97 protein-coding genes, 1 pseudogene and 1 riboswitch (2 of these 99 only partly in view) are annotated in these 115,343 nt (G+C 59.1%); of the genes and pseudogenes, 50 read left to right on the forward strand and 48 right to left on the reverse strand.

Going from position 1 to position 115,343, the window contains the following annotated elements; translation table 11 throughout:
* Positions 1-45: pseudogene (locus ACIQWS_RS16895) on the reverse strand (MFS transporter); it reaches 1,181 nt to the left of the window's first position.
* A gap of 131 nt (positions 46-176) precedes the next feature.
* On the opposite strand from ACIQWS_RS16895, the gene ACIQWS_RS16900 reads away from it, so the two are divergent.
* Entirely contained in the window at positions 177-1,004 is an 828-nt protein-coding gene (locus ACIQWS_RS16900) for a helix-turn-helix domain-containing protein (protein WP_223614644.1), read from the forward strand.
* 59 nt (positions 1,005-1,063) lie between these two features.
* Here the strand turns inward: ACIQWS_RS16900 and ACIQWS_RS16905 are convergent, their stop codons facing one another.
* The 9 genes from ACIQWS_RS16905 to hemP all read right to left on the reverse strand — a co-directional run bounded on the left by ACIQWS_RS16905 (position 1,064) and on the right by hemP (position 16,023).
* Positions 1,064-3,307 carry a hypothetical protein gene (locus ACIQWS_RS16905; protein ID WP_403181744.1) on the reverse strand — a complete coding sequence of 748 codons (2,244 nt, stop codon included), beginning with the start codon at positions 3,305-3,307 and terminating at the stop codon, positions 1,064-1,066.
* A 248-nt stretch (positions 3,308-3,555) separates the two neighbouring features.
* Positions 3,556-7,332, reverse strand: a complete 3,777-nt coding sequence (metH, locus tag ACIQWS_RS16910; protein ID WP_403181749.1) for a methionine synthase — start codon at positions 7,330-7,332, stop codon at positions 3,556-3,558.
* A 192-nt stretch (positions 7,333-7,524) separates the two neighbouring features.
* Positions 7,525-8,664, reverse strand: coding sequence for a ribonucleotide-diphosphate reductase subunit beta (locus tag ACIQWS_RS16915; RefSeq protein WP_403181754.1), 1,140 nt, complete (start codon positions 8,662-8,664; stop codon positions 7,525-7,527).
* A gap of 52 nt (positions 8,665-8,716) precedes the next feature.
* On the reverse strand, positions 8,717-11,596 hold the full coding sequence (locus ACIQWS_RS16920; RefSeq protein WP_403181757.1) for a ribonucleoside-diphosphate reductase subunit alpha: 2,880 nt from the start codon (positions 11,594-11,596) through the stop codon (positions 8,717-8,719).
* 107 nt (positions 11,597-11,703) lie between these two features.
* Positions 11,704-11,915, reverse strand: a riboswitch (cobalamin riboswitch).
* A gap of 50 nt (positions 11,916-11,965) precedes the next feature.
* On the reverse strand, positions 11,966-12,757 hold the full coding sequence (locus tag ACIQWS_RS16925) for a heme ABC transporter ATP-binding protein (RefSeq protein WP_403181760.1): 792 nt from the start codon (positions 12,755-12,757) through the stop codon (positions 11,966-11,968).
* A 2-nt stretch (positions 12,758-12,759) separates the two neighbouring features.
* Positions 12,760-13,881 (reverse strand): FecCD family ABC transporter permease, encoded by a 1,122-nt coding sequence (locus ACIQWS_RS16930; RefSeq protein WP_403181765.1) that lies wholly within the window; start codon positions 13,879-13,881, stop codon positions 12,760-12,762.
* Complete coding sequence (locus ACIQWS_RS16935; RefSeq protein ID WP_403181768.1) at positions 13,878-14,795, reverse strand: hemin ABC transporter substrate-binding protein; 918 nt, start codon at positions 14,793-14,795, stop codon at positions 13,878-13,880. The genes ACIQWS_RS16930 and ACIQWS_RS16935 overlap by 4 nt, the downstream gene beginning before the upstream one ends.
* Positions 14,796-14,799: 4 nt before the next feature.
* Positions 14,800-15,858: a hemin-degrading factor gene (locus tag ACIQWS_RS16940; RefSeq protein ID WP_403181772.1), complete on the reverse strand. Its 1,059-nt coding sequence runs from the start codon at positions 15,856-15,858 to the stop codon at positions 14,800-14,802.
* A gap of 24 nt (positions 15,859-15,882) precedes the next feature.
* On the reverse strand, positions 15,883-16,023 hold the full coding sequence (gene hemP, locus ACIQWS_RS16945) for a hemin uptake protein HemP (RefSeq protein WP_223614931.1): 141 nt from the start codon (positions 16,021-16,023) through the stop codon (positions 15,883-15,885).
* A gap of 188 nt (positions 16,024-16,211) precedes the next feature.
* Here hemP and ACIQWS_RS16950 point away from each other — a divergent pair, with 188 nt between their 5' ends.
* Positions 16,212-16,481, forward strand: a complete 270-nt coding sequence (locus tag ACIQWS_RS16950) for a hypothetical protein (protein WP_346306406.1) — start codon at positions 16,212-16,214, stop codon at positions 16,479-16,481.
* A gap of 20 nt (positions 16,482-16,501) precedes the next feature.
* On the opposite strand, the gene ACIQWS_RS16955 is transcribed toward ACIQWS_RS16950, so the two are convergent.
* The 7 genes from ACIQWS_RS16955 to ACIQWS_RS16985 all read right to left on the reverse strand — a co-directional run bounded on the left by ACIQWS_RS16955 (position 16,502) and on the right by ACIQWS_RS16985 (position 24,661).
* Positions 16,502-17,446 (reverse strand): substrate-binding domain-containing protein, encoded by a 945-nt coding sequence (locus ACIQWS_RS16955; protein WP_346306407.1) that lies wholly within the window; start codon positions 17,444-17,446, stop codon positions 16,502-16,504.
* Between the two features lie 83 nt (positions 17,447-17,529).
* The gene (locus ACIQWS_RS16960; protein WP_288192149.1) at positions 17,530-18,540 is read right to left on the reverse strand and encodes an ABC transporter permease; all 1,011 of its coding nucleotides are present in this window, start codon (positions 18,538-18,540) and stop codon (positions 17,530-17,532) included.
* Positions 18,537-20,087 carry a sugar ABC transporter ATP-binding protein gene (locus ACIQWS_RS16965; RefSeq protein WP_403181780.1) on the reverse strand — a complete coding sequence of 517 codons (1,551 nt, stop codon included), beginning with the start codon at positions 20,085-20,087 and terminating at the stop codon, positions 18,537-18,539. The genes ACIQWS_RS16960 and ACIQWS_RS16965 overlap by 4 nt, the downstream gene beginning before the upstream one ends.
* A gap of 184 nt (positions 20,088-20,271) precedes the next feature.
* Positions 20,272-21,444, reverse strand: coding sequence for a Gfo/Idh/MocA family protein (locus tag ACIQWS_RS16970; RefSeq protein ID WP_403181783.1), 1,173 nt, complete (start codon positions 21,442-21,444; stop codon positions 20,272-20,274).
* Positions 21,445-21,462: 18 nt separating this feature from the next.
* Positions 21,463-22,518 (reverse strand): sugar phosphate isomerase/epimerase family protein, encoded by a 1,056-nt coding sequence (locus tag ACIQWS_RS16975; RefSeq protein WP_403181787.1) that lies wholly within the window; start codon positions 22,516-22,518, stop codon positions 21,463-21,465.
* Positions 22,519-22,575: 57 nt separating this feature from the next.
* A complete protein-coding gene (locus ACIQWS_RS16980; protein ID WP_403182541.1) occupies positions 22,576-23,592 on the reverse strand; it encodes a LacI family DNA-binding transcriptional regulator in 1,017 nt (338 codons plus the stop codon).
* Between the two features lie 238 nt (positions 23,593-23,830).
* Positions 23,831-24,661, reverse strand: coding sequence for an oxidoreductase (locus ACIQWS_RS16985; RefSeq protein WP_403181790.1), 831 nt, complete (start codon positions 24,659-24,661; stop codon positions 23,831-23,833).
* A 113-nt stretch (positions 24,662-24,774) separates the two neighbouring features.
* On the opposite strand from ACIQWS_RS16985, the gene ACIQWS_RS16990 reads away from it, so the two are divergent.
* Both ACIQWS_RS16990 and ACIQWS_RS16995 read left to right on the forward strand, forming a co-directional pair.
* The gene (locus tag ACIQWS_RS16990; protein WP_403181793.1) at positions 24,775-25,680 is read left to right on the forward strand and encodes a LysR family transcriptional regulator; all 906 of its coding nucleotides are present in this window, start codon (positions 24,775-24,777) and stop codon (positions 25,678-25,680) included.
* A gap of 108 nt (positions 25,681-25,788) precedes the next feature.
* The gene (locus ACIQWS_RS16995) at positions 25,789-26,826 is read left to right on the forward strand and encodes an ABC transporter ATP-binding protein (RefSeq protein WP_403181796.1); all 1,038 of its coding nucleotides are present in this window, start codon (positions 25,789-25,791) and stop codon (positions 26,824-26,826) included.
* A 1-nt stretch (position 26,827) separates the two neighbouring features.
* Here the strand turns inward: ACIQWS_RS16995 and ACIQWS_RS17000 are convergent, their stop codons facing one another.
* A complete protein-coding gene (locus ACIQWS_RS17000) occupies positions 26,828-28,471 on the reverse strand; it encodes an ABC transporter permease (RefSeq protein WP_403182543.1) in 1,644 nt (547 codons plus the stop codon).
* 114 nt (positions 28,472-28,585) lie between these two features.
* Positions 28,586-29,560 (reverse strand): ABC transporter substrate-binding protein, encoded by a 975-nt coding sequence (locus ACIQWS_RS17005; protein ID WP_403181799.1) that lies wholly within the window; start codon positions 29,558-29,560, stop codon positions 28,586-28,588.
* A 236-nt stretch (positions 29,561-29,796) separates the two neighbouring features.
* Here ACIQWS_RS17005 and ACIQWS_RS17010 point away from each other — a divergent pair, with 236 nt between their 5' ends.
* The 6 genes from ACIQWS_RS17010 to ACIQWS_RS17035 all read left to right on the forward strand — a co-directional run bounded on the left by ACIQWS_RS17010 (position 29,797) and on the right by ACIQWS_RS17035 (position 35,663).
* Entirely contained in the window at positions 29,797-30,906 is a 1,110-nt protein-coding gene (locus ACIQWS_RS17010) for an ABC transporter ATP-binding protein (protein WP_403181802.1), read from the forward strand.
* A 76-nt stretch (positions 30,907-30,982) separates the two neighbouring features.
* Positions 30,983-32,119, forward strand: coding sequence for an extracellular solute-binding protein (locus ACIQWS_RS17015; RefSeq protein ID WP_403181805.1), 1,137 nt, complete (start codon positions 30,983-30,985; stop codon positions 32,117-32,119).
* Between the two features lie 65 nt (positions 32,120-32,184).
* Entirely contained in the window at positions 32,185-33,006 is an 822-nt protein-coding gene (locus ACIQWS_RS17020; RefSeq protein WP_403181809.1) for an ABC transporter permease, read from the forward strand.
* Positions 33,006-33,815: an ABC transporter permease gene (locus ACIQWS_RS17025; RefSeq protein ID WP_374042667.1), complete on the forward strand. Its 810-nt coding sequence runs from the start codon at positions 33,006-33,008 to the stop codon at positions 33,813-33,815. The genes ACIQWS_RS17020 and ACIQWS_RS17025 overlap by 1 nt, the downstream gene beginning before the upstream one ends.
* Positions 33,816-33,825: 10 nt before the next feature.
* Positions 33,826-34,872, forward strand: coding sequence for a LacI family DNA-binding transcriptional regulator (locus ACIQWS_RS17030; RefSeq protein WP_346306332.1), 1,047 nt, complete (start codon positions 33,826-33,828; stop codon positions 34,870-34,872).
* Between the two features lie 17 nt (positions 34,873-34,889).
* On the forward strand, positions 34,890-35,663 hold the full coding sequence (locus ACIQWS_RS17035) for a phosphodiesterase (RefSeq protein ID WP_403181815.1): 774 nt from the start codon (positions 34,890-34,892) through the stop codon (positions 35,661-35,663).
* A 56-nt stretch (positions 35,664-35,719) separates the two neighbouring features.
* On the opposite strand, the gene ACIQWS_RS17040 is transcribed toward ACIQWS_RS17035, so the two are convergent.
* Together ACIQWS_RS17040 and ACIQWS_RS17045 are read right to left on the reverse strand one after the other, a co-directional pair.
* On the reverse strand, positions 35,720-37,051 hold the full coding sequence (locus ACIQWS_RS17040) for a Hint domain-containing protein (protein ID WP_403181818.1): 1,332 nt from the start codon (positions 37,049-37,051) through the stop codon (positions 35,720-35,722).
* A complete protein-coding gene (locus ACIQWS_RS17045; protein WP_403181823.1) occupies positions 37,048-38,031 on the reverse strand; it encodes a helix-turn-helix transcriptional regulator in 984 nt (327 codons plus the stop codon). Before ACIQWS_RS17045 ends, ACIQWS_RS17040 begins: the two co-directional genes overlap by 4 nt.
* A gap of 313 nt (positions 38,032-38,344) precedes the next feature.
* Here ACIQWS_RS17045 and ACIQWS_RS17050 point away from each other — a divergent pair, with 313 nt between their 5' ends.
* Complete coding sequence (locus ACIQWS_RS17050; RefSeq protein WP_403181825.1) at positions 38,345-39,712, forward strand: dicarboxylate/amino acid:cation symporter; 1,368 nt, start codon at positions 38,345-38,347, stop codon at positions 39,710-39,712.
* A gap of 319 nt (positions 39,713-40,031) precedes the next feature.
* Positions 40,032-40,736 carry a L,D-transpeptidase gene (locus ACIQWS_RS17055; protein ID WP_223614934.1) on the forward strand — a complete coding sequence of 235 codons (705 nt, stop codon included), beginning with the start codon at positions 40,032-40,034 and terminating at the stop codon, positions 40,734-40,736.
* A gap of 97 nt (positions 40,737-40,833) precedes the next feature.
* On the opposite strand, the gene ACIQWS_RS17060 is transcribed toward ACIQWS_RS17055, so the two are convergent.
* The 7 genes from ACIQWS_RS17060 to ACIQWS_RS17090 form a co-directional block, all read right to left on the reverse strand.
* A complete protein-coding gene (locus ACIQWS_RS17060; RefSeq protein ID WP_403181829.1) occupies positions 40,834-41,733 on the reverse strand; it encodes a recombinase family protein in 900 nt (299 codons plus the stop codon).
* Between the two features lie 529 nt (positions 41,734-42,262).
* Complete coding sequence (locus tag ACIQWS_RS17065; protein ID WP_403181831.1) at positions 42,263-44,119, reverse strand: ABC transporter ATP-binding protein; 1,857 nt, start codon at positions 44,117-44,119, stop codon at positions 42,263-42,265.
* A 4-nt stretch (positions 44,120-44,123) separates the two neighbouring features.
* Positions 44,124-45,905: a gamma-glutamyltransferase family protein gene (locus ACIQWS_RS17070; protein ID WP_403181834.1), complete on the reverse strand. Its 1,782-nt coding sequence runs from the start codon at positions 45,903-45,905 to the stop codon at positions 44,124-44,126.
* A 19-nt stretch (positions 45,906-45,924) separates the two neighbouring features.
* Positions 45,925-46,794, reverse strand: a complete 870-nt coding sequence (locus ACIQWS_RS17075) for an ABC transporter permease (protein WP_403182546.1) — start codon at positions 46,792-46,794, stop codon at positions 45,925-45,927.
* Positions 46,795-46,796: 2 nt separating this feature from the next.
* Complete coding sequence (locus ACIQWS_RS17080; RefSeq protein WP_223614673.1) at positions 46,797-47,744, reverse strand: ABC transporter permease; 948 nt, start codon at positions 47,742-47,744, stop codon at positions 46,797-46,799.
* 71 nt (positions 47,745-47,815) lie between these two features.
* Positions 47,816-49,321, reverse strand: coding sequence for an ABC transporter substrate-binding protein (locus ACIQWS_RS17085; protein ID WP_403181838.1), 1,506 nt, complete (start codon positions 49,319-49,321; stop codon positions 47,816-47,818).
* 108 nt (positions 49,322-49,429) lie between these two features.
* Entirely contained in the window at positions 49,430-50,152 is a 723-nt protein-coding gene (locus ACIQWS_RS17090) for a FadR/GntR family transcriptional regulator (RefSeq protein ID WP_223614675.1), read from the reverse strand.
* A 259-nt stretch (positions 50,153-50,411) separates the two neighbouring features.
* Here ACIQWS_RS17090 and ACIQWS_RS17095 point away from each other — a divergent pair, with 259 nt between their 5' ends.
* Complete coding sequence (locus ACIQWS_RS17095) at positions 50,412-50,678, forward strand: HigA family addiction module antitoxin (RefSeq protein ID WP_223614676.1); 267 nt, start codon at positions 50,412-50,414, stop codon at positions 50,676-50,678.
* Positions 50,679-50,694: 16 nt separating this feature from the next.
* Here ACIQWS_RS17095 and ACIQWS_RS17100 read toward each other — a convergent pair whose 3' ends face one another.
* From ACIQWS_RS17100 to ACIQWS_RS17140, 9 genes are all read right to left on the reverse strand, one after another.
* Complete coding sequence (locus ACIQWS_RS17100; RefSeq protein ID WP_403181843.1) at positions 50,695-51,384, reverse strand: nitroreductase family protein; 690 nt, start codon at positions 51,382-51,384, stop codon at positions 50,695-50,697.
* 88 nt (positions 51,385-51,472) lie between these two features.
* Positions 51,473-52,135, reverse strand: a complete 663-nt coding sequence (locus tag ACIQWS_RS17105; protein WP_403181846.1) for a GntR family transcriptional regulator — start codon at positions 52,133-52,135, stop codon at positions 51,473-51,475.
* 66 nt (positions 52,136-52,201) lie between these two features.
* Positions 52,202-52,831 carry a DedA family protein gene (locus tag ACIQWS_RS17110; RefSeq protein WP_403181848.1) on the reverse strand — a complete coding sequence of 210 codons (630 nt, stop codon included), beginning with the start codon at positions 52,829-52,831 and terminating at the stop codon, positions 52,202-52,204.
* A 183-nt stretch (positions 52,832-53,014) separates the two neighbouring features.
* On the reverse strand, positions 53,015-54,463 hold the full coding sequence (locus ACIQWS_RS17115) for a M20 family metallopeptidase (RefSeq protein WP_403181851.1): 1,449 nt from the start codon (positions 54,461-54,463) through the stop codon (positions 53,015-53,017).
* A gap of 60 nt (positions 54,464-54,523) precedes the next feature.
* Positions 54,524-56,068: an ABC transporter substrate-binding protein gene (locus ACIQWS_RS17120; RefSeq protein ID WP_403181854.1), complete on the reverse strand. Its 1,545-nt coding sequence runs from the start codon at positions 56,066-56,068 to the stop codon at positions 54,524-54,526.
* Between the two features lie 22 nt (positions 56,069-56,090).
* Positions 56,091-57,722, reverse strand: coding sequence for an ABC transporter ATP-binding protein (locus tag ACIQWS_RS17125; protein WP_403181856.1), 1,632 nt, complete (start codon positions 57,720-57,722; stop codon positions 56,091-56,093).
* A complete protein-coding gene (locus tag ACIQWS_RS17130; RefSeq protein WP_223614683.1) occupies positions 57,719-58,537 on the reverse strand; it encodes an ABC transporter permease in 819 nt (272 codons plus the stop codon). The genes ACIQWS_RS17125 and ACIQWS_RS17130 overlap by 4 nt, the downstream gene beginning before the upstream one ends.
* Positions 58,534-59,478, reverse strand: a complete 945-nt coding sequence (locus ACIQWS_RS17135) for an ABC transporter permease (RefSeq protein ID WP_403181858.1) — start codon at positions 59,476-59,478, stop codon at positions 58,534-58,536. Before ACIQWS_RS17135 ends, ACIQWS_RS17130 begins: the two co-directional genes overlap by 4 nt.
* 184 nt (positions 59,479-59,662) lie before the next feature.
* Complete coding sequence (locus ACIQWS_RS17140; protein WP_346305842.1) at positions 59,663-60,571, reverse strand: LysR family transcriptional regulator; 909 nt, start codon at positions 60,569-60,571, stop codon at positions 59,663-59,665.
* Positions 60,572-60,872: 301 nt separating this feature from the next.
* Between ACIQWS_RS17140 and ACIQWS_RS17145 the strand changes: the two genes are divergently transcribed.
* Positions 60,873-61,391 (forward strand): DUF992 domain-containing protein, encoded by a 519-nt coding sequence (locus ACIQWS_RS17145; RefSeq protein WP_105733844.1) that lies wholly within the window; start codon positions 60,873-60,875, stop codon positions 61,389-61,391.
* A 260-nt stretch (positions 61,392-61,651) separates the two neighbouring features.
* Positions 61,652-63,952, forward strand: coding sequence for an FdhF/YdeP family oxidoreductase (locus tag ACIQWS_RS17150; RefSeq protein WP_403181866.1), 2,301 nt, complete (start codon positions 61,652-61,654; stop codon positions 63,950-63,952).
* Positions 63,953-63,974: 22 nt separating this feature from the next.
* Here the strand turns inward: ACIQWS_RS17150 and ACIQWS_RS17155 are convergent, their stop codons facing one another.
* From ACIQWS_RS17155 to ACIQWS_RS17170, 4 genes are read right to left on the reverse strand one after another with little or no spacing between them, the layout of a single operon-like run.
* Positions 63,975-64,910 (reverse strand): alpha/beta hydrolase, encoded by a 936-nt coding sequence (locus ACIQWS_RS17155; RefSeq protein WP_403181870.1) that lies wholly within the window; start codon positions 64,908-64,910, stop codon positions 63,975-63,977.
* Positions 64,911-64,928: 18 nt separating this feature from the next.
* Complete coding sequence (locus ACIQWS_RS17160; RefSeq protein ID WP_403181872.1) at positions 64,929-65,465, reverse strand: DUF1003 domain-containing protein; 537 nt, start codon at positions 65,463-65,465, stop codon at positions 64,929-64,931.
* An 18-nt stretch (positions 65,466-65,483) separates the two neighbouring features.
* Positions 65,484-66,875 (reverse strand): sensor histidine kinase, encoded by a 1,392-nt coding sequence (locus ACIQWS_RS17165; RefSeq protein ID WP_403181876.1) that lies wholly within the window; start codon positions 66,873-66,875, stop codon positions 65,484-65,486.
* The gene (locus ACIQWS_RS17170; RefSeq protein ID WP_403181881.1) at positions 66,862-67,527 is read right to left on the reverse strand and encodes a response regulator transcription factor; all 666 of its coding nucleotides are present in this window, start codon (positions 67,525-67,527) and stop codon (positions 66,862-66,864) included. The genes ACIQWS_RS17165 and ACIQWS_RS17170 overlap by 14 nt, the downstream gene beginning before the upstream one ends.
* Positions 67,528-67,642: 115 nt before the next feature.
* On the opposite strand from ACIQWS_RS17170, the gene ACIQWS_RS17175 reads away from it, so the two are divergent.
* The 15 genes from ACIQWS_RS17175 (at position 67,643) to ACIQWS_RS17245 (ending at position 83,102) form a co-directional block, all read left to right on the forward strand.
* Complete coding sequence (locus tag ACIQWS_RS17175; RefSeq protein WP_105733316.1) at positions 67,643-68,419, forward strand: ABC transporter ATP-binding protein; 777 nt, start codon at positions 67,643-67,645, stop codon at positions 68,417-68,419.
* 14 nt (positions 68,420-68,433) lie between these two features.
* Positions 68,434-69,300, forward strand: a complete 867-nt coding sequence (locus tag ACIQWS_RS17180; RefSeq protein WP_223614693.1) for an ABC transporter permease — start codon at positions 68,434-68,436, stop codon at positions 69,298-69,300.
* A gap of 43 nt (positions 69,301-69,343) precedes the next feature.
* Positions 69,344-70,363 (forward strand): ABC transporter substrate-binding protein, encoded by a 1,020-nt coding sequence (locus ACIQWS_RS17185; RefSeq protein ID WP_403181886.1) that lies wholly within the window; start codon positions 69,344-69,346, stop codon positions 70,361-70,363.
* A 194-nt stretch (positions 70,364-70,557) separates the two neighbouring features.
* Positions 70,558-71,730: an ABC transporter permease gene (locus ACIQWS_RS17190; protein ID WP_403181891.1), complete on the forward strand. Its 1,173-nt coding sequence runs from the start codon at positions 70,558-70,560 to the stop codon at positions 71,728-71,730.
* A 168-nt stretch (positions 71,731-71,898) separates the two neighbouring features.
* The gene (locus ACIQWS_RS17195) at positions 71,899-72,396 is read left to right on the forward strand and encodes a GAF domain-containing protein (RefSeq protein ID WP_403181894.1); all 498 of its coding nucleotides are present in this window, start codon (positions 71,899-71,901) and stop codon (positions 72,394-72,396) included.
* A 185-nt stretch (positions 72,397-72,581) separates the two neighbouring features.
* The gene (locus ACIQWS_RS17200) at positions 72,582-73,604 is read left to right on the forward strand and encodes a LacI family DNA-binding transcriptional regulator (protein WP_403181898.1); all 1,023 of its coding nucleotides are present in this window, start codon (positions 72,582-72,584) and stop codon (positions 73,602-73,604) included.
* A 39-nt stretch (positions 73,605-73,643) separates the two neighbouring features.
* Positions 73,644-74,597: a substrate-binding domain-containing protein gene (locus ACIQWS_RS17205; RefSeq protein ID WP_346306291.1), complete on the forward strand. Its 954-nt coding sequence runs from the start codon at positions 73,644-73,646 to the stop codon at positions 74,595-74,597.
* Positions 74,594-75,409: an ATP-binding cassette domain-containing protein gene (locus tag ACIQWS_RS17210; RefSeq protein ID WP_403181903.1), complete on the forward strand. Its 816-nt coding sequence runs from the start codon at positions 74,594-74,596 to the stop codon at positions 75,407-75,409. Before ACIQWS_RS17205 ends, ACIQWS_RS17210 begins: the two co-directional genes overlap by 4 nt.
* Entirely contained in the window at positions 75,406-76,410 is a 1,005-nt protein-coding gene (locus ACIQWS_RS17215; RefSeq protein ID WP_223614700.1) for an ABC transporter permease, read from the forward strand. The genes ACIQWS_RS17210 and ACIQWS_RS17215 overlap by 4 nt, the downstream gene beginning before the upstream one ends.
* Before the next feature lie 50 nt (positions 76,411-76,460).
* Entirely contained in the window at positions 76,461-77,483 is a 1,023-nt protein-coding gene (locus tag ACIQWS_RS17220) for a phosphotriesterase (RefSeq protein WP_403182549.1), read from the forward strand.
* Positions 77,484-77,525: 42 nt separating this feature from the next.
* On the forward strand, positions 77,526-78,290 hold the full coding sequence (locus ACIQWS_RS17225) for a glutamine amidotransferase (RefSeq protein WP_403181908.1): 765 nt from the start codon (positions 77,526-77,528) through the stop codon (positions 78,288-78,290).
* A gap of 53 nt (positions 78,291-78,343) precedes the next feature.
* Complete coding sequence (locus ACIQWS_RS17230) at positions 78,344-79,186, forward strand: BtpA/SgcQ family protein (RefSeq protein WP_403181912.1); 843 nt, start codon at positions 78,344-78,346, stop codon at positions 79,184-79,186.
* A 4-nt stretch (positions 79,187-79,190) separates the two neighbouring features.
* Positions 79,191-79,838, forward strand: a complete 648-nt coding sequence (locus tag ACIQWS_RS17235) for a TenA family protein (RefSeq protein ID WP_403181915.1) — start codon at positions 79,191-79,193, stop codon at positions 79,836-79,838.
* Positions 79,839-79,856: 18 nt separating this feature from the next.
* Positions 79,857-80,756: a ribokinase gene (locus ACIQWS_RS17240; RefSeq protein WP_403181919.1), complete on the forward strand. Its 900-nt coding sequence runs from the start codon at positions 79,857-79,859 to the stop codon at positions 80,754-80,756.
* Positions 80,757-80,951: 195 nt separating this feature from the next.
* Positions 80,952-83,102, forward strand: coding sequence for a carboxy terminal-processing peptidase (locus ACIQWS_RS17245; RefSeq protein WP_403181922.1), 2,151 nt, complete (start codon positions 80,952-80,954; stop codon positions 83,100-83,102).
* A 70-nt stretch (positions 83,103-83,172) separates the two neighbouring features.
* Here ACIQWS_RS17245 and ACIQWS_RS17250 read toward each other — a convergent pair whose 3' ends face one another.
* Positions 83,173-84,465 (reverse strand): ATP-binding protein, encoded by a 1,293-nt coding sequence (locus ACIQWS_RS17250; protein WP_403181925.1) that lies wholly within the window; start codon positions 84,463-84,465, stop codon positions 83,173-83,175.
* Complete coding sequence (locus ACIQWS_RS17255; protein ID WP_223614707.1) at positions 84,465-85,154, reverse strand: response regulator transcription factor; 690 nt, start codon at positions 85,152-85,154, stop codon at positions 84,465-84,467. Before ACIQWS_RS17255 ends, ACIQWS_RS17250 begins: the two co-directional genes overlap by 1 nt.
* Before the next feature lie 333 nt (positions 85,155-85,487).
* Here ACIQWS_RS17255 and ACIQWS_RS17260 point away from each other — a divergent pair, with 333 nt between their 5' ends.
* The 3 genes from ACIQWS_RS17260 to ACIQWS_RS17270 are packed head-to-tail and all read left to right on the forward strand — an operon-like array spanning position 85,488 to position 91,499.
* On the forward strand, positions 85,488-86,759 hold the full coding sequence (locus tag ACIQWS_RS17260) for an efflux RND transporter periplasmic adaptor subunit (RefSeq protein WP_403181927.1): 1,272 nt from the start codon (positions 85,488-85,490) through the stop codon (positions 86,757-86,759).
* A gap of 8 nt (positions 86,760-86,767) precedes the next feature.
* The gene (locus tag ACIQWS_RS17265) at positions 86,768-89,923 is read left to right on the forward strand and encodes an efflux RND transporter permease subunit (protein ID WP_403181930.1); all 3,156 of its coding nucleotides are present in this window, start codon (positions 86,768-86,770) and stop codon (positions 89,921-89,923) included.
* Between the two features lie 34 nt (positions 89,924-89,957).
* Positions 89,958-91,499 carry an efflux transporter outer membrane subunit gene (locus ACIQWS_RS17270; RefSeq protein WP_403181933.1) on the forward strand — a complete coding sequence of 514 codons (1,542 nt, stop codon included), beginning with the start codon at positions 89,958-89,960 and terminating at the stop codon, positions 91,497-91,499.
* Between the two features lie 120 nt (positions 91,500-91,619).
* Here the strand turns inward: ACIQWS_RS17270 and ACIQWS_RS17275 are convergent, their stop codons facing one another.
* Positions 91,620-92,696, reverse strand: a complete 1,077-nt coding sequence (locus ACIQWS_RS17275) for a porin (RefSeq protein ID WP_403181937.1) — start codon at positions 92,694-92,696, stop codon at positions 91,620-91,622.
* Positions 92,697-92,988: 292 nt separating this feature from the next.
* Here ACIQWS_RS17275 and ACIQWS_RS17280 point away from each other — a divergent pair, with 292 nt between their 5' ends.
* The 6 genes from ACIQWS_RS17280 to ACIQWS_RS17305 all read left to right on the forward strand — a co-directional run bounded on the left by ACIQWS_RS17280 (position 92,989) and on the right by ACIQWS_RS17305 (position 98,861).
* Positions 92,989-93,657: a GntR family transcriptional regulator gene (locus ACIQWS_RS17280; protein WP_223614712.1), complete on the forward strand. Its 669-nt coding sequence runs from the start codon at positions 92,989-92,991 to the stop codon at positions 93,655-93,657.
* 174 nt (positions 93,658-93,831) lie between these two features.
* On the forward strand, positions 93,832-94,836 hold the full coding sequence (gene bioB, locus ACIQWS_RS17285; RefSeq protein WP_403181941.1) for a biotin synthase BioB: 1,005 nt from the start codon (positions 93,832-93,834) through the stop codon (positions 94,834-94,836).
* A complete protein-coding gene (locus ACIQWS_RS17290) occupies positions 94,833-95,978 on the forward strand; it encodes an 8-amino-7-oxononanoate synthase (RefSeq protein ID WP_403181944.1) in 1,146 nt (381 codons plus the stop codon). The genes bioB and ACIQWS_RS17290 overlap by 4 nt, the downstream gene beginning before the upstream one ends.
* A complete protein-coding gene (gene bioD / locus ACIQWS_RS17295; protein WP_403181947.1) occupies positions 95,975-96,613 on the forward strand; it encodes a dethiobiotin synthase in 639 nt (212 codons plus the stop codon). Before ACIQWS_RS17290 ends, bioD begins: the two co-directional genes overlap by 4 nt.
* Positions 96,610-97,890 (forward strand): adenosylmethionine--8-amino-7-oxononanoate transaminase, encoded by a 1,281-nt coding sequence (locus ACIQWS_RS17300; protein ID WP_403181950.1) that lies wholly within the window; start codon positions 96,610-96,612, stop codon positions 97,888-97,890. The genes bioD and ACIQWS_RS17300 overlap by 4 nt, the downstream gene beginning before the upstream one ends.
* Positions 97,887-98,861, forward strand: coding sequence for a beta-ketoacyl-ACP synthase III (locus ACIQWS_RS17305; RefSeq protein WP_403181953.1), 975 nt, complete (start codon positions 97,887-97,889; stop codon positions 98,859-98,861). The genes ACIQWS_RS17300 and ACIQWS_RS17305 overlap by 4 nt, the downstream gene beginning before the upstream one ends.
* A 32-nt stretch (positions 98,862-98,893) precedes the next feature.
* On the opposite strand, the gene ACIQWS_RS17310 is transcribed toward ACIQWS_RS17305, so the two are convergent.
* Positions 98,894-99,553, reverse strand: a complete 660-nt coding sequence (locus ACIQWS_RS17310) for a TetR/AcrR family transcriptional regulator (RefSeq protein WP_403181958.1) — start codon at positions 99,551-99,553, stop codon at positions 98,894-98,896.
* 103 nt (positions 99,554-99,656) lie between these two features.
* Here ACIQWS_RS17310 and ACIQWS_RS17315 point away from each other — a divergent pair, with 103 nt between their 5' ends.
* From ACIQWS_RS17315 to ACIQWS_RS17325, 3 genes are read left to right on the forward strand one after another with little or no spacing between them, the layout of a single operon-like run.
* Positions 99,657-100,802 carry an efflux RND transporter periplasmic adaptor subunit gene (locus tag ACIQWS_RS17315; protein WP_403181961.1) on the forward strand — a complete coding sequence of 382 codons (1,146 nt, stop codon included), beginning with the start codon at positions 99,657-99,659 and terminating at the stop codon, positions 100,800-100,802.
* Positions 100,799-101,884: an efflux RND transporter periplasmic adaptor subunit gene (locus ACIQWS_RS17320; RefSeq protein WP_403181964.1), complete on the forward strand. Its 1,086-nt coding sequence runs from the start codon at positions 100,799-100,801 to the stop codon at positions 101,882-101,884. The genes ACIQWS_RS17315 and ACIQWS_RS17320 overlap by 4 nt, the downstream gene beginning before the upstream one ends.
* Positions 101,881-104,970, forward strand: coding sequence for an efflux RND transporter permease subunit (locus ACIQWS_RS17325; protein ID WP_403181968.1), 3,090 nt, complete (start codon positions 101,881-101,883; stop codon positions 104,968-104,970). The genes ACIQWS_RS17320 and ACIQWS_RS17325 overlap by 4 nt, the downstream gene beginning before the upstream one ends.
* A gap of 83 nt (positions 104,971-105,053) precedes the next feature.
* Here the strand turns inward: ACIQWS_RS17325 and ACIQWS_RS17330 are convergent, their stop codons facing one another.
* The 3 genes from ACIQWS_RS17330 to ACIQWS_RS17340 form a co-directional block, all read right to left on the reverse strand.
* Positions 105,054-106,142, reverse strand: a complete 1,089-nt coding sequence (locus ACIQWS_RS17330; protein ID WP_403181971.1) for a porin — start codon at positions 106,140-106,142, stop codon at positions 105,054-105,056.
* A 593-nt stretch (positions 106,143-106,735) separates the two neighbouring features.
* Complete coding sequence (locus ACIQWS_RS17335) at positions 106,736-107,668, reverse strand: hypothetical protein (RefSeq protein WP_223614723.1); 933 nt, start codon at positions 107,666-107,668, stop codon at positions 106,736-106,738.
* Between the two features lie 298 nt (positions 107,669-107,966).
* Positions 107,967-108,524, reverse strand: a complete 558-nt coding sequence (locus ACIQWS_RS17340) for a TetR/AcrR family transcriptional regulator (protein ID WP_403181974.1) — start codon at positions 108,522-108,524, stop codon at positions 107,967-107,969.
* A 238-nt stretch (positions 108,525-108,762) separates the two neighbouring features.
* Between ACIQWS_RS17340 and ACIQWS_RS17345 the strand changes: the two genes are divergently transcribed.
* From ACIQWS_RS17345 to ACIQWS_RS17380, 8 genes are all read left to right on the forward strand, one after another.
* A complete protein-coding gene (locus ACIQWS_RS17345) occupies positions 108,763-109,017 on the forward strand; it encodes a hypothetical protein (protein ID WP_403181978.1) in 255 nt (84 codons plus the stop codon).
* A gap of 364 nt (positions 109,018-109,381) precedes the next feature.
* The gene (locus tag ACIQWS_RS17350) at positions 109,382-110,428 is read left to right on the forward strand and encodes a glutamine synthetase beta-grasp domain-containing protein (protein WP_223614726.1); all 1,047 of its coding nucleotides are present in this window, start codon (positions 109,382-109,384) and stop codon (positions 110,426-110,428) included.
* A gap of 415 nt (positions 110,429-110,843) precedes the next feature.
* The gene (locus tag ACIQWS_RS17355; RefSeq protein ID WP_403181982.1) at positions 110,844-111,542 is read left to right on the forward strand and encodes a hypothetical protein; all 699 of its coding nucleotides are present in this window, start codon (positions 110,844-110,846) and stop codon (positions 111,540-111,542) included.
* 167 nt (positions 111,543-111,709) lie between these two features.
* Positions 111,710-112,135 carry a hypothetical protein gene (locus tag ACIQWS_RS17360; RefSeq protein WP_223614728.1) on the forward strand — a complete coding sequence of 142 codons (426 nt, stop codon included), beginning with the start codon at positions 111,710-111,712 and terminating at the stop codon, positions 112,133-112,135.
* Between the two features lie 95 nt (positions 112,136-112,230).
* Positions 112,231-112,602 carry a YbaN family protein gene (locus tag ACIQWS_RS17365; protein ID WP_403181986.1) on the forward strand — a complete coding sequence of 124 codons (372 nt, stop codon included), beginning with the start codon at positions 112,231-112,233 and terminating at the stop codon, positions 112,600-112,602.
* Positions 112,603-112,853: 251 nt separating this feature from the next.
* Positions 112,854-113,333, forward strand: coding sequence for a GNAT family N-acetyltransferase (locus ACIQWS_RS17370; protein ID WP_403181989.1), 480 nt, complete (start codon positions 112,854-112,856; stop codon positions 113,331-113,333).
* A gap of 38 nt (positions 113,334-113,371) precedes the next feature.
* Positions 113,372-114,397, forward strand: coding sequence for a glycoside hydrolase family 3 N-terminal domain-containing protein (locus ACIQWS_RS17375; protein ID WP_403181994.1), 1,026 nt, complete (start codon positions 113,372-113,374; stop codon positions 114,395-114,397).
* Positions 114,398-114,430: 33 nt separating this feature from the next.
* Positions 114,431-115,343 carry the 5' portion of an ABC transporter substrate-binding protein gene (locus ACIQWS_RS17380; RefSeq protein ID WP_403181997.1) on the forward strand. The gene runs 740 nt beyond the window's last position, so only the first 913 of its 1,653 coding nucleotides appear in the window; it begins with the start codon at positions 114,431-114,433; its stop codon lies off the right edge, out of view.

The raw sequence follows: 115,343 nt of genomic DNA on the forward strand, positions 1-115,343 counted from the left end.
TATTTCAGCGGAAGAGCGCTGTGCGGGTAAGGATGTATCGGTCATATCGGGCGTTCCATCGGAAAATGAGGGTGTTGATTGCGTGCTTCGCGTCACCCTTCCCTTCCCTGATATACCTGTTGCATAAAACCTGCCTTCGTGGTTTGGTCTATTTCTTTCGCAAGTGGGCCAAGCCGATGCTCTATCTGAAGTTTCCCGAGATGAGTTTCCATGCCAGGGATCTGGGGCGTGTGCATCTGCAGCGGCTGGAATGGCTTGAGCAATCGAAGGGCGATGTGGTTGCCGGATTGGCGCACTATCCCACGGGGTGCCATGTTCCGGAGCATCAGCACAGCCTGTCGCAACTTCTGCACGCGATGACCGGGGTTGTCATGGTCTCCACCAAGTTCGGCCGCTGGATGGTGCCGCCGCATCATGCGCTATGGCTGCCGGCGGGCGTGCGGCATGCGGTGGATATGCACGGCGATGTCGCCATGCATTCAATCTATGTCCGTCCCGATGCCGTTGAAGGATTGAAGAACCATCTGCATGTGGTTGCTCTGACCCCGCTCATGGATACGCTGATCCGGGAGGTTGTCGCTTCCCCGTCCGACGAGCAGGCGAGCCCGCGCACGACGTTCATGATGGGATTGCTGCTGCATGAGATTCCCAAGCTGGAAGAGCGCCCGCTCGGCCTGCCCTTCCCCGATGATACCAGGCTGGCGGCGCTCTGCCGGGGCTTTCTGCAAGACCCTTCGCCCCGCACCAATATCGACAACTGGGCCGATCGCCTCGGCATGAGCCGCCGCACGTTTACGCGGTTCTTCCGGCGCGAGACGGGCTTGAGCCTGTCGACATGGCGCCAGCAGGCATGCCTGCTATCCGCCTTGCCGCGTCTGTCGGGAGGTGAAGCGGTAACCAGCGTTGCGCTCGATCTCGGTTACAACAGCGTTCCCGCCTTTACCACCATGTTCAAACGCATGCTGGGCGCCCCTCCCCGCAATTACCTTCACTCCGCCGCCTGATTGTCTCCATCGGTATTTGCCGAGCGCCATCTTTCCGATGGCGCTCAACGAGACATGGGCTATCCCGGAGCGCCCGGTGCTGACCAGATTTGGCCAACGCGATTTGCCGATCCGGCACACTGATAAGGAGTTACCGGGTTGTTCTCGACAAATGGGCCACCATACATGTCCAAACACTGTTTCGTCACATTTGGGCTAAGCACCGCGTCAGATGGCTCCAATGCCTCATTGGCAAGGGAACCGTTCATGTAGTACGAAAAGTCCTGAACATCAGTATGATAATATATACTGTCGTTTTCGCTGATCTTGCACTTGGCAAGGCCGAACGTGTTACCTGCAGCCATGGATAAACACAGATCCATGGCTGCCGCCAGTTTGATGCGGTGCGTGGCGGTATCGCGCGACCAGATTTGCAGGTCGGATCCATTGCATGCGCTGATGGAAAATTTGGCAGTTGCCGTGTCCTTGGACGACACTGTGAGACAAAACCCCGCTTTGCCGCTGCCCGCCACGGAATAGATCTGACCGGTAGGTATGACTTTGACCGCTTTGCCATCGCATTTCGCTGCGAGCCGGAACATGGCATTCCCATGAGCTGGAATAGGTCTGGTCCACAGCTCGTTGTGGGATAGGAGGTCTTCCGGTTTACCATCCCAGAGATCTTTTGCGGAAACGGTGCAGCCTTGCCCGGAAAGGTTGAGGCCAATGGACCACATATCTATTTTCTGTGGCTGAAGCTCCGTATTGCTTTTGTTGAGAACGACAACGGCAAGACGGTCATTGCTGAGCGGCTTAACGACAACGTCCATGTCCTTGTTTTTGTCTTTGTCTGATGCGGGGTCCGTTTGATATGCGATATATCCGCCGATACCGAGCTCATCCTGATCGACGGCGATAATATCCTTGTTTGTCAGAATCTTGAGGGAATCCCTGAGATGCGCGAGGGTTACGCCTGCGTCATCCCTTCCTTTCTGTTGATAGTATTCGGTCAAGCGCCGTACATCGGTACTGAGAAGAAGCGGAGCCCCCATAACGGACCAGAGTGCGAACTGGCTCTTTTCTTCATCGGTGTTCAGGCCGTTGTCGCCGATGAGCAACTGATCAGGGTCATTCCAACTGCCAGGCGCGACGTAACGGGAAAGTGCCACTGTCAAATAGAAACTCGGATAGACACCCTTGTCATTATCTCCTCCTGCACCGGATGACCAGGGATTGCTGAGCGTCTTGGAGACTGCGTCATATGTGTAGTTCTTGATGTCACCCCCGACGCGCCACATCTGGCCGAGCGGGCGAACCCAATCCATTGTTGTATATTTTTCGCTGACGCTATTGCCATATGCAGCTGGCGCCGATTCCAGGAAGAGTATCTTTCGTTCGCTGTCCTTTGTCGCCGTTGCCAAAGCTGCTGCCATAGTCTCGAAGAGTTCTTTTTTTGACGACGTAACTACGACAGTCGGTCGTTCCTTTTCGGGCCAGTATTTGTAAATTTCTGGTTTGTCCGTAGACTTATAATCACAATTATCGTACTTAAGAAGGTCAATGCCCCACTTGGCAAAGGCGGTTGCATCTTGCTTTTCGTGGGTTGCCGAAGCAGGAAAGATTTGACAGGTCTTCAATCCGGAACTGCTATAGAGTCCGGCTTTAAAGCCCATGGAATGTAAATATTGAACATATTGGCTGAGATCAGCATCAAAACCTTTATGTAAGCCGTCAGGCCAATTGCCATAAGTCCAGCCCGACGCGCCTTGTAGAGCTCCATTCTTGTCCCGTGCCCGGTTCATCCAACAATCGTCAACATTGACATATTGATAACCTACGGCCAGCAGCCCGGAATCCTTTATGGCGCGCGCTTGATCCAGCATGAAGTGCTGGAACGAATATTGATCTCTGCTGCCGTTGTCATTCAACGGCGCTTGGACGCCATTGATTGTTTCCAGTTTCGGCCAATTCTTGAATGGGTCTTGGGCGTTGCATTTGAAACGCGACCACGTTGTGAACCCCATGGGCGGTCTGGCTCCGAGTTTCTCCACAACAGGGTTGTTTGGTGTGGTCTTCTCGGGCGCGATCGTTGTATCGGCCTGTACCAGTCGGGGCTCAGGCGCAGGGGGTTGTATTACAGCATTAGGCTCGGAGCTGAGATCTTTCGTCGCTACAGACTGTATTGACGCTGGCACCGATTGGGCCGCATCCGATACAAACGTGCTGTCCGATGTCACTTGTTGTGCAGGCTTTGAATCATTGTTGCATCCGGACAAAACTGAACAAAGCAAAAGTGCCGGTGCATACGGTAAAATGTTTTTCATTATATTTCCGTTCTTCAATTGGATCAGATGTAAAAAGGTTGCGTAAAAAATCGTCTGGCGAGTGAGATTGGAACCATGAAAATCGATACCAATAGTCGAGAAATGTAGCTAATTTTCAGCTATAAAAGAAAGTTAGCTTAGAAATGTAATTTTGCAACATATACCAATGTCGTAGAACGGCCGTTCACATATTGCAGTGAACGACCGCGCACGATCTTGACGGTCGCAACCGTCAGGGCATTGCAGGATTACTCCGCCGCCTGAACCCGCGGGGCCGGAACATAGTTGAGGATCGGGCCGAGCCAGCGCTCCACCTCTTCGACGGGCATTGCTTTGCGCTCCGAATAATCCTCGACCTGGTCGCGCTCCACCTTGGCGACGCCGAAATAGTAGGATTCCGGGTGGGCGAGATAGACGCCCGAAACCGACGAGCCCGGCCACATGGCGTAGCTCTCCGTGAGGCGCACGTTGATCTGCCTTTCTGCGTCGAGCAGGCTGAACAGAGTATCCTTTTCCGTGTGATCGGGCTGCGCGGGATAGCCGGGTGCCGGGCGGATGCCGCGATAGGGTTCGCCAATCAGTTCATCGGGCTTCAAAGTTTCATCCGGCGCGTAGCCCCAGAATTCCTTGCGCACCCGTTCATGCATCAACTCGGCAAAGGCTTCGGCAAACCGGTCGGCAAGGGCCTTCACCAGAATGGACGAATAGTCGTCATTCGCCCGCTCGAACCGTTCGGCAATGGCGATTTCTTCTATACCTGCCGTCACGACGAAACCGCCGATGTAATCCCCTTTGCCGCTGGCAACCGGTGCGACGAAATCCGACAGGGCGACATTCGGCCGGCCGTCGCGCTTCGACAGCTGCTGGCGCAATGTATAGAGTGTGGCCAACTCTTTCTGGCGCCCTTCGTCGGTGAACAGGCGGATATCATCGCCGACGGTACCCGCCGGCCAGAAGCCGATGACGGCTTTCGGATTGAACCACTTTTCATCAATGATCTTGGCCAGCATGGCCTGCGCGTCGGCAAACAACTGCCGCGCCGCTGCACCCTGATTTTCATCGTCGAGAATGGCGGGATAGCGGCCCTTCAGCTCCCATGTCTGGAAGAATGGCGTCCAGTCGATGTAGCGCGACAGTTCGGCGAGATCGTAATTTTCGAATACCCGCGTTCCCAGGAAGGACGGCTTAGGCGGTTCATAGCCCGACCAGTCGATCCTGTGGGCATTGGCGCGGGCCTTTTCCAGGGACAGCCGCTGCTTGTCTGCCTCATTGCGGGCATGGGTCTCGGCAACCCTAGTGTATTCGCTGCGGATGTTATCGACAAAGCCGCCCTTGGTATCCGGCGAGAGAAGTTGGGAGACGACGCCGACCGCACGGCTCGCATCGGTGACATAAACCGTCTGGCCTTTGTGATAGCGCGGATTGATCTTCACCGCCGTGTGCACGCGGCTGGTTGTTGCCCCTCCGATCAGAAGTGGAATATTGAACCCTTCGCGCTCCATCTCGGATGCCACATGCACCATTTCATCGAGCGACGGCGTGATCAGGCCGGAGAGGCCGATAATATCGACATTCAGTTCCTTCGCCGTCTGCAGGATCTTGGTCGCAGGCACCATGACGCCGAGATCGATGATCTCGTAATTGTTGCAGGCGAGAACGACACCGACAATGTTCTTGCCGATATCATGCACATCACCCTTGACCGTCGCCATCAGCACCTTGCCGGCGCTTTCGCGTTCGCCCGTACCGCCATTGGCGAGCTTTTCCGCTTCCATATGGGGCAGAAGCAGCGCGACGGCCTGCTTCATCACGCGGGCGGATTTGACCACCTGCGGCAGGAACATCTTTCCCGCACCGAAGAGATCGCCGACGACATTCATGCCCGCCATCAGCGGACCTTCGATCACATGCAGCGGCCGTTCGGCTGCAAGCCGCGCCTCTTCCGTGTCGACATCGATGAACTCGGTAATGCCGTTGACGAGCGCATGGGAAATGCGGTCCGCCACGCTCCATTCGCGCCAGGCGAGATCGCGCTCGCGCGCTTCCTTGCCGGCCGATCCCTTGTAGCGCTCGGCGAGGTCCAGCAACCGTTCCGTCGCATCGTCGCGGCGGTTGAGCACGACATCCTCGCAGGCCTCGCGCAGTTCCGGATCGATGGATTCATAGACCGCCAGCTGTCCGGCGTTGACGATGCCCATATCCATGCCGACCTGGATCGCATGGTAGAGGAACACCGCATGCATGGCTTCGCGCACGGGCTCATTGCCGCGGAATGAAAAGGACAGGTTCGAGATGCCGCCGGAGATATGCACATGCGGCAGCGTTTCCGTGATCTGGCGTGTGGCCTCGATAAAGGCGACACCATAGCCGTTGTGTTCCTCGATGCCGGTGGCTACCGCAAACACGTTCGGGTCGAAGATGATGTCTTCGGGCGGGAACCCGGCTTCCCTGGTCAGGAGTTCGTAGGCGCGGGTGCAAATCTCGACCTTGCGCTCCAGGGTATCGGCCTGGCCCTCCGTGTCGAAGGCCATGACCACGACGGCCGCGCCATAGGCGCGCACGCGTTTGGCATGGTGAAGGAAAGCCTCCTCCCCCTCCTTCATGGAGATGGAGTTGACGAGCGGCTTGCCCTGCACGCATTTCAGTCCGGCCTCGATGACATCCCACTTGGAACTGTCGATCATGACGGGCACGCGGGCGATATCGGGCTCGGCGGCAATCAGGTTCAAGAACTCGACCATCGCCTTCTCGCTGTCGATCAGGCCTTCATCCATATTGATGTCGATGATCTGCGCGCCGTTGGCAACCTGATCGCGCGCCACATCCAGCGCGGTGGCGAAGTCGCCGGCGGTGATCAGCTTGCGGAACTTGGCCGAGCCGGTGATGTTCGTGCGCTCGCCCACATTCACAAACGGAATGTCCTTGGTCAGCGTGAACGGCTCAAGGCCGGACAGGCGCATATGCGTGGAAATTTCCGGGATCTGGCGCGGCGGATATTTGCTGACCGCCTCGGCAATCGCCCGAATGTGATCGGGTGTCGAACCGCAGCAGCCGCCGACGATGTTCAGCAGGCCTTCACTGGCAAAGCCTTCCAGCTGCTCGGCCATTGCCTCCGGGCTTTCGTCATACTGGCCGAATTCGTTGGGCAGGCCGGCATTGGGATAGGCGCAGACAAATGTATCGGCAACGCTGGAAATTTCAGCAAGGTGGGCGCGCATTGCATTGGCGCCAAGCGCGCAGTTCAGGCCGATGGTGAAGGGTTCCGCGTGACGCACGGAATGCCAGAAGGCCGTCGGTGTCTGACCGGACAAGGTTCGGCCTGAGAGATCGGTGATCGTGCCCGAAATCATGATGGGCAGGGTAATGCCCTTTTCCTCGAAGACTTCCTGCGTGGCGAATACGGCTGCCTTGGCGTTCAGCGTGTCGAAGATCGTTTCGATGAGGATGATATCGGCGCCGCCATCCATCAAACCGCGCACCTGATCCGCATAGGCAATGCGCAGATCGTCAAAGGTGACAGCGCGATAGCCGGGATTGTTCACGTCAGGCGAAATGGATGCGGTGCGGTTTGTCGGTCCGAGCGCTCCGGCCACGAAGCGGCGTTTGCCGTCCTTCTGTTCGGCCTTGATCGCTGCCCGGCGGGCAAGGCGGGCGCCGTCGCGGTTCAGCTCATAGACAACCTCTTCCATGCTGTAATCAGCCTGGGCGATGGTCGTGGAGGAGAACGTGTTGGTTTCGAGAATGTCCGCACCGGCCATGGCATAGGCGTAGTGGATGTCCTCGATGGCCTGGGGCTGCGTGAGAATCAGAAGGTCGTTATTGCCCTGCAGGTGACAGGAGCAGTCGGCGAAGCGTTCGCCGCGGAAATCGTCCTCGTTCAGGCTGAGGCCCTGAATCTGCGTGCCCATGGCCCCGTCGAGAATCAGGATGCGTTCGCGCGCCGCCTTGGTCAGCGCTTCAAACACCTCCGAGCCATCCCGTGGAGCACCCATGGGACCGAACAGATTATCGACTGCAATATTCATGACTCAAACGCCTCTTGGCCATCTTGGGACGAGAGGCGTAAACTCACATAAAGATATCTTTATGTCAACAAATCAATTCCATTGGCGGCAGATTCTGTCGCAGCTGCGGCGTCCTGTCCCGCCGCAGCCGCGATGCCCGCATCAAGCGCGGCCACGCGACGAAAATGTCCTCCGGAGCCGGCATTATGCGCATCAATCCCATGCCAGTGCTCCGCCATTCTGGTATTCGATAACCCGGGTTTCGAAAAAATTCTTTTCCTTCTTCAAATCCATCGCTTCCGACATCCACGGGAACGGATTGTCCGTATCGGGAAAGACCTGTGCGAGACCAAGCTGGGCGCAGCGGCGGTTGGCGATGAAGTGCATATAGCTTTCGCAAAGCGCAGCATTCAGCCCGAGGAACCCGCGCGGCATGGTATCGCGGCCATAGGATGCCTCGAGTTCCGCGGCATCCCTGATCATCCCGCGCAGTTCTTCGGTAAAGGCTTTTGTCCACAGATGCGGATTTTCGTGACGGATCTGGTTGATCACGTCGATGCCGAAATTCATGTGGATGCTCTCGTCGCGCAGGATGTACTGATACTGTTCGGCAATGCCGACCATCTTGTTGCGCCTGCCAAGCGACAGGATCTGGGCAAAGCCTGTATAGAACCACATGCCCTCGAAAATGACGTAGAAAGCCACGAGATCGCGCAGGAACTGCTGATCCATCTCCGGTGTGCCGGTCTTGAAATCCGGGTTGTCGAGATTTTGCGTGTGCTTGAGCGCCCAGGCCGCCTTGTCGGTGATCGATGGCACTTCGCGATACATGTTGAAGAGTTCGCCCTCGTCCAGCCCGAGACTTTCCACGATATACTGGAATGTATGGGTGTGAACCGCCTCCTCGAAAGCCTGACGCAAGAGATACTGGCGGCATTCCGGATTGGTCAGGTGCCGGTAGATGGCAAGGACAATATTGTTGGCAACAAGTGACTCGGAGGCCGCGAAGAAACCGAGATTGCGCTTGATCATACGGCGCTCGTCGTCGGTCAGCCCGTCCCTGGATTTCCACAGGGCGATATCCGCCTGCATCGATACCTCCGTCGGCATCCAGTGATTGTTGCAGCCATTGAGATATTTCTCCCAGGCCCAGTGATACTTGAGTGGCAGGAGCTGGTTGACGTCGGCACGTGAGTTGATCATCGCCTTGTCATCGACGCGCACGCGACCACCGCCGCGTACGATATCGCCAAGACCCGTGGCATCGGCGACGGGTGCCTGATCCGGTGCAAGGGCGGGGTGGATGGCGCGGGCCGCATTGGCGGCAGCTTCGGTGTTGGTCCAGTCAAGCATGGTCTTTTCCTTCAATTCATTGCAAAGCTGTGTGGCAGGCGCGGTTGCGCGCTTACTGGCAGGCTTCGCAGTCCGGATCATTGATCGAGCAGGCATTGCCGGCCGGTTCCGACAGGATGATCGATTCGGCAATCGGCTTGGCGGCGACGGCGTTGAGCTTGCCATCGGTGCCTTTCAACGTGGACTTTTCCACGTGCGAGGCCGAACGCGAACGCAGGTAATAGGTCGTCTTCAAACCGCTGTTCCAGGCGAGGCGATAGAGTTCGTCAAGCTTCTTGCCGCTCGGGTTGGCGATATAAAGGTTGAGGGATTGGGCCTGGTCGATCCACTTCTGCCGGCGTGAGGCCGCAGCAATCAGCCATGCACTGTCGATTTCGAACGCCGTGGCATAGAGCGCCTTGAGGTCGGCGGGGATGCGGTCGATTTCACCAACCGAGCCGTCGAAATATTTCAGGTCCGAAATCATCACCTCGTCCCACAGCCCGCGCTGCTTCAGATCATGCACCAGTGCAGCATTCACGACAGTGAAGTCGCCTGACATGTTGGATTTGACGAAGAGGTTCTGATAGGCGGGCTCGATGGACTGGGCAACGCCGCAAATGTTGGAAATCGTTGCAGTCGGGGCAATCGCCATGGTGTTGGAATTGCGCATTCCGGTTGTCGTCACCCGCTTGCGCAGAGCTTCCCAATCAAGGGTCGTGCTGCGGTCCATCGAAAGCCTGGCACCGGCGGCCGTGCGGGCCTGGTCGAGCAGTTCGATGGAATCGATCGGAAGAATGCCTTTTGACCAGAGCGAGCCGTTGAAGCTTGGATAGCTGCCGCGTTCGCTGGCGAGGTCAACCGATGCCGAAATGGCATGGTAGGAAATGGCTTCCATGCTGAGATCGGCAAAAGCCACGGCCTCATTGGACGCGTAGGGAATGCGCAGAGCCTGCAATGCATCCTGGAACCCCATCAGCCCGAGGCCAACCGGACGGTGACGCAGGTTGGAAGAGCGCGCTTCGGGGATGGTGTAGAAGTTGATGTCGATGACATTGTCGAGCATGCGCATGGCCGTCGCCACAGTGCGCGCGAGACGCTCAAGGTCGAGGCCCCCAGCTGCAATGTGATTGGCAAGATTGATCGAGCCAAGATTGCACACCGCAACTTCATCCTTCGATGTGTTGAGGGTAATCTCGGTGCACAGGTTCGAGGAATGCACGACGCCGGCGTGACCCTGCGGCGAGCGGATATTGCAGGGGTCCTTGAACGTGACCCAGGGATGGCCGGTCTCGAACAGCATCGTCAAAATCCGGCGCCAGAGATCCAGTGCCCGCACGGTGCGGAAGACACGGATTTCCCCGCGTGCGGCCTTGGCTTCATAGGCCTCGTAGGCGGATTTGAATGCCGCGCCATAGAGATCATGCAGATCCGGTGTCTCGTCGGGTGAGAACAGGGTCCATGGCTCGTCCTTTTCCACGCGACTCATGAACAGATCAGGCACCCAGTTGGCCGTGTTCATGTCATGGGTGCGGCGGCGGTCGTCACCGGTATTCTTGCGCAGATCGAGAAACTCCTCGATATCGACATGCCAGGTCTCGAGATAGGCACAGACGGCGCCCTTGCGCTTGCCGCCCTGATTGACCGCGATGGCCGTATCGTTGGCCACTTTCAGGAACGGTACGACGCCTTGGCTTTCGCCGTTGGTTCCCTTGATATGGGCACCAAGACCGCGCACGGGCGTCCAGTCATTGCCGAGACCGCCGGAATATTTTGCCAGAAGCGCGTTGTCCTTCACCGCTTTGAAAATACCGTCGAGATCGTCGGCGACGGTGGTCAGGAAGCAGGAGGACAGTTGTGGGCGCAGCGTGCCCGAATTGAACAAGGTTGGAGTCGAAGCCATGAAGTCGAACGACGACAGCAGGTCGTAGAATTCGATGGCGCGCGCTTCCCGGTCGATCTCGCGGGTGGCGAGGCCCATGGCAACGCGCATCAGGAAGGCCTGCGGCAATTCGAACCGGATACCGCGTGTCTGCTGGAGATAGCGATCATACAATGTCTGCAGGCCGAGATACTGGAACTGCAGGTCGCGTTCCGGCTTCAGGGCTGCTGATATTTTCCGCAGGTCGAAGCGGGCAAGTTCAGGATCGAGCAGTTCCGCTTCAATCCCAGCCTTCACATAGGCGGGGAAATAATCGGCGTATCGCTCCGCCATTTCATGCTGGGTCGCCTGTTCAGGCCTGCCGAAGACAAAGCTCAAGGCTTCGCGGCGCAGCTTGTCCAGAAGCAGCCGGGCAGTGACAAAGGAATAGTTCGGTTCGGTTTCAACGAGTGTGCGTGCAGCCAGAATGGGCGCAAGCGACAGTTCGTCGAGGGTGATACCGTCATAGAGATTGCGCTGGGTTTCGCTGAGGATCGGGGTGGCGCTGACCCCGTCAAGTCCTTCGCAGGCTTCATCGATGATTCGGGCGAGGCGCGCCGCATCGAGCGGTGCCCTGGTCCCATCAAGCAGGGTGACGCTGAGGGACGGGCCGGTTTCGGCCACGGGTTCCACCAGCTTCGCCCGTTCTCTCGCGCGTTCTTCCCGGTAGAGCACGTAAGCGCGGGCGACTTTGTGGTTTTCGCTGCGCATGAGGGCAAGTTCGACCTGGTCCTGCACGTCTTCAATGTGAAACAGACGGCCTTCGCTGCTGCGGCGCTTCAATGTTGTCACGATGTCGGCGGTCAAGCCTTCGACGACATCGTGCACACGGCGCGAACCGGCAGCGACATTGCCTTCGACGGCGAGGAAGGCTTTGGTGAGAGCAACGGTGATTTTCAGCGGATCGAAGGGGGTGACCGAGCCATTGCGCCGAATGACGCGGTAGCCGGGCTCGCTGGATGATGGCTGCAGTTCGGCAGGACGAACCGGCGACTGACCGTCGGCGCGGGTGGTTTGAAGAGAAAGAGACATATGCTTATACCCCAAATGTTGGGGGCAAAGGTCGAGCGCACGCGTGCAAGAATCCGGTCAGCTTGCGGCCGACCATTGCAAGCGACACACCGGGACACCCCGCCCGTGGACGTTCATCATGTCATGGCAGGTCTCCTGGCTCACAGGTCGGCGCTGGTGTCGGCCTTCCCGAAGCTGGGCTTCAGTGGCATTGTCGACAACAACTCGCTGTTTACAGTTGCGGGGGCAGCGCCGGCATCAATGTCCAGGACATTTCACCGGCTTCCCTCTTAGCTCCCGGTCTTGCGACTCGGAGAGAACCATAACGTCTATATTTAGTATCAAATCGCAATTTTTAGTCAATAGATAGATAGCGACAGCTTCGCGTGCTCAGAGCACTGCGGATTGCGGCAAGACGAACGGTACGGATTTTCCGGGCAGACCGCCGACCTTGAGCGCACATTCATAGACGCGCAGGATGCGGTCATCCGTCAAGACTTCCATGGGGGTACCCACAGAATCGGCCCTTCCCCTGTGCATGACCACGACGCGGTCGGCAAACATGGAGGTCAGGTTGAGGTCATGCAGGATCGCGATGACCCCGCCACCGCGATCGGCAAAATCGCGGGCAATCTGCATGATGATCAGCTGATGTTTGATATCGAGGCTTGAAACCGGCTCATCAAGAAAGAGAAAGCGCGGCTGGCCGTCCAGCATCGGTTGCCAGACCTGGCAGAGGACGCGCGCCAGTTGCACCCGCTGCTGCTCGCCGCCAGAGAGTTCCTGATAGAACCGCCCGCCGAAACCCGCGAGGTCGACGCGCTCAAGCGCTTCATCGGGCAGTGTGTCCACGTTGTGGCGCGAAGCACCGGAGCGGCCGCTGGTCATGCCCAGCTTGACGATCTCACGCACGGTAAACGGGAAGGACAGCGAGGTGGATTGCGGCAGGATCGCCCGCATGGTTGCCATCTGCCAGAGCTTCAGCCGGTTGATCGGCGTGCCGTTGATGCTGATGACGCCCTCATGCGGCAGATCACCGGAGAGTGCACGCATCAGGGTCGTTTTGCCTGACCCATTGGGTCCGACGATAACTGTGAATGCGCCTGCCTCAGCATCAAAGGATATGTTCTCGACGATTCTGTTTCGACCGAGGGACACGGAGACATTGGAAACACGGATCATGATCAGAGGTCCAGAATGCCGCGGCGACGCAGCAATATCCACAGGAAGAAGGGTGCGCCAACGGCTGCCGTGACGATGCCGATCGGCAATTCGGCTGGAGCAACGATGGTCCGGCTGACCGCATCGGCAATCAGAAGGAGGCAGGCGCCAAGGAGAGCGGCGGCCGGCAGGAGATAGCGATGATCGGGGCCAATCACGAGGCGCAGCAGATGCGGAACGACGACGCCGACAAAGCCGATGCCGCCGCTCACCGCAACCGATGCGCCGGTGGCCGCAGCGACGGTGACAATGGCGATGCGTTTGAAGCGCTGTACCGGAATGCCGAGATGGCTGGCCGATGCTTCCCCGAGGGCGAGCCCGTTGAGGCCGCGGGCGAGGAATGGTGAAATGACGAGGGCGAGCGCAATGAGCGGGCCTGATGCGGCGATCTTGACCCAATTGGCTCCCGCCAGCGATCCCAGCCCCCAGAATGTCAGGTCGCGCAACTGTTTGTCGTCGGCGACATAGACCAGGACACCGATATAGGCGGCGGCCATGGCGCCGAGCGCAATACCGGCGAGCAGCATCGTGGCGATGGACGTTTGCCCGCGCCGCGTCGCGACGTGGTAGAGGATGAGCGTGAAGATGAGGGCGCCGAAGAAAGCGGCGAGCGGCAAGGCATAGAGACTGAACAGAGCGATCACCGGGGCGAGGAAGGTTCCGCCGAGAACGATGATGCTGACCGCGCCAAGCCCGGCGCCCGCCGAGACGCCGACAATGCCGGGGTCAGCCAGCGGATTGCGGAACAATCCCTGCATGACTGCACCCGATACGGCAAGGGACGCGCCGATCAGCGCGCCGAGAATGACGCGGGGCAAGCGGATATCGTAAATGATGATGCGATCACGGACGGAGAGCGCATTGTCCGTGATATCGGATCCGGCAATCAGGGACTTCACGACGGAGAGGACCGATGCATCGGATGCACCAAAGGCGAGGCTGAAAAGGACTGTGGCAACGAGCGCGACGCACAGGCAAGCAATGACCATGCGCGCAAACACTGACCGGTCACCATCCGGGCGCAGTCTGCTGCCGCCCTGTGCGGAAGCAAGGACGGCAGGTTTTCTCAAGACGGTCTCACTCATTTGCCGAGTTCGTTGCCGTAAATGGCTTCGGCCAGCTCGTGAATTGCCTTGGGCGCACGCGGCCCGAAGCCCAGCAGATACTGACCGCTCATGCGGATGATCTTCTTGTCTTTGCCGGCGGGCGTCGCGGCGATCGCCGCATTGGCAAGAAGGTCGGCATTGTCGGACGCATGGTCACCACCGCGGTCCATGACCAGAATGACGTCGGGTTTGGCGGTGATGATCGCCTCGTCCGTCAATGGCTTGTATCCGGGATATTCCGTGATCGCATTGTCGGCACCGGCCAGTGCGATGATCCCATTGGCTGCCGTTTTGGTGCCGGAGGCCATGATCTTGCCGCCTTGGGCGCTGAGGACAAACAGAATCCGCTTGCGGTTCTTGATGTTCTTCGTTGCGTCTTCGGCCGCCTGCAAATCCTTCTCGACCTGCGACGCCAGTTTTTCCGCCTTGTCGTCAACGCCAAGTGCCGTACCCACCACGCGTATTTTCGCCGCGATACTCTTTCCGGTGTAATCTTCCGGCACAAAAACGAAGGGCAGGCTGGCCTTCTTCAGGACATCGATGGTTTCCTTCGGGCCGCTGCCTTCCACGGCAATGATAGCCGTCGGATTGATGGAGAGAACCCCTTCGGGGGACAGCGCGCGCATATAGCCGACATCGGGCAGCTTCTGCGCCGCTTGCGGGTAGGTACTCGTCTGGTCACGGCCGACGAGGTGCCCTTCTTCCCCCAGCGCATAGACGATCTCCGTGATGGAGTCGCCGATGGACACTACCCGGCTCGCATCGGGAAGACGCCCGGTCACTTCTTCTGCAGAAGCCATGCCTTGTGCGTAAAGCAATGCCATCAGCCCGGCGAGCGAAGCGGCGAGATGCAGCCTTGCCGGCTTGCTCTGGCGTTTAGCGAACATGGTCATTTCCTTACGCGGCCGAACGCAGGATGCGCGGCAGGTTTTCGACAAGCTGGCGCCAGTCTTCCCGTTCGCCCGAACCCTCGTGGCGCTTGCCGAAGAACTGGATGATCATTTCCCCTTCGGCGCCGTAGGCTTCGAGCGATGTCACATGACCGTCCTTGGTCGGTTTGCGCACGGCCCACAACTCGGCAATGTGATCGAGGCGCAGGTGCATATGAAAGGTTTCATCGAGGATATTGAGCCAAGGCCCCATCGGCTTGATGTTCGCAATCGGACCCGAATGGATCTGGATGCAACCGCGATTGCCGACAAAGCACATGATCGGTATCTGCTCCTGCGCCGCATGCTGCATCATGGCGCTCAAGGCGTCGCGATCCAGTGCCCAGGCATAGTCCTGCCCGATCACCTGCACCGCCTGATGGCGGGTCATCTTCAGCGAGCGCAGAATGCCGAAGAATTCATGCACATCCTTCATCTGGGTCCAGCGATCGCGCAGGCCGTCCGCATCAAGTTCATGAATTTCCGCAGTCTTCTCCTCGGGCTTCGGCAAAGCCGTCAGTTCGATACTCTGCGACTGGTCATCGAGGCGCAGCTTGGCGACAAGTGCGTGGTAGGCATCGAGATCGGAAGCCGGGCGCAGATGGATTTTGTGGATTGCCTCACCGGCGGCATCGAAGAACTGGAGACTGCGACGGATGAATTCGCCGTCCTGCTTTTCCACCGCAAAGCCGTGCGCCCAGCTGTCGGGAAACAGCCGCAGATCGATCTGCTCGCCCAGCAGCATGGAGGCATGCTTGCCGACAATGGGCTTGTCGTAGACGCCGATCTTTTCGTGCACCGCGCTTTCGTTGCGCGTCAGCGCCATCACCTCGCCCAAAGTCTGTATCTCGGTCAGGAAGGTTTCGATGCGCGGCGTGATGCGAATGACATTGAGGCCACAAAAAGCTGCAACCAGATCAGCCTCGGTGATGCCAAGCTGCTGGGCAAGGTCGCGCTCGCGCATTTTGGGGTTGTCTGCCCGAGCTTGCCGGATGTCCTGGGGTGCTGGCTTGTGCGTATCAGTCATTGTCTTCGGATGCCTATCAATGCGTTACTTGTTGAGAATGAGTTTGCCCTGGCGGGTGATTTTCAGGCGGTAAAGCGAGCCGGCATGTTCGATGCCGACTTCGTTGGAGCCGTCGAACAGGATTTCGCTGCCGTAAACGCGCATATCCGTTTGCCGGACCGGCATGAGTTCGCGTGCGAGCGGGGCCAGCCTCGGAAGCCGGACTTGAAGATCGATGATTTGGCGTCGTGACATTGCTGGCCAGCCTTTTCGTGCTGTCGTTGCCGGAATGCTCCGGCAACGGATAGTTCAAACTTGACTCGTATGATCATATTTATTACTCAACATAAAGAGGAGTCAACGAGTCAAGTTAGTTGGCGCTTGAAAAACATCACAAAATTGCAAGCGCGCTGACCGCGAGCCTGCAAAAATTCTTGAAGTTCGAGCTATCCCAGCAAGCGCAACGGCTGGAAATTTCGAATTGCGCAGCGCAATTTGCGGCAGGAAATGGTTTGAGCATGACCGCTGCTCCCGCCATGATGAAGCCTGCTGCAACAGGGAAGGCGTCGGGGTACGAGTCCTCCCCGGCGCCAACCCTGACAAAAGAAAAAGGCCCTTGCGGGCCTTTTCCATGTGCAGATTGATCATGCCCTGATCGTGGAGATCAGAACGGCGAATCAGGGAAGTAGAATTCCTTGGCATTGTCCTTGGTGACCAGGGTGGCATCCAGGATGTATTTGCCGCGCACAGGAACCTGATCGTAGAAATTGGCAACCGTCAGTTCGAGTGCCGTTGCGATCATGGACGGCGGATAGAGAACATTGATCGGTGTCATGGCATCGCCATCGCTGACGCGCTTGATCATGTCCTTCATGCCGGCACCGCCGATGACCATCTTGATGTCGGTGCGCTTGGCCTGGCTGATGGCCTCGAGTACGCCGACGGCCATGTCGTCATCCTGGCACCAGACGGCATCGATCTTCGGGAACTTGGTCAGATAGTCCTGCATGACCTTGAAGGCGTCATCGCGTGACCAGTTGCCGAACTGCTTGTCGAGCACCTTGATACCGCTTCCGGCAATGGCTTCGTCAAAACCCTTCTGGCGTTCTTCGTCAATGACGATCGGCAGGCCGCGAATGACCACGACGTCACCGGTGCCAAGCTTGTCCTTCAGATATTTGCCGGCGACACGGCCGAGCTCCGGATTGTTGCCGGCGACGTACAGATCCTGAATGCTCTGATCGGACAGGGCGCGGTCGACAACCGTGACGAATACGCCCTTTGCCTTGACCTGACGGATCGGGTCGGTCAGTTCGTCGGAATTGTGCGGCAGGGTGACGAGTGCGTCGATGCCCTGTGTGGTCAGGTCTTCCAGTGCGTTGGCCTGGGAAGCACCATCGGGTGATGTCTTGATGGTGATCTTGAGGCCGGGATGGTTGGCCTCAAGAATCTTGGCCGCCCGTTCGGCGTGATAGACGACGCCGCCGGTCCAGCCATGATCGGCAGCCGGAATGGAAACGGCGATATTGACTTTCTTATCCGCGGCGTGAGCCAGGACCATGCTTGACGCGAGCAGCGCGCCGGCAAGTCCCACGATGAGTTTACGCATATTTCTCTCCCAAATATTCTACGGGCCTTTGTGTCGAGGTCGGCGGGTGGCCCATTCTCCCCCTCCCAAACTTTTATCGCTGTCTATCCCTTGCGCTGCAGTGTCCGCTGCACCAGCATGGCGATGATGATGATGACGCCCTGAACCGCACCGATCAGATATTCACTGACGAAGTTGGACAGGACCATGATGTTGCCGACGATCTCCAGCATGAAGGCGCCGCAAATGGTTCCCCAGATGCGGCCGACCCCGCCTTTCAGCGCCGTGCCGCCGATGACAACAGCCGTAATGGCCTGCAATTCCCACAGCATGCCGGTGGTCGTGGTTGCCGCCCCAAGCCGCGGGACGTAGACCACTACGGCTATGGCCACGCAGATACCTTGAATGACATAGGTCATGGCGCGGACACGATTGACGTGGATGCCGGAATACCGCGCGACGTCTTCGTTGGAACCGACCGCGATGACGTGCCGGCCAAAGGAGGTCTTGTAGAGGATGAAGGCACCGAGCAAACCGACGGCGATGATGATCCAGACCGGTATCGGCAAGCCGAGGAACGTGCCGGTATAGACCGGCCGGAACAGATTGCGCATTTCGCTGGATTTCATGGCAATCGATCCGCCATTGGCCAGCCAGACCGTGACGGAGCGGTAGATGGCCATCGTTCCAAGCGTCACGATGAACGGTTCGATCCGCCCCAGCGTCGTGACGGCGCCGTTCACCAGCCCTGCACCTGCCCCGACGCCGATGGCGATGACGACACCGGCGGCCAGCATGGCGAAATTGCCGTCGATGGCGGCAGAATTCAGGAACAGGATCATGATGCCGGCGACAAGCGCAGCCATCGATCCCACCGACAGATCAAGCCCGCCGGCCGAAATCACGAAGGTCGCGCCAACGGCGATGATGGCGATGAAGGACGAGCGGGTCAGCACGTTCAATATATTGTCGATGCCGATGAAGCTTGGATTGACCAGGGCGCCCAGAACGAAAAGCGCGGCAAGCGCCAGGAATGGCGCAACTGCCGTCTTGTCGATATCCGCCAGCTTGCGGCCAAGGCCGCGCGTGTCGGTATTTGCTTGCGTATCGCTCATGCGGACCCCGTTGCGTATAGTTCTGCTTCGTTTGTTTTGACGCCGGTGGCGTAGACGACGATTTCATCTTCCGTCATCGCGTCACCCGAGACCTCGCCGACAATGCGCGCGGAGCGCATGACAAGGATGCGGTGACAGATGCCGATCAGCTCCTGCATCTCGGAGGAGATGACGATGACCGATTTTCCTGACTTGGCGAGATCGGCGATGAACCTGTAGATCTGTTCCTTGGTGCCGATATCGATACCGCGCGTCGGCTCATCGATGATGACGATGCTCGGATCAAGCAGCATCATCTTGGCGAGCAGGAGCTTTTGCTGATTGCCGCCGGACAACTGGCCCGCCAGCAGATCGCGCCGCCGGGCCCGGATGTCGAATTCGGCAATCGCCTTGTCCAGCCCCTGTTCTTCCTGCTTGCGCTCGATGAGCGGGCCTTTGGTGAATTTTTCCAATGAGGCCAGCGTGAGGTTGGTCCGCAGGTTCTGTGCCAGAAGCAGTCCCTTGCCCTTGCGGTCTTCGCTCAGGTAGACAATCCCGGCGGCCATGCTGTCGCGCACGCTGTGAAACCGCACCGGCTTGCCGTTCAATTTGACCTGCCCATGTCCGGGACGCAGCCCGACAATGCCTTCGAACAGTTCAGTCCGTCCGGCGCCGATCAGCCCGGCAAAGCCGAGTATTTCGCCCTTGCGTAGAGTAAAGGATGCCTCGCGGGCATAACCCGGGACATCAAAGTTGCTGACTTCCAGAATGGTCTCGTGCGTCGCCGTTTCTTCCCGCTCAGGATAAAGCTTCGACATGTCACGTCCGACCATCAGTTTTGCCATGTCGACGGGCTGCAACTCAGAAGCGTTTCGAGTTGCAATCAACTTACCATCCCGAAGCACGGTGATGCGATCAGCAATGGCACCAACCTCAGGCAGGCGGTGCGAGATGTAAAGCACAGCTACATTCTGGTCGCGCAGGTTGCGGATGACCTTGAGCAGCGCTTCGGTCTCATAAGGGGTGAGAGATGCCGTGGGCTCATCGAAGATCACGACGCGGTGCGGCACCTGCAGCGCGCGGGCAATCTGCACGAGCTGGCGCCGCGCAATGGATAGCCGCGACACCGGTGTTGTCGGATCAATGTCAGCACCGAGCTTGCGCACGGCTTCCGCTGCCAGCCGGTTCATCTCGCGGTCATTGACCATGAGACCGCGTTTCAACTCGCGCCCCATGAAAATATTCTGCGCGACGGTCAAATGCGGTGCGAGCAGGATTTCCTGGTGCACCAGCACAAGGCCGCGATGTTCCGCATCGACGGGACCGGCGAGGGTCACGTCCTCCCCATCCATCGCAACCGAGCCGCGGGTCGGCTGCAGATGGCCGCTCAGAAGCTTCATCAGCGTCGACTTGCCGGCACCGTTCTCGCCGATGATTGCATGCACCTCGCCGGGCTGGATGGTGAGGCTGATATCGGTCAGCACCTCCACCGGCCCGAAAGCCTTGGCGATGCCGCGGGCTTCAAGCACGGGCAGCAGAGTTGACTGTGTGGCGGGGTCTGAACTCATCTTTCCTGGCACCCCTCTCTGCCCTGCCGGGCATCTCCCCCACAAGGGGGGAGATCAGCCTCCATTATTGTGCCAGCCATTTTGCAGCGTTGCCCCATGGATAGAGGTATCAATGCCAATGTGATCTCCCCCCTTGTGGAGGAGATGGCTGGCAAGCCAGAGGGGGGTGATATCCGCTTTTCCATCACACCTTCGTCCAGACACCGCCGGCCTTGGATGATTTGACCGCCGCATCGATGAACTCCATGCCGGCAAGTCCATCCTCGACCGTCGGATAAATCACATCCTTCGGTGTCTTCTTGCCCGTCCGGGCGGCAATGATCGCCTGTGCGGCTTCCGTATAGATATTGGCAAAACCTTCAAGATAGCCTTCCGGATGACCGCCGGGAACGCGTGTGACACGGGCGGCTTCCGGCGATGCGCCCGCTCCGCCGCGGGTCAGCAATTGCTTGGGCTTGCCGAACGGTGTGTACCAGAGATAATTCGGATCGGCCTGGGTCCATTCCAGCCCGCCCTTGGTGCCGTAGACGCGCAGTTTCAGGCCGTTCTCGTGTCCGGGTGCCACCTGGCTTGCCCACAGCATGCCCTTGGCGCCGTCATCGAAACGCATCAGGATCTGCACGTCGTCATCGAGCTTGCGGCCTTCGACGAAGCTGGTGAGTTCGGCGCACAGCTGCTTCAGCGTCAGGCCGGAAACAAAACAGGCAAGGTTATAGGCGTGCGTGCCGATATCGCCGATGGCGCCGCCTGCGCCCGAACGCGCCGGATCGGTACGCCATTCCGCCTGCTTCGATCCTGAGTCCTCCGCCTTTTCCGTCAGCCAGTCCTGCGGGTATTCGGCCTGCACCAGACGGATCTTGCCAAGGACACCCTTTTCGACCATGGCGCGGGCCTGCCGGATCATGGGGTATCCGGTGTAATTGTGTGTCACGGCAAAAATCTTGCCGGTCTTCTTCACCAGTGCCACGAGTTCCTTTGCGTCCTTCACCGTCGTCGTCAGCGGCTTGTCGCAGATCACATGGATGCCGGCTTTCAGAAACGCTTTTGCGGCGGGTGCATGCATATGGTTCGGGGTAACGATCGCCACCGCCTCAATCCCATCCGGTCGCTTGGCTTCCGCTTTCGCCATCTCTTCGAAAGAACCATAGGCACGGTCTTCCGCAATGCCGAGTTCCTTCGCCGAGGCCTTGGCGCGCGCCGGATCGGAGGAGAGTGCTCCGGCGACGAGCTCGTATTGATCGTCGATGCGCATGGCGATGCGATGCACGGCGCCGATGAAGGCACCCTGCCCTCCTCCGACCATGCCGATGCGAATGCGCCGGGTTGCCGCTTTTTCTCTGCTTGCTTCAATAGCCATTGCCGCTTCCTTCCGTTCTTATACCAGACCAAGGATACGGCGGTTGGCCGCGTCATCGGTTCCTGCGCCAGCGAAATCATCGAATGCCCTTTCGGTCACGCGGATCAGATGTGCGTTGATGAATTCAGCGCCTTCACGTGCACCGTCTTCCGGATGCTTGAGTGCGCATTCCCATTCCAGCACCGCCCAGCCATCGAAGTCATAAGCCGTCAGCTTGGAAAAGACGGCGCCAAAATCCACCTGCCCATCACCAAGCGAGCGGAAACGGCCGGCACGATTCACCCAGGACTGGAAACCGCCATAGACACCCTGACGCCCCGTCGGATTGAATTCGGCGTCCTTGACGTGAAAAGCCTTGATGCGCTCGTGATAGATGTCGATGTAGTCGAGATAGTCGAGCTGCTGCAACACGAAGTGCGAGGGATCATAGAGCAGGTTGGCGCGCGGATGATTGTTCACGCGCTCCAGGAACATCTCGTAGGTGATGCCGTCATGCAGGTCTTCACCCGGATGGATTTCATAGGCCGCATCGACACCTTGTTCATCGAGGTAGTTGAGGATCGGTGTCCAGCGTTTGGCCAGTTCGTCGAATGCCGCTTCGACGAGACCGGCAGGCCGCTGCGGAAAGGGATAGAGGAATGGCCAGGCCAGCGCGCCCGAGAATGTCGGCATGACTTTCAGGCCAAGATGGTTGGAGGCACGTGCGGCGCGCTTGACCTGATCGACCGCCCATTCCTGGCGCGCCTTGGGGTTGCCATGCACTTCGGGCACGGCAAAACCGTCCATCAGTTCATCGTAGACCGGATGAACGGCGACGAGCTGGCCCTGCAGATGGGTTGAAAGCTCGGTGATGGTGAGGCCATGCGCATGGGCAATGCCGGCGACTTCATCGCAATAGGTCTTGGAGTCCGAGGCCTTCTTGAGATCGAACAGCCGCGCATCCCAGGTGGGAATTTGAACACCCTTGTAGCCGAGGGATGCTGCCCATTGGCAGATCGCGTCGAATGAGTTGAACGGTGCCGCATCGCCCGCAAACTGCGCGAGGAAAATGGCTGGTCCCTTGATCGTCTTCATGTCTCGTCTCCTCCAATTCATGCGGGCGCCTCGGGCAGGCACCCCTCCGGTTTCTGTTCAGGGCATGTTGTCCCTGAGAAAAATATCGATGCGGATATGTTCCTGCCCCGGCACAATGGGACGGCCTTCGCGCAGGGCGGTGAGAATGCGTGCGGTGCTGCGCGCCATATGCCCGACATCCTGATTGATCAGTGCATCCACGGTGCCGCGCACCAGATGGCGGCGGGTCGAGGCGGTGAGTTCATGCGCCACGAAAATCACGTCGGAGACACGGCCGGTTGCTTCGAGCGCGGCGACAACACCCGCCTGGCCACCGCCGGCATTGTAGATGGCGACCAGATCGGGATGGTCGCGCAGCAGCGCGCGGGCGACCGTCTCAACCCGTGCATTCTCGTCCCGTGCTTCCCGCACGGGCAGAACTTCAAGATTGGCGTATTCGCGGGAAATGACCTGTTCGAAACCGAACTGCCGCTCCACGTGGTCGCGCAGGGCCAGCGAGCCGGCAATCATGCCGACCTTGCCCTTGCGCGGTCCGACAAAGCGGCCAATCAGCGATGCAGCGGTGCGCCCGGCGGCGTAATTGTCGATGCCGACAAAATGGGCGCGGCGCGAATTCGGCACATCGGAAACCAGTGTCAGGACAACCACACCCCTGTCGGCAAGGGCGTTGATGGCTTCCGTCACGGCGGGATGGTCGAGCGCGACGACAGCGACGCCGTCGATGCTGGAGGGCAGCCGTTCGAGCGCCGCCGCCAAAGCCTCGCCGTCGAAAGTATCGACATATTGAATGGAAAGCCGCACGCGTTCCTTCAACTGGCGTTCGCGGGTTGCACGAAACTCCGCATCCAGCGCCTGCATGAATTCGTTTTCGCCGGTCGGCAGGATAATCCGGAAATCATAGTCCCGTCCGCGCGCAAGGCGTGATGCGTGCTGATCCGGATGAAATCCAAGCAGTTTGATGGCCGCGTTGACGCGTTCGATGGTGCGCGCATGCACACCATTCCGCCCGTTCACAACACGATCAACCGTTGCAAGACTGACACCGGCTTCTCGGGCGACGTCTTCAAGCGTCATCTTTACCACGAGAATTCTCCTCCGCTTGATATACTAGTTCGGTGAAATGAGGTGTGCAACTCTTTTTGACGGGTTTTGATGGGAATTTTGATGGACGCAATGTTGTCCTGCTGCAACTTGCGTGTCGTTGTGTTGATCGCTGACGCTGCTGCGAGCAGCGCGCCTTAAGCAAGGTCACCGTCTCACGACAATGACCTTGCCCGAATTGTCCGATTGATCCGGAGTTTGGCAGTTTGAATTATTCGCCATTCTCGAAATCAGTGCTGCGGGTGACGGTTTCCCAGGCATCGATCTCATCGGCAATCTCATCCAGTTTGCTGCGGGCACGGCGCAGCGCGTCGCTGCCGAGCAGCAGATGAAGAGGCGGATTGTCGGCGCGAACCAGGTTGATGATCACTTGTGCTGCGAGATCTGGATTGCCCAGCTGTCGACCCGCGACGGAATCGAAGGCGGCAGAACTCCGTCCGATCGTCTCGGCATAGGCAGCGTCTTCGGCGTCGCTTTTGCGGATTGAATGAGACGAAAGGAAGTCCGTCCTGAATGCGCCAGGGGCGATGGCCGTTACTTTGATACCAAGCGGTGCGATCTCCAAAGCCAACGCTGATGAAAGGCCTTCAAGCGCATATTTGGCGGCGGCATAAACGGCCGATCCTGTGGTCGGCGCGCGCCCGGCAATCGAGGTGATGTTGATGATGTGACCGTGGCGCTGCGCGCGGAGGTAAGGCAATGCGGTCCGAATGATCCGGAACGGTGCAAAAACATCGACAGCAAACAGTCTCTCGACATCCGCATCCGATGCCTTCTCCAATGCACCCAGCAGCCCGTATCCGGCATTGTTTACGATGACGTCGATCTCGCCCGCTATTTCAAAAGCCTTCGCTACGCTGGCGGCTGCGGCCTGACCGTCGACCAGATCAACATTCAGCACATGCAAGGTGCCGCGATCATGATCAAGTTCGAACGACCCTGTCCGAACTGTCCCGATCACAGTATCTCCCTCTGCCAGTGCTGCCGCGGCAAGTGCCTTGCCAAGGCCACGCGAAATTCCTGTGATGAACCAAGTTGTCATTTCTTTATCCTTTTCAATGAACCAACGAGAAAATGGCAGAAAGGCTACGCCTTTATAATGCGCTAAGAGATTACAGCGCTTGTTAGCTCAGCTAAGTAATGTATGATGCTGAAATGGATATCCTGCTCGCCGGACATGACTACAATCAGCTTCGCGCCTTCATTGCCGTCGCCGAATTTCTGAGCTTCTCCCGGGCTGCCGACAGCCTCGGCGTCTCCCCTTCAGCGCTGAGCCAGATGGTCCGCAGTTTCGAGGAGCGGGTGGAGATGCGCCTCCTCCACCGGACGACGCGAAATGTGTCACTGACGGAGGCTGGTGAGAATCTGCTCCAGCGAGTCAGGCCCGCGGCATTCGAGCTCGGAAGCGCCGTCGCACAGGCTCGCCGTTCAGGCGAGCATCCTGCCGGCACGGTAAAGGTGCATTCGTTCCGATCAGCAGCCCGAAAACACATTGAACCGATTCTTGCCAGCTTTGCCCAGCGCTATCCCGAAGTGCTGCTCGACATTACGGTGGATGACGAGGTCATTGACATCGTCGCAGGCGGTTTTGACGTGGGCTTGCGCATAGGGGAGGTAATCGAACGCGACATGATCGCCGTTCGTCTGGGATCCGAGCTTCGGCAGGTGGTGGTGGCGACGCCTGATTACCTGGCGCGTCATGGACATCCGGAGCATCCGCGCGATCTCGTCAGTCATCGTTGCATACGGTGGCGCTGGCCGGGCCGGGCCACGCCCTACGCCTGGGAGTTCTTCGAAAATGAGAGCTGGTTCAGCGTCTCCGTCCAAGGACCGTTGATCTTCAGTGACAAGGAAATGGCACTGGGAGCGACGCTCAAAGGAATTGGGATCGGTTTTCCGATCGAAGACACCGTTGTCGATCACATTGCCGAAGGCAGGCTCGTCAGCCTGCTGGATCCATGGTGCGCTCCGTTTCCAGGGCTATTCCTGTGCTATCCCAGGCAGCGTCATATGGCACCTGCGCTGCGGGTTTTCATCGATGCCGTGCGTGCTGGCGCCTGAATGCTCAGTTTCTGCCAGCGGTCCGCATACCACCGCCCCGTCACATGGTTGTAACGCGATTGGCGCATAGGCGGTGCCAAAGATCGAAAAGCATTGTAAAAGCGGCGCATGACCGACATTCACATCCAGAATCTGACCAAGCGCTTCGGCGAGACGGTTGCTCTCAGAAATATCTCTATCGATTTCCCCGCAGGGTCGTTTACCTCGCTGCTGGGACCCTCCGGTTGCGGCAAGACCACTCTCCTGCGTCTGATTGCCGGGTTCGAGGCACCCGACGATGGCGCCATTGATTTTGGCGACGAGCGGATCGCCGATGTGCGCCGGCAGAAATCGCCGGAGGAGCGCGGTGTCGGTGTGGTCTTCCAGTCCTATGCCCTGTGGCCGCATATGAATGTTGCCGAGAACGTCGCCTACCCGCTGAAGACCCGGAAGGTTGCCAAGGCCGAGATCGCGCAGCGCGTCAAAGCGGTACTGGAAAGCGTCAGTCTCGGCAGTTTCGCCGATCGGCGGATCGAGGAACTTTCGGGCGGCCAGCGGCAGCGCGTCGCCCTCGCCCGCTGTCTGGTTGCCGACGCGAAAATCATCCTTTTCGATGAACCGCTTGCCAATCTCGACATGCATTTGCGTGCTTCGATGATCGAGGCTTTTCGGGATATTCATCGGCGCACCCGCGCGACGATTGTCTATGTCACACACGATCAGTCGGAAGCCTTGGCGCTTTCCGATCGCATCGCGGTGATGAATGCCGGCAACATCCTGCAGATCGCTGCACCGGTGGAGGTCTATCACTCCCCTGCGGATCAGCGCGTGGCCGGGTTTATCGGCCGCGGCACGCCGGTTTCCGGCACGGTTGTCGAAAGGCAGGCATCATCGGCTCTCGTTGATGTGGCGGGGTATCGTCTTGCAGCGCGCGGCGTTGCCGATGGCTCCGACACGATCAAGCTGCTGCTGCGTCCCGAAGCTCTCCGTCTCGCCGATGATGGGCTTGCTGCCACAGTACAGGAAAGCACCTATCGCGGTGCCGTCTACGAAACCCGGCTTGAACTGGCCAACGGCGAGCGCCTGACGCTCGATAGTTCCTCGGCGCTGCGCATTGGTGAAACCGTGCATGTCGCCATTGCCGACGCGTGGATCATTCCCGGCTGATCTACCGCCAGGGCAATACACCGGGCGGGAGCTTTTTGCCGAGACGGTCGAGAATCGCCAAAAGTACCACGACAATCAGGATTGTCGTCACGGCAATGGCCGCCGCATGGGTACCAAGCCCAGCCTCTTCGAGGCTGAACAGCACGACGCCGAGCGTTTCATGCCCGCTTGACCAAAGCAGTGCCGAGACCGTCAATTCGTTGAACGCGCTCATGAAGACAAGCAAAGCGCCTGCAACCGCCGCAGGTGCCGTCAATGGACCGGTGATGGTCATGAGCCGGCGCAGCGGACCGGCGCCGGACACGGCGGCCGCTTCATTGAGATCACGCGACAGCTGCCCGATCGCCGTTGTGACCGGTTTCATGGCCAGGGCGAAGAAGCGCATGAGATAGGCAACCAGGATAATCCACGCGGTGCCGTAGAGGCTGCCGATCAATGGCAGCGGCCGCAGGAACAAGAGAATGCAGGCGATGGCAAGCACGATGCCGGGCAAGGCATAGGGCAGTTCGATTGCGCCATGCAGGATGCGTTGCGACAGGCGCGAGAAGCGCTCCAGGCCCACGGCGACCGGAATGGAGCCAATGGCGAGGATGAGAGCAGCACTTCCGGCGAGAATGGCCGAGTTCCAGAAGGCGCGGCTGGTGGAAGCCTGCCGGAACAGAACTTCCTCGAAATTGGCGAATGTCAGGGTGGACCAGTTGAGCGGGACGCCGAAAGACGGGATCAATGCCGTGGTTATCAGAGCAAGCACCGGCAGGATCAGCATGAACAGGATGGCGACCCAGCCAAGGGCGGCGAACAGCCAGCGGTAGCGGCCAAGAGCAAAGCGCGCGGGTGTTCCCGCCGTAAATCGGTGGTTGACCTTCTTGAGTGCCAGCGCCTGCAGGACGACACCAAGCAAGGCAAGCATGGCAATGACGACCGAGAGTGCGGCAACCTGCGGCAGCACGCTGGGACCAAAACTGGCGATGCGCTGGTAGATCATCGTCGTCAGAGTGAGATAATTGACCGGCATACCGAGCAGAGCCGGAATGCCAAAATTGCCAACACCCGACACGAAGGCAAGCGCCGTGGCAGCAACGAGATAGGGCCGTACCATCGGCAGGATGATCGTCAGGAGCACGCGAAGCGGCGATGATCCGGAAGAACGCGCGGCCTCGACCAGATCGCGGGGAACGCGGGTGAGCCCTGCCCGCAACGTGATGAAAACAATGGGCGCATGCTGGATGGCATAGAGCAGGATGATGCCATTGCGGCCAAGCAGCGGATTGGAGGTGCCCGGCGGCGGTGCAAGACCGAAAGCACCAAGCAGCGTGCTGGATGGCCCGAACAGGTGCAGCCATGACAGCGCCATCACCTGCGGCGCAATCATCAATGGCAGCAGCAGCAGGAAGCCGAGTGTCTTGCGCCCCGGCAGATCGGTCATGGCGATGCCGACGGCAAAAGGCGCGCCTACCACGAGGGCGAGCAGCGCGCCGAAGAAGGCCGTATCCAGGGTGTTGAGCGTGGCTCGCATGACCGAGGCACTGGAAAGCCGCCCGGCCATGGCGGCAAGATCAATCTCGCCGCCGGGTGCGACGGCTGTCACCAGCAGCCGCAGCATCGGTAAAAAGCTCAAGGCAAAGATGATGGCGAGAACCAGCACGGCGGACAATCCGCCATCCTGCCGGAAATAACGCCACAATCTATATGCCGGGGAACCCGCATGTGTGGATGCGGGTCCGGTGTTGTCTATGGAATGCACAACGGCCAAAGGCGTTTACTGCCCCATCACTTCGCTGAACTTTTCCTTGTTCTTGGTCTCGTTGGCGAGCGCGCCGGCGGCATCGAACGTCATGACCTTGATTGAGGCGCGGTCGGGATAGCCCGCCGGCAAGGCAACGTCGGCACTCGCGGGGATATAGCCCATCTTGGCGGCGAGCTCCTGACCGTCCTTCGACAGGAGGAAGTTGATGAAGGCTTTTGCCGCTTCCGGATTTTTCGCCGTCGACAGGATGCCGGCCGGCTCGGTGACAGCCGAAACGCCTTCCTTCGGGAACACGAACTCGACCGGAGCGCCCTTGGCCTTCTCGCGGATCGGCATGTAGTCGACGATCATGCCATAGAGCTTGTCGCCGCCGCTGACGGCTTTGAGGATATCGCCATTGCCGCCCGCAGCCTGTGCGCCATTCTTGGCAAGCTCCGCATAATAGTCCCAACCCTGTTTGAGATTTTCGGTGAGCGTAACGGTGTGAATCAGGGCAGCACCCGATGTCAGCGGACTTGGCATGGCGACAAGACCTTTGGCTTCCGGCTTGGCGAGATCGGCCCAGCTCGTCGGCACAAACGGTGCCTTGGTGTTATAGACAATGCCTGTCGTGATGAGCTTGGTGGAGAAGTAGGTGCCGTCCTTGTCAATGAGCGCCGCGTCGATACCCGAAGTCTTTGCGTCCTTGAAGGGCAGCAGGCGGCCTTCCTTTTTCAAGCCTTCCATCGTCACCACATCGGCAATCAGCAGAACGTCGGGCTGCGGCTGGCCGGCTTCGATTTCGGCGCGCAGCTTGGCCATGATCTTGGGCGTTCCGTCGCGCACCCATTCAACCTTGATACCGGGGTTCTTCGCCATGAATGCGTCGGCGGTTTGCTGTGCATCAGTGTTGGGCTGGCTGGTATAAAGGACAAGTTTGCCGTCTGCGGCAAACACCGGCTGAAGACCGGCGGCAAGCAAAACGGAAGCGATAAGAATGCGGCGCATGATAACCCCTTTTTGTCAGGACGAGACGAACCCGCTTTGATTTTTGCAGGCTCATATTGATCGGTCACCCCTATACAAGCCGGATAACGGTTCTATGACATCTAGACAAAAGTTGTAAGGTTTTCATCGGGTGAATTGGCCCGAAAAACCCCATCAAAATTTTTTACTTGTCATCCCGCTGTTATAAACAGACAGTACAAAGAAAAAAATTGCACAGCTGCGCAATGGGATGGAAAATGACTGAACCTGCTTTCCTCAAAGTCGAGCGAATGAGCGTGGGGTATGGCCCGACGACAGTACTCGACAATCTAGACCTCGACATTCACAAGGGTGAATTCGTGGCGCTTCTCGGCTCGTCCGGTTGCGGCAAGACAACGCTTCTGCGGACGATTGCCGGCTTCTCCAAGCCGTTCAGCGGTTCCATCCAGGTTGCGAACCGCGATGTCACCCAGATGCCGCCGGATAAGCGCGGTATGGCGCTGGTATTCCAGTCCTATGCGCTATGGCCGCACATGACCGTTGCCCAGAATATCGGCTATGGGCTGAAGCTGCAGAAGCGCTCCAAGGATGTCATCCACGCGCGTGTCAACGAGATGCAGAACCTGCTGGGCCTTGGCGGTCTCGGCGCCCGCAAGCCGGCTCAGCTTTCCGGCGGGCAGCGCCAGCGCGTGGCGCTCGGTCGGGCGTTGGCTATCGATCCGGAAATTCTGCTGCTGGATGAGCCGCTTTCCAACCTCGATGCCCGTATCCGCCTGACAGTACGCCATGAAATCCGCTCGCTGCAGAAGCGGCTTGGCATCACTGCCATTCATGTCACGCATGATCGCGAGGAAGCCATGGTGATGGCCGACCGTATCGTCATCATGAATGCCGGACGCATCGAGCAGCAGGGAACGCCGGAGGACGTCTACAACAAGCCCGCGTCGCTGTTCGTTGCCGCGTTCATGGGCGCGGAAAATGTTCTGTCCATGCAGGCGCGGGTCAACGGCGCGCAGATTGAACTGGCGGAAGGTGCGTTCAATCCCTCGACGGTCACGGCATTGTCGGGCCGTGCGCTTGCCAGCGGGCCGGTGCAACTGCGTTTTCGTGCCGAAGCCGCCCGCCTTGCCGGCAGCGGCGATACGGTTTCCGCCGAGCCGGGTGCGCTCGAATTGCGCGGCCGGATTGCCAGCGTCAGCTATCCCGGCGGTCATTGGCGCCATGCTGTGCGGCTGGGCAATGACGAAATCCTCGTCGATGCGGATACCGCCTTTGCCGAGGGAGAAACCGTCAAGGTGCATATCCCGGCGCATTCGCTTTTCATTTTCAACGCGCCGCAGGTTGCTGCGGTCGCACATGCCCATTGAGGACAGGTGGCCGGTACGCCGGCCCCTGCCCCATAGACTGCCAAAACAAAACATCCATGCTCAACGGGAGTTCACGATGAAAACGTTACTACAGGCTTCACTTATCCTCGGACTGGCGGCCACACCTGCGGCAGCCGGTGATCTCACCGTGTTGACGGCGGGTGACCAGAACATGGTCGATTACGTCAATGATTACCTCGCCCCGATCTTCGAAAAGGAAAATCCGGGCACCAAGGTGCGTGTTGTCGGCACGGGCCCCGGCGATGCCGGTTCGCAGAAGATCGTCGAGCGGTTCGACGCGCAGGCCAAGGCCAACACGGAAAAATGGGATGCTGACGTGGCCGTCGTCCACGAGAAGTTCGCCGGTCCCATGGTCAAGGAAGGCTATCTGGAATCCTATCGTACAAAGATTCCTTCCGGCGTCATGGTGACAAGCGACAAGGCAAAAATGGCGCTTGGCGCCAATGTCGACGGTTATGTCATGCCGATGTTTTCCAGCCAGACGGCTATCGCCTACAACCCTGCGCTGATCCCCAACCCGCCGAAGAGCTATGAAGAGCTGGTTGCCTGGGCCAAGAAGAACCCGAAGCAGTTCGGTTACAACGGCATCAAGGGCGGTGCCTCGGGCGTCAGCTTCGTCATGGGCTGGATTTATGCTTTCGGCGATGGCGATGCCAAGAAGTTGATGAATGGCCCGTTCGAAGAAGCGGAAACCAAGAAGTGGGACAAGGCATTTGCCGGTCTGAAAGATTTCACCACCAATGCGACCCTGACGCCGGGCAATGCCGGAACGCTCGACATGCTGAGCCGCGGCGAAATCGCCATGGGCCCGGTCTGGGTTGATATGTTCTATTCCTGGAAGGCAGACGGCAAGCTGCCGCCGGAAATGAAGCTGTTCCTGCCTGCTCCCGGCATGCCCGGTCAGCCGATGCACTATGTCATCCCTGCCAAGAGCCCGAACACAGCCTTGGCTGAAAAGTTTGTTGCCCTTGCCACCAGCCCGAAGGTTCAGGCTGAAGGCATCGTCAAGCGCTTCAACTGGTACCCTGGCATCGATGCGAAATATGTGCAGCCGGAACTCGACAAAGCCAGCTGGGACAAGCTCTTCGTCGATATTTCCCCGGAAGATCTTGCCACCAAGGCAAAGCCCTTTCCGATTGCCAAGTACAATTCGGCAATTCTCGAAGCATATGAGCGCAACGTAGCCAACTAATAGCGCGTGCCCTTCGGACCACCGGCCCAAGCCGGTGGTCCTCTCCCCTCTTCTGGAATATGCCGATGCAGAAACGCCTTCTCGCCATTCTTCTCGTGATCCCGGCACTGGTCATGATCGTGCTGTTTTTCATCGTGCCGCTCGGCGCGTCGATTGTCGGTGCCTTCGTTGTCGGGGATAGCTACGGCATCGGGAATTTTGCCAAATCCTTCGAGCTTTATTCCAGCGACATGATCTTCACGTTGCTGATTGTCGGCGTGTCCACCCTGCTGATCGGCTTTTTCTCGATCGCCATCGGCGGATATCTCACGCTGGGCGAGAATCCGCGTGCTGTCGCCGTGCTGCGCTGGCTCTATCGCTGGCCCATGTTCATTCCGTTTATCGTCGTGGGTCAGATCCTGCGCACATTCCTGGCCAAGAACGGCCTGATGAACAATATCCTTGTCAGCCTGGGCGTCCTGACACCGCTTCAAACGGTTGGCTTTCTTGACTGGCGCGGCATCGTCATTGCCTTCGTCTGGAAGCAGACACCATTCGTGACGCTGCTGGTTGCGGGCGCGATGGCCTCGCTCGACCGCAGCACCATTGAAGCCGCGCGCAATCTTGGCGCCTCGCGGCTGCGTATCCTCATCGAAATCATTGTTCCGCAAATCGCCGGAACCCTGCTGGTCGGCCTTATCCTCTCCTTTGTCACCATGATGTCGGTGCTTTCGGTGCCGTTGATGATCAATGCACAGTCCCCCACCATGTTGACCGCCGATATTGCATTCCGCATCAATGCCCATGGCGACTATGGCGTTGCCAATGCGCTCGGCATGATATCGCTGCTGCTGACGGCCGGTGTCGCCCTGGTCTATCTGCGCCAGTCAGTGAAGGAGCGTTCGTGATGACCCGGATCGATTTTTGGTGGGTTCCCCGCGCGCTCGTCCTTGGCCTGCTTGCCTTTGTGATTTTCGGGCCGCTGACCAACCTCCTGCTGTGGACCGTCGCGGAGAAATGGTATTTTCCGCATATGCTGCCGCTGGAATATGGTTTCAGCTTCTGGCAGCGGGTGTTCTCACCGCGCGGCAATGCCATGGAATCGCTGGTGACGAGCATTGTCGTGGCCAGCCTGACCGTGGTGGTGGCCCTCGCCCTGGCCGTTCCCGCCGGTTACGCGCTGTCGCGGCTGAAACTGCCGTTCCGCAGCCTGATCCTGCTCGCCTTCCTCATTCCGCAGGCTTTCCCCAATCTGCCCGTCTATGTGAACATTGCGCGGTTCTTCTACCAGATTGGCCTGAACGGCACGATCATGGGCGTGGTGCTGGTGCACGTCACCCATGGTCTCGTCTATGCGGTGTGGATTGCCACGGCAGCGTTCTCCGCCGTGCAGATCGATCTGGAGGAAGCCGCCCGGTCCATTGGTGCCGGTCCCCTGCGCGCCTTTCGTGACGTGACCCTGCCTCTTGCGGCGCCCGGGCTTCTCGCCAGTGCGATTTTTGTGTTTCTGGAGTCGCTGGATGAGTTTACCGGCAGCTATTTCGTCGGCGCGCCCGACGTGAACACACTGCCGCTATTGCTCTATACGGCGGGGTCGGGCGGCAACTATCAGATTGCATCGATCACCGCGCTGCTGCTACTCATCCCGTCTATCGGCTTTATGCTGGTGGTGGAGCGATTCTTGCGCGCCGATGTGCTGTCCAAAGTCGGACACTAGAGGAACAAGCATGGATTCGAACGGCGACGATCTACCGAAGAAAACCCAGCACTATGTCAGTGCCGTCGAGGTGGCAAGAAAGGCTGGCGTGTCCCGCTCTGCGGTGTCGCGGGCGTTCACACCCGGTGCCAGTGTTTCTGCCAAGAAACGCGAAAAGATCATGGCTGCCGCCGAGGAGCTCGGCTATCAGGTCAACGATCTGGCGCGGGGTCTTTTGGCAAGAACAAGCCGGCTGGTTGGCCTTGTCGTCACCAATCCGGAACTGGGCTACCGCTCGCATCTCGTCGCAGCCTTGACCAAGGCGCTGATCCATCGCGGCAGTGTACCCATCGTCATCAATACCGGCCGCACGGAAGAGGAACTTGTCGCCGCGCAAAAGACGCTGTTCGGCTACCGCGCCGAGGCAACGATCATTCTGTCCGGTTCTCCCCCCTCCTCTTTCGTCGAGCTGGCGCGGCGCAACGGTCAGCCGCTCATCGTGCTCGGGCGGTCTGAAACCGGGGCCGATGACGTCAATATCGACAACGAAGGTGCAGGCCGCGAGGCTGCGCGGGTTTTTCTCGCCAATGGATTGACGGCATTGGGCTTTGCCGGAACGGTGTCCCGTACGCCGACGACCATCGAACGCGAGAACGGCTTCTGCCAGGAAGCGGCTGCGCATGGGGCGACCGTCATCATGGGGCATGGCGGCAATTCCGATTATGCGGGCGGGCAGGAGGCGGCGCGGCAGCTTTTTGCCGGCAGCAAACACCCGCAGGCCGTATTCTGCGTCAATGATCTGGTTGCCTTTGGTCTTATCGATCATGTGCGGCGGCACACAAATCTGAGGATTCCGGAGGACCTGTCCGTCATTGGGTTTGACGATATACCCGAAGCAGCCTGGGAAACCTACAATCTCACGACCTTCCGCCAGGACCCGGCGGTCATGGCTGCACACGCCGTGGCCCTGCTCGATCAGCGGCAGGCCGAGCCGGATTGCCCGCCCATGCACGACCGGCTGAACACGCACATCGTTGTGCGTGGCAGTGCCCGCATCCCCCATTCAATCAAGCCCTGATATATCCGAGACATTCCATGAAAATTATCCAGGTTACCGATCTGCATCTTGTCACGCCGGGCGATATTCTGTGCGAGCGCGATCCGCTGAAGAATCTTCAGGCCTGCATCGCCGACATCAATGAGAACCATGCGGATGCAGAACTGGTGATTTTCACCGGCGATCTCAGTGATACCGGTCATGAGGACAGCTACCAGGCGTTGGCGGGTGAACTGGAAAAGCTCATTCCGTCGTATAAACTGCTTCTCGGCAATCACGATAACCGCAGCGCATTTCTGCGGGTTTTCGATTCGGTCACGCCGGAGGACGGTTTCGTCCAAAGCGTGGTCGATACGGCGCAGGGGCGCCTGATCCTGCTCGACACCCTATCGGAAGGTTTTGTCGAAGGGCGTCTGGATGAAACCCGGCAAGCCTGGCTGAAACGGCGTCTGGCAGAGGCGGCCGGCCGGCCGGTGTTCCTCTTCCTGCACCATCCCCCCTTCCCTATTTTCCTGCCGCTCCTCGATGGGCTCGGACTTGTCGAATCGGAAGCGCTTCATGCCATGCTGCGCGAGCATGGCAATGTCAGGCATATTTTTGTCGCCCATGCGCACAGGCCGGTGGCGGGCAGCTGGCGCGGCATTCCCGTGAGCGTCATACGCGGCACCAACCACCAGACGGCACTGGATTTTTCACCCGACCGGATCATGACGACGCTCGAGCCGCCGGCCTATGCCGTTGTGTTTATCGATCAGGATACCGTGATCGCCCATTTCCACGATTTCCTCGATCGTACCGCCGCCTATCGCTAGCGGTTCGCCGGATTGGCCGGACGGTTGCCCGTCCGCGCGGAAAGATTACCCCTATCTTATTGTATTCGCTTGTAAAAAGGAAATATATTGGATATGTCTTCGGCAGGTTCCGGTTTCTTGCCGAGGCAGTAGCCCAGTGCTTGTGCGCGCTGGTCGAGTTCTTCTCTGATCCCGTCGAGGACCGGGCCGCAATAGACCGGAGGATAGCAGTGAGACGAATTTACCGCACGTTCCGGTGATGTGAACATGAGGGTTCCGGGTTCCAGGAACGTGACCCGGTTGCCAAGATCGAGGTAGCTTTCCGCATAGGCCCCTTCCGCGATCAGCACGCCATGCTGCTCCAATTCAATATGGTAATAAATGAATGGTTCGAGCGTTGCGTCCTGCGTGATGGAAGTGCCGTTGATGAGGAGCTTTGCCGGGACGAGTGACCCATTCAGAAACAGGCAATGATCCGGCGACACATAGAGGTCGCGGTTCGGCGACCCATGATCGAGCGCGCCCGGACGGATGCGGACAGGTGCATGATCGCGCAGCTTGTCGATGGTTCTGGGATCGATCCTGCGGCTTCCGATCCAGATGATGGGTACGGCTTCACCGTTCATCGTATAGACAAGATTGCCGATCCGGAGCCTCTCGACGGCGATCTCCCCTGCCGGTGTGGAGATCAGCGTACCCATGACGAAACAGGGTGTTGTGATAGTGATCTGACCGTCATTATCCACCCGGGCAAAGTCGAATTTGGCAGCGGGATCGATTGTGAACTTTGCGCCCGCACCGAGCACCGTTCCAACTGTGTCAGTGACATCTTTGACTGCCGTTGTAACCGTCTTTACAACCTTCGACAGAAGGCCGGTTTTTTGCGCAGGCGCAGGCTCGGTGGTCTTTCCCGTCTTGAAGAGAAGTGTGTCACCCTTCAGTTCGGCGGAGGTTGCGCCATCCACTTTGATCTTGTCGCCTCCGTGAAGATTGATGATCTCGATGGGGCTGGCCACGTTGATACCGAGATTGCCGGGCTGGTATTCGAATGTGCCAGTGCCGTCTGAATAGCCAAAATCGATGGTCGTCGAGTTCGCAATGTTAACGCCGGCAGGCGGCGCGCTAAGGGTGAGTGTACTGCTTTTTCCTACTCCATAGGTGATGTGTCCGAGCGCTTTTATATCAAGTTCGGCCGGGTTCACCGTCAGATGGGCGCCGTCGACGAGGTCAATTCTTGCGTTGGCAAGAGCCTTGATGTCCACGATATGGCTGTCCAGCGTTTGATTGCCGCCGTCAATAGCATAGTGATGATCCGCGACTGGTATCAGCCAGTCGGGTAATGGAATAGGCGTCGGTTGGTTGACCATGCTTCTGTTTCCTTCTGAAAATGGACTGGTGATGAAAATCAAACGGGCGTGGCTCTTTCCGCTCCGGCGTGGAGATGAGCACGGAGGTCGATGGACGGCTTCTGTCCGTAAATTTCGCGATAGGTGGCGGCGAAGCGCGCCGGGTTTGAAAACTGCAGACTGCTTGCGACATCAGTGACGGTTCTCGCCTTGCCCATCTTGATCAGGTCATGCGCCTCTGCGATGCGGTAATGCGACAGAATTTGGATCGGCGTTGCGTCACGGAAATGTCGGAATATTCGCTGCAGTGTTCGCGTGCTGCACCCTGCGGCACCCGCTATATGATCGACCGTTACCGGAACGTAGAGATTGTTGCGGATGAATTCCTCGGCACGGCGAAGCTGTCTTGGGCATGGTTGCCGTCTGGAACGATCGCCATGGCAAAGATTGTGCGGCGCTGACGCGTAGAGCTGCGCGATCAGCAATTGCTCATAACTCATGACCAGCGGCGGCGTCTCCCCCTCCCCTTTCCTGAAAAGCAGAAGATTGATCGTGCGGTACAGGCTGGACACGGCGTGCCTGCGGAAATCGGCGACAGCTGCAAACCGGGGCTCATGAAAGCAAAATTGTCCTGACCACAGGCCAAACTGATTGCGCAACAGGGAGAGTGGAATCTGGAATGCGAGCCAGCGACAACCCTTGGTCAGTTTGAGCGACGTGGCTGGGTCGTTGATGACGGCTCCGGAGCAACCGTCCGGGATGTGCAATGCGAGGCGCGATCTGGTGTTGCCGCATTCGATGACACCGCTGAGCACAAAGATATAAAGGAGGTGGTCTGCCTTTCCGTCGGAAACGATTTCCATCGGATGGGAGGTCGAACCTTTCAGGATCTGTGTCTCATTGAGGCGGTAGATCTCGTCCAGGGGTAAACGAGGAAATATTGCGGGTCTCTGGGCAACGGGTGTCCCCGTGGCGAGCATTTGTGCCAGAGGATGGGACCGGCGGTCGCGAGCAGGATTGCTATTCCGAATTGTATCGAACATTGCTTCAATCCTTGAAAAACAGATGGTGATTGAAATCGATGCGCCAGAAAAAATACAATTTTAAATAGAATATATTTCGTACGTAATTTGAGGTTGTATTGTTAGCGAGGGATCGCTGCCGCGTAAATGCGACTTTAGTACAAGGGAATTATTTACCATGAATCGCGCTGTTTCTGGAAAGAAACAGTTGAAGAACATCTGAAATCAGGAACTGATTGTTCTGCGGGGTCTTTGATTGATGATAGGTTGGCGCCCTTTGCAGGAGTCGCCGAGGCGACCCAATTCCTTGTGTTCCCTTAGCGAGATAGTTGAAATGAGCAAGCCATCTTCTGGTCCTATACCGGCCGGTCCAAAGCCTTTTTACCGTTCATTTGGTTTTCAGGTTATTGCCGCGATGATCATCGGGCTCCTGCTCGGTCTTGTCGCCCGCAACCTCGGCCCCGACGCGGCAGGCAATCCGAATTGGCTCAGCGTAACGCTGCAGACCGTCGGATCAATCTTCGTGCAACTCCTGCGGGCGCTGGTTCCGGCGCTGATTTTCACCGCGATCGTGGCGAGCATCAGCAACCTGCGCGCCCTCAACAATGCAGCCGCTCTTGTCTGGCAGACACTGCTGTGGTTCGCCATTACGGCGCTCGTGTCGGTGGTGATCGGCATTGCGCTTGGACTTGTTATCCAGCCTGGAATCAATTCCAGCGTCCTTGCCTCTGCTGCCTCCGTTCCGTCGTCGACCGGCTCGTGGCTCGATTTCCTGAAAGGGCTCGTTCCTGCCAACATGCTGGGTCTGCAGGCGTCGACCAAAGTGACCGGTGGTTCGGCGAGCACGTATCTGTCGTTCAACGTGCTGCAGATCGTCATCATCTCCATTGTGGTTGGGGTCGCGGCGCTGCGCGTCGGATCGGTAGCGGAGCCGTTCCTTGATTTCAATCGCGCGCTGCTGGCTGTGGTGCGCAAGATTCTCTGGTGGGTGATCCGCTTGACGCCAATCGGAACGATCGGGCTGCTCGGCACGGCGGTGGCGCAGTATGGCTGGGAAACCCTGGCACAATTGGGCTGGTTTTCCGCTGCGGTCTACATCGGTCTTGGACTGGTGCTCTTTGTGGTTTATCCGATCGTGCTTCTGGCCAATGGTCTCAATCCGGCCCGGTTTTTCGCGGGCGCCTGGCCGGCGATCCAGCTTGGGTTTGTCTCCCGCTCATCGATTGGAACCTTGCCGGTCACCGAAGCCGTGACGGAGGGCAATCTCGGGGTGCCGCGGGAATATGCGGCCTTTGCCGTACCGCTGGGAGCGACCACGAAAATGGATGGCTGCGCCGCCATCTATCCGGCCATCGCCGCGATCTTCGTCGCGCAATTCTACAACGTGCCGCTGGGTGTTCAGGAATATCTATTGATTGCCTTTGTATCGGTGATCGGTTCCGCGGCGACCGCGGGGCTAACGGGCGCGATTGTCATGCTGACATTGACGCTCTCCACGCTGGGTTTGCCCTTGCAGGGTGTCGGACTTTTGCTGGCGGTCGATCCGATTCTGGATATGGGCCGCACGGCGGTGAATGTTGCGGGACAGGCGCTGATTCCGACGATCGTCGCCAAGCGGCAGGGAATTCTCGACCAGGACCGTTATGACAGCACGACGACGATTGACGTGATTGATCCGGCTGCCGTGCCCGCTGCAGCCTGAGGACATCTGCAATTTGATAAAGCGCGGCAGCGATGCCGCGCTTTCTTTTTTGGCGTTGACAGCTGTCAACTGGCTCCCGATTCGGGGTAACGGTTGGACAGCACATGCTGTGTACGCGCGACCACGCCAGTTGCGGGGTGATTCTGGAATCAGTTGACAGCTGTCAACCCGTCGAATCCTTGTGCGCGCGCCTTATGGTTAAAATACATCGCGGGTGATTCACTCTTTGTAAACCACACTTCCATAGAGTTTTACGCAATTGCCACAGTTGTAAGCGAGTACCGAGTTGTCCAAGCGTAATCAGGCAGTCAACCATAGTCTGCACACTCCCGCCATCTCCCGGCGCCATCTCTTGCTGGGCGCAGGCTCCCTCGCAGTTCTCGGCGTATCCGGATGCTCACAGACATTCGAGCTTCCCGATATGAGCGTTGACACCATGTCGACTGGCAGCATCCGCCCGCAGATCAGCGTGGATAAATCCATCACGGTTCCCGACGTTATGTACGCCGCGGTGCAGGAGGGGCCGTATTCGCTCCCTGCGATTCCCTATCAGAAGGTTCCAGCCGAGTTCCGGCGGCAGATCGTCGTTGATCCGACAGGCGAGCAGCCGGGGACAATCGTCGTGCGCTTGCAGGAGCGCTTCCTCTATCTGGTGCAGCCGGGCGGTGATGCCATCCGCTACGGCGTTGGCATCGGCAAGGCCGGGTTCCTGTGGAGCGGTCGCGCCAACATCCAGTACAAGAAGGAATGGCCGCGCTGGACGCCGCCGCGCGAGATGATCCAACGCAAGCCCGAACTGGTGAAATTCGAAAACGGCATGGAACCCGGACCGCAGAATCCGCTGGGGGCACGCGCGCTCTACATCTACAAGGATGGTGTCGATACAGGCTATCGCATCCATGGCTCGCCGGAATGGTGGTCGATCGGAAAGTCCATGTCATCCGGCTGCGTGCGTCTCATCAATCAGGATATCATCGATCTCTATAGTCGCGTGCCTGGCAAAGCCACGGTTGTCGTGGGGTAGGGAAGTCCTCCAGGAATCATTGCAGATTTGGATATCAGGCCGGGACCTATCGTCTCCGGCCTGATTGTTTTCATGGGCATGCCTGTACGCGTGGGGTTCAGGCGCGGATGAGCCCGAGCCTGCGTGCTCTGTCCATGAGGTTCTTGACCGATGAGGCGGCCCAGCGGGCAGCGCCGCGCGGCGTCCGCTCGTGCATGGCTTCAAGCTGACCGGCGATATCGCGCAGGGTCAATTCCGGGTTGGCATTGGCAATACCCGTCACCAGCATCATAAGCCGATCCTCCGGGGTGCGGCGCGGGGAGGGGGCTATCAGGCGTGCATCCGCAAGCCCTTCATTGACCAGCAGTCGTACCGAGCGGCGCAGGCGGTCGGCATTCCAGATTTGTCCGGTCTGGTGGCGCAGGCTGCGCGCCACCTCGTCCCAGGGGTGTTCGGGACGCATGCGCCGCACGATGGGCAGCCAGGATGACATCCCAGCCGTCAGGTCCGCCAGATGGCCGCGCCTGCGGGCCTGGGCGAGCTTTGCCAATGCCTCGGGCTGCTTCTCACGCAGGCCGGGATTGCCGGGAAGCCTGCCCCGCGCACGGGCGGCATTGATCCCCGCCTTGGTACGTTCGGAAATCAGGGCGCGTTCCAGCTGGGCCACGGCGCCGAGAACCTGCAGGGAAAACATGCCTTGCGGCGTCGAGGTATCGATGGGGTCGTGCAGCGACCGGAAATGCGCACCCTTTTCCTCCAGCTGTTCGATGACAGTCAGGAGATGGCTGACGGACCGGGCCAGCCGGTCGAGGCGTACCACGACCAGCACGTCACCGCGGTTGATCTCCCGCAGGAGGCGGGCCAGGACGGGACGGGCGCGCGATGCACCCGAGCCATGCTCTTCGAAGATGGTGCCGCAGCCCGCGGCCCTCAATTCCAAAAGCTGGGCATCATTGGCCTGTTCTTCCGTCGAGACGCGGGCGTAGCCAATCAGGATGGGTCTGGATGCTGCGGTCATGGCCGCGATCCTAGCAACCGTCCTGCAACTTGCAATGCCAGACGAGGGGATTGGGCGATACTCCCATCCCGCAAATGGGAGCGCAGGGAAGCCCTCATATGGGCGCCGGGGCATGCCATCCATGGAAGGGGAGGGGGTGGAAAAGGCAAATAACTTATCCACGTACGGTCCGGATCTGCTATAATTCCTGCTGGATAGGTTGCCGGGAGCAGCCTGCCAGTCCATCATGCAGAAATTAAATCTCTTTTGCCTGCACTTTTGATAATATTATTCAATAAATACAATGATGTTCGCTCAAATCGCATCTATAGTAACATGCGCATTCCAGAGCATGACAACTCTCGCTTTGGGCTACATATTCTCATGGTTTGACGCGTCTTCAAACAGTTTTTCGACAAGGTTCGCCCGATACTGAAATCAAGTTCCTGCAGAGGTCTTCTTGAAGGATCGATGAGCCAGTTCGGGTCGTTGTACTGATTTTGACGTCAGTACGGCATGGCGACCAGCGGCGACGAGGCAAGGCATCCGCTCAACGCTGAACAAAATGGCCTTTCGTCACTTCCACATAGTCACGCTGCGGTACTTTGTAGCCAACCGGGCGCACCGGACTTTTCAACTCACTGATTACGGTGTTGCGTTTGATGGCCCGCCGCGCCGGATCAGGCACGGGGACGGCATTCATCAGTGTCTTCGTATAGGCGTGTTGGGGATTATCGAAAACCGCCGCACGCGGTCCGATCTCGACAATCTCGCCGAGATACATGACGGCCACGCGATGGCTCACCCGTTCGACGACCGCCATGTCATGCGAAATAAACAGGAATGACAGGTTGAAATCCTGCTGCAGGTCGAGGAGCAGATTGACCACCTGTGCCTTGATTGACACGTCGAGCGCGGAAACGGACTCGTCCGCAACGATGACTTTGGGGTCGAGCGAAAGTGCCCGGGCAATGGCAATGCGCTGGCGCTGCCCGCCGGAAAATTCGTGCGGATAGCGGGAGAACATGTCGGCGGACAGGCCAACGCGCTCAAGCAGATCCACGGCTTTCTCGCGGGCCTGTTTCTGGGTTCCCAGCCGATGGACGATGAATGGCTCTGCGATGGTCGCACCGATGCTCATACGCGGGTTGAGGCTGGCGAAGGGGTCCTGAAAGATCATCTGGATGCTCTTGCGCATGGTGCGCAGGGCGATCTGGTCAAGGCTGAGGACACTGGTGCCATCGAGGATCACCTCGCCGCTGTTGGGCTGCACGAGACGGGTGATGGACCGGCCGGTGGTCGACTTCCCGCAACCGGATTCACCAACAAGGGACAAGGTTTCACCCTGGAACAGGTCGAATGACACGTTCTCGACCGCATGAACCGCGCCGGTCTTGCGCGAGAACAAACCTGAACGGATATCGAAACGGGTGGTCAGGTTCCTGACTTCAAGGATCGGCGTTTTGCGCTTGTCGACCGTATCGGCGACCGGGGCTGGAACGGTGGTCTCGCCGGTTTGAATGTCGACAATGGGGAAACGCAATGGCCAGTGCTGGCCTTTCATTGAACCGAGGTGAGGCACGGCTGAAAGCAGCGCCCGCGTATAGGGATGCTTGCCGCGATGGAAGATATCGGCGGTGAGCCCGCTCTCGACCGCTTCGCCGCGATACATCACAATGGTGCGATCGGAGATTTCGGCAACCACGCCCATGTCATGGGTGATGAAGAGGACAGCCATGCCTTCCTCTTCCTGCAGGACCTTGATCAGATCGAGGATCTGTCCTTGAATCGTCACATCGAGGGCCGTCGTCGGTTCGTCGGCAATGAGGAGCTTCGGGCGGCTCGCAAGCGCCATGGCAATCATGACCCGCTGGCGCATCCCGCCGGAGAACTGGTGCGGATATTCGTCGAAGCGCGCTGCGGCGTTGGGAATGCGGACCTTTTCCAGCAGGCGTATCGTTTCGGCCCGCGCCTCCGCCGGTGTCATCGCGCGGTGACAGGTCAAGGCTTCCGAGATCTGCCGCCCGATGGTGAAAATCGGATTGAGGCTGGTCATCGGCTCCTGAAAGATCATCGCAACATCGTTGCCGCGGATATCGCGCATCTGCCGGTCGGAGAGTGAAAGAAGGTTCTTGCCGTTGAGAACGACATTGCCTTCGATGCGGCTGGTTGCCTTTGTCAGCAGACGCATGACGGAGAGCGATGTAACGCTCTTCCCGGAACCGGATTCACCGACAATGGCGACGGTCTCACCCGGCATGACCTCGAAGGACACGTCGCGCACCACGCTTTTCCAGCTGCCGTCGACGAGGAAGGATGTGGTGAGCCCTTCGACAGACAGCACCGGTTTGGCTGTCTCTCCGGAAGCGTGGTTGGTTGAAGGAGCCGTCACAGGGTTCACGGTCATCCTGTCAGCGTCCTGCCGCATAGGCCTGCATCAGGCGCGGGGTGGCAGCAGCACGCAACAGCCCGTCCGCTTCGCGTTTCGCGGCGGTCAGGCGGCCCACGGTCCACGGGTCTGCGGGGGTGATCAGGTGGCCCTTCTGCTTGAGTGCGTTCAACGCATCCGTTCCGATGCTGGTCTCGATGGTGATGTTTCCAAGCTCGCTCGTGCGCGGATAGAAGGAGCTTGGGAAATGCGCCGTGTGGAACAGCGGCTGGTCGATTGCTTCCTGCAGGTTGAGGCCATGATGGATATGGCGCAGGAAGAACGGCAGCTGCCATTGGTCCTGCTGGTCGCCGCCGGGGGTGCCGAAGGCCATGGCCGGCCGTCCTTCGAAAAGGGCGATGGTGGGGGTCAGCGTTGTGCGGGGCCGCTTGCCGGGCGCAAGCGATGTCGGCAGACCCTCCCGCAGCCAGAACATCTGCGCGCGCGAGTTGAGACAGAAGCCGAGACCGGGAATGATGGGCGAGGATTGCAGCCAGCCGCCGGACGGGGTGACGGAGACCAGATTGCCCTCGCGGTCGATCACGTCGATATGGACCGTATCCCCGCGCTTTTCCGACAGGTGCGCCATGGTTGGCTCATAGACAACGCCGCCGCCCATGCCTTTCAACATGTGCATGGTCAGGTCATACTGCGCGTCAAAGCCGGGTATCCTGCCGGGTTGAAGCGTGCGGGAGGCTTCTCCCGTGATCAGCTTGCGGCGTTCATCCGTGTAGGCATCAGACAGGAGATGGTCTATCGGCACATCGGCATGCTTTGGATCGCCGTAGTAGACCTCCCGGTCCGCATAGGCGAGTTTCATGGCCTCGACCACCGTGTGCACGAACTCAGCGCCATTTGGGTCCATGGCCGCAATGTCAAAGCCTTTCAGCAGCGCAAGCGATTGCAGCAGGGCGGGTCCCTGGCCCCACGGGCCTGTCTTGGCAACGGTCCAGCCGTGATAATCGTAGGTTTGCGGTGCTTCGATCGTTGCCTGCCAGTTCGCCATATCGTCGGCGGTCAGGACTCCCCTGTGGCGACTGCCGCTGGCATCCATGACTTCGGCGCTGTGCAGATAGTCTGCAATATGCTTGGCAACAAAGCCGCGATAAAACGCATCGCGCGCTGCCTCGATCTGGTTTTCGCGTTCCTTCCTGCTTTCGGCTTCGGCAATGATGCGTTTCCAGGTTGCTGCAAGAACGGGGTTCCTGAAATTGGCATGCGGCGCCGGTGCCGTACCGCCCGGCAGCCATGTGGCGAAGGAGGTCGGCCATTCCTTGCGGAAGAACTCGCCCAAACCGCTGATGGTCGCGGCGACACGCGGCAGAACCGGATGACCGCTCTCGGCGTAGTAGATCGCCGGTTCCAGCACGTCCCGTACCGACATCGTGCCATAGTCGCGCAGCATCAGCATCCAGCCATCGAATGCGCCGGGTATGACGGTGGCCAGCAGGCCATCGCCGGGGATAAGGTCCAGACCCTCGCGCTTGTAATGGTCGATTGTCGCGCCTGCCGGCGCCGGTCCCTGTGCGCAGATGACTTCGACCTTGTTCTTCTTCTTCGAGTAGAAGACTGCCGGCATGTCCCCGCCCGCGCCGTTCAGGTGTGGCTCCACCACCTGCAGAACCATGCCTGTCGCCACGGCCGCATCAAACGCATTGCCGCCCTTTTCCAGAATGCTCATGCCAACGGCGGTGGCGATCCAGTGGGTCGATGTCACAACGCCAAAGGTTCCAAGAATCTCGGGCCGGGTGGTGAAACGGGTCATTGCATTGTCCTTTCAGATATTATGCTTCGCGCGGATCGAGGGCGTCGCGCAGGCCGTCGCCAAGAAGATTGAAACCGATAACAACGAGAAAGATGGCGGCACCCGGCCACATGGCCATCCAGGGTGCCTGGGAGAGGAAGTTCTTGGCGACATTGAGCATCGAACCCCAGCTGGGCGCAGGGGGCTGCTGCCCAAGCCCGAGGAAGGACAGGCTGGCCTCGGCAATGATGGCGGTCGCGATGGTCAGACTCGCCTGCACAAGCAGTGGTGAGAATACGTTTGGCAGGATGTAGCGGGTGATGATCCGGTAGTGCCCGAGCCCGACGGAGCGCGCCCCTTCGACATAGTCTTCGGTTTTCACGGTCAGCACCTGTCCGCGGGTCAGCCGGACGAAAAGCGGCATGGCGGAAAACCCGATGGCGATCATCGCATTGCCAAGGCTTGGTCCGAGAAAGGCGGCCAGCGCAATGGCCGTGATGAGGAACGGCATGGCAAGGAATGCCTCGGTGATGCGCGAAATGATGATGTCGATCCAGCCGCCGAAATAACCGGATATCAACCCGAGCGGCACGCCGACGGCAACGGCGATGCCCACGGAGAATACGCCCGCCATCAGCGAAGCGCGGGCGCCCCAGATCATCCGCGAAAGAATATCCCGGCCGATATCGTCGGTTCCCAGCCAATGCGCGGCGGAGGGAGCCTTGCGGATGGCCGACCAGCTGGTGGCGACGGGGTCCGCTATGGGCAAGAGCGGCGCCGTGACAGCGAGGACCAGGAAAACGCTGATAATCAGAAGCCCGGCGAGGGCGCTCCTGTTCGCCTTCAGTTTCTTCCATGCACGGTTGCCTGAACGGCTTTGCTGGGGCACTGCCGGTATTGCCTGCTGCATCGTCATAGCGTGGCCCTCATTCTTGGATTCAGCAGGATGGAGAGCACGTCGGCGACGAGATTCATCAGGATGAAGCCTGCTCCGGTACAAAGGACAACGCCCTGGACAACCGCGTAATCCCGGTTGAAAACCGCATCGACGATCAGTTTGCCGAAACCGGGAATAGTAAAGATCTGTTCCGTCAGCACGGCGCCCGCCAGCAGCTCGCCAAAGAGAAGCGCGGTCATGGTGATGATGGGAAGAAGCGCATTGCGGAACGTGTGCCGCAGAATGACGGATCGTTCGGAAACGCCCTTGGCCCGGGCCGTACGGATGTAATCGGCACTCAGGACCGTCAGCATGGACGACCGGGTGTGACGCATGAGGGTTGCTGCCAGTGCCAGGCCGAGAACGAAGGCCGGCATGATCATTGTCTGCAGCGACCGTAGCGGGTCCTTGAAGAACGGCTCGTAGCCTGATGCGGGAAGCCAGCCCAGTTTCACCGACACGAGCAGGATGAGCATGATGCCCATCCAGAAATTGGGTACGGACAGGCCGGAGAGCGCGACGACATTGGCGATGTAGTCAACCGCAGTATTCTTCCTGACCGCCGCTATTATTCCGATGGGCACGCCGATGGCCAAGGCGAACGTCATGGCCATGACAGCCAGCTGGATGGTCACCGGCAGCTTTTCGGCAATCAGGGAAAGGACAGGCTGGTTGGTCCGCAGGGATATGCCGAAATCGCCCCTGAGGGCGGAGCCCACCCAATAGAAATACTGGACGATGACTGGGTCGTTCAGGCGGTACTTGTCGCGCAGGAGTTCCAGCACCTGCGGATCGCGTTCTTCGCCGGCCATGGCCAGGATCGGGTCGCCAGGCAGCAGCTTTTGCAGCGAAAATGCAAAGATCGATATGATGATCAGTGTCGGTATGGCCAGCAGAAGCCGCTTTCCGATGTAGGTATACATGGGCTGAAAATCCTGACGCTCGCCTGGCGGCGAAGCTGCAGAATATGGCAGCTTCGCTTCAAGCCGTTTCCTTAGCTCTTCTTGACGCCCTGCAGGCGGATCATGCCGTCAGGGGAGGGGACAAAGCCAGTGACGTTCTTCTTGAGGGCCCAGATCCATGCCTGATGACCAAGATAGATGATGGGCAGATCGTCATTGAGAATTCGCGCCGCCGCATCGTATTTCTGCTTGCGCGCGGCGTTATCCGTGGAACTGCGGGCCGCGTTGAGAAGGGTGTCCACTTCAGGATTGCAGTATTTGGCATCATTGATGGCACCCTTGCAGGTGACAAACTCACGCAGATTGCCATCGGGATCAACACGTCCGGACCAATCGGCATGGCCAAACTGGAATTTTCCGGCTGGTAATTCCGACTGGAGCGTTGCGAACTCCGTTGCCTTCAGTTTGACGTTAAACCCGGCCTCCGCAACCATCGATTGGATGACCTGCATTCTCTGCATGGTAACCGGATTGTTCGGGGTTGCAAATTCTAGGTCGAGCGTTGCAAACCCAGCCTCTTTCATCAGGGCCTTGGCCTTTTCGACATCCCGGGCCGGTACGGGAATGTCCTTGTCATACCAGGGACTGTTGGGCGGGAAGGGCTGGTTGCCGGCAACGGACGTTCCTTCATAAACAACCTGATTGACGGCTTCGCGGTCAATGGCGAGCGAGAAGGCCTGGCGCAACCGCTTGTCCTTGCCGAACGGATTGTCGGCGAGCGGCCCATTGCCCACATTGGCGATCATGGCCAGATACCCGACACCGATCGCATCGGCATAGGTGAGCTTCGAATCCGCTTTCACCGCCGCAGCGTCCGTGGCGGCGAGCCGTTCCAGCATGTCGAGATCGCCGGATTGCAGGTTGGCAAGACGCACGGTCGAATCCGGGATCGGCAGGAACGTCACCTTGTCGATGAAGACGTTGGCCGCATTCCAGTAGTGCGGGAATTTTTCGAGCACGATGCGGTCCTGCTGCACGCGCTCGACGAATTTGAAGGGACCGGAGCAGACCGGCTTGCTGCCGAGGTTCGCCCCCAGTTCCGCTGCGGCCTTTGGCGAAACCATCATGCCGCTGCGATCCGACAGCTGGGCAAGCAGGGATGCGTCAGGGCTTTTGAGGGTGAATTTGACCTGATAGTCGCCCGTTGCCTCAACACTCTTCACGGAAGACAATTCGCTCTTGCGGCGGGATTCCGGCAATGTCAGCGAGCGCTGGATGTTGGCGACGACGGCCGCGGCATTGAATGGCGTCTCGTCGTGGAAAATCACGTCCTTGCGCAGGTTCATGGTCAATTCGGAACCGTCATCCGACCATTTCCAGTCCGTCGCCAGCTGCGGCACGATCTCGAGTGTCGGGCTGACATCAACCAGTTTGTCGCACAGGGCCGTATAGACGATGCGGCCGACGAAGGTGCGCGACTGTGCCGGGTCGAGGACATCGGCATCGTCCTGAAGGCCGATACGCAATTCGCTGGCACCCGCAGGCACAGCAATGAGAATACCGGCTAGCAGGCTTGCAAGAAGTCTGGTCTTTTGCATTGAAGTTCTCCTCTTTTCATCAGAGCGGTCAAATCCGCTTGTTTGTTCCGTGTTGATGGCCGGTTATCTTCCGGTCCTTATCGCGATGGTGGTCTGTGCTTGCGGCACTTATCCCGGCTGTTTCGTTTCGAATCCGTCCAGCGATGTCAGGCGGATCAGCCATTCCTGCAGCATCAGCAAGTGCTGGCGCATGGCTTCGCCCGCCCTCAGCGGATCACGGGATTCGATGGCATCGATGATGGCTGAGTGGTGATCATAGGATGTCACCGCGGCGTTGTTGCCGCTGCGCGCGCGCTCACGGATGATCTGCCAGGCTTCATCCTGGCGCACCCGGTTGACCACATCGAAGATGGTCAGAAAAAACTGATTGCCGGCACTCTGGGCAATTTGCCGATGCAGCGATCCATCCCACAGCTCATGCGAGTCGGCATCCTGGCTTTCGCGCGATTTCAGCGCCAGTTCACGCATGCGGTCGATGTCGGTTTTCTTGGCCCGCATGGCCGCGAGCTGTGCCAGCTGCGGTTCTATCCGCAAACGGACCTCCATGATTTCCATGAAGTTCGTGCCGGCGATGATGGTGTCGACATGCTCGCCCCAACTATCAGGTTCGCGTCCGGCAAATGTGCCCTGGCCCTGCCTGCGCCATATCCGGCCTTCAGCCTCCAGTACTTCCAGTGCCCGCCGGACCGAGCGGCGGCTGACGCCGAGTGATTCCGACAGCGCGCGTTCGGTTGGCAATTTGCCGTCTTTCCCGAATTCGTCGGATGCGAGAAGCCGGCGCAACCGGTCAAGCGCGTAGTTCGAGTTTTCCTGGGACTGGTTGCTTGCCATGCGGTATTGGTCCGGACCAATTGTGATATTGGTTCAGTCGACGGTATTTTTCCGATGGCGTCAAGATGTTATTTTGAGCATTTATGTTTCTGCTCAAATTGTGGGCATGCAGGTACCGGCTAACCCCTTGGAATCAGACGTGTTGCGGCTGAAACTTTTGTTCACAACTTGCCACTTTGAAGCCATGTTTTTTACATCGGTCTGACATGACGCGCTGGTAGGAATCCTTCACCGAAGCGAAACGGAATCGGTGACGAAAATGCGCGCCACAACTGATCAATGGAATCCGCACTGGGCCGTCCATCCCGGCGAGCATCTGGCGGCCTGTATCGGATCGCACGGGCTTTCACGCGAGAGATTCGCCCGGGCCGCCGACATTCCCGTGGAAACCATCGACGCGATCATCGCCGGTCAGCACCCCATCACGCTCGACATCGCCGTGCGTATAGAGCGTTCGCTCGGCATCATGCCGGATCTCTGGTTCATTCTGCAGTCAAAATGGCATCGCCAGCAGAAGGCGTCCTAGCCCGATCTGAATGGGATCATAGAAAAGTTGCGATATCCTCCAGCCGCCGTTTTTCCGTCGCATGCGCCGGAATGGTCGCGCCGGGACTGGGGTAACCGACAACCATCATGATATAGGGTTTGTCCTGTGCGGGGCGCCCGCAAATCTCGTTCAGGAACCCCATGGGATTGGGTGTGTGGGTCAGCATGGCCAACCCGGCCTTGTGCAGCGCTGCGATGAGAAAGCCGGTTGCGATGTTGACCGATTCCGGCACGTAATAATTTTTGCGCAATACCCCGTCGGCAGAGCGGCTCTTTCGCTCGCCGAATACGCAGATGAGCCAGGGAGCGTCTTCGAGAAATGGTTTGCTGCTGTCGGTTCCCAGCGGTGCCAGGGCTTCGAGCCATTCTTCACCGGCGCGGCCGGCATAGAAGGCCTGCTCCTCTTCTTCCGCAGCAATGCGGATCTGCCGCTTGATGTCGGGATTGCCGATGACGGCAAAATGCCATGGCTGATGATTGGCACCATTGGGTGCCGTTCCCGCCGCAAGCAGGCAGCTTTCGATGATATCCCGAGGCACTGGCCTTGTATCGAAATCCCGCACGGTATGACGACGGCGAATTTCCTCGTAGAAATCAAGCGCATTGCGGCGCATGAGGTCGACGGGCAATTCCTGATAGTCAGGCAGGGGGATGGGTTGGTAGGCCGCTGGCTTGGTTTGGCTCATCGTAAAAATCCTCGCATATTGTCCGCTTATATTGTCAGACAATTTTCACGAAGCAATCCCTCTTCGTGTACGATGCTGGCCTTTATTCTTAGTCAGCGGTGAAATGGTCGTCGGTCAGCGACTGTATGAGTGTGCGCGACGCTTCGATATGGTCGAGCATGATAGCCTCGGCGCGCTGCACCTGTCCGTCAAGAATGGCGCTCACCAATGCCTGATGCTGGGCATTGGAGTTCAACACCTCCTGGCGGTGAACCAGCATGCGGAACTGCAGCCAGTAGATGGAGTTGTTGAGGCGTCGCAGGGTCTCCGCCAGAAGCGCATTGCTGGCGCGTGTCACGAACAAGCCGTGGAACTCTTGGTTCAGATCCGAGAATCGCTGCATATCGCCGCCGGAAACCGCATCGTCCAGCCGCATCTGCAAGGTCTGGAGTTTTGCCGGCTCTGCCAGGATGGCCGGAGCGGCCAGACGAACCGCCAGGACCTCGAGCGCCCCGCGAACCTGAAACAGCTGATCCACGCCCTTGCGCGACAATTGTCTGACCGTGACCCCGCGATTGGGCTCGAAGGCCAGGAGACCGTCGGAAGCCAGGCGCTGAAAGGCTTCCCGGACCGTCGACCTCGATACACCGAGGCGTTGAGTGAATTCGCCTTCCGTCAGGCGCTGACCTGGCGCCAGATTGCCTGAGCGGACGCGCGCGGTAATGGCGGTGACCACGTTTTCAACGGTGGAAGCGTGTGCATGGTCACGCATGGTACGATGTTGCCCTCATGTCGTTGTCTGTACCGAGCCTATGCCGGAGCGCATCAGGACCAGATCCTAACTTTGGCTGGCGCGGCGCTTGCGGCGAAGGCTGAAAAACAGGATGATCGAGCCCTCGGCAATGAACAAGACGACGGATGCCCAGAAGCCGACATGAATGGGGTCGTAGGGGGTTCCGCGCAGTGCATAGCCAAGGCAGAGAAACGGCGTGTTCCACAGGAACGTGCCGACCGCTGTGGCCAGGGTGAATGCGCGCGGATCCAGACGCAGAACGCCAGCGGGCAGCGCGAGGTAAATACGGACGGTGGGAATGACCTGTCCGGTCAGGGTTACCCAGAAATGATTGCTGCGGTACGAATTGGTCAACCGCTCGTAGAAGGCCGGTTTGAGGAAAACATAGCGGCCGTAACGTGCGACGATGGCCTTTGCTCGCTCCGGTCCGAGCAGCCATCCCAGCGCGAACCAGCCCAATGCCCCGGCGGCGGAGCCGATTGTCGTGACCAGAATCGCCAGACCCAGGCCGCTGCCATCGGGCACTGTCATGCCCAGAAGCATGAAGAGGACATAGGAGGGGATGACCGGGATGAACTTCTCAAGCAATGCCAGAGACCCAAAACCAACGAGACCAAAGCTCAGGAGTGTCGCGATGGTTGCGGGCGCTTCGGCGGCTATATTGGCTGCAGGCATTCAAGTTCACGATCTTTTATGCCGAGGTCGGCGGTGTAGTGTCTTTCCTCCAACACGGGCCTGTGAAAGGCCCTGTTGCGCCAGAACCTCTACGGCAATTGTAGCATAACTTCCAGAGCAATGTATTGGCGGTGACACGAGGCCACGGAGTGTCCCCGCCAAACAGCCATGGATGGCAGGGTTCTAGGGACGATCGATCTTCGGCCCGATATGCGCCGGAATCGGGCATTGATAGGGGCGTCCTTCGGTTTTTTCCAGCCACTCCGCTTTAGCCTGGGCCAGAAGACCGGGATTGAGAATGAGATCAAGGCCGGTCGAAGCCAGGGACTTTGCCGCATGGGCAAAAGCCTTGTGCGCTGCCGGGCTCCTGCCCTGCGCCACCACCTGCCAGGTGTGCGGGGCAGTACCGATGGCCCATGCGGGCGCCCAGCACTGTGCGGTCGGCGTGACCCAGCTGACGTCGCCGACGTCGGTCGAACCGGCGCGGAAATGCGATTCACCTTCGAAGTCGCGCAGCCCGAGATGCAGCGGGCTGGAACCGTCAACCTTGCCGTTGAGGAACACGTCCTTCTTGATCTGATAGAGCCGGACGCTGCTTTTGATGGCCTCCGGTGTCAGCGTGTTCTGTATTTCCTGGGCAAAGGCGACATCCTTGTCGTCAAACGGCACCGGACCAAGATCGACCATATTGGCGTGGATTGCACTTTCTAGGGTGATGTTCGGCAGAAGGTTTGTTGCCGCCCGGTCGAACACGATTTCGACCTCGGTATCCGTCATCATTGCTGCGCCTTTGGCGATCCGGTCAACGCGCGCCGCCAGATCAAGCGCTACAGGCAGTTCCGGCGCGCGCACGAGATAGAGCGCTTCCGTGCGGGATTGAACCACGTTGGCGGCTTTCCCGCCGGCATCCGTGATGGCGTAGTGGACACGGCAATCCTGCGGCATGTGCTCGCGCAGGAAATTGACGCCGACATTCATCAGTTCCAGCGCATCGAGCGCGCTGCGGCCGAGATGGGCGCCATTGGAAGCGTGCGCGGCCACACCCTTGAAACGATAGTAGATCTCCAGCACCGCCAGATTGTTGGTGGAACGCACACCGTTGAACGGCGCAGGATGCCATGTCAGCGCGGTGTCCACATCGTCAAAGGCACCGGCGCGGGCCATGAATGTTTTTCCCGAGCCGCCCTCTTCGCCGGGACAGCCGTAATAGCGGATGGTGCCCGGCAATTTGTTCTCCGCCAGATGCTTCGCCAGAGCGACTGCGGCCAGCATCGAACCGGTGCCGAGCAGATTGTGCCCGCATCCATGCCCGGTGCCCCCTGATTTCTCCGGTTGCTCGACGGCAATACCCGCCTTCTGGCTCAATCCGGCCAGGGCGTCGAATTCACCGAGAAAGGCAATGACCGGCTTGCCATGACCGGACTCGCCGATGAAGGCGGTTTCGATATCGGCGATCTCACGCTCGATGCGAAAGCCGTGCTTCTCCAGCATGGCAATCTGCGTCTGCGCGGACTGGTGTTCGGAAAAGCTCAACTCCGCATAGTCCCAGATGGCGTCGCTCATTGCAGCAAATTCAGGCTGCAACCGGTCGACAGTTGCAGCAATGGCTGCAACAGTTTGCTTGGTGGTCATCATGTCTTCCCTTTGGTTGTTCAATGTCCGGGCACGAACGCCCGCAAACAAACCTTCGAATTAATCGTCGAGCGATACTTCCCAAACCCGTGCATTCGACTGCCATACGGGCGTGCCGTGCACTTTCTTCGACGCACCCCAGAGATCCATCAGGTCATAGAGAAAAATACCCGGCACATCCTGCAGCATCAGCTCGTGAAACTGGTCGAATATGGCCTGACGCTTGCTTTGGTCGGCTTCCCGGTAGGCCGCATCCATCAGCTCGATCGCCTTGGGATTATCCCACATGAGAGAGGCGTTCTTGTCCTTGTTGCCGACATAGAAACTGTACATCAGCGCGGGATCGAGGCGCGGGGTCACCGACTGCGAGATCACCTGGTAGTTGCCGCTGCGGCGGCGGTCGACCTGGGTGGCGTAATCCAGAACTTCAATCTGCACGTTGAGGCCAACCTGCTGCATCATGGCCTGGGCAACCACGGCGACGGGATAGCTTGGAACATTGCCGCGCTTGTTGGCAATGATCTTGATGACTTCGCCCTTGTAGCCGGACTCAGCGAGCTCTTTCTTGGCCTTTTCAAGATCGGTGGCAATCCGCTTCTTCTGCACGTCGGAATAATAGATCGAGTCCAGCGACACCATGGACGCGTTCGCAGCGCCGGTGCCGTTGGAAACGGCCCCGACCAGATCGTCGAGATCGAGGGCTGCCGCCATGGCGCGGCGAACGCCTGCTTTGCTCAGCACCGGATCGCGGGTCTGGATGTAGAGAAGGTTCTTGCCGTTGTTGCGCTTCATGATCAGCTGGATCGCACCATTGTCCTTCAGTTCCGGGACGAGATCGGCGGGCACTTCCGCCGCATCCAGCGCGCCTGACAGCAGGCCAGCCTTGACCGTGGACGCATCGGGAACCGCCGTGAATTTTACGCCGTCCACCAGGGGGCGCTTGGAACCCACCATGCCATCCGGCTTGCCGTCGTTCGGCGGCGATACGTACTGGTCGAATTTTGCCAGACGGACATACTCGCCGCGCTTCCATTCACCCCACTTGAAGGGGCCTGTGCCGATGGGAGCGACGAAACTGCCGTCGGCCGCCACCGACTTCGGGCTGATGATGCCGGTGTAGCCGCATTCCGGCCGTGCCATCAGGCCGAGGAACACTGCCGAAGGCGATGCGATCTTCATGGCGACGGTATGGGCGTCGACGGCCTCGATGCCGGTGACCTTGACGGTTCGGCTGCCGTCGAAATCGGCGCGGCAGGTCCACTTGGTGTCCTCTGCCATATAGCGGTTCCAGTTCCACACGACATCGGCGGCGGTCAGCGGGTCGCCATTGTGGAACTTTACATTGTCGCGCAACGGGAATGTATAGGTCAGACCGTCCGCCGACACATTGACGGATTGGGCGAGAAGCGGCTTCACATCGCCGTTCTCCGTATAGCCCACCAGCCCTTCGACCAGATGAAATATGACGGAGTCGGTGTTGCCGTCGCGGTTGACGCCGGGGACGTTGCTGCGAATATCCGAGCTTTGCGCGACATTGATGTCACGGGCCTGTGCGAGGCCGCCGGCCGTCATCAGGATTGTTCCTGCGAGAAGTATCTTTTTCATGTTCCACTCTTTTTCCATAGGTTCAGGCGTCCAGCCGCCATTTGAGTTTGACGCCGCCATTGTCGTTGAGATCCAGTGCGGGAATGGCTGAAAGCAGTTTGCGCGTATAGGCTTCCCTCGGGGTATCGAAGATTGCGTTCCGGTCGCCCTGCTCGATGATCCGGCCATCCTGCATGACGATCACCCGGTCGGCGATCTGCTCGACGACGCCGAGATCGTGGCTGATGAAGAGGCAGGAAAAGCCATAACGCTTCTGCAGGTTTGAAAAGAGGTCGAGAACCTGCGCGCGCACCGTCACGTCCAGGGCCGATACCGGTTCGTCGGCGATGAGGAATTTGGGTCGGCGCGCGATCGCCCGGGCGATGGCAACGCGCTGGCGCTGACCGCCGGAAAGCTGGTGCGGATAGCGGTCGGCAAAAGCCTTGCCGAGGCCGACCTCTTCGAGTGTCTCGGCAGCACGCTGCTTTTTTTCCGCCGCCGTCAGGTCGGGGATAAGCCGCAACGCTTCCTCGACAAGTGCCATGATGGTCATGCGCGGGTCGAGCGACGAATAGGGATCCTGAAAAACCATCTGGCAGTTCATGCGGTAGTTGAACCAGTCGTTGTCACGGCGCTTGCCATGGAACAGGATTTCGCCGCTGGTTTCCTTGACCAGTCCGGCGATGGTACGGCCGAGTGTGGTCTTCCCCGAGCCCGAGCCGCCGACCAAAGCCACCACCTCGCCGGGATGGATATCGATGCTGATGCCATGAAGGGCGCGTTTGGCAATGCCTTTCTTGAACAGGCTTTTGCGCCCGGCATAATCAACCACGATGTCGCGCGCTGAAACGATCGGGCTGACGCTCGTGTCGATGACACGCACGTCACCGCGGAACGGCAGGGAGGACAGCAGCTTGCGCGTATAGGGATGCTTCGGTCTTGAGAGGATTTCTTCCGTCGTCCCCTGTTCGACCACCACACCCCGTTCCATCACGACAAAACGATGGGTGTAGCGGGCAACCATCGGCAGGTCATGGCTGATCAGCAGGACGGCGGTCCCTTGCTCCTTGGTCAGTTCCACCATCAGTTCCATGACATCGCGCTGCACGACGGCATCCAGCGCGGTTGTCGGCTCGTCGGCAATCAGCAGCGCCGGTTTCAGGAGCATGACCGAGGCCAGCATGATGCGCTGGCGCATACCGCCGGAAAATTCGTGCGGATAGGCAGTCAATGCACCGGCCGGGTCCTTCAGGCCGACGCGGGTCAGCATGTGCAGGATGTTGGTCCGGCGCATCTCGGGTGTCTGTTTGGTGTGGAGAACGAGCCCTTCTTCCAACTGGCGGCCAATGGTCATCGACGGATTGAGGGAGGTCATCGGTTCCTGAAAGACGACGCCGATTTCGCCGCCACGCAAACGCCGCAGCGTGCGGTCGCTGGCCTGAAGCGTATCCTGACCCTTGTAAACGATCGAACCGCTGGCATGCCGGATGCCCGGCGCAATCAGTCCGATGATCGACCGTGTCGCCAGCGTCTTGCCCGACCCGGATTCGCCGACAATACCGACGATCTCTCCGGGGGAGACATCGAAGCTGACATCTTTGACGACGGCGCCGCCATTGTGGATGACTTCGAGTGTCAGCCCGCGAACGCTGAGAAGCGCGTTTTGATTGCTCATTTCAAACCTCTCATGCGGGGATCGAGCTTGTCACGCAGGGCATCCCCAAGCAGGTTGATACCGAGAAGGGTCAGCGCGATGCAAAGACCGGGAAAGAAGCCGAGCCAGGCTGCCTGTTCGATGAACGGCCGGCCGGCGGCAAGCATGTTGCCCCAGGTGGGTGCGGGTGGCGGAACGCCAAGGCCGAGGAAGCTCAGCGCACTTTCCGAAAGGATCGCCCAGCCGAACATGGATGTCCCCAGAACCGTAATCGGTGCCAGGCAATTGGGCAGGATGTGGCGGAGAATCGTATAGATTTCGCTGTTGCCCATGACCTTGGAGGCTTCGATGAATTCCCGTTCGCGCAGGGAAAGGACAGCACCGCGCACGATACGCGCCATCGACGGGGTATAGGCGATCCCAAGTGCGAAGATGATGCCGTACTGGTTGGCGCCGAAAACCGCGAGCAGTCCGAGGGCGAGAAGAATACCGGGAAAGGCCAGCAGGGCATTGTTGAACGCCATGATGACGCCGTCGACCCAGCCGCGTGCATAACCGCTGATCAGGCCGATAAGGGTGCCGAAGAACACAGCAAAACAGACTGTGGCAAAGCCGATCCAGACACTGGCCTGTGCCCCGACCATCAGCCGGCTCAGGACATCCCGTCCGAACTCGTCGGTGCCGAGAAGATGCGCTGCACTCGGTGCGGCCAGACGCGCGGAAAAACTGAGCTTCATCGGATCGAACGGCGTCCAGAGCATGCCGATGGCCGCGACGATAAAGAGGAGGGTGATGATGGTGCCACCGATCACCCCGTTGAATGTAAGCTTTTTCATTCCGCCACCACCCGTGGATCAAAGAGTGGATAGAGAAGATCCACGACGAGGTTGACCAGGACATAGGCAACCGCAACCAGCAGGAGACAGCCCTGAATAACGGGATAGTCGCGCTGGAAAATACTGTCGACGAGCAGGCGGCCGAGGCCCGGTATGGAGAAAACCGTTTCGATAACGGCAATACCGCCGAGCAGATTGCCAAGAATCAGGCCGATCATGGTCCAGGTCGGACCAAAGGCGTTCTTGAAGGCGTGACGCCACAGAACTGCCTGTTCCGACAGGCCTTTGGCACGGGCATGGGTGATGTAATCAAGGCGCAGGACTTCCAGCGTGGATGCGCGGGCCATGCGGATGATCACACCCATCTCGTGGATAAAGAGGGTGGCAACCGGCAGGGCCATGTAGATAAGCCCGGCCTTCCAGTTCGTCGTCACCGAGACGTAGCCGAGCACCGGCACCCAGCCGAGTTTCAGCCCGAAGAAAAGCAGCAGCAGCAGTCCGAGCCAGAATGTGGGAATGGACAGGAGAACCGTTGCCGTGCCGACCAGCGCGAGATCGGTGAGGCTGTTCTGTTTCCATGCCGCGATAACACCAGCCGGGACGGCGATCACGCTTGCAATCAGAACCGCCAGAACAACGATTTGCGCGCTGATGAAAAAACGTGAGAGCACGAGGTGCAGGACGGGCTCACCGGTAACGATGGACTTGCCGAAGTCGCCGTTGAACAAATGCCCCACCCAGATCATGAACTGCACCGGAATGCTCTGGTCGAGCCCCAGCGTGGAACGCAGGGTGGCGATCTGCTGCGGTTCGGCAATATCCCCAAGCATCAGAGCTGCCGGATCGCCCGGGATGAGGCGGATAAGGGTGAACACTGCCACTGCCACGATGACAATCGTGGGCACAGCCATCAGCATTCGGCCGAGTATAAATTTGATCACGTGGTTCCCATTCTGCTCTTTTGGCTGCGCGGAAGTTCCCCGCAGTCATCTGGCCATTGTGTGCCGGACTATGAGCATATGTGAAAACCATGCGCAATATTATGAGTAAATGTCATAGTGCTATGCAAGCGGGTACTTGCGTGACAGGTATGTGCGCACCCATGTCCGGCGGAAAGCCATCTGTTCAGCTTTGCGGGCCCTCGACGTTGAGAAGCCTTTGCTTCATCCGCCTGCTGAGCGCTTCGGCAGCGATGGACAGCGGAACGCCAGCCGCCTTGGCAAGGCCGAAACTCTGCGTGAGCGGCGGATCGAAGGGCCGTATGACGATCCTTGTATCCTTGGTCAGGTGCGCGAAGAAGCTGCTGATGATGGCTATCCCAAGCCCATGCGCGGCATAGGAAAAGGCAGAATTGTTGCTGTGCGTTTCAATCTTGACGGTCTGCGACACGCCGGCCTGGCGAAAAATCTCATCGAGTTTCATGCGGGTGGGCCTGTTGCGGCCGGTCAGAATCAACGGAATATTGCGTAAATCCCTGGGTGTGACGATGTCCAGGGCGGCGAGGGGATGATCGGCGGGAATGACGCACACCTTTCGGCCGCTCACGACCACCTCAAGCTCGACGCTGGTGCTCTGCTGTCCTTCATAGCGCAGGAAACCGAAATCCACGATGCGCTGTTCGATCAGGCGGGTGATGGCGCCCGACGTGTCGAAGAACGTTTCTATGCGTACCCGCGGAAAATCCCTGTCGAAATCCGCGAGAAGATCCGGGGTAAACTGGTCGGCAAGGCTGTTGGGCAGTGCGATGCGCACTGATTCCGGCCCGACGGCCCCGCTGCGCAGATCCTGCGCAAGGTTGGTGAAGCGGTCTATTCCGGCAAGGACGAGTTCGGCGTCATAGGCGAGTTTTTCCGCCTCCGGTGTCGGGATCAGCCGGCCTTTGTCCCGTGCAAACAGCTGCATCGACAGGTTGGCTTCGAGCTGTTGCAGCAGGCGGCTGACGCCAGACTGGCTCAGGCCCATGGCCCGCGCCGTTGCAATTGTGGAGCCGGTAACGAGTAGGGTGCGCAGAACTTCGAGCTGCCGGACATTCATTGGGTTCTCACAGATCTCATGGACAGGGCGATTGTGTCTCGATTCGATGGAATAGGCCGAGCCCCGTCGAAGCTAAACTGTTAATTTTGCGTAAACAATCCGTCACGTGCCTTCAAAATGTCCCATTGGGAGGCGAATTGTGAATGGTCTGTCACTTGCGCATTCCGGCACGCCTTCACATGTGTTGCTTCAGGTATATCGAATGAGATCGCCCTGCGATACCTTCTGTAACCTGTTGCTGAATTTGTGGGCTGGAGGATCGATTGCGGTGCACCGGTCACAATTTGAGAAGGAGAGTATGATGAAGAAGACACTTGCTATGGCACTTGCGACCACGTCGTTGGCAATTGCTGGTGCAACGGTCGCTGTTGCAGCCGATATGCCGGCGACCTACCAGGAGCCAGACGCGCGCAACGGCGTGAGGATCGGCTATCTCACCTGCGATATCGATGGCGGCGTCGGCTACGTGCTTGGTTCGGCCAAGGAAGTCGATTGTGTCTTCCGTTCCACAGTCGGCCGTGAGCGTTCGGATCATTATACCGGCGCGATCAAGAAGCTGGGTGTCGATCTCGGGTTTACAACACGCAGCCGCCTCGTCTGGGCTGTGTTTGCACCGACTGCTGGTTATCACCAGGGTTCGCTGAGCGGCGTTTATCGCGGTGCAACAGCGGAAGCCACACTCGGCGCCGGTATCGGCACCAATGTGCTGTTCGGCGGTACTGCAGGCTCCGTTCACCTGCAGGCAATCAGCGTCACGGGCCAGATCGGTCTGAACATTGCTGCCACCGGCACGTCGATGACGCTTGCCTCGGCCAACTAAGACCGGCTGGTTTTCCTCGCGCCGCGGTGCGAGGGTTGCATTGGAGTGGGCACCGCCGAACAGGTTTCGGCGGTGCCCATTTCCGTTTGGGGAGCCGCTGAAAGCTGTTCGGTGGTGCCCATCATGAAATTCCGGCGTTTTCCGGTTTCGCGCGGGAAGGCGTCGTATCATCGGAAGAACAGCATGCGGCATCGCACTTATCTGTTACAATGACACGTGGCCGATCTGTCCATCGTTGACCAGGTTCCAAGGAGTACGACATGCCCAGGAAGAGACCGGAGGGTATTGAACGCTACAATGCACCGGCAGGCGGTTGGGGTGCATTGAAGGCGGTGGCAGAGAGTCTTGCCCGGCAGCAGATTGTTGCCCAGGGAGCGGCGACCCTGCTGAAAGCCAACCAGCCGGATGGGTTTGATTGTCCCGGTTGTGCCTGGCCGGACCCGAAACACACCTCTTCTTTCGAATTCTGCGAAAACGGTGCAAAGGCCGTCACCTGGGAATCAACCGCCAAGCGTATCGGGCCCACCTTCTTTGCATCGCATACGGTTTCAGAATTGTGGAACTGGTCGGATCATGATCTGGAAGATGAGGGGCGCTTGACCGACCCGCTGATTTACGATGCGGCGGCTGACACCTATGTGCCCATTGAGTGGGACAGGGCTTTCGCGCTTATCGGAGCGGAATTGAACGCTCTGCCTGATCCCAACATGGCCGAGTTTTATACCTCCGGCAGAGCCTCGAACGAGGCCGCGTTCCTGTTCCAGCTGTTCGTGAGGGCCTATGGGACCAATAATTTTCCCGACTGCTCGAACATGTGCCACGAAGCGACAAGCGTGGGCCTGCCGCACTCGATCGGCGTCGGCAAGGGAACCGTAACCCTGGAAGACTTCGATCATGCCGACGCCATCTTCAGCTTCGGCCACAATCCCGGCACCAACCATCCGCGCATGATGGCGACCTTGCGCGATGTGGCGCGGCGCGGCGCGCCCATCATTGTTTTCAACCCGCTGAAGGAGCGGGCGCTCGAACGCTTTGCCTCGCCGCAAAGCCCGGTCGAAATGGCCACGCTTGGTTCGACGGATATTGCGTCGGCTTATCATCAGGTTCGCATTGGCGGCGACGTCGCGGTGCTCAAGGGCATGATGAAAAGGGTTTTCGAGCTTGACCGGCGCGATCTGGAGCGCGGTGGAAAGGGAATCCTCGACCGCGATTTTATTGCCGACCATACGTCAGGCATCGAAGCTCTGAGAGAGGATATCGACGCAACGCGCTGGGAAGATATCGAACTCATGTCGGGCCTTACCCGCAGCGCGATCGAAAGTGCGGGCGATGTCTATGCAAAATCGAAGAACGTCATCCTTTGCTACGGCATGGGCATCACCCAGCACCGGAATGGCACGGCAAACGTTCAGCAGATTGCCAACTTCCTGATGCTGCGCGGCAATATCGGCCGGGAAGGCGCAGGCATATGCCCTTTGCGCGGTCATTCCAACGTGCAGGGCGACCGTACTGTCGGCATTACCGAAATTCCCAATGCCGCCCTCATCGACGGCATGGAGCGGGCGTTCGGTTTCCGGCCTTCCGCCGCCAAGGGGCACAATGCCATCGAAGCGATAGAGGCAATCATCGACGGCAGGTCCAAGGCGCTTGTCTGTCTCGGCGGGAATCTGGCTGTCGCCATGTCTGATCCCGATGCAACGTTTGCAGGGATGCGCAAACTTGATCTTGCCGTGCATCTGACGACCAAGTTCAACCGTTCGCATCTGCTGACGGCCAAGACCACCATCGTCCTGCCCGTTCTCGGGCGCACCGACGCCGATGTTCAGGCCACAGGCCGGCAATCCGTGACCGTTGAAGATTCCATGTCGATGGTGCATGCCTCGCGCGGTTTTCTCAATCCGCCCAGCGGCGATCTGCGGTCGGAACCCGCTATCATCGCGGGTATGGCAAAGGCGACTTTGGGTGACCGTTACGGCATCGAATGGGACGCCATGGTCGCGGATTACAGCCGGATCCGCGACAAGATTGAAGTTGTTTTCCCTGACTTCAAGGATTTCAATGCGCGTATCCGGGAGCCGGGCGGGTTTCGCCTGAGCGTACCCGCCTCGCATCGCGAATGGAAAACATCGAACCAGAAAGCCTGTTTCCTGGTGGCGAAAGGCTTGAGCGAGGATCCGCGCGTTCTGGAACCCAATGTACTGACGCTGACGACAATCCGCAGCCATGACCAGTACAACACGACGATCTATGGCATGGATGACCGGTATCGTGGCGTGTTCGGGCGGCGGGATGTGATTTTTCTGAATGCCAAGGACCTGGCCGAACGCGGCTTGGCCGATGGTGATACGCTCGATGTTGAAGCAGCGCGCGATCACGCCGATCCTGATGACCGGCCGCGCCGGGTCAAGCGGTTGACCGCCGTGGCGTATAATATTCCCCGGGGCTCAGCCGCCGGGTACTATCCCGAACTGAACACGCTGGTCGCCCTGTCCCACTATGACCAGCAGTCGGGAACGCCGTCTTTCAAATCGATTCCCATCCGGATCACCCGCGCCGCGTGATCGACGGGCAGGGGGCGATACGTCAGCGGCGCGTGGACGCCGCTGAGGCGACAGCTGTCAGCCAGGCAGAAAAATAGTCCGGCCACACGCCGGTCGGCATATCCTTTTCGCCCATGCCGAAACCGTGACCGCCGCTGGCCAGTTGGTGCAGTTCCACGGGTACACCCGCCCGCTTGCAGGCATCTGCCATGATGCGGGTATTTGCCGGGTCGGAAATGGGATCATCCTGCGCCTGAACAAGGAACATGGGAGGGCACCCGCTGCGAACATGGGTTTGAACCGACCAGTCCGCACTCCGTTCCGGGCTTGGATGCGTGCCAATCAGGATGCGCCGTGTCGAGGTGTGGTCATAGGGCGGCTCCAGCGTAATGATGGGATAGATCAGCGCAGAAAACGACGGCCGGGCAGACAGGCCGTCCGTCGCATCGATCCGCTCATAGGAAGGGAAAGCCGAGCGGACGGAAGCCATTCCAAGCAGATGCCCGCCGGCAGAAAACCCGAGCACGCCAAGGCGTTCCGGATCGATCTCGAAGCGGCTGGCGTTCTGGCGGATCAAGCGCAAAGCACGTTGCGCATCCTGCAACGGCGCCAGCGGACCGGCATTCCATCCTTCTCCGGGCAGCCTGTAGGTCAGGGTGAAGACGGTAAAACCCCGGTCGGTCAGCCAGCGGGCTGCCGAAAGAGCCTCCTTCTTCATTTCGATGCGTTTGTAGCCGCCGCCCGCTGCTACGAGAACCGCTGCGCCATTCGGCTTTGCCGGCTGGAAAACCTCCATCGACGGGGCTGCGATATTGCTGACCGCCCCTTTGGCGCTGACATTGATCGGTCCTGCCGGACCGCCACCGCCGGGCGGCGTTGCGGGCCAGAGCGGAATGACCGCGTCGGCTGTGCTGGCAAAGAGTTTTGCCGGGTATGCGGCGATACCAAGTGCAGCCAATACCGTTCGACGGGTCACCATCATTTGCTTCCCTGCGATTTACCTTTGAGCCTTTGGTGTCTGGCCCTGGTCGCAAAGCCTCTGGATCGACTCCGTCAAAGCCAGAACTTCCTTGTCCTTCAGAAGATCGATCTTCTGGTGAAGCAGCTCCATCTTCTCGTGCAGCAATTCGATTTCCAGCTCGGCTTTGATGTTGATGCGGTAATCATGCTCGGCTTCTTTCCGGTCGATATCCTGCTGCCGGTTCTGGCTCATCATGATGAAGGGCGCCGCATAGGCCGCCTGAAAGGAGAGCGCAAGATTGAGGAGAATGAACGGGTAGGGGTCCCAATGCTGGATATAGGCGGTGACGTTCAATACGATCCAGAAGAACAGGATCGTGGTCTGGATGATGATGAAACTCCATGAGCCCATCGTCGCAGCCACCTGATCGGCAATTCTCTGGCCGCTGGTCAGCCCGTCGCCGGGTTTTTCCGGCTTGAGGCCCCTGTCCCGGCGGCGGACCGTTCGCAAATGATGCAGCAACGCCCGTTCGGTTTCCCAAAGGCCTCTGTGTTCAGTGTCCGTGTGTGTCATCGCGTCGTTCCTTATGGCTCATGAGGTGACACTGCCTAACAAACGCTGTGCAGGCAACGTCAGTTGCACGCAGAAACCGTTTTCGACGGCGGGGAAGGTGAGTTCCCCGCCATGCGCCTTGGCAACCTCCGCCGCAATCGCCAGCCCCAGGCCGGAACCGGGTGCGGGACCGGACCCGACTTCGAAGGGTTCAAGCAGCCGTGCCTGTTCTGTGCTCGAAATGCCAGGGCCGTCGTCAATCACGTTGATCCATGCCTTGCTTTCATCGCGGCCGAGCTCAACTGAAAGGCGCGTTGATGCGCCATGGATCAGGGCATTCTGGATCAGATTGGTCAGCGCCTCGCGGATGCTGATCATATCGCCCTGGATATGCAGCTCTGCCGGGCAGGGTAAGAAGGCGATGGTCACTTCCCGTTCCAGTGACAACGGGACGGCCTGAGCCAGCGTGGTTTTCGCCAATGCATTCAGATCGATCGTTGTGAAGCCAACGGTGCCGGCACGATGAATGACCATGGCGTGGTCGAGAAGCTGGCCGGTGAGATTGCCGAGCGCGTTCACCTTTGCGCCGAGTTTCTCAATCTGATCCTGCAGTTTTGGGTCGGCATCGTTCGACAGGATTTCCACCTGTGCATTGAGTTCGGCCAAAGGCGTGCGCATCTGATGGGCGGCATCGGCGATAAAACGCTGCATCAGCGCTATGCGATCGGCAAGCCGGCGCATGAAGTCATCAAGGACGCTGACCAATGCCCGGATTTCATAGGGCGGCGTAACGCGTATGGCGCGCAGATCGTCGGGCTTGCGCGCTGCGATTTCCCGTTCGATACGCGTCAGCGGTTTCAAAGCAATACGCACGGAAATGGCGCCGGCGATCAGGGCAAGAAGGCTCATGATCGCGATCATGCCGACAGCCTTGCCGGCAAGATCCCAGGCGAGGGATTCCCGCGCCCGCAGGGTTTGCGCCACGACGATTTCCACCCAGCCAGTGCCGGAGCCGGTGTCAATCTGCTTGCCGATCGCCGCAACGCGGACCGGCTGCCCCTGATAGTTGTCGTCGGCAAGGACCACGCCTTTGCGGATGTTTTCCGACGAAATTTTCGGCGCGAGATCACCATAACCGGCGACAACGACGCCGCGCGGATCGGTCACCCGGTAAAAGACCAGATCATAGGCCGACAGGGTCGCAAATGCGGCCGCTGGCGGGTCAAGGGTTACAACCCCGCCCTGCATGTAGACGTTTTCCGCAACCTGTATTGTCCCGCCAATCAAAAGCTTGTCATAGGCATCACGCGCGGCAATGCCGGCATATTGCCAGGCGGCAAGAGCAAGGACGACCGCACCGACGCCGAGAATGAGCGCAATGAAGACGATGATCCGGATGTGCAGGGAGTAGCGGATATCATTTGCTTGCAAGTTGATAGCCCAGCCCACGCGAGGTGCGAATTTCGATCGAAGTATCCGCCAGCTTGCGCCGCAGCCGCGTCACATATTGCTCGACGGCATTGGCGCTCGGTTCCTGGTCGAAGTTGAAAAGCTGCTCCACCAGTTCTTCCTTGGAGACGAAGCGCTTGGGCCGTGCCGCCAGAATCTCGAGAACAATCAATTCACGCCGGGTCAGATCAAGAGCGGTATCGGCAACGCTCGCCGTGCGCCCGGCCCGGTCGATGACGAGGTCCCCGAAGCGCAGGGCATTGTCGGACATGCCGGCGCTCCGGCGCAGCAGTGCGCGGGCGCGTGCTTCCAGCTCGCGAAAATCGAACGGCTTGGTCAGATAATCGTCGGCACCGAGATCAAGGACGTCGACGCGGTCATCGACCGCCGATCGTGCGGTCAGGACCAGAACGGGCGTCTTGTCCTTGCGGCCGCGCAGCCCTTTGAGAATCTCGAAACCATCGGCGCCGGGCAGCATCATGTCGAGGATGATGAGATCGTAATCCTGCACCCGCAGCACTTCGCTGGCGGTCCGGCCATCGGTTTCGCAATCAACGGCATGGCCGATTTTTTCAAAGCGCTGGGCAATCGCCTTGGCGATATCGGGCATGTCTTCCACGACAAGAATGCGCAAATCGTGTCCCCGAAACGTGAGTCAGGTATGTGTCAGTTACCGCAAGTACAGTCGAGGTGGGAGTTTTGTCAACGTTACGGCGTTGCGCAAAAGAGACGACGCATTGGGAGGAAGTATGACTTTGCATCAGTCCTTTGATGCTCGCGGCGCGTTATTGAGCGTCGAGGGCGTCACACTGCAATACAAGACGGAAGATGCGCTGGTGACCGCCACGCATCGCGTCGATTTTCAGGTTTTTCAATCCGACCGCTTTGTTCTTCTGGGGCCGTCAGGCTGTGGCAAGTCGACCTTGCTCAAGGCCATCGGCGGCTATCTCACGCCGACCGAAGGGCAGATCACGCTCAAGGGCAAGGAAGTCACCGAACCCGGCCCTGACCGGATGATGGTCTTTCAGGAGTTCGACCAGCTTCTGCCGTGGAAGACGGTCGGTGAAAATGTCGTCTTCGCCCTCACCGCCAGCGGGCGGGCAAAGCCGGCAGAGGCGCGTGAACGCGCCCGCAGCTACATCGACAAGGTTGGTCTGACCAAATTCATCGACAGCTACCCCCATATGCTGTCCGGCGGCATGAAGCAGCGTGTGGCCATCGCGCGCGGCATGGCCATGGAGCCGGATGTGCTTCTGATGGATGAGCCCTTTGCAGCGCTCGACGCGCTGACGCGCCGCAAGATGCAGGATGAATTGCTGCAACTCTGGGACGATACGCATTTCACCGTCCTGTTCGTGACCCACTCCATCGAGGAGGCCATCCGCATCGGCACGCGCATTCTGCTCCTTTCACCCCATCCGGGCCAGGTGAAGGCCGAGCTGAACAGCATACCGCCCAGCGAGCTTGGAACCGGTACGCAGGCGGCGCTCGAAACCCGCATCAACGACATGTTGTTCGCCAGTTGAGATTGGAAGATTCGATGACTGAAGTTCTCTACACACGTCCGGAGATTGTGCGCGGCGACGGCAAGAAGGATTTCCTGCAGGTCGAGAAGACGCTCTCTGCCTTTGAACGCATCTATCGCATCGGTGCGGTGCGAAAAGCCTTTATCCTGTTCGTTCTTGCTGCCGCCTGGGAGATTTACGGGCGCTGGCTGGGCAATCCATTGCTGTTTCCAAGCTTCTCTCAGACCTTCGCGGCTTTCAGCTCCAACATTGCCGACGGAACCATTCCGGCCAGGGCGCTGGCATCCATCAAAACGCTGCTCATCGGCTATGGCATCGGCATCGTGCTGGCCTCGCTCCTGACCACGCTCGCCATCGGGTCGCGCATTGGTGCCGACCTGCTGGAAACACTGACCTCCATGTTCAATCCGCTCCCGGCCATTGCATTGCTGCCATTGGCGCTGATCTGGTTCGGCCTGGGGCAGGGAAGCGTGATCTTCGTGCTGGTGCACTCGGTACTCTGGGCCATCGCCCTGAATACCCATGCCGGTTTCCGGTCGGTTTCCAACACGATGCGGATGGTCGGCCTGAATTACGGCCTGCGCGGCCTCAAGCTGGTCCGTCATATCCTGATACCCGCCGCCTTTCCGTCCATTCTGACGGGGTTGAAAGTCGGCTGGGCCTTCGCATGGCGCACGCTGATCGCCGCTGAACTGGTATTTGGCGTATCGTCCGGCTCCGGCGGCCTCGGCTGGTTCATCTTCGAAAACCGCAACCAGCTGGAAACCGCCAACGTCTTTGCAGGCTTGTTCACGGTTATTTTGATCGGCCTTGCCGTCGAGAACCTGATCTTTGCCACGATTGAAAAGAAAACCATTCGCCGCTGGGGAATGCAGGCCTGAGTTTGAACCGCCGGGAACCGGTATGTATAAAGGGAGGACTACAATGAAAATGATGAAACAGCTCTGTGCCGCCGTGCTCGGCATCGGCCTTGGATTGGCGGGTGCAACGGGTGCCGCCCGCGCCGAAGTCAGCGAAGTGCGGATTTCCAAGGGATACGGCATTCTCTATCTGCCGCTGATCGTCATGGAAAGCCAGAAGCTGCTGGAAAAGCAGGCTGCCAAAGCCGGTCTGGGTGATGTCAAGGTGACATGGCTGATGCTCGATGGCGGCAATGTCATCAATGATGCGATGATGGCCGGTTCACTCGACTTTGCCGGAACCGGGGCGCCGGGCTTTGTCACCCTCTGGGCCAAGGCCAAGGGCATTCCGAATGTCGAAGTTGTCGGCATCAGCGGTCTCAGCGCCACATCGCTGTGGCTGAATTCGAACAATCCCGAGATCAAGACGCTGAAGGATCTGACACCCAAGGATAAAATTGCCCTGCCGGGGATCAAGACGTCGCTGTCGGCGGTCGTCCTGCAGATGATGGCAGCGCACGAATTCGGACGCGAGAACTATGCGAAGCTCGACCCGTTGACGGTCAGCCTGCCGCATCCGGAAGCCCTGGCAGCGGTGACAAGCGGTCAGACCGAGATTACCGCCCACTTCACCTCGCCACCGTTTTCCTATCTGGAGTTGAAAGACCCGAAGGTGCACCGGGTTGTCAATTCTGTCGATGTCATCGGCAATATCACGCTGGACGTGACTTTTGCGCCGAAGAAGTTCGTCGACGCCAATCCGAAAACCACGGAAGCCTTCCTGGCGGCTCTGGACGAAGCAAACGCTTTCATCGCGGGCAACAAGCAAGCTGCCGCCGAGATTTTCGCCAAGAGTTCGAAGGTGAAAGTGTCGGTCGAGGAAGTTCTTGAAATGCTCAATGACAAGGATTCGCAGTTCTCGACGACGCCGAACGGTGTCATGCAGTTTGCCGAGTTCATGCATCTGGCCGGTACGATCAAGGTCAAGCCCGCAAGCTGGACGGACCTGTTTATCCCGCAACTTCACGCGCGCAGCGGGAGTTAAGGGAAGGCTGCCATTCCCGGGTATTCTGACATGACGAGCAAGAGCCGGTTGTTATCATCGATAGCAGTCGGCTTTTGCTGCAGGTGAGCGAGGGCGCGTGATGGCCCGCAGGGCGCTTGTTTTGAGTTTTGCTTGCCAGAATCGACCAGCCGGGGGATAAAGCAGCGACTTCACAAAGCGAAAGTATTGCGGCCATGGTTGATGCGACACACGAACACGGCATGTCCGGCCAGCCGCTCAACGTCAGCTTCAACACCGAAAATGATCAGGCAATGGTTGTCCTGGCAGGCTCCTGGATTACCCGCTATGTCGGCCGTGTGAATGCGCAAATGCGCAAGATCGAGCATAGGAAGGATTTTTCCAATGCTGTCATCGATCTGTCCGGCGTCGACGCATTGGATACCGCAGGGGCCTGGGTGGTCGACCGTATGCGCGTTGCCCTGGAAGCTGCCGGCAAACAGGTTGAGATACGCGGGCTGAAGCAGCACTGGGAAACGCTTTTTGATGCCGTCGGGAAAACCGCATCTGCTCCGGCGGATACAAACCTGCCGCTGCACAAGCCGAATCTTGGAATTCAGTTTCTCGATACAATTGGCCGGACAGTGGTCAATTTCGGCGATGATTTTATCAAATCCATGCATGTGCTGGGTGCTGTCGTCACCGGTTCCCAGATGCGCGGCGGCAAGGGAAGCCCGATCCGGTATCCGGCCTTCTTTCACCAGATTGATCGGCTGGGCGTCGGGGCAATCCCGGTGGTGGTGCTGATTTCATTCATTATGGGTGCCATCGTTGCGCAGCAGGGCGCCTATATGCTCAGCACCTATGGTGCCGAGACCTATGCGGTGAATCTCGTCGGCGTGCTGGTGCTGCGCGAGACCGGCGTCCTGTTGACCGCGATCATGATCGCGGGGCGCTCAGGGAGCGCCATCACGGCAGAACTCGGGTCGATGAAGATGCGCGAGGAAGTCGATGCGCTGCACGTCATCGGTCTCAATCCGATCAGCGTTCTGGTGTTTCCCCGTCTGGTCGCACTGAGTATTTCGCTGCCGCTTCTGACGATTATTGCGGATTTTGCCGGGCTTGCGGGCGGGGCCGTCGCGCTATGGCTTTATTCGGACGTATCACCCGGCATCTATATCGCCAATCTGCGCGATGCGATCACGGTCCAGTATTTCCTGGCGGGCCTGATCAAGGCTCCCTTCATGGCGATGATCATCGGTACCATCGCCGCGGTTGAAGGGATGAAGGTTGGCGGAAGCGCGGAGTCGCTGGGTCTGCGCGTGACGGCATCGGTGGTCAAGTCGATCTTCATCGTCATCGTCCTCGACGGTGTGTTTGCCATCTTCTACGCGTCGATCAATTTCTGATACCCGCCCATTCATCTTTGTGCCTGGCTCGCCATGGAAGCGCAGGTCTTCACAGCCGTGCGGTTGCACAGGTGAGATTCGCGCTGTATTTCTGTTGCGATAGCCGTTCTCCGAGGTGAGGCGGCCGATGGCAGCCACGACGATAGGCACGAAAAGGATACGCGTCCGATGTTTGCGGCAAAGACGATGAATCACACTGACAAGACCGAGTTTTATCGCGAACTCTGCGCTCAGTTGAGCGGCCTTCTCGCTGATGAAAACGATGCCATCGCCAATGCCGCCAACACCTCGGCGCTGATCTTCCAGATGGTGCCCGATCTCAATTGGGCCGGCTTCTATTTCCTTTATTCCGAAGACGAACTCGTTGTCGGCCCCTTTCAGGGCAAGCCGGCCTGCGTGCGTATCGCCGTTGGCAATGGCGTCTGCGGAACGGCTGTTGCGCAGGGAACCTCGATTCTCGTCGAGGATGTCCACGCCTTTCCCGGACATATTGCCTGTGATGCCGCATCCCGTTCGGAGCTTGTCGTGCCGCTTTTCCATGAGGGACGCATTCTGGGTGTTCTCGATCTGGACAGTCCGATACCCGGCCGGTTTGACAGCATCGATCAGTTCGGCATGGAAAAACTCGCCGCAATCTATGTTGCCGCATGCAATTGGGACGATTGAGCGATAAATTTTCGCGTTACCCAACACCTTGTTAAAATTCCATATTTTCTGATTTTCGGATCGGCTCCGACACGGAATCTCACAGGATTATTCTGTCGATTCTGAATCCCAGTTGACAAGAACCATGAAGTGCGTTTGTCTTGTAAAGCGATTTACTAAACCGCTTTACAATGGGGAAAGCGCTTGTGATCAAGAAGACGACGCCCAGTCTGAAAGATGTTGCCGCCGCAGCTGGCGTGTCGGTTACGACAGTATCGCGCCTGGTCAATGGCAGTCTTGATCTGCCATATCACACCAAGAAACGCATCGAAGATGCAATCAAATCGCTGAACTACATACCCAATCCGCATGCGCGGCGTTTGAGCATGGGTCGTTCGGACACCATCGGCCTGGTTGTTCCTGAAATTGCCAACCCGTTCTTTTCAACCCTGGTCGCCGCTGTCGAGCAAGCGGCCGACGAGCGCAAGCTGGCGGTCTCGCTGCATGCGACGCTCAACCGGGCAGGGCGCGAAATCGAATACCTGCAGCTGATCGAACGCAATCATGTCGACGGGCTGATCTTCATCACCAACCACCCGGATGACGGTGCGCTCGCAGGCCTTATCAACCGTTCGGGCAAGGTCATCATCGTCGACGAAGACGTTCCGGGTTCGAAAGCGCCGAAGCTCTTCTGCGACAATGATCATGGCGGTTATCTCGCCGGTCTTCATCTGGCGCAACAGGGGCACAGCCATGTTCTGTTCATCGGCGGCGACGAGCGCATGATCAGCGCGCGCCGCCGTTTCGATGGCCTGATGCGCGCGCTGCGCGAACAGCATGGCGATGCGGCGAAGGTTGATCGTTACGCCGGTGAATACACCATCGATTACGGGCGCAAAGCCGCCGTTCGCTATCTGGAAGAGCAGCACGCGGCAACGGCCATCTTTGCCAGCTCCGATGAAATCGCCATCGGCCTGATCGAAGTCTTCAAGGACCGGAATGTGTCGGTTCCCGACGATGTTTCGATCATCGGTTTCGATGATGTCGGGCCGCTGCATCTCTTTGCACCGCCGCTGACCGTCATTCGTCAGCCGGTCCGGCAACTCGGGCGCCGGGCGCTCGAACTGCTTCTGGAAACAAATTGGCAGGAGTGGAAACCTTCCGCTTCGGAAGAACTGCTGCCAGTCGAAATCGTCGTGCGGAACTCCGTTGCCCCGCCGGCGAAATAACAAGACGTAACGGTAAGAAAACCAACAGAGGATGAGAACATGACTTTGAATTTGAGCAGGAGAACATTGATTGCATTGGCTGGCTTCACGGCATTGAGCTGCGCCGCCTCGTCGACTGCGATCGCACAGGAAAAGAAGACAATCGCGCTGGTGCAGATCAACCAGCAGGCGCTTTTCTTCAACCAGATGAACCAGGGCGCGCAGAAGGCAGCCGACGCCGCCGGCGTCAAGCTGGTTATCTTCAATTCCAACAATGAACCGACGGCGCAGAACAGTGCCGTGGAGACCTATATTCAGGAAAAGGTATCGGGTCTTGCGGTGGTCGCCATCGACGTCAACGGCCTGATGCCTGCCGTCAAGCAGGCCGCCGACGCGGGTATCCCCGTTGTCGCCATCGATGCGATCCTTCCCGAAGGTCCGCAGAAAGCCCAGATCGGCGTCGACAATGCCAAGGCCGGTGCCGACATGGGCAAGTTCTTCCTTGACTACGTCAAAGCCAATATGGGCGGCAAGGCCAAGATCGGTGTTGTCGGTGCGTTGAACTCCTATATCCAGAATGTCCGGCAGGAAGGCTTTGAAAAGACGATCAAGGGTGTTGACGGTGTTGCAGTTGCCGGCGTCGTAGACGGCCAGAATGTGCAGGACAATGCGCTGGCGGCAGCCGAGAACCTGATTACCGGCAACCCGGACCTGACAGCCATCTATGCAACCGGCGAGCCTGCGCTGATGGGCGCCATCGCCGCCGTGCAGAGCCAGGGCAAGCAGGGCACCATCAAGGTGTTCGGCTGGGATCTGACAGCGGAAGCCATTGCCGGCATCGATGCCGGATTTGTTGCCGCGGTTATCCAGCAGGACCCGTCGGCAATGGGTGCCGCCGCCGTGAATGCGTTGCAGAAGGTTGCGGCCGGCCAGACCGTCGAGAAGAACATCGCTGTTCCCGTCACCATCGTCACCAAGGCGAATGTTGACCCATACAGGGCCGTCTTCAAATGATCGAGGTCGGTCAGCAAAGATCTGCTGCCATCGGTTCCGGAGGGGGTATTCCCTCCGGATCTGCCGGCGACGCACATGCCGCACCGCGTATTTCCTTGCGCGGCATACGCAAATCATTCGGCTCGCACCAGGCATTGCGTGGTGTTGATCTCGACATTTATCCTGGTGAATGCCTTGGGCTTGTCGGTGACAATGCCGCGGGCAAGTCGACACTGACAAAGATCATTTCCGGTACCTACATTCCGGATGGCGGCACCATGTCCATCGAGGGCGAGGACATTCATCTCACCGGCCCGGGCGATGCGCGCAACAGACATATCGAAATGGTCTTCCAGGATCTGAGCCTTTGCGATGAGATCGATGTGGTCGGCAATCTCTTTCTCGGTCGCGAGCTCAGCAAGGGCATGTTCCTTGACAATAAGGCGATGCTGGCCGAAGCGCGCAAAATGCTGGATGCGCTGGAAATCCGTATTCCCAAACTGACCAGCAAGGTTGCCAACCTCTCCGGCGGCCAGCGGCAAGCCATCGCGATTGCCCGGGCAGCGTCGTTCAAACCGAACGTCCTGATCATGGACGAGCCGACATCGGCACTCGCCGTGGCCGAAGTCGAAGCGGTGCTTGCCCTGATCAATCGCGTGAAGGCCAATGGCGTTTCGGTCATCCTCATCACGCACCGCCTTCAGGACCTTTTCCGCGTCTGCGACCGTATCGCGGTGATGTACGAGGGCACGAAGGTCGCAGAACGCCAGATCGGCGGCACCAATCTCGAGGATCTGGTCAAACTGATCGTTGGCGAAGGAGCAAAGCAATGACCGTCTATACCGAACGCGGTCACGGATCGCGCCTTGCCGATTTTTTCGGCGAGCACGCGCAGGTTCTGTCGATCGCCGTGTTTTTTGTCGCCTGCATGGTCTTTTTCTCGATCGGCAGCGATACGTTCCTGACCCTTGGCAATATTCTCAATATCGTGCGGCAGGCGGCTCCGCTGCTGATCGTTGCCATCACCATGACCTTCGTCATCATCACCGGCGGCATCGATTTGTCGGTGGGTTCGCAAGTCGCCCTTATCAATGCGGTTGCGGCTGTCGTCATGGCGATGGGATATCCCTGGCCATTGGTCGTGGTTGCAATGATCGTGCTCGGCGGCGGCCTTGGCTTCGTCCAGGGCTGGTTCATCGCCTACCAGGGGATTCCGGCGTTCATCGTTACGCTAGCCGGTCTTTCCATCCTGCGGGGATTCGCCCTCTATCTGACGCAGGGCTATTCGATCCCCATTCAGGATGCGCCGGGTTTCTTTGCGCTGGGTCGCGGCGTCATTGGCGGGGTCCCTGTTCCGGCCATCATCGCCGCCGTCGTTGCCGTTCTGGGCTATGTGGCGATAACATCGACCAAATATGGCCGTCAGGTCGTGGCGGTCGGCTCCAATGCGGAAGCCGCGCGCCGGGTCGGCATGCCGGCCAAATGGATCATCGCCTCGGTCTATCTCATTTCCGGCGTGGCCTGCGCCGTGGCCGGGTTGCTGATCGCAGCACGACTGGGGTCCGGATCGTCCAATGCAGCGGTCGGTTTCGAACTCCAGGTGATCGCGGCCGTTGTTCTCGGCGGCACATCCCTCATGGGGGGCCGGGGCACCATCCTCGGAACGGTTCTCGGCACGCTGACCATCGCGGTGATCGGCAACGGGCTGATCCTGATGCACATCTCGCCATTCTTCACCCAGATCGTCACCGGTGCGATCATCCTGATCGCCATCTGGCTGAACACACGGATCTTCACGGCAAACTTCCGCTTCGGCAGCGGCAAGAAGAGGTGAGTCCTGTGAACAGCGATCTGTCAGAAGCACATATCCGCTCCGGCAAGGTGATGACGGTCAATGGTCCCATTGCAGCGGAAGCGCTCGGCATCACGTTGATGCATGAGCACATCCTCAACGATTGCCGCTGCTGGTGGCATGCGCCGAAAACGCCGGAACGGCAGTACCTTGCCGGTGGTTTCGTCTGCATGGAAATATTGGGCGAACTCAAGCAGGATCCCTTCGTCAACAAGCACAACATCACGCTCGATGACGAACCGCTGGCGATTTCAGAACTGCGCGCCTTTGCCAATGCCGGCGGCCAGACCGTGGTGGAGCCGACGTGCCGGGGCATTGGCCGCAATCCGCTGGCTCTGCGGCGCATCGCCAAAGCCGCGGGTCTGAATGTGGTGATGGGGGCCGGCTATTATCTCGGTTCCTCCCATCCGGCCGAAGTCGCGGCGATGTCCGTTGGCGATATCGCCAACGAGATCGTGCGGGAAGCGGTGGAAGGTGTCGATGGCACCGACGTCAAAATCGGGCTTATCGGTGAAATCGGCGTCTCGTCGGATTTCACCGCTGAGGAGGAGAAGTCGTTGCGCGGTGCGGCTCAGGCACAGGTGCGGACGGGCCTTCCCCTCATGGTGCATCTGCCGGGCTGGTTCCGGCTCGGCCACCGCGTGCTCGACGTCGTGGCGCAGGAGGGTGCCGATATCAGGCACACGGTTCTTTGCCACATGAACCCCTCCCACGATGATTTCAGCTATCAGAGTGAACTCGCCGCCCGCGGTGCATTCATTGAATACGACATGATCGGCATGGATTTCTTCTATGCGGATCAGCAGGTGCAGTGCCCGAGCGACGAAGAAGCCGCCCGCGCCATCGTGCGCCTGGCCGAGGCCGGTTATCTCGACCGGGTTCTGCTGTCGCATGACGTGTTTCTGAAGATGATGCTGACCCGCTATGGCGGCAATGGTTACGCCTATGTGCTGCGCCATTTCCTGCCGCGCCTCAAGCGGCACGGCCTCGATGAAACGGCTCTTGATCAGATGATGCGGGCCAATCCGCGCGCTGTTTTTCAGGCTGGAGCCTGAAGATAACCCCTATTTTGATATTCACGAAAGTTTGGTGATCCCATGACAAAGAAAGTCCTTCTCGTTGGCGAAAGCTGGGTCAGTTCGGCCACGCACTACAAAGGTTTCGATCAGTTCGGCAGTGTAACGTTTCATCTGGGTGCAGAGCCGCTGGTCAAGGCGCTCGCGGGCAGCGCGTTCGAGCTGACCTACATGCCCGCGCATGAAGCGGTCGAAAAATTCCCCTATGACATGGCAGGGCTGGATGCCTATGACGTCATCATCCTGTCGGATATCGGCGCGAACTCGCTGCTGTTGCCGCCTGATGTTTGGCTGCATTCGCGCACCGTTCCCAACCGGCTGAAGCTGATCAAGGCCTGGGTGGAAAAGGGAGGCGCGCTGCTGATGGTCGGCGGGTATTTCTCGTTTCAGGGCATCGACGGCAAGGCGCGCTGGCGGCGGACCCCCGTGGAAGATGTGCTTCCGGTGACCTGCCTTCCCTATGATGACCGCGTTGAAATTCCCGAGGGTACGACGGCGAAGATCGTCATGCCGGACCACCCTGTGATGGCTGGTCTTGGCGGCGACTGGCCGGTGCTTCTCGGGGTCAATGAGGTTGAAATTCGCGACGGGGCGGATGTCGAGGTCGTTGCGACTTTGCCGGATGATCAGGGCGGCCATCCACTGCTGGTTCTCGGGCGCCATGGCAAGGGCAACACGGCCGTCTGGACCTCCGATATCGGGCCGCATTGGCTCTCCCCGGCCTTCTGCGAATGGGAAGGCTACGGCAAGCTCTGGAAAAACATTCTGGCCTGGCTGACGCGCTGATTTTCTCGGCGCGCGCAAGCCGCTATCTCAAAAAACCTATGAAAGGGAACGACATGCAGGAAATATCGGATCGTAGCTCCAACGCGGTGCAGGAGATATTCGGCACCAACAAGGTGCTCATTGGAATGATCCATTGCCCGGCCTTCCCCGGGGCACCCCGCTACAGGGGGGCTGATATGGATACGATTTACGATGCCTGCATGCGCGACGCCGAAGCTTGCGTGGAAGGGGGATTGCATGGCCTGGTCATCGAAAACCATGGCGATATCCCCTTTTGCAAGCCGGACGATATCGGGCCCGAAACAACCGGGTTCATGTCTGTTGTCACGGATCGCATTGCCCGGGCCATCGGCATCCCGCTCGGGATCAATGTGCTTGCCAATGCGCCCATTCCGGCTTTCGCCATTGCCATGGCCGGTGGTGCCAAATTCATTCGCGTCAATCAGTGGGCCAATGCCTATGTCGCGAATGAAGGCTTCATGGAAGGCAGGGCGGCCGAGGCAATGCGTTATCGGTCGATGCTGCGCGCCGAACACATCAAGGTCTTTGCCGATAGCCATGTGAAGCATGGCAGCCACGCCATCGTTGCGGACCGGACGATCGAAGAGCTGACCCGCGATCTCGCTTTCTTTGATGCCGACGGTGTCATCGCCACGGGGCAGCGTACGGGCAATGCCGCAACAATTGAGGAGATCGAGGAAATCGGCTCGGCAACGCATCTGCCGCTTCTGGTTGGATCGGGTGTCAATCGCGACAACATCGTCGAAATACTCAAGCGGACCAACGGTGTCATCGTTGCATCCTCGTTGAAGCGGGGCGGGGTGTGGTGGAACCCGGTGGACATCGAGCGGGTCAAGGCATTCCGCGCCGCCGCAGAACCGGGGCTGGAGCACTGAGAGGATGGAAAACGAAAGTCTCTCCGACCGCATCCTTCGAGAAAATGAGGCTGTTCTGCAAACGATGCTGGACCATCGTTTTGTCAGGGACATAAAGCACGACACGCTGAGCAGGGACGCCTTCGACCGCTATCTCGTCTATGAAGGCGCTTTTGTCGACACGGCGATTTCCATCTTCGCCTATGCGGCGGCAACGGCGCAAACCATGGAGCAGAAGCGCTGGCTCATTGCCGTGCTCGACGCGCTTGCCAATGAGCAGATCGTTTATTTCGAGCGCACCTTCGCGCGCCGCGCAATCGATCCGGCCGCATTCGACGTTACGATTCCTGTGGTTGAGGCCTTCCGGTCGGGGATGCTCTGCATTGCAGCTGAAGGCGGGTTCCTCGACATCGTGGCCGCCATGTTTGCGGCGGAATGGATGTACTGGACGTGGTCAAAGGAGGCCTCGATGCATCGCATCAGTGATCCGCTTCTCAAGGAGTGGGTTGATCTGCATGTGAGTCAGGGGTTTGCCGAACAGGCATTGTGGCTTAAGCATCAGCTTGATCTGGCGGGGTCGAGTCTTTCCGAGCAGACGTGTGTCCGGCTCAGCAGCATTTTCGGCCATGCCATGCAGCTCGAAATCGATTTTCATGACGCGCCATACCTCTAACTTTCCAAAGGCCTCCCGATGCGCGCCTATGTAATCGGCAATGTCACCATCGATGAAACGATTATCGTGGACGCCCTGCCAACCTCCGGGGCCTCCATCCTCGGCGAGGTTGGAGCGCACGATCTGGGCGGCAAGGGAACGAACCAGGCTGTCGTTATGGCCCGGTGCGGGCTGCCCACGACACTGGTCGCGCCGGTTGGAAATGATGCACGCGCGGCAGCGATCCGCCAGCGCCTGCAGAATGAGCCGCTCTTGACAGAACTGGTCGAGCTGGATGGAAAGTCGAGTGATACCTCCATCATCTTCCGGTTGCCCGACGGTGAAAATGCGATCGTAACGACAACGGACGCCGCGCAAAACCTGAGTTCAGCCGATGTTGCTATGAAGCTCCACGCCGCTGAACCGGGTGATCTGGCGATCCTGCAGGGGAACCTGTCGCATCAGGCAACGCGTGAAATCCTTGAGCAGGCCAAGGGTCTTCAGATGGTGACTGCGTTCAACCCATCGCCTTTGCGCCCCTATTTCTCGGATCTCTGGGCGCTGGTGGACATTGTGTTTCTCAACCAGGGTGAAGCCTTGGCTTTGACTGGAGCCAGCGGAAAAGCAGCCGCGCACCATCTCCTGGACCGCGGCGTCCGGGATGTCGTTCTGACACTGGGGCGCGAAGGCGCCATTCTTGCGAATGGACAGGAGATCATCGCAGTGCCGGCGCAACCCTCCGTCGTGGTTGATACGACGGGGGCCGGAGATACGTTCATGTCCGTGGCCCTCGCATCGTCGGCCCGGCGCCATTGCCGCCTGGACAGGCTGGCAATCGAGCATGCGGTGCGGGGCGCTGCCATAACCGTATCCAGACGCGGAACCCATTCGGCCTTTCCGACAGCGTCGGAACTGGAAGCCTTGCTGGCATCGTCCTGAGAATCGGCGGCCTCAAGCCGTTGTGAATTGTCAGCGCCGCTTTTGCGGCAGATAATTTGGCTGCACCTGCGGGCTGAAACAGAATTTATCGGGATGACGGCACGAATAATCCGCTGTCTGGTTGCCAAAAAACCATAATTGTTCCACCAACATTAAACAGCGAAACTGAAACGTCGAAATCGGATCGAAGCTTTAATGCGTATACAATATGGTTTGCTCAGTGTGTTTCTGGCGTTTGCCCCTCCGGCTTACGCACTGGATGCAGGTTCACCGCCGGTATTGGCGCCGCTGCAGCAGCAGGCGCAAGCGGCCCGTTTGAGCGCTGAGTTTCTGTCGCGCTATCACTACAAGCCCGTTGCGCTTGACGATGCCCTGTCCGCCAAGATCATGGACCGCTTTCTCAAGGCACTCGATCCCGACAGGTTCCTCTTCGTTCAGGCCGATATCGACAAGTTCATGGCCGACAGCACGAAGATCGATGACGCGATCAACCAGGAAGATTTGCGCATCCCTTTTTCCATTTTCAACATCTATGAGCAGCGCGTTGTCGAACGCCTCACCTATGCCCGCTCGCTGCTCAAGCAGAATTTCGATTTCAGTGTGAAGGAAGATTATCCCTTTGTCCGGGACAAGGAGCCCTGGCCGAAATCCCAAGCCGAGAGCGACGAGCTTTGGCGCAAGCGGGTCAAGAATGACTGGCTCCGCCTGAAGCTTGCAGGCAAGACCGACGCTGCCATCCGCGACACGCTCGACAAGCGCTATCAGAACTCGCTGGAACGCGCTTACAAGTACAAGAGCGACGACGTGTTCCAGATTTTCATGGATGCCTACACCACGTCGATCGAACCGCATACGGATTATTTCGGAGCGACGGCATCAGCCGAGTTCGATATCTCGATGAAGCTTTCACTGGTTGGCATCGGCGCGGTTCTGCAGGAGCGGGAAGACTACACGACCATTCGCGAGCTGATGGCCGGCGGTCCTGCACAACTGTCCGGCAAGCTGGCTGTCGGCGATCGCATCACCGGCGTGGGCCAGGGCGAGCGCGGTCCGATAAAGGAAGTGGTCGGTACGCGCCTCGACGAAGTCGTCAAGATGATCCGCGGCGCGAAGGATTCCGTTGTCAGGCTGGATATCCTGCCCGCCGATGCCGGGCCAGACGGCAAGCACCGGGTGATCAGCCTCGTGCGTGACAAGATCAGCCTCGACAAGCAGGCTGCCAAGAAGACCATCCTGTCGATCAAGGATGGTGATGCCACGCGCAAGATCGGCGTCATCACGCTGCCTGCTTTCTACGAGGATTTTGAAGCACGCCGCAAGGGCGACAAGAATTATCGGAGTGCAAGCCGCGACGTGGCCAGGCTTCTGGCCGAACTGAAGAAGGACAAGATCGATAACGTTCTCATCGATCTGCGCAACAATGGCGGCGGTTCGCTGGCCGAGGCCATTGATTTGACCGGCCTGTTCGTCGGCAAGGGGCCGATCGTGCAGGAGCGCAATGCCGGCGGCGAGGTCAATGTCGAGAAGGACAATCTTCCGGCGCCCGCCTGGACCGGCCCGCTGGCGGTCCTGATCAATCGCGGTTCCGCATCCGCATCCGAGATTTTTGCGGCGGCGATACAGGATTATGGCCGGGGCGTCATCGTCGGTGAGCCCAGTTTCGGCAAAGGCACGGTGCAGACCGTCGTCAACCTCGATCAGATCGCCCGCAACAGCAAGCCGAAATTCGGCGAGCTGAAGATGACGGTTGCACAGTTCTTCCGGGTGAACGGCGGCACGACCCAGTTGCGCGGCGTGACGCCGGATATCACCCTGCCCGGTTTCTCCGATCCCAAGAGCTTCGGCGAGTCGAGCTACGATAATGCTTTGCCGTGGGCGCAGGTCAAACCGGCGGAATATACGCCAATCGGCGATGTGAAGGCATTGCTGCCGCAACTGCAGAGCCTCCACGATGCGCGGGTGCAAAAGGATCCGGACTTCCAGCGCTTCGTGGAAGATATGGCCGACCTGAAAGCGCAGCGGGAAAAGCGGGTGGTCTCGCTCAATGAAACCGAACGCCGCAATGAGATGGCGGCGCAGGCCAGCCGCATCAAGTCGCGCGAGAAGGTGAATGACGGGGCAGGCGCCGGTGACGACGACGATTCAGCCGACGCGTCAACCCAGGATGATGGCCTGCAGGCCAATGAGCGCAGCCTGAGCGCGGACATCGCCATCGAGAAAGCCCGCAAGAGTGCCAAGGATGTATTGCTCGACGAAGCAGCGCACATTCTCGGTGATGAAGCGGATTTGCTGGCGGGAATTCCGAAACTTGCAGTGCAGCAGCCGGCCAGTACCAACGGCAAATAAAGACGCGCCGGCTCTGGCCGGATAATATGCTCCACCCGGTTAACCCGGGTGGAGCATTTTGCCGAACCGGTTACCTCTGCGGCCGGTCCGATGTGAGCGGCACGACAATCTCGACGATGAGACCTCTCGGTTGCGCTTTGTGGGCTCTTACCGATCCGCCATGCAGCTCGATGGCCTGCCGGGTGATGGCCAGGCCGAGACCGACCCCCGCGCGCGCATCGCCCGTGCTTTCAGCCCGCACAAACGGCCTGAAGATTGCTTCCATCTGAGAGTCGGGAAGGCCGGGCCCCGTGTCCTCCACCCGGATCTGCAGCGCTTTCCCGCCGGCGAGGATGGCGGTGCGTATCACGACCTTGCCACCCGGTTCGCTGTATTTGATGGCGTTGCGAATGACGTTTTCGATGGCACGGTAAATCAATTCGCCATTGACATGGGACACGGCGGTGTCGACGCCGGTGACCTCGAGAACAACCCCGTGCGCTTGCCCTTCAAACGCGCCGTCCTCCACGATGGCGTTGACGAGCTCCACGAGATCAACGGGCTGTTTGTCGAACTGGTATGGCTCGCCGGACTCAAGTTGCGCGAGCGTCAGTATTTCTTCCACCAGCCCGTCAAGCCGGTCGATCTCGCGGTTGATGCGCAGAAGCAGGTCCGGCAGGCGTGCGGGATTCTGTTTGAGAATTCCGGCTGCCGCCTGCAGCCGTGACAAGGGTGAGCGCAACTCGTGCGAAACATCGTGGAACAGCCGCTGCTGGCTGAGATGAAAATCGTCAAGCTTGGCGGCAGCGATGTCAAAATCATGCCCCACGGCGGTTATCTCATCCTTGCGATGGCCGAATGTCTTGCCGATGCGGACATGAAAATCGCCCTTTGCTAGCGAGCGCAAGCCGGATTGAAGCGTCTCCAGCGGCCAGAGCAGATATCTGGCCAGCCAAAGCGCTGAAGCAAGGCTGGTGATGATGCCCGCAAAGATAATCGGCCAGAACCCGAGTATTTTTGCGACAATGGAATAGCTCATTCGTTTGGCCGTGATGCTGATGCAGCCTTCGGGCGTCTGGACCAATCGCGACATCGCTGTGACTGCGGGGCCGGATTGGCAGTTGGCCGGATCGGCTTTGGCGACAACGAGATCAACGGGCCGGTTGAAGGATGCGGCCGCTGCGGCGAACCTGGCCAGGGCGTCGGTGCCCGAGTCTTTCAATACCGTGGCGGCCGAATCCAGGATCGCCGTCTCGATGAGGTCTTGCGCGGCGCCCTTGGGCGGCGACAGTCCGAATATCGTGCTGATTGCCACCACGACAAGGATGACCCCGGCTATGGTGAGGGCGAGCGTCCAGAAAAATCGCCAGAAGACGCGGCCCATTACTGCCCCTCGACGAGCTGATAGCCCATGCCGCGTATCGAGCGAATCCATGACTGCCCGTCGGCAGCCTTGCCAAGCTTTTGCCGGATACTGCTGATGTGCACGTCAATCCGGCGGTCGAAGGCGGTCAGCGGACGTCCGAATGCACCCTTGGACAGGTCCTGTTTCGAGACCATCTGGCCGGCGCTTCGCACTAGCACCTCGAGCAGATTGAACTCCGTTCCGGTCAATTCCAGCTGGTGGCCTTGCCACTCCGCGGTACGCGAGCGCGGGAACAGTTTCAGGGCGCCGGATTGCAGGAGGTGTTCCTCCTGCTCCTGCCTGTGCCGTCCGGTCCGGCGAAGAATGGCGCGAATCCGGGCGACAAGCTCACTTGGCGAACAGGGCTTTGCCAAATAATCGTCAGCGCCAAGGTTAAGTCCGGTGATCCGGTCGATGTTGTCGCCGCGCGCGCTCAGCATCAGGATTGGAATATCGCTGAATCGCCGTATCCGCTGCATCACCTCGATGCCGTTGAGGTGGGGCATCATGATATCCAGGACCACCAGATCATAGGACCCCGAGACACCTTCCTCGATGCCGCGCTTCCCGTCATGAACAGCGCTCGCATCCAGCCCTTCTTCCCTCAGATATTCCGAAAGGAGACTGGTCAGTTCTATGTCGTCGTCAACCAGCAAGACTTTGGTCATGGTCCGCCTCGCACTCTGAAATCAAACTTTCCTATAGCCGGTCAAGCTGTGCCCGGGGCCGATTTTACATAACTTTACACAAACTTAACGCTACTTCACACCGAACCATTTATAGAGGCCTGTGGGGAGAGCGTTTTTGTAAGAAGGCCTGAATCGTGCTCACATCCCTGCTCCGCCACCCCTTGAGTGTGGTCTTTCATCCCTTCCTTGCCACCGACAATTGCAAGCCCGGATCGCCTCTGGTCTTCCCTCGGGAAGATGGCGCGCGCCGGCGAAGCCGTGCCGGCACCAGGTCGGGTCCACGGGCCTTAACGGAAAGAGTGTAATTGAGAAATGCCAGGGCAATCAGATCAAAATGTTACAGGATTTCGCGTTCGGTCTTTCGGCCTGCTGGCCCTATTTCTCGTGCTGGCTGGTTGTAACGCGCAACAGGGCAAACCTCCTGCTGCAGCGGCACGTCCCGAGGTTGGTGTCGTAACGCTGCATCCGCAATCGGTTGCCGTTACCGCCGAATTGTCGGGGCGGACAACCGCCTCCCTCAGCGCGGATGTGCGTCCGCAAGTGGGCGGCATCATCCAGTCGCGGTTGTTTGACGAGGGCGGCGAAGTAAAGGCCGGGCAGGCCCTGTACCAGATCGATCCGGCGAGCTACCAGGCCACCTATGACAGCGCGATAGCAGCGCAGCAGAAGGCAGATGCGGCGGTACCAAGCGCACAGGCCAAAGTGGAGCGCTATCAGGGCTTGATCAAGCAGAATGCGGTCAGCAAGCAGGATCTTGATGATGCGGTTGCATCGCTCGCCCAGGCGAAGGCCGATGTTGCCTCGGCAAGGGCCAGCGCCGATACCGCCCGCATCAATCTCGACTATACAAAGATCACGGCCCCGATTTCGGGCCGTATCGGCAAGTCGTCCCTGACACCGGGGGCACTTGTCACGGCAAGCCAGGACACGGCGCTTGCCACCATCCGGACACTCGATCCTATCAATGTGGATGTTTCCCAGTCGAGCACCAACTTGCTCAATCTGCGTCAGGCGATTGCGGATGGCAGGGTGAAGCTGAGCGGGACGAATGTCAGCGTGAAGCTCAAACTCGACAACGGAACGACCTATACGCACACGGGAAAAATGGAATTTGCCGAGGCCAATGTGGATCAGACCACAGGCACGTTCGCGTTGCGCGCGCAATTTCCCAACCCGGACCGGTTGCTGCTGCCGGGCATGTATGTGCGTGCGGTTGTCGAGGAAGGCGTTGCGCAAAACAGCTTTGTCGTGCCCCAGCGTGCGGTGACCCGTAACGCCAAGGGGGAGGCAACGGCCCTCGTCGTCGATGCGGATGGAAAAGTCGGGGAACGCGCACTTGGCGTGCGCAGCAGCGTCGGCAACAACTGGCTGGTCGAGACCGGGATAGCCGACGGCGATCGCGTGGTCGTAGAAGGCTCGCAATTCGTGCGCGCGGGCCAGAGTGCGACGCCGGTGGAGGTGACGATCGATGACGTGACCGGGGAGATCAAGGAGCGCAAACAGGCGGCATTGCCTCAGTCTGACCTTGCCGAAGCCGCCAATCGTGAACAGAAGCCGGCGTCTGACGCCTCGGCCAAGAACTGAGGGTTCCCATGTCCGGCTTTTTCATCAACCGTCCGATCTTTGCCTGGGTGATCGCCATCGTCATCATGCTTGGCGGTTTGCTGGCGGTCAATTCATTGTCCATATCGCGCTATCCCCAGATCGCACCGACAACGGTGAGTATCAGCGGTTCCTATCCCGGTGCGGATGCGCAGACCGTCGAGAATTCAGTGACGAAAGTCATCGAACAGGGCATGACGGGCATCGACAATCTCGACTACATGACCTCCACATCGAGTTCGACGGGCAGCACCAGCATCTCCCTGACCTTTACCAGTGCCGCTGATCCCGATGTTGCCCAGATGCAGGTTCAGAACAAGCTGCAGCTTGTCACGTCGCAACTGCCGCAGATCGTGCAGAGCAACGGCCTGACGGTGACGAAATCCTCGACCGGCTTTCTCATGGTTGTCGCATTCGTTTCGACCGACGGCAAAATGACGTCGACCGATCTGGCCGATTATGTCGACAGCACCCTGAACGACACGCTGAAGCGGGTTGAGGGTGTCGGCTCGACCCAGTTGTTTGGCTCGGGCTATTCCATGCGCATATGGCTCGACCCGGACAAGCTTGCCAAATATGCGCTCATGCCGAGCGATGTCTCCACGGCAATACAGGCGCAGAACACCCAGGTTTCCGCCGGGCAGCTCGGGGCTCTGCCCGCACGGCAGGGACAGCAGCTCAATGCGACCGTGACAGCCAGAAGCCGGCTTCAGACGCCGGAGCAGTTTCGCAATATTATTCTCAAGAGCGCTACCGATGGCTCGCTGGTCCGGCTGAACGATGTGGCACGCGTGGAAATCGGCGCGGAAAGCTATACGACAAGTGCTGCCTACAACGGCATGCCGGCGGCGGGTCTTGCCATCAACCTGGCCACGGGCGCCAATGCCATCAGCGCGGCGGAAGCCGTCCAGTCGGCCATTGCGCGCCTTTCCACGACTTTCCCGGAAGGGGTCAAGGTTTACTATCCCTATGACACGACACCTTTCGTTCTTCTCTCGATAGAAGAGGTGGTCAAGACGCTGATCGAGGCCATCATTCTCGTCTTCGTCGTCATGTTCGTGTTTCTGCAAAACATCAGGGCAACGCTCATCCCGTCCATCGCAGTGCCCGTGGTGCTGCTTGGAACGTTTGGCGTGCTCGCGGTTGCAGGGTATTCGATCAACACCCTGACGATGTTCGCCATGGTGCTGGCCATCGGGCTTCTCGTGGACGATGCGATCGTGGTTGTCGAAAACGTCGAACGGGTGATGCAGGAAGAAAAGCTTCCACCGAAAGAAGCAACGCAAAAGTCCATGAAGGAAATCACCGGGGCTCTCATCGGCATCGCCACGGTGTTGTCCGCTGTCTTCGTACCCATGGCTTTCTTCGGCGGCTCCACCGGCATCATCTATCGCCAGTTCTCCGTCACTATCGTCGCGGCCATGGTGCTCTCCGTCGTGGTTGCGCTGGTGCTCACACCGGCTCTGTGCGCAACCATTCTTCGCGCTCCTGCGGCAGGGCATGCGGAGCGCAAGGGCATCTTCGGTTGGTTCAACCGGACTTTCGACCGCAGCACGACGGCCTACCGCAACGGCGCGCAAGGCATCATTCAACGAAGCAAACGGTTTCTGGTGATTTTCCTGGCGATTGCGATTGCCATGGGCTGGATGTTTGTGCGCCTGCCAAGCTCGTTCCTGCCCGAAGAAGACCAGGGCATTTTGATCACCAGCGTGCAACTGCCGGTGGGGGCGACGCAGGACCGGACATTGCGGGTTTTGAAGCAGGTGTCGGACCATTTCCTCAACGATGAAAAGGATGCGGTGGATGGTGTGTTCACGACGGCCGGTTTCGGCTTTGGCGGGTCCGGTCAGAATGTCGGCATAGCGTTTGTCAGGCTCAAGGACTTTGCGTCGCGCCAGTCGCCGCAACTTTCGGCCAATGCGGTGTCTGGCCGCGCCATGGGTGTCTTTTCCAAGATCAGAGATGCCCGCGTGTTCTCCTTCAACCCGCCTGCGATCCAGGGCATGGGCAACTCCAACGGTTTTGAGTTCTATCTGCAGGATGTCAATGGCGCGGGCCACGATGCCTTGATGCAGACCCGCAACCAACTGCTTGGGCTCGCCGGACAAAGCAAGCTTCTGGCGAATGTGCGCCCGAACGGCCAGGAAGACGAGCCGCAGTTCGCCATCGATATCGATCAGGAGAAGGCCAGCGCGCTGGGTGTCGCCCTGTCCGATATCAACAACACCTTGTCGACGGCGTGGGGCAGCGACTACGTCAACGATTTCATCGATCGCGGCCGGGTGAAGCCCGTCTATCTGCAGTCGGACAAGGATTTTCGCATGCAGCCGGCAGACCTCGACAAATGGCATGTCCGCAATACTTCGGGGGCTATGGTGCCGTTTTCGTCCTTTGCCTCGAGCCACTGGACATTCGGCTCACCGCGGCTGGAGCGGTTCAACGGTTCTGCTGCCGTCGACATTCAGGGTGCCGCCGCTGCCGGTGTCAGCTCGGGCGCGGCGATGGACGAAATCGACAAGCTGATGAGCCAGTTGCCGGCGGGTTATTCGCACGAATGGACGGGCCTTTCGGCACAGGAAAAACTGTCGGGCAATCAGGCCACATCGCTCTATGCCATATCAGTCCTGGTCGTGTTCCTCTGTCTGGCAGCGCTTTACGAAAGCTGGTCGATACCGTTTGCGGTCATGCTCTCTGTCCCGATCGGTATTTTCGGGGCGCTGCTTGCGGCGAGCCTGTTTGGCCAGACCAACGACGTCTATTTCAAGGTCGGCCTGCTGACGACCGTGGGCCTTGCGGCGAAGAACGCAATTCTCATCGTGGAATTCGCCATCGAACGGCAGACCGCCGGTATGGGGCTGGTCGAGGCCACACTCGAAGCCGCGCGCCAGCGGTTGCGTCCGATCCTGATGACGTCCTTTGCGTTCATCCTTGGCGTGGCGCCGCTGGCAACAGCAAGCGGCGCCGGTTCCGGCGCGCAAAATTCCATCGGTATCGGCGTCATGGGCGGCATGATCGCGGCAACCGTTCTCGGAGTGTTTTTTGTGCCCCTGCTTTTTGTTGCGGTCAGCCGGTTGTTCCGGCGCCGGAAGAGCGCCGATGGCAAGGTTCCCGGCAACAGTGAAACGGCAACAGCCGGTTCAAACTGAGGCATGGGGCGAGATAATGAGCAAGATGGACGCAATGACAATCATAATACCAGCCTCACCCGATCCGGCTTCTCGCGGGAAGCGCCATTTCCGCCTCGGTCAATTGCTCGGGTTTCTTCTGTTGAGCTCAAGCCTTGCCGGATGCGTCGTCGGGCCGGACTATCAGAAGCCGTTGATTGCGATGCCCGGCCAGTGGGGAAGCAGCAAGCAGGTAAAGGCACCCAAGCCGGCGGAGTTGTCCAACTGGTGGAAGCGGCTGCGTGATCCAGAGCTCGATGCACTTGTCGACGAAGCGGTCGCAGGCAATCTGGATGTTGCCACTGCAAAGGCGAAAATCCGTGAAGCGCGCGCGACATACCGGCAGACCGCAGGCACGCTTCTGCCATCACTTGACGGGTCCGCGTCGGCAACCCGCAACAGGGTGAGTGCCACCAGCACGGGGACCTCCGCGGAGACGTCCAGCCAGTTCCAGACGGGATTTGACGCGAGCTGGGAGCTTGATCTCTTCGGTGCCAACAAACGCAGCGTCGAAGCGGCAAAGTATGGTCTGGATGCAGCCGGTGAAGATCTGCGGTCCACATTGCTGACTTTGATCGGCGATGTCACCTCCAACTATGCTCAGGCGCGCGGCTATCAGGCGCGCATCGCGCTGGCCCGCCGTACGGCAGCCTCGCAGAGGGAGACGGCGGCGCTCACGCGCACCAAGTTCGAGGCCGGGTCGTCCTCCGCGCTCGATGTCGCCAATGCCGCCGGCCTGGCCAACAGCACGGAAGCCAACATACCATCCCTGGAGACAAGTTATGCGGAAGCGGTGCACCGGCTTTCCGTCCTGACGGGCAGGGCGCCCGCAGCCCTCACGGACAGGCTGAAGCGCAGCACGCCCATTCCGACGCCGCGCCTGCCTGTCCCGACAGGGATTCCGGCCGATATCCTGCGCACGCGGCCGGACGTGAGGATGGCGGAGCGCCAATACGCGCAGTACACCGCAAAGATCGGGCAGGCTGAAGCTGCCCGTTATCCCAGCGTCAGCCTGACCGGCAATATCGACACCACGGCCCTGAACATTGGCGATCTCGGCAAAAATTCCACCATCGGCTGGTCTTTCGGCCCGACATTGAGCGTGCCGATCTTCAGCGGCGGTCAGAAGAAAGCCGCGGTGGAAGTCGCTCAGGCACAGCGGGACCAGTATTTCGTTGCCTACCGGTCGTCGATCCTCACCGCGCTCGAAGATGTCGAAAATGCCATCGTATCGCTGGCACAGGAACGCATCAGGAATGGAAAGCTGGCTGCGTCGGCCAAGCATTACCGCGATGCCGCCAGCCTGTCCCGCTCTCTCTACCAGAGTGGAACATCGAGCTTCCTTGATGTGCTTGACGCGGAACGTTCGCTGTATTCGGCGGAAGACGCCCTGCTGCAAAGCCGCGTGGCAATCGCGGCCGATTACATCGCCCTCAACAAGGCGCTTGGCGGCGGATGGAGCGGTTTGGTCGATACCGGCAAACCTGAAGTGAAGGATGTCAATACGGGTCCGCACATCGCAAGCAACCGGCAGCTGACGACGAACGGGCAGAAATAAAAACGGCGAGCCCGTAAGGCCCGCCGTTCTGTGCAAAGGATTTGACTGGAGATCGTATCAACTTTGCCACTTGGCGATGCTGCATGAATGTCAGCATCGCCAAATTTCCTGCATCGGGTATTAGAAGTTGCGCTGGAAGCGGATCGCGCCACCGAAGGCATCGTCATTGCCGCCATGGGCAAGCGAATAATCCTTACGGGCACCGTCGAACTTGGTGTAGTTGAATTCAGGCGTGATCGTGAAGCCGGGAACGATTTCATAGGCAACGTTCAAAGCACCCGCCAGCGTGCCTTCGGATTCATAGGCAAGCTGCGCATTGATAGTGGCCTTGTCCGAAACCTTGGCAGCCAGACCACCCCAGATGGCGTAGTCACCTTCCCAGGTGCCGAACCAGTTGCGGCGGCCGAGCGGTGCATCGTCATAGTTGGTCTGGTAACCGCCCATGACCCATGCGGATACCGTGTCGGTGAACTTCACGTCCAGACGCAGCTTGCCGGCCCATTCCTCGGCCTTGGAGTCGTAGCCGACGATGCCGGAAATCTTGCCCCAGGACTGTTCGTACTTTGCGCCGGCCAGCACGTGAGGCATGTAGTCGTCGATACGGTAATCGTAGCTGTAGTAGTTGTTGCCGACGCTTTCGCCCTGTTCGGCGCCGATCATGGCGGAGAAGCCATTGCCCGCATTGAACGTATAGCTGACCTGGTTGCTGTGGTCCGACTGATAGTTGATCACGTCGTCGTTGATGATATTGCCGGCATAACCGGTGAACGAGCCGAAGATTTCATCGGCCACGCCGATACGAAAGCCACCGAGCTCGATGTAGGCATTCGGTATGGACGTATCATTGGCACCATTATTGTACTGGAAACGCGTCTCGATATAGGAGCGCAACGTGCCGAGTTCGGTTTCCGTGCGGGCATCGAAACGGAGCGTGGCGCGCGTCTTCTTCTGCCAGGTTCCGAATTCTCCGCCCTTGTAGACATTGTCGCCGCCCTTGGCGTCATAACGCAGATAACCGCCAATTTTCAGGCAGGTTTCCGTGCCGGGGATATAGAAAAAGCCTTTGCCGTAGGTGTCACAAACGCGAACATATTCAACGGCTTCTGGTTCAGCAACGACGACTGCGTCGGCAGCGCGTGCACCGGTTACTGCAACGAGCGCTGCAGCCGAGCCGAGAAGGAAGCTCTTGATTGTCATGGGGGATCTCCACACTCTATTGAATGAGTTGCTCAGCCGCATTGCCTTGCAACGAACAGATGAAATCGCTGTCTGCACAGTCCGTAATGGAGATTTGTAACGGTTTTATCACGCAACCGGTGTGGGCAGGCGAGCCAAGGTGGTTTCTTGTAAAAACCATGTCTTGCCTCGGTCCGTGTGCCATTCCTGCAACAGTCAGAAGCCGCTCATTTGCGATGAGAACTGATTGATTGCGCCGGTAAAACGCGGCCGCGGGCTCGACAGGGGATATGAAGCAAAATAACTATGAACCATGACTGCAGCCAACGAAGACACCATCGCCAATCGCATTAGCCGCATCCTTGCGGACAGGATTGTGACCGGCCAATTGGAGCCGGGCGCAAAGCTGCGGCAGGACCATGTGGCGGAAGAATTCGGTGCAAGTCATGTCCCGGTCAGGGAAGCCTTCCGCAAGCTCGAAGCGCAGGGCCTTGCCGTCAGTGAGCCGCGCCGGGGCGTGCGCGTTGCGTCGTTTGACCTGGCGGAAGTGCGCGAAGTCGCCCTGATGCGCGCCGAGCTTGAGGGGCTGGCGCTCCGGCAAGCTGCGCCGCACCTGACATCGTCCATTCTGGAAGAGGCCGAACAGGCCACCGTTGCCGGTGACAATTCCCGCGACGTGCGCTCCTGGGAAGAGGCCAACCGGCGTTTTCATCGCCTGATTCTCACGCCATGCGCGATGCCGCGTCTCCTGGCGGCCATCGATGACCTCCATTCGGTGAGCGCGCGCTTTCTGTTTTCCGCGTGGCGATCGGAGTGGGAAGTTCGAACCGATCATGATCACAGGGCGATCCTGGGTTTCCTGCGCCAGGGCAATATCGAGAATGCCGTTGCAGTCCTCGAACGGCATGTGCAGTGGATCGGACAAAAGCCGGTCAAAAGCCCGACGGGTTCGACCCGCGACGTTTTTGCTATCGTCGGCTGACCAAGACCGTACGTCGCCTGCGTTTCGATTTTTTTGAGCAGACAAACACTTCCGCTTGTGCCGGCCGTTCATGACGGTTGCATTTTTGTGCGCGCCTTATAAAATTATAGATAATTTATGATTCTATCTATAATAAGCCATCGGATGGCGCAGAACTTACGAGGCCGCACGCAAATGTTGAAAGTTTCCCCGCAGAAGCCAGAAGATGTTACGTCCGCTATTGATGTGGAGGGGCGATGGAGCGTTGATGAAGCCAAAAAAATCTATAATTTGCCGTTCAATGATCTGCTGTTCGAAGCACAGACGGTGCACAGGCGGTGCTTCGATCCCAATGCCGTCCAGTTGAGCAAGCTGCTGTCGATCAAAACAGGCGGATGTCCTGAAGATTGCGGCTATTGCAGCCAGTCGGCGCATTATCCCACCGGGCTCAAGGCCTCAAAGCTCCTGCAGGTCGAAAAGGTTGTTGCGGAAGCGCGCAAGGCGCGTGACAGCGGCGCAACGCGATATTGCATGGGTGCGGCATGGCGAGGCCCCAAGGACCGCGACATCGGCATGATCGTTGCCATGGTCGAAGGTGTCCGCGCGCTTGGTATGGAAACCTGCATGACACTGGGCATCCTCTCGCCGGAACAGGCCGCAAGGCTCGCCGACGCCGGTCTCGACTATTACAATCACAACATCGATACGTCGGAGCGTTTCTACAGCGCGATCATCAGCACCCGCAACTTCGCCGATCGTCTCGAAACGCTGGCGCATGTGCGCGATGCCGGGATCAAGGTTTGCTCGGGCGGCATCCTTGGCATGGGCGAGACGGTCGATGATCATATCGCCATGCTGGTTACACTGGCGAACCTGCCCGTGCCGCCCGAGAGCGTGCCGATCAACATGCTGATTCCCATTCCAGGATCGAAGCTGGCCGACGCTGCCCCGGTGGACCCCATCGAATTTGTTCGCGCCATTGCCCTTGCCCGTATCCTGATGCCCGAAACCCATGTTCGTCTCTCCGCCGGCCGCTCGGACATGAGCGACGAGATGCAGGCCCTGTGTTTCCTTGCCGGCGCCAATTCGATCTTTGTCGGCGACACGTTGCTCACCACCGAAAACCCCGGCGAGGACCAGGACGCCGCCTTGTTCCGCCGGTTGGGGCTAAAAGCCATGCCGTTGGGTGCGTCGCAGTGATGTCCGGCTTTCTCGCCGGTTACGGCAAAACCCTGGCCGGGCTGGAACGGAGGGGAAGGCGACGTTCCCTCATGCCGAATGGCGGGATCGATTTTACCTCCAACGACTATCTCGGCTTTGCCCAATCGCAGCGCATCAGAAGCGCCATCGCCGCCGCGATGGAGCGCGGCGTCCCGGCCGGATCGGGCGGCTCGCGTCTCCTGCGCGGAAATCATGCGGAACATGCATTGCTGGAAGAAGAGGCGGCGGCCTTTTTCGGCTCACAGCGGATGCTGTACTTTTCGACCGGTTACGCGGCCAACGCCGCGCTGTTTTCAACTTTGCCGCAGCGCGGCGATCTCATCGTCCACGATGCGCTCATCCATGCAAGCGCGCATGAAGGCATTGCCGCGAGCCGCGCGCAGGCGGTGGCGGCGCGGCACAATGATGTCGGGAGCTTCGAAAATGAATTGGCCAAGTGGCGCAAGGCGGGCGGAAGCGGCCATGCCTGGATCGCAGTGGAAAGCCTCTACTCCATGGATGGGGACCGCGCGCCGCTTGCCGAACTTGCGGCGCTCGCGGACCGTTATGACAGCTTTCTTGTCATCGACGAAGCGCACGCCACCGGCGTGTTCGGCGAAAACGGCTGTGGTCTCGCGACCGGGCTGGAGCGGCGCGACAATGTTGTCCTCCTGCATACATGCGGCAAGGCGCTGGGGGTATCCGGTGCGCTCCTGGGGGCAAGTGCCGTCATCTGCGATTATCTGATGAACCGCGCCCGTTCCTTCATCTATTCCACCGCCCCGTCCCCGCTCATGGCCGCAGGGGTGCGCGAGGCGCTGAAAATGCTTGCCGAGGAACCCCGGCGCAGGCTGGACCTGCACCGCCTTTCGACATTTGCCCGGTCATATCTGGCAGAACCAATCGGCATGGGTGGCAGCGGCTCGCACATACTGCCGATCATGATCGGCGGTACGATCCGCGCATTGCGTATCGCCGAACGCATGCGCGCTGAAGGGTTCGACATCCGCGCGATCCGCCCGCCGACGGTACCCGAAGGCACCGCGCGATTGAGGATTGCGATCACCTTGAATGTCGATGAGACCGCGATTTCCCGGATGCTGGATTGCCTGAAAATAGCCCTTGCCGAGGAGGCCGCATGACGCAGCGTTTTGTCGTGACAGGAACAGATACCAATATCGGCAAGACAGTCTTTTCCGCCGCATTGGCCGATGCGCTCGGCGCTTGTTACTGGAAACCGGTCCAGGCCGGTCTTGAGGGGGAAACGGACAGCGAGGCTGTCATGCGTCTCGGCGGGATACCGGCCGGAAGGATCATTCCCGAGGCATGGCGCCTGCGCGCGCCTGCCTCTCCGCATCGCGCCGCCCGGCTGGACAATGTCGAGATACAACCGGAATTGCTGGTCCCGCCCTCGATCGCGTCGCCGCTGATTATCGAGGGTGCCGGCGGTGTCATGGTTCCGCTGACGGAAACCGTGGTGTTTGCTGATGTCTTCTCCCGCTGGCGAATACCGGTCATTCTGTGCGCCCGCACGGGATTGGGGACGATCAACCATACCTTGCTGTCGCTGGAGGCCTTGCGGCAGCGCTCGGTGCCGGTCTTCGGTGTCGTCTTTATTGGCGATGAAGTTGCGGATACCCAGCATATCATCGGCGAGCTGGGACGGGTCCGCTGCCTCGGACGGCTGCCACTGCTTGAAGCCGTGACACCCGAAGCGCTGCGTCAAGCCTTTCGCGATCATTTCGACATGGCGCATTTCCGGACGGTAACCGCATGACCGGCTCCCTCGTATCCTCGCCGGTCTGGCATCCGTTCACACAGCACGCGCTTGAACCCGCGATGAAACGCATTGTCAGAACGGAGGGAGCCTGGCTGTTCGATGCGGAAGGCAATGCCATCCTTGATGCGATTTCCTCCTGGTGGGTCATCACGCACGGGCACCGGCACCCACTGATCATGGAGGCGATCCGCACCGCCTGCGACAGTTACGACCAGGTCATCTTTGCCGAATTCACCCATGAACCGGCGGAAAAGCTGGCGCGCGGCCTGCTGGCCGTGGCACCTGCGGGCCTCACCCATGTGTTCTATTCGGACAGCGGGTCGACCTGCGTGGAAGTGGCGCTGAAGATGGCGCTCGGCTTCTTCCATAATACCGGTGCGCCGCGCTCGCGCATTGTCGTCATGGAGGACGGCTATCACGGCGACACGATTGGAACCATGTCGGCGGGGGAGCGCGGCGTCTTCAACGTGGCCTACCAGTCGCTGTTGTTCAGCGTCGACCGTTTGCCGTTTCCCTCGCCCGGCCACGAACAGGCCACGCTCGATGAATTTGAAAGGCTGTGCCGGAGCGGTCAGGTCGCGGCATTGCTGGTCGAGCCTTTGGTGCTTGGGGCAGGGGGCATGCGGATGTACCCGGCCTTTGTGCTGGCCGAACTGAAGCGGATTGCCGAGTGGCATGGCACGTTGCTCATCGCCGACGAGGTCATGACGGGCTGGGGGCGTACGGGAACGCTCTTTGCCTGCAATCAGGCTGGCATCGCGCCGGACATATTGTGCACGTCAAAGGGCTTGACGGGCGGTGCCTTGCCGCTGGCCGCCACGCTGTGCACGGCGCCGGTTTTTGATGCGCATCTGTCGACAGACCGCAGCCGGATGTTTTTTCATTCGAGTTCTTACACCGCGAACCCGATTGCCTGTGCAGCGGCCCTCGCTAATCTTGCCGTGTGGGAAAACGAGCCTGTCGAGGCGCGTATTCAAGCGCTGGAAGCCATGCATCGCGGGAAACTCAAACGGTTCGCCGCAGATGGCCGATTCAGCAATGTGCGGCAGGCAGGCACGATTGCAGCGCTTGATCTGGACGTTCCCGCATCGGGTTATCTCTCGGACGCCGGACTGAAACTGCGGGCGTTCTTCCGCTCCCGAAACCTGCTGATCCGCCCGCTTGGCAATATCATCTATCTGATGCCGCCCTATGGCGTGGAGGAGGACGATCTTGATCGTGCCTATGACGCGATTGACGAGGCAGCGGACCTGTTTGCGGCAGGCAGGCGATGAGCCGCATCATCGGTTTGGGCCATTATGTTCCCGAGCGCCGCGTGGAAAACGCGGAGATAGAGGTCAACCTTGGGCTCGAGCCCGGCTGGATCGAGCGAAGAACGGGTATCCGAACCCGGTATTGGGCAAGGGATGGCGAGCTGCTCACCGATCTCGCCGCAAGGGCCGGACAGTCGGCGCTCGATGATGCCGGGCTGCAACCGGCCGATATCGCTTTGACGCTGCTGGCCACGTCAACGCCAGACCATCTGCTGCCACCGTCGGCGCCGCTGCTTGCGCATCGGCTCAAGCTTGTCAATTCGGGTGCCCTGGATCTTGCCGGCGCCTGCTCGGGTTTCCTCTATGCGCTGACGCTGGCTGACGGTTTCGTGCGCACGCAGGAGCGGCCGGTTCTCGTGGTTGCCGCCAACATCTTAAGCCGCCGCATCAATCCGGCGGAACGGGCCAGTGCCGTCCTCTTTGCCGACGCGGCAGGCGCTGTCGTTCTGGCGCCATCGGCAGAGCCGGGTACGGGCTTGCTCGGTGTGGATTTGGCTGCCGATGGCAGCCATTATGATTTGATCTCCATTCCCGCCGGTGGTTCGAAGACGCCTTTTTCGCCGGACGTGGCGGCGGCGGATTGCCTGATGACCATGCGTAACGGCAAGGAAATGTTTGCGCAGGCCGTGCACATGATGACGTGCTGCGCCGAACGGGCAATGGCGGATGCGCGTATTGGCCCGCAGGACGTCAGCCGGTTCGTGCCGCATCAGGCCAATGCGCGTATTTTTGATCTCGTCAGCGACAATCTTGGTATTGACGCTGCGCGGACGGTCCGCACCATAGCGGCCTATGGCAATTCCTCGGCAGCCACCATTCCGCTGTCCCTATCGCTGGCGCATCGCGAGCGGCGATTCATGCGGGGTGAACGGCTGTTGCTGACGGCTGCCGGTGCGGGCCTGACCGGCGGCGCCGTTGTCTGGGGCATCTAGACAGGTGTCCGAACAAGCCGCCATGCCCGGCACTATTTCTGAATGTTGCGCATGATCATGTCGTAATGCGCGTTCACATAGTCGTCGAGTTGCGGCAGGTTGGTCTGGCAGTCCAGGAGTTTGTCGATCGTCAATGTCAGTGCCGGGCTGAGCAGGATATGGCTGCTCTCGCTGGTCGCGGCTCCCGGCCGGAAGACACCTTCCCGGACGCCCTTTTCAATGAGGTTCTGAAACATGGTCAGCATGGGCAGGACAAACTCATTGTAGTGAGCCGCTGTCAGTTCGGGAAAGCTCCGGCCGTCGGAAATCAGAAAACGCAGGATTTCCCGCGAGTAGGGATTGACGGTCATGTGCTCGTAAACCGTATCGAGGAAAAGCCGGATGAGCTCATGCGGCGGACGGTTCTGATGCTCGCTCAGGAACTGTTCTTCGTTGAAAATCGGCTGCGAAAGCTTGCGCACGACATCGTGAAACAGCTCTTCCTTGTTCTGGAAATACAGATAGATCGTGCCTTTGGTAACGCCCGCCCGCCTGGCCACATCCTCGATGCGCGTGGCGGTATAGCCGCGCTCGACGAACTCGTCGAAAGCCGCATGCAGGATCTCCTGCGGGCGCTGCGCCTTGCGGCGCGCCCGCACGCCGGGGGCAGTGTCCGGTCCGGTTGCGCTTGACGCATTTTTTATTTCGGCCATGATTTCATCCAATGGAGCCTTGAAGTCGACTTGGACAACATTATACATTGACTGAACGATCAGTCAATAATATACCCGTCACACCTTTTCATGGATTGGTTGAATGATGCGGCCTGACTTTTTCTCCTCCGGATTTGTGGTTGAGCGCCAGCGGCAACGGTATGATGTGTCTGCCGTGCCCAGGCTGCTGGTGATGATTTTGGGGCTTGCCCTGCTGGCCGGTTGCCAGCCGAAAAAAGCGGCCGAACAGAAGCCGCCGGCCCAGGTGAATGTCGCCAAGATCGTGTTCACGGATTATGCGCAGAGTGTTTCGGTAACCGGTGAAATACGGGCGAAGATCGACAGCAATCTTTCGTTCCGGGTGAGCGGGAAGGTGACCGAACGGCTTGTGGACGTGGGTGACCATGTCGCCGCCGGCGACGTACTGGCGCGTATCGACCCGACCCAGCAGCGGGCCGACGTTGCCGCGTCCGATGCGGCTGTCCGTTCCGCCGAGGCGCAACTCCGCCAGACCACCTCTGCCTTCGACCGGCAAAAAGCACTGCTCGCACAGGGTTTCACCACGAGGAGCGCCTATGACAGTGCCGAAGAAGCCCAGCGCACGGCACAGGGCTCGCTCGATGCAGCCAGGGCGCAATTGCAGACATCGCGCGAAACCCTGTCCTATACCGAGTTGAAAGCCGACGCTTCCGGCGTGGTTACCGCGCGCAATATCGAGGTGGGGCAGGTGACGCAGATCGCATCGACTGCGTTCACGGTGGCGGTGGATGGTCCGCGCGACGCGATTTTCAATGTCTATGAGGGACTGGTCACGCGCAGTATCGGCGATCAGCAGATTCAGATTATTCTGTTCGACAATCCCGCCATAACGGCCACAGGCATTATCCGCGAGGTCTCTCCGACGGTGGACGATGCCTCCGGCACCGTGCGGGTCAAGGTCGCGGTGCAAAACCCGACGCCTCAGATGGCTCTTGGTTCCGTGGTGATCGGAACGGTCAAATTGCCGGCCGTCAAGGCGGCTGTTCTGCCATCGTCGGTCTTGACCTCGGACAATGGCAAGCCGGCCGTTTGGGTCGTCGATCCGCAAACAAACGCCGTCGACCTGCGCGACGTGACCGTGACGGCGTACGAGTCGCTGTCTGTCGCGATCGGCGGCGGATTGCAGGCAGGCGAACAGGTGGTGACGACAGGCGGAACCCGGTTGCGGCCAACCGAGATTGTAGCAATCAAGAGTGGTGATCCGTCATGAGGCGTGTTCTCGTTTACGGCGCAAGCCTTGTCTGTCTGGGTCTTGCTCTCAGTGCCTGCCAGAAGGAAGGCGAGGCCAAGCAGCCGGATGTCGTGCGTCCGGTCCTGTCGACCGTCGTCAAATCGCAAACCCTGCAGGTCCGGGGATTTGCCGGCAAGATAGAACCGCGTTTTGAAACCCAGCTCGGCTTCCGCACCCTCGGGCGCATCGTGCGCCGTGATGTGTCCGTCGGAGATCAGGTTTCGAACGGGCAGGAGATCGCGGCAATCGATCCGCTCGCGCTGGAACTGGCGGTGCAGGCGGCGCAGGCGAACCTGTCGTCCACCAAGGCCCAGCTTGCCAACGCTGCGTCGACGGCCGACCGGCAGAAGGCGCTGCTCAGCCAGAATTCGGCGACGGAAGCCGTCGTCGATCAGGCGCAGCAGGCCTATGAAGCCGCCGTCGCCTCGGTTGTACGGTCGGAAGCTGACCTGACGAAAGCGCGCGAAGAACTCGGCTATGCGGTGCTGCGGTCCGATTTCGACGGCGTGGTCACGTCCCTGCAGGCCGATGTCGGGCAGACCGTGACCGCCGGCCAGCTGGTCGCCGTTGTTGCACGCCCTGATGTTCGTGAGGCGGTGGTCGATATTCCCGAAACGGTGGCTGGCGCGATCGAGGTGGGAAGCAGGTTCGGCGTCTCGCTGCAGACCGATCCGACAATACAGACGGCGGGTGTTGTCAGGGAAATCGCACCGCAGGCGGATGAAGCCACGCGCACGCGCCGAACCCGCATCACGCTGCAGCAGCCACCGGAAGGGTTTCGCTTGGGGACCACGGTGACGGCTTATCTCACCACCGCAGCGGATCCGCGCATCCGCATTCCGGCAACGGCAATCCTCGAAAAGGATGGCAAGACGTTCGTGTGGCTGATCGATGAAAAGCAGGCGGCGGTTTCGGCCAGGGAAGTCAAGCTGGAAGACCGCACCAATGCGGACGCTATCGTCGTGTCCGGACTGACCGACGGTGACCGGATCGCCACGGCCGGGGCGCATAGCCTGGTCGAAGGCCAGAAAATCAAGATGACTGACGGGAATCCGCTATGAAGAAGTTCAACCTCTCGGAATGGGCGCTCGATCACCGCTCTCTCGTCTGGTATTTCATGATCGTTTTCACGATTGCCGGGATTTTCTCCTATCTCAATCTCGGCCGCGAGGAAGACCCGAACTTCACCATCAAGACCATGGTGATCTCAGCCCAATGGCCGGGAGCGTCGGTCGAGGACACGACGACACAGGTCACCGAGCGGATTGAAAAGAAGCTCGAGGAACTCGATACGCTGGACTATACCCGCAGTGTCAGTTCGCCGGGATCGACGACGATTTTCCTCAACCTCAAGGATACGGTGCGCGGCGCTGCCGTCACGCAAACCTGGATCCGTGTCCGCAATATGATCCGCGATATTTCCCCGCAGTTTCCGCAAGGGGTCGTCGGGCCGTTCTTCAACGACCAGTTCGGCGATGTCTATGGCAATGTCTACGGCTTTACCTCCGACGGGCTGAGCCGGCGGCAACTGCGCGATTACGTGGAAGACGTCAGGCGGAAAATCCTGACGGTTCCCGATGTCGGCAAGGTCGAGCTCGTGGGTGCGCAGGACGAGGCGATCTATCTCGAGTTCTCGCCCAAGCAGGTTGCGGCCCTCGGGCTGGACCAGCAGGCCATCATCAGCACCCTGCAGGCGCAGAATGCGATTACCCCGTCGGGCGTCATCGAAACCGGCCCCGAACGGGTGATGATCCGGGTGAATGGCCAGTTCGTCTCTGAGAAGAGCCTGCAGGCCATCAATCTTCGCGTCAATGACCGCTTCTTCCGGTTGAGCGATGTCGCGCGGGTTACCCGCGGTTATGTCGATCCGCCGACCAGCCTGTTCCGCGTGAACGGCAAGGAAGCCATCGGTCTTGCCATCGGCATGAAGCCGAACGGCAACCTCTTAAAGTTTGGCGAACACCTCAAGGCGCAGATGCAGCAGATCACGGCGGATCTGCCCGTGGGCGTTGGCGTCAATCTGGTTTCGGACCAGCCGCAAATCGTCGAGGAGGCCGTATCCGGCTTCACGCGCGCCCTGTTTGAGGCCGTCGCCATCGTGCTGGCGGTCAGCTTTGTCAGCCTGGGCATGCGTGCCGGTTTCGTGGTTGCGCTGGCCATACCGCTTGTCCTGGCGATCACCTTCATGGTGATGGAATATATGGGCATCTCGCTCCAGCGTATTTCACTGGGCGCGCTGATCATCGCGCTGGGCTTGCTCGTCGACGATGCGATGATCGCCGTCGAGATGATGGTGGCGCGGCTGGAAGCCGGGGACAATCTGCGCAAGGCCGCCACCTATGTATACACGCACACGGCCTTTCCGATGCTGACCGGTACGCTGGTGACGGTATCCGGCTTCATTCCCGTTGGCCTCAACAGCAGTGCGGCGGGTGAATTCACCTATACGCTGTTCGTCGTGATCGCCGTATCGCTGGTTGTTTCGTGGATCGTGGCAGTCATCTTCACGCCGCTGCTCGGCGTGACGCTGCTGCCGAAGACCATGAAGAACAAGCATGAGAACCCCGGCCGGTTTACCCTGTGGTTCCAGCGCATTCTTCTGCTCTGCATGCGGTTCCGCTGGGTGACCATTGCCGCGACCGTCGTGATTTTCGCGGTTTCCCTGTACGGAATGGGTCACGTCCAGCAGCAGTTTTTCCCCAACTCCGATCGTCATGAGCTGATTGTCGACTGGAACCTGCCGCAGAATGCCTCGATCGTTGAAACCAAGGCGCAGATGGACAAGTTCGAGGCGGAGCAATTGGCCGGCAACGCGGATATCGATCACTGGAGCTCCTATGTCGGGCAGGGTGCCATCCGCTTCCTCCTGTCATTCGACGTGCAGCCGTCAAATCCGTTCTTCGGGCAGACGGTGATCGTGACGAAGAGCCTGGAGGCACGCGACCGGCTGCGGACGACGTTGCAGGCATGGCTGAAGAACGAGTTTCCAAGCACCGACGCCTTTGTCCATCTGCTGGATATCGGACCGCCGGTCGGCCGTCCGGTCCAGTACCGGGTCAGCGGGCCGGATGTGCAGAAGGTGCGCGATTACGCCCATGATATGGCCAATCTGATTGCCGGCAATCCATCGATCGGCGACATCACCTTCGATTGGAACGAACCTTCCCGCGTCATCAAGGTCGATGTGCTGCAGGACAAGGCACGTCAGCTCGGGATCACCTCGGAATCGATTGCCTCGTCGCTCAATGCCGTTGTCGGCGGTTCGACAATCACGCAGGTCAGGGATTCCATCTATCTGATCAATGTGGTTGTGCGCGCCCGCGCCGATGAACGCGGCTCGATCGACCAGCTTCGCAACATCCAGCTGACGACCAGCAACGGCCAATCCGTACCGGCTGCAGCCGTTGCGAACTTCCGCTACGAGCTGGAGCAGTCGGTGGTCTGGCGTCGCGCGCGCCAACCCACCATTACGCTCAAGGCCGGTATCGTCGGCGACCTTCAGCCCGCAACAGTGGTGACGCAACTGGCGCCCAAGGTTGCCGAGTTCGCAGGCAAGCTGCCGCCGGGTTACGGTGTTGTCGTTGGCGGTGCGGTGGAAGAAAGCGGCAAGGCCCAGGCGCCCATCGCAGCCGTAGCTCCGCTTATGCTGTTTGCCATGGTGACCCTTTTGATGATCCAGCTGCAAAGCTTCCAGCGGCTGTTCCTGGTCTTTGCGGTTGCGCCGCTGGCCATCATCGGCGTCGTTGCCGCGTTGCTCTCCAGCAATTCTCCGCTTGGCTTTGTGGCTTTGCTGGGCGTCCTCGCATTGATTGGCATTCTGATCCGCAATTCGGTGATCCTTGTCGTCCAGATCGAGGATCTCCGGCAGGAAGGCAAGGATCCGTGGAGTGCCGTGGTCGAAGCGACGGAGCATCGCATGCGGCCGATCATGCTGACGGCAGCCGCGGCCAGCCTTGCGCTGATCCCGATTGCCCGGGAAATATTCTGGGGGCCGATGGCCTATGCCATGATGGGCGGCATTATCGTGGGTACGGTGCTGACGCTTCTGTTCCTGCCCGCACTCTACATTGCGTGGTTCCGCATCAAGGCGCCTGACAATACGGTTCCGCCCGCGGGGCATCAGGAACCGGCAAGCGCGAATGCATGACTGGTTGAGGCGGGCGGAGCCAGCTTTCCGCCCATAAAAAAACCGGGGCCTTGCGGCCCCGGATAAATCAGCTTTTGCGATGACTAGAAATTGCGCTGGAAGCGGATGATACCACCGAAGGCATCGTCATTGCCGCCATGGGCAAGGGAATAGTCCTTACGCGCGCCGTCAAACTTGGTGTAGTTGAGTTCCGGTGTGATCGTGAAGCCGGGAACAAGCTCGTAAGCCACGTTCAAAGCAGCAGCAATCGTGCCCTGTTCTTCGTAAGCAACCTGCGCATTGACGGTTGCCTTGTCGGTAACCTTGGCAGCCAGGCCGCCCCAGATGGCGTAGTCGCCTTCCCATGTGCCGAACCAGTTGCGGTTGACATTGGTGTTGAAGGACTGGTCGTCATAATTGGTCTGGTAGGCACCCATCACCCAGGCGGAAACCGTGTCGGTGAACTTGACGTCCAGACGAGCCTTGAAACCCCATTCTTCCACGGCAGAGTCGTAACCGGCGATGCCGGAGATCGTTCCCCAGCCCTGTTCGAACTTGGCACCCACGAGCACGTGGGGCATGTAGTCATCGATGCGGTAATCGTAACCCTGATCCACTTCGCCCTGCTCGGCGGCGATGATCGCCGAGAAGCCATTTCCGGCGTTGTATGTGTAGCTTATCTGGTTGCTGGCAAAGCTGTTGTACTGGATCACGTCGTCATTGATGATGTTACCGGCATATCCGACCCACGAGCCGAAGATTTCGTCGGCCACGCCGACGCGGAAGCCGCCCAGTTCGATAAAGGCCTGCGGAATGGACGCGCCATCCTGATTGCCATCGGTATACTGGAAACGCGTCTGGATGTAGGAGCGCAATGTGCCAAGTTCGGTTTCCGTCCGGGCATCAAAACGTACCTCGGCACGGGCACGCTTGTAATAGGTGTCGTTCTGGCCGCCCATGTGTCCGCCCTTGTAGGGGTCGTCACCGCCGCCGGCATCGTAGCGCATGTAACCGCCGATCTTCAGGCATGTCTCGGTGCCCGGGATATAGAAGAAGCCGGCACCATATGCGTCACACACTTTGACGTACTCGACGGCTTCTGGTTCAGCGACAACAACTGCATCTGCAGCGCGAGCTCCCGATACTGCAACAAGTGCAGCGGCAGAGCCGAGAAGAAGAGTTTTGATATTCATGTCGATCTCCAGTGAAGGATCATTGTTCTAGGGGCAAGCCAAATTCGCAGTGCCTCACTTATGTCTTACTTTGGTACCCTTTTGGTCAAAGGACATAACTGGTGGTATATTGCTACCAGACGCAATGTTGCCAATTTGCACCAGTCGCGCAGAAGCAAAATGTCGTCATGGCGTGTCGGTCTTGTCTTTCCGGCTGCACAAGACGCCCAGCCGGCTTACTGTTTTTCGATGCAAATCAAATCTTTGTAAGGTCCGCGTCCCGCTGGAGGACACCGACGAATCCCGTTCACGAAAACCGCAATTTTCCGCAAATGTCGCGGGAAAGCCGCATCCGGCGCAATTTGGCGGCGCGAAGTTGGTAGCAAAAAGCCACCAGTTTTATCCTTTGACTGCCTGGAAAATCGGATGCAACGTGAACCGGCAAATTCTCGTTCATGCGGCAAGTCCGCGTTGAACAGGAAGGCAAATGAGTTCAATTGATCTCCAGTCAATGCTCAACGACCCTGCCTTTCCAAGGGGCAGGGTCATTTCTTTTGAGCATGATGGTCGAGATCGGGTGGCGCGGCGCGTGCGCTTTCCGCAAGCGAAGGTCTTCAGGCGTTGCGATCTATGGGCAACAGATCGTAATCCCCGTTGGCAAGATGAATGTCGAATTGGGCGCGGGCTATATGGGCGGCGACCATGTTTTCGAAGACATCATTGAGGGTCGGCAGTATCTCGATCTGCCGGCCGCCGTCTTCCAGCAAACGCACCAGCCCTTCCGCTTCGGCCCGTTTCATAAGCCGGCGAATATGGGTGCGTGATACGCCGAAAAGATTGCCGATTTCATCATAGGGAAAGCTGACGATATTCTCCCGGTCTGCCGGTTGCTGTTCCTTCATTGTCATCAGCTTGCAGAGCAGCACCCCGCCGCCATCGCTGATGGCGAAGAGCTGGGAACTGTGCAGGTTGGAAATCATGGTGCTGACATTGAGCAGCGAATGCAGGCTGGAGGCGAAATAGCGTTCGAGGAAGCCGTCCGTGCCGTCGATCAATTGCTTGTAATGTCTCGAAGGAAACAATTTGTCGGCCGCAGCGATGGCAACGCCGACAATCCTGCGCATGCCGGATATCAGCTTGTCCGTCGGCTGGATCAGATGGTTCCGGTGGTCGGTTTCGTCGAGCACGCGGCTGACAAGCCCGATATTCTCCAGAAGATCGATTGTCGCCGAGGTGGTGTTCTTGCTGCAGAGCTTCAGGCTCGACGTTATGTTCTGGATGCTGGAAATGGTTGCGCCGTGATGACCATTGTCGCGCGTGAAATGCAGTGCGAGAATCGACATGCAGATGACTTGCCGGGCGACATTCGCCATGACCTTGTTGGCCATGTAACGGCCTTCAAAAATTCCCACGGCGTCGTCCGCATAGTCCGCCGCTGCTTCGCTGAAATTGGGATGCTGACGCAGGATCGCGACGCGCTGCAGCAGCCACTCGGAACGTGTTTCATGACTTATGAAGGGAAGGGTTTCGGGCATCCGGTCGTTCATGAAGGCTATTCCCATTCGATTGCCACTCCGTCTGGATTTGCACCAGTGTCGTTTTGCCCTTTGCGGGCAGTTGGTTCGGCGGGTGTCGGGGAGCCCTGTCCTGATCACGCAATGTACATGCTCCTGCGATGAACGCTGATAACAAGTGCGTGAATCAAACGGCACGGCTTGCGTGTGGTCTGGCTTCCCCGGGTACAGAAATTGCCTCCACCCCCACGCAAGCGGTCTTGCCTGTTGCGCGACTGGTCTCGGCTGGATGGTCAGGTTCGGGACGGCAAAGGCAGGGCGTCTCTAGCCGTTACTTGGCGGAATAGGCGGCAATCATGGCGTCGCACGCCCGTTTCAACTGTTGCTGAGGGCCTTCCACGCCAGCACTTTGGCCGCATACGCGGGCCCCCTCGACAAGCAGCACAAGCGCATCCGCCAATTGTTCGGCCTGTGTGATCCCTGCCATGCGGCAAAGATCGATCAGGCGCTGCTTGTGCACTTTCTTGGCATCGACGATCACTTTGAACGCGGGGTGATTCGCTTCCTTGAGTTCAATGGCGGCATTGGCCAGGTCGCAGCCGCGCGGGTCACTGAACACGCATTCGGCGGCTTCATGAATCCAGCCGCGTATCTGCGCCAGCGGATCATCCGGAAAGGCCGCTTCCAGATCGCGCCAGATCTGCTCACGCCGTGCGGAAACCTGTTTGAGGCACTCGCAGATCAGGTCGTCCTTCGATCCGAAGTGGCGATACAGCGTCATCTTGTTGGATTCGGCGGCCTCGGCAATCGCGTCGACGCCGACACCCTTGATGCCTTGCTGGCGAAACAGCTCGATGGCGCTGGCCACGATGCGGGCTCGCGGCGGCATTCGGCTGCCGTCGGATTCCCCTGATATAACAGTATCGTGAGGTTTCGAAATTTCCTGCGTAGGCGCGCTTGACATAGATGTTACCGTCCAGTAACTATGGGTTGTTACTTACCGGTAACACGCATTTGGTTCTCATGTCAATTTTTCAAATTGGTGTTCGGGCCGACGCCTTACAAAAGTACCGATTTACCATTCTATTCGTTATTGCGGCGCCGCTGCCGCTGAGAAGGAGAGCATCATGCCACAGACATATGCCGATCTTACCCTTGCTGAAGCTTTATCAGATCCCATGATCAACGCCGTCATGCGCGCTGACCATGTGACCCGCAGCGAGCTTGAACTCCTTCTGAAATCTGTGGCGCGAAAAAATATTGAAGCTGTCGCATCCAATAATTGGCAGCGCCCGTTTACGGTGGATCAACCCGCAGTATCCAAGAGCCTGCTTGCCATGGGCGCGCGCGTTCGCTCGGCCTGCTGCGAAGGGTCCGTTTAGCGTTCGGGTTGGAGTTCGGGCAGTCCACGGATTGCCAATGCAAATGATCGCCGGCAGTTCCCATGGGAGCTGCCGGTTTTGTTTTGCGGCAAGCGATGCTGCACAGGATTTTCGCAGTTGCACAAAATATCGGCAGACAATGTGCAATTGTTGAGCGCGGGTGCCTGCCTTGGCGGCCCGGTTTTGTTTGCTGGCAAGCTATCATTTGCTGTTTTTACGCCTCCGGGCGGGGCCGCAATTAAGCCTCCGGCGAAAGTGGCACGCAAATTGCTTTGGGTAGTGTATCCGCAGGTGATGGCGCACGATTGGGCGCAGCACCGGCAAAAAGGATCCGCACGCACAACTACCTATGAGAGAAGCCATAATGACAAAATACAAACTCGAATACATCTGGCTCGACGGTTACACACCGGTCCCCAACCTTCGCGGCAAGACGCAGGTCAAGGAATTCGATGCTTTCCCCAAACTGGAACAGCTGCCTCTCTGGAACTTTGACGGAAGTTCGACAATGCAGGCCGAGGGCAGAAGTTCGGATTGCGTTTTGAAGCCGGTTGCCGTCTATCCGGACAGCGAGCGCAAGAATGGCGTTCTCGTGATGTGCGAAGTAATGATGCCCGATGGCAAGACACCGCATCCTTCCAATACGCGTGCAAGCATCAATGACGATGAAGGCGCATGGTTCGGGTTCGAACAGGAATATTTCCTCTACAAGAACGGCCGTCCGCTCGGCTTCCCCGAGGCCGGCTTCCCTGCGCCCCAGGGCCCCTATTATACGGGCGTCGGCTACAGCAATGTCGGCGATGTCGCCCGCAAGATCGTCGAAGAACATCTCGATATCTGTCTTGCTGCCGGTCTGAACCACGAAGGCATCAATGCCGAAGTGGCCAAGGGACAGTGGGAATTCCAGATTTTCGGCAAGGGCTCCAAGAAGGCCGCGGACGAAATCTGGATGGCGCGCTATCTCCTGCAGCGTCTGTGCGAAAAGTACGGTATCGACGTCGAATACCATTGCAAGCCGCTCGGTGACACCGATTGGAATGGTTCCGGCATGCATGCCAACTTCTCGACGGACTATATGCGCGAAGTCGGCGGCAAGGATTATTTTGAACAGGTCATGGCTGCGTTCGAAGCCGCCTGCGATGAGCATATTGCCGTATACGGACCGGACAACCATCTGCGCCTGACCGGCAAGCACGAGACCCAGTCCATCCATCAGTTCAGCTATGGCGTCGCCGATCGCGGTGCGTCGATCCGCGTGCCGCACAGCTTTGTCGCCAATGGCTACCGGGGATACCTCGAAGATCGCCGTCCGAATTCCCAGGGCGATCCCTACCAGATCGCGTCGCAGATTCTGCGCACGATCGCATCGGTTCCGGAGCCGGTTGAAGACAGGCTCGCTGCCGTCGCTTAAGTTTGTTCCGGCATGGCGCGGGAAAACCCGCGCCATGCCTCTCCTCTCGGATGAGCGATGGTAATCGATCGAGATCCGAAGCCGGCTGCAGGACTGTTCGCAGCCAACCCTTTGCCATACCTCCGGTAGAATATGAACTCACTTGCAATCAGTAAGTGAGAAGATCATGCTGTGTTTGCAATGCCATGGATCAATCATGCCGGGTCACGCTGATGCGCAATTCACCTGCAAATATTCCTGGAAGCGAGACATTTTCAGCCACAATCGACGTGCAGATTCCACTTGATGACTTCGAGTGGTGCGTTGAAAATGCGCTTCACTCCCCAGGGACGGGAGGCATCAAGGCATTGTTAAACCGGAACGCATGGTGCGTGCCCGGGGGAAACGCGAACCAGATCGCAAGGAACATGTGAAGATGAACCAGTTTCTGACACATACGCTCGCCGCATCGGTGATTGTCGGCGCCGGATTGACACTATTTGCCCTCCCTGCATCCGCAGCGAGCACCGCTGCCCAGTCTGTCACCAAGGAGTGCAGCACGAAGTACAATGCGGCCAAGCAGGCCGGTACGCTCAATGGCCAGAAATGGCCGCAGTTCCTGTCGACCTGCAGCGCGAGCCTGAAGACGGATGCTGCGGCACCGGCTCCTGCGGCCACGGCACCGGCGGTCAAGCAGGCTCAGGATGCCACCAAGCCGGCCAAGACGCCGGCAATGGCAGCAGCGCCGGCAGCAGCCGGAACCATGTCGGCCAAAGCGGTGACCAAGGAATGCAGCACCCAGTATCAGGCTGCCAAAACCGCCGGTACGTTGAAGGACCAGAAGTGGCCGCAGTTCCTGTCGGCGTGCAGCGATAGCCTCAAGGCCGACAAATCCGATGCGGCAACGCCGCCGGAACCGGCCGCCGCGCCAGCCAAGGCGACCGCCGGCAAAGCGGGCGCAGCCACCGAAACCGCCGCCAATGGCAAACCTTTGTCTGCCGGTGAAATCGCATTCCGTTCCCGCATTCGCGAATGCGGCGATGAGTGGCAGAAGGCAAAGGCTGCCAACAAGGTCGCAGGCCAGACATGGCCGCAATACTGGAGTGCATGCAACACCCGTCTGAAGTCTGAATAGGAACTCCCTGCCATTCGGCAGGCCGCGATTGAATTCCAGAAACGCCCGGACGGCTCAATTGCCTGTCCGGGCGTTTCTGCTTGCAACGTCGTGGCTTTTCTGGCGTCATCCAACGCTCACAGAGGCGGTATAATATCCGGCTCTGCGCTCGCAAACAGGAGAATGCCATGCCGATCCAGGATCTGGTGAACACCATAGCCACCCAAGCCAATCTCGATCCGCAGGCAGCGGAAAAGGCGGCAGGAACCGTGCTGTCCGTGCTCCAGCATGAAGCTCCGGAACAGGCGGCCAGCCTTTTTGCCAAGATGCCGGGCGCGGCCCAGTTGGCGCAGAGTTTCGACGTCATGGCCGCCGGCAACCAGTCGGGCGGGCTCATCTCCAGCATAACCGGGTTTCTCAGCGGCGCTGCGGGTGAAAAGGTCGGCGCGCTTGTCAATGGCATGGCGGCGCTCAAGGCCAGCGGCTTGACGGTGGAACAGATTCAGCAGGCGGGTACCGCCGTGATCGCCCATGCCAAGCAATCCGCCGATCCGCAGCTGGTCGATAAGATCGTTGCGTCGGTTCCCGGCCTGAAGGGGCATTTTGGTCTCTGAAGCAATGGGGTTGATGCGGTTGCCTGCTGACAACCGCATCGCCACCGGATAAACCGCTTCTCGTATCGCCAAGGGCTAGCGAAGGAGCGGGCAGGATGAACGGAACGCGACGCGCGTTTTACTTCGCGCTTGGCTGGGTGATGGTGGCGCTCGGCTTTATCGGCGCGCTCCTTCCGGTCATGCCCACCACCATTTTCCTGATCATCGCTGCTTGGTGTTTCGGCCGTTCTTCGCCGCGTTTCGAGAAATGGCTGCTCGAACACCCGGTCTTCGGCCCGACGCTGGTGCAGTGGCAGCGCCATGGCGCCATTCCGCTCCGGGTGAAATGGATTGCCTGCGGCGGCATGGCGTTCGGTTATGGCTCCTTCTGGTATTTTGCGCGCCCGACGCCGCTTCTCGGCGGTGCCGTCATGTTGTTCTTCATCGCCTGCGCCATTTATGTCGTTTCCCGCCCGACCGGAAAATGACGGGCGACCGCGTGCGAATCGAAACGCCCATTCAAGGCCATTGACGTCCCGTCGGTGATGCAGGGAGGTTCCGTCCTGCGGATAAGCGGGTTCACGCAAGCCCGGAAGTTGCAGGAATCGGGTGGACAGCGGGCGCGCGGGAGAGATGCCGCCCCGAAAAACAGTTGACAAGCGCGCGCAAAAATCCAACTCTATTACATTAAAAGGGGATATATTCCACTATAATGGAATTATTTGGATGAGGAGCAGCGGTGTCTGATTTACTTGTAAGCTTGTACACCGACAAGCTGGCCGAACTGAAGACCAAGGCTAACGGCGTTGCTGTGACCATCCGTCCGGTGCTTGCGCCCGAGGCGCAACTGGTCACGGACTGGGTCCGTGAACATTTCAGTGCCAATTGGGCCAGCGAAGTCACGGTTGCCATCACCCGCCAGCCCTCGGCCTGTCTCATCGCCATCGAGGATGGCGCGCTTGCAGGATTTGCCTGTTACGACGCGATAGCGCGCGGCTTTTTCGGCCCGACGGGCGTCCATCCCGACAAGCAGGGAAAGGGCTTTGGCCTTGCCCTGTTTTCAGCCGCCTTGCAAACCATGAAAACGCTCGGCCATGCCTATGCGTTCATCGGTGATGCCGGTCCGGTGGACTTCTACGTAAAGGCCGCCGGCGCCATCGAAATCCCGTCCGAAAACAAAGGCATCTATCAGGGCATGTTGCGCGCCAAGCGAACCTGAAGCCTATCTCCCATCACAGTTCCCATGGAGTGAATACAGTGTCCAGCCAATTGCCTCTCGCCCTGTTCGTCGGCATTCCCAACCCGGTTCTGTCACCCGACGAGATCGCGCTGTTTCGCGAGACCAACCCGCTCGGCCTCTTTGTCGGCCGCCGCAACCAGCGTGCGCCCGAGCAGGTCAAGGCATTGATCGAAAGCTTCCGCGAGGCTGTCGGGCGTGCCGATGCGCCGGTTTTCACCGACCAGGAGGGCGGCCGCGTTCAGCATCTCGACGCCGGCCCGTGGCCGCTGTTCCGCAGTTTTGGCGAGTTTGCCCGCCTCGCACGGCATGATCTTGAGCTGGCGCGCAAGGCGCTGCGGCTCTCTTCGCGCGCCATGGGCACCATGATGACCGAGCTTGGACTGTCCAGCGGTTGCTCGCCGGTGCTCGATCTGGTGTTCGATACCACAAGCGACGTCATCGGCGCCCGGTCGTTCGGGGCTGATCCGGAACGCGTGACGTTGCTCGGCCGCGAGGTCATCGACGGTCTGCTGGAGACGGGCAACATGCCGGTCATGAAGCACATCCCGGGCCATGGCCGCGCCACGCTGGACTCGCACAAGGAGCGGCCGGTCGTCGATGCGAGCAAGGAAACCCTCCTTGCCACGGATTTCAAGCCGTTCATCGATCTCAAGGACACGCCCTGGGCGATGGTGGCGCACGTGGTCTATTCGGCCTATGACAAGGAGCAGCCCGCTTCCGTCTCGCCCATCATGCTGGATGTCATCCGCAAGGATCTCGGCTATGACGGTGTCCTCATCTCCGACTGCATTTTCATGAATTCTCTGACCGGCACCATGCCGGAACGCGTCGCGCAGGTTCTCGATGCGGGCTTCGATATTGCGCTGCACAGCCACGGCGACCTTGCGGACAGCGAAGCGGCGGCGAAAGCATCCCGCCCGCTGACCGCAGACGCAGCCCGCCGCATCGCTGCCGCCAATGCCCGGCTCGGATCGCTGAAAGTCGATGTCAAGGCGGTGCATGCGGAAGTGGAAGACATGTTTGCAGGTGCACTGGTCAACTGATCGTCTTTAATCAATAAAAACAGGGGAATACGCATGTCGAAAAACCGTCTGTTTGCAGCAGCTTCTGCAATGATGCTCCTGTCTGCGCCTGCCATGGCGCAGACGGTGCTGACCGTCAACATCGAGCCGGCCACCACCTGGGTGCGCAATTTCAATCCGTTCAACCAGACGTCGGCCCGTCAGAGCACGCTTGATTTCATTTATGAGCCGCTCGTCGTCTTCAACCGCTTCGACAACAACAAGTCGAACTATCGCCTCGCCGAAAGTTTCAAGCTGGCGGACGATCTGAAGAGCATCGAGTTCAAGCTGCGGCCGGACATGAAATGGTCGGATGGCAAGCCGCTGACCTCGGCCGACGTCAAATTCACCTATGACTATCTGCAGAAGTTCCCGGCGCTGGATTTCGTCAGCATCTGGAAATTCATCAGCGGCGTCGAGGTTGTCGATGCGCAGACCGTTCGGTTCACGCTGGTCAATCCAAGCTCGCTGGCCGCCGACCAGCTGGTACAGGTTCCGATCATTCCGGAACATGTCTGGGAGGACATTGCCGATCCGGTGACTTTCGCCAACGAGAATCCGGTCGGCAGCGGCCCGATGACCGAGATTGCCCGGTTCACCGGCCAGACCTACGACCAGTGCCGCAATCCGAACTACTGGGATGCCAAGGATCTGAAGATCGACTGCATGCGCTTCCCGCAATTGGCCGATAACAACCAGATCCTGACCGCAACCGCCAATGGTACGCTCGATTGGGGTGTGTCGTTCCTGCCGGATATCGAGAACACCTATGTGGCAAAGGACCCGAAAAACTTCCACTACTGGTACACGCCGGGCAGCATGGTTGCTTTCCTGTTCAATCTGGAAACGGCCAATGCCAACAACCGCAAGGCCTTCAACGACGTGAAATTCCGCCGCGCCGTCAGCATGGCGCTGGACCGCAAGGGCA

This window comes from Phyllobacterium sp. NPDC097923 (assembly GCF_044760925.1).
GTDB classification, from domain to species: Bacteria; Pseudomonadota; Alphaproteobacteria; order Rhizobiales; family Rhizobiaceae; genus Phyllobacterium; species Phyllobacterium calauticae.

Excerpts from the sequence above, each read along its gene's own strand:
- ACIQWS_RS17100 (WP_403181843.1), bottom strand. The coding sequence starts at position 51,384 with ATGAGCCAAACCAAGCCAGCGGCCTACCAACCCATCCCCCTGCCTGAC.
- ACIQWS_RS17080 (WP_223614673.1), bottom strand. The coding sequence starts at position 47,744 with ATGTATACCTACATCGGAAAGCGGCTTCTGCTGGCCATACCGACACTG.
- ACIQWS_RS17175 (WP_105733316.1), top strand. The coding sequence starts at position 67,643 with ATGACTTTGCATCAGTCCTTTGATGCTCGCGGCGCGTTATTGAGCGTC.
- ACIQWS_RS17050 (WP_403181825.1), top strand. The coding sequence starts at position 38,345 with ATGAGCAAGCCATCTTCTGGTCCTATACCGGCCGGTCCAAAGCCTTTT.
- ACIQWS_RS16955 (WP_346306407.1), bottom strand. The coding sequence starts at position 17,446 with ATGCGTAAACTCATCGTGGGACTTGCCGGCGCGCTGCTCGCGTCAAGC.
- ACIQWS_RS17300 (WP_403181950.1), top strand. The coding sequence starts at position 96,610 with ATGACCGGCTCCCTCGTATCCTCGCCGGTCTGGCATCCGTTCACACAG.
- ACIQWS_RS16985 (WP_403181790.1), bottom strand. The coding sequence starts at position 24,661 with ATGACAACTTGGTTCATCACAGGAATTTCGCGTGGCCTTGGCAAGGCA.
- ACIQWS_RS17325 (WP_403181968.1), top strand. The coding sequence starts at position 101,881 with ATGAAGAAGTTCAACCTCTCGGAATGGGCGCTCGATCACCGCTCTCTC.
- ACIQWS_RS17220 (WP_403182549.1), top strand. The coding sequence starts at position 76,461 with ATGACGGTCAATGGTCCCATTGCAGCGGAAGCGCTCGGCATCACGTTG.
- ACIQWS_RS17235 (WP_403181915.1), top strand. The coding sequence starts at position 79,191 with ATGGAAAACGAAAGTCTCTCCGACCGCATCCTTCGAGAAAATGAGGCT.
- ACIQWS_RS17345 (WP_403181978.1), top strand. The coding sequence starts at position 108,763 with ATGCCACAGACATATGCCGATCTTACCCTTGCTGAAGCTTTATCAGAT.
- ACIQWS_RS17125 (WP_403181856.1), bottom strand. The coding sequence starts at position 57,722 with ATGAGCAATCAAAACGCGCTTCTCAGCGTTCGCGGGCTGACACTCGAA.
- ACIQWS_RS17330 (WP_403181971.1), bottom strand. The coding sequence starts at position 106,142 with ATGAATATCAAAACTCTTCTTCTCGGCTCTGCCGCTGCACTTGTTGCA.
- ACIQWS_RS16900 (WP_223614644.1), top strand. The coding sequence starts at position 177 with ATGCTCTATCTGAAGTTTCCCGAGATGAGTTTCCATGCCAGGGATCTG.
- ACIQWS_RS17160 (WP_403181872.1), bottom strand. The coding sequence starts at position 65,465 with ATGACACACACGGACACTGAACACAGAGGCCTTTGGGAAACCGAACGG.
- ACIQWS_RS17225 (WP_403181908.1), top strand. The coding sequence starts at position 77,526 with ATGACAAAGAAAGTCCTTCTCGTTGGCGAAAGCTGGGTCAGTTCGGCC.
- ACIQWS_RS17075 (WP_403182546.1), bottom strand. The coding sequence starts at position 46,794 with ATGCAGCAGGCAATACCGGCAGTGCCCCAGCAAAGCCGTTCAGGCAAC.
- ACIQWS_RS17275 (WP_403181937.1), bottom strand. The coding sequence starts at position 92,696 with ATGACAATCAAGAGCTTCCTTCTCGGCTCGGCTGCAGCGCTCGTTGCA.
- ACIQWS_RS17140 (WP_346305842.1), bottom strand. The coding sequence starts at position 60,571 with ATGAATGTCCGGCAGCTCGAAGTTCTGCGCACCCTACTCGTTACCGGC.
- ACIQWS_RS16965 (WP_403181780.1), bottom strand. The coding sequence starts at position 20,087 with ATGAGTTCAGACCCCGCCACACAGTCAACTCTGCTGCCCGTGCTTGAA.
- ACIQWS_RS17270 (WP_403181933.1), top strand. The coding sequence starts at position 89,958 with ATGACAATCATAATACCAGCCTCACCCGATCCGGCTTCTCGCGGGAAG.
- ACIQWS_RS16935 (WP_403181768.1), bottom strand. The coding sequence starts at position 14,795 with ATGACCATGTTCGCTAAACGCCAGAGCAAGCCGGCAAGGCTGCATCTC.
- ACIQWS_RS17085 (WP_403181838.1), bottom strand. The coding sequence starts at position 49,321 with ATGCAAAAGACCAGACTTCTTGCAAGCCTGCTAGCCGGTATTCTCATT.
- ACIQWS_RS17010 (WP_403181802.1), top strand. The coding sequence starts at position 29,797 with ATGACTGAACCTGCTTTCCTCAAAGTCGAGCGAATGAGCGTGGGGTAT.
- ACIQWS_RS16970 (WP_403181783.1), bottom strand. The coding sequence starts at position 21,444 with ATGGCTATTGAAGCAAGCAGAGAAAAAGCGGCAACCCGGCGCATTCGC.
- ACIQWS_RS17145 (WP_105733844.1), top strand. The coding sequence starts at position 60,873 with ATGAAGAAGACACTTGCTATGGCACTTGCGACCACGTCGTTGGCAATT.
- ACIQWS_RS17280 (WP_223614712.1), top strand. The coding sequence starts at position 92,989 with ATGACTGCAGCCAACGAAGACACCATCGCCAATCGCATTAGCCGCATC.
- ACIQWS_RS17060 (WP_403181829.1), bottom strand. The coding sequence starts at position 41,733 with ATGACCGCAGCATCCAGACCCATCCTGATTGGCTACGCCCGCGTCTCG.
- ACIQWS_RS17320 (WP_403181964.1), top strand. The coding sequence starts at position 100,799 with ATGAGGCGTGTTCTCGTTTACGGCGCAAGCCTTGTCTGTCTGGGTCTT.
- ACIQWS_RS17185 (WP_403181886.1), top strand. The coding sequence starts at position 69,344 with ATGAAAATGATGAAACAGCTCTGTGCCGCCGTGCTCGGCATCGGCCTT.
- ACIQWS_RS17025 (WP_374042667.1), top strand. The coding sequence starts at position 33,006 with ATGACCCGGATCGATTTTTGGTGGGTTCCCCGCGCGCTCGTCCTTGGC.
- ACIQWS_RS17065 (WP_403181831.1), bottom strand. The coding sequence starts at position 44,119 with ATGACCGTGAACCCTGTGACGGCTCCTTCAACCAACCACGCTTCCGGA.
- ACIQWS_RS17190 (WP_403181891.1), top strand. The coding sequence starts at position 70,558 with ATGGTTGATGCGACACACGAACACGGCATGTCCGGCCAGCCGCTCAAC.
- ACIQWS_RS17205 (WP_346306291.1), top strand. The coding sequence starts at position 73,644 with ATGACTTTGAATTTGAGCAGGAGAACATTGATTGCATTGGCTGGCTTC.
- ACIQWS_RS17070 (WP_403181834.1), bottom strand. The coding sequence starts at position 45,905 with ATGACCCGTTTCACCACCCGGCCCGAGATTCTTGGAACCTTTGGCGTT.
- ACIQWS_RS16960 (WP_288192149.1), bottom strand. The coding sequence starts at position 18,540 with ATGAGCGATACGCAAGCAAATACCGACACGCGCGGCCTTGGCCGCAAG.
- ACIQWS_RS16925 (WP_403181760.1), bottom strand. The coding sequence starts at position 12,757 with ATGATCCGTGTTTCCAATGTCTCCGTGTCCCTCGGTCGAAACAGAATC.
- ACIQWS_RS17030 (WP_346306332.1), top strand. The coding sequence starts at position 33,826 with ATGGATTCGAACGGCGACGATCTACCGAAGAAAACCCAGCACTATGTC.
- ACIQWS_RS17365 (WP_403181986.1), top strand. The coding sequence starts at position 112,231 with ATGAACGGAACGCGACGCGCGTTTTACTTCGCGCTTGGCTGGGTGATG.
- ACIQWS_RS17115 (WP_403181851.1), bottom strand. The coding sequence starts at position 54,463 with ATGACCACCAAGCAAACTGTTGCAGCCATTGCTGCAACTGTCGACCGG.
- ACIQWS_RS17105 (WP_403181846.1), bottom strand. The coding sequence starts at position 52,135 with ATGCGTGACCATGCACACGCTTCCACCGTTGAAAACGTGGTCACCGCC.
- ACIQWS_RS17360 (WP_223614728.1), top strand. The coding sequence starts at position 111,710 with ATGCCGATCCAGGATCTGGTGAACACCATAGCCACCCAAGCCAATCTC.
- ACIQWS_RS17110 (WP_403181848.1), bottom strand. The coding sequence starts at position 52,831 with ATGCCTGCAGCCAATATAGCCGCCGAAGCGCCCGCAACCATCGCGACA.
- ACIQWS_RS17035 (WP_403181815.1), top strand. The coding sequence starts at position 34,890 with ATGAAAATTATCCAGGTTACCGATCTGCATCTTGTCACGCCGGGCGAT.
- ACIQWS_RS16990 (WP_403181793.1), top strand. The coding sequence starts at position 24,775 with ATGGATATCCTGCTCGCCGGACATGACTACAATCAGCTTCGCGCCTTC.
- ACIQWS_RS17310 (WP_403181958.1), bottom strand. The coding sequence starts at position 99,553 with ATGGCCGAAATAAAAAATGCGTCAAGCGCAACCGGACCGGACACTGCC.
- ACIQWS_RS17245 (WP_403181922.1), top strand. The coding sequence starts at position 80,952 with ATGCGTATACAATATGGTTTGCTCAGTGTGTTTCTGGCGTTTGCCCCT.
- ACIQWS_RS17180 (WP_223614693.1), top strand. The coding sequence starts at position 68,434 with ATGACTGAAGTTCTCTACACACGTCCGGAGATTGTGCGCGGCGACGGC.
- ACIQWS_RS16920 (WP_403181757.1), bottom strand. The coding sequence starts at position 11,596 with ATGTCTCTTTCTCTTCAAACCACCCGCGCCGACGGTCAGTCGCCGGTT.
- metH (WP_403181749.1), bottom strand. The coding sequence starts at position 7,332 with ATGAATATTGCAGTCGATAATCTGTTCGGTCCCATGGGTGCTCCACGG.
- ACIQWS_RS17195 (WP_403181894.1), top strand. The coding sequence starts at position 71,899 with ATGTTTGCGGCAAAGACGATGAATCACACTGACAAGACCGAGTTTTAT.
- bioD (WP_403181947.1), top strand. The coding sequence starts at position 95,975 with ATGACGCAGCGTTTTGTCGTGACAGGAACAGATACCAATATCGGCAAG.
- ACIQWS_RS17255 (WP_223614707.1), bottom strand. The coding sequence starts at position 85,154 with ATGACCAAAGTCTTGCTGGTTGACGACGACATAGAACTGACCAGTCTC.
- ACIQWS_RS17305 (WP_403181953.1), top strand. The coding sequence starts at position 97,887 with ATGAGCCGCATCATCGGTTTGGGCCATTATGTTCCCGAGCGCCGCGTG.
- ACIQWS_RS17315 (WP_403181961.1), top strand. The coding sequence starts at position 99,657 with ATGATGCGGCCTGACTTTTTCTCCTCCGGATTTGTGGTTGAGCGCCAG.
- ACIQWS_RS17240 (WP_403181919.1), top strand. The coding sequence starts at position 79,857 with ATGCGCGCCTATGTAATCGGCAATGTCACCATCGATGAAACGATTATC.
- ACIQWS_RS17215 (WP_223614700.1), top strand. The coding sequence starts at position 75,406 with ATGACCGTCTATACCGAACGCGGTCACGGATCGCGCCTTGCCGATTTT.
- ACIQWS_RS17155 (WP_403181870.1), bottom strand. The coding sequence starts at position 64,910 with ATGGTGACCCGTCGAACGGTATTGGCTGCACTTGGTATCGCCGCATAC.
- bioB (WP_403181941.1), top strand. The coding sequence starts at position 93,832 with ATGTTGAAAGTTTCCCCGCAGAAGCCAGAAGATGTTACGTCCGCTATT.
- ACIQWS_RS16940 (WP_403181772.1), bottom strand. The coding sequence starts at position 15,858 with ATGACTGATACGCACAAGCCAGCACCCCAGGACATCCGGCAAGCTCGG.
- ACIQWS_RS17015 (WP_403181805.1), top strand. The coding sequence starts at position 30,983 with ATGAAAACGTTACTACAGGCTTCACTTATCCTCGGACTGGCGGCCACA.
- ACIQWS_RS17020 (WP_403181809.1), top strand. The coding sequence starts at position 32,185 with ATGCAGAAACGCCTTCTCGCCATTCTTCTCGTGATCCCGGCACTGGTC.
- ACIQWS_RS17045 (WP_403181823.1), bottom strand. The coding sequence starts at position 38,031 with ATGTTCGATACAATTCGGAATAGCAATCCTGCTCGCGACCGCCGGTCC.
- ACIQWS_RS17355 (WP_403181982.1), top strand. The coding sequence starts at position 110,844 with ATGAACCAGTTTCTGACACATACGCTCGCCGCATCGGTGATTGTCGGC.
- ACIQWS_RS17250 (WP_403181925.1), bottom strand. The coding sequence starts at position 84,465 with ATGGGCCGCGTCTTCTGGCGATTTTTCTGGACGCTCGCCCTCACCATA.
- ACIQWS_RS17230 (WP_403181912.1), top strand. The coding sequence starts at position 78,344 with ATGCAGGAAATATCGGATCGTAGCTCCAACGCGGTGCAGGAGATATTC.
- ACIQWS_RS17150 (WP_403181866.1), top strand. The coding sequence starts at position 61,652 with ATGCCCAGGAAGAGACCGGAGGGTATTGAACGCTACAATGCACCGGCA.
- ACIQWS_RS17340 (WP_403181974.1), bottom strand. The coding sequence starts at position 108,524 with ATGCCGCCGCGAGCCCGCATCGTGGCCAGCGCCATCGAGCTGTTTCGC.
- ACIQWS_RS17120 (WP_403181854.1), bottom strand. The coding sequence starts at position 56,068 with ATGAAAAAGATACTTCTCGCAGGAACAATCCTGATGACGGCCGGCGGC.
- ACIQWS_RS16930 (WP_403181765.1), bottom strand. The coding sequence starts at position 13,881 with ATGAGTGAGACCGTCTTGAGAAAACCTGCCGTCCTTGCTTCCGCACAG.
- ACIQWS_RS17350 (WP_223614726.1), top strand. The coding sequence starts at position 109,382 with ATGACAAAATACAAACTCGAATACATCTGGCTCGACGGTTACACACCG.
- ACIQWS_RS17130 (WP_223614683.1), bottom strand. The coding sequence starts at position 58,537 with ATGAAAAAGCTTACATTCAACGGGGTGATCGGTGGCACCATCATCACC.
- ACIQWS_RS17005 (WP_403181799.1), bottom strand. The coding sequence starts at position 29,560 with ATGCGCCGCATTCTTATCGCTTCCGTTTTGCTTGCCGCCGGTCTTCAG.
- ACIQWS_RS17090 (WP_223614675.1), bottom strand. The coding sequence starts at position 50,152 with ATGGCAAGCAACCAGTCCCAGGAAAACTCGAACTACGCGCTTGACCGG.
- ACIQWS_RS17095 (WP_223614676.1), top strand. The coding sequence starts at position 50,412 with ATGCGCGCCACAACTGATCAATGGAATCCGCACTGGGCCGTCCATCCC.
- ACIQWS_RS17260 (WP_403181927.1), top strand. The coding sequence starts at position 85,488 with ATGCCAGGGCAATCAGATCAAAATGTTACAGGATTTCGCGTTCGGTCT.
- hemP (WP_223614931.1), bottom strand. The coding sequence starts at position 16,023 with ATGCCGGTCCGGCAAACGGATATGCGCGTTTACGGCAGCGAAATCCTG.
- ACIQWS_RS16915 (WP_403181754.1), bottom strand. The coding sequence starts at position 8,664 with ATGCTTGACTGGACCAACACCGAAGCTGCCGCCAATGCGGCCCGCGCC.
- ACIQWS_RS16995 (WP_403181796.1), top strand. The coding sequence starts at position 25,789 with ATGACCGACATTCACATCCAGAATCTGACCAAGCGCTTCGGCGAGACG.
- ACIQWS_RS16905 (WP_403181744.1), bottom strand. The coding sequence starts at position 3,307 with ATGAAAAACATTTTACCGTATGCACCGGCACTTTTGCTTTGTTCAGTT.
- ACIQWS_RS17265 (WP_403181930.1), top strand. The coding sequence starts at position 86,768 with ATGTCCGGCTTTTTCATCAACCGTCCGATCTTTGCCTGGGTGATCGCC.
- ACIQWS_RS17210 (WP_403181903.1), top strand. The coding sequence starts at position 74,594 with ATGATCGAGGTCGGTCAGCAAAGATCTGCTGCCATCGGTTCCGGAGGG.
- ACIQWS_RS16975 (WP_403181787.1), bottom strand. The coding sequence starts at position 22,518 with ATGAAGACGATCAAGGGACCAGCCATTTTCCTCGCGCAGTTTGCGGGC.
- ACIQWS_RS17335 (WP_223614723.1), bottom strand. The coding sequence starts at position 107,668 with ATGAACGACCGGATGCCCGAAACCCTTCCCTTCATAAGTCATGAAACA.
- ACIQWS_RS16980 (WP_403182541.1), bottom strand. The coding sequence starts at position 23,592 with ATGACGCTTGAAGACGTCGCCCGAGAAGCCGGTGTCAGTCTTGCAACG.